The organism is Staphylococcus sp. HMSC068G11, from assembly GCF_001815825.1.
Classification (GTDB): domain Bacteria; phylum Bacillota; class Bacilli; order Staphylococcales; family Staphylococcaceae; genus Staphylococcus; species Staphylococcus epidermidis.
The window spans coordinates 242,053-333,250 of record NZ_KV822090.1 but is presented as its reverse complement, the minus strand read 5'-3'; the positions used below and the strand labels follow the sequence as shown (position 1 = coordinate 333,250).

General features: G+C 31.4%; 101 protein-coding genes, 1 tRNA gene, 1 other RNA gene, 1 pseudogene and 1 riboswitch. Of the genes and pseudogenes, 23 read left to right on the top strand and 81 right to left on the bottom strand.

Annotation, left to right across the window (positions count from 1 at the left end):
• Positions 1-68: 68 nt before the first annotated feature.
• The 12 genes from HMPREF3058_RS07905 to sufC all read right to left on the bottom strand — a co-directional run bounded on the left by HMPREF3058_RS07905 (position 69) and on the right by sufC (position 13,211).
• Positions 69-458 carry a YutD family protein gene (locus tag HMPREF3058_RS07905; protein WP_002486343.1) on the bottom strand — a complete coding sequence of 130 codons (390 nt, stop codon included), beginning with the start codon at positions 456-458 and terminating at the stop codon, positions 69-71.
• A 185-nt stretch (positions 459-643) separates the two neighbouring features.
• Positions 644-1,558 (bottom strand): lipoyl synthase, encoded by a 915-nt coding sequence (gene lipA, locus HMPREF3058_RS07900; protein ID WP_001831979.1) that lies wholly within the window; start codon positions 1,556-1,558, stop codon positions 644-646.
• A gap of 88 nt (positions 1,559-1,646) precedes the next feature.
• A complete protein-coding gene (locus HMPREF3058_RS07895; protein ID WP_002491231.1) occupies positions 1,647-2,966 on the bottom strand; it encodes a bifunctional metallophosphatase/5'-nucleotidase in 1,320 nt (439 codons plus the stop codon).
• Between the two features lie 85 nt (positions 2,967-3,051).
• Positions 3,052-3,879 carry a sulfite exporter TauE/SafE family protein gene (locus HMPREF3058_RS07890; protein WP_002446023.1) on the bottom strand — a complete coding sequence of 276 codons (828 nt, stop codon included), beginning with the start codon at positions 3,877-3,879 and terminating at the stop codon, positions 3,052-3,054.
• Between the two features lie 12 nt (positions 3,880-3,891).
• Positions 3,892-4,740: a DUF72 domain-containing protein gene (locus tag HMPREF3058_RS07885; RefSeq protein WP_002446022.1), complete on the bottom strand. Its 849-nt coding sequence runs from the start codon at positions 4,738-4,740 to the stop codon at positions 3,892-3,894.
• A 370-nt stretch (positions 4,741-5,110) separates the two neighbouring features.
• The gene (locus HMPREF3058_RS07880) at positions 5,111-6,136 is read right to left on the bottom strand and encodes a hemolysin family protein (RefSeq protein ID WP_002475035.1); all 1,026 of its coding nucleotides are present in this window, start codon (positions 6,134-6,136) and stop codon (positions 5,111-5,113) included.
• A gap of 822 nt (positions 6,137-6,958) precedes the next feature.
• A complete protein-coding gene (locus tag HMPREF3058_RS12300; protein WP_002475038.1) occupies positions 6,959-7,132 on the bottom strand; it encodes a hypothetical protein in 174 nt (57 codons plus the stop codon).
• 549 nt (positions 7,133-7,681) lie between these two features.
• Entirely contained in the window at positions 7,682-9,079 is a 1,398-nt protein-coding gene (gene sufB, locus HMPREF3058_RS07870) for a Fe-S cluster assembly protein SufB (protein WP_002446019.1), read from the bottom strand.
• A gap of 205 nt (positions 9,080-9,284) precedes the next feature.
• Positions 9,285-9,749: a Fe-S cluster assembly sulfur transfer protein SufU gene (gene sufU / locus HMPREF3058_RS07865; RefSeq protein WP_001831954.1), complete on the bottom strand. Its 465-nt coding sequence runs from the start codon at positions 9,747-9,749 to the stop codon at positions 9,285-9,287.
• A complete protein-coding gene (locus HMPREF3058_RS07860; RefSeq protein ID WP_002486337.1) occupies positions 9,739-10,980 on the bottom strand; it encodes a cysteine desulfurase in 1,242 nt (413 codons plus the stop codon). Before HMPREF3058_RS07860 ends, sufU begins: the two co-directional genes overlap by 11 nt.
• A 67-nt stretch (positions 10,981-11,047) precedes the next feature.
• On the bottom strand, positions 11,048-12,355 hold the full coding sequence (sufD, locus tag HMPREF3058_RS07855; protein ID WP_002486340.1) for a Fe-S cluster assembly protein SufD: 1,308 nt from the start codon (positions 12,353-12,355) through the stop codon (positions 11,048-11,050).
• A gap of 94 nt (positions 12,356-12,449) precedes the next feature.
• Positions 12,450-13,211, bottom strand: coding sequence for a Fe-S cluster assembly ATPase SufC (gene sufC, locus HMPREF3058_RS07850; protein WP_002446016.1), 762 nt, complete (start codon positions 13,209-13,211; stop codon positions 12,450-12,452).
• A gap of 321 nt (positions 13,212-13,532) precedes the next feature.
• On the opposite strand from sufC, the gene HMPREF3058_RS07845 reads away from it, so the two are divergent.
• Positions 13,533-14,393 carry a polyprenyl-phosphate transporter PopT gene (locus HMPREF3058_RS07845; RefSeq protein ID WP_002491235.1) on the top strand — a complete coding sequence of 287 codons (861 nt, stop codon included), beginning with the start codon at positions 13,533-13,535 and terminating at the stop codon, positions 14,391-14,393.
• 64 nt (positions 14,394-14,457) lie between these two features.
• Here the strand turns inward: HMPREF3058_RS07845 and HMPREF3058_RS07840 are convergent, their stop codons facing one another.
• Positions 14,458-14,649 carry a CsbD family protein gene (locus HMPREF3058_RS07840; protein ID WP_001831967.1) on the bottom strand — a complete coding sequence of 64 codons (192 nt, stop codon included), beginning with the start codon at positions 14,647-14,649 and terminating at the stop codon, positions 14,458-14,460.
• A 173-nt stretch (positions 14,650-14,822) separates the two neighbouring features.
• Here HMPREF3058_RS07840 and HMPREF3058_RS07835 point away from each other — a divergent pair, with 173 nt between their 5' ends.
• A complete protein-coding gene (locus HMPREF3058_RS07835) occupies positions 14,823-14,981 on the top strand; it encodes a hypothetical protein (protein ID WP_001831893.1) in 159 nt (52 codons plus the stop codon).
• A 269-nt stretch (positions 14,982-15,250) separates the two neighbouring features.
• On the opposite strand, the gene HMPREF3058_RS07830 is transcribed toward HMPREF3058_RS07835, so the two are convergent.
• The 7 genes from HMPREF3058_RS07830 to HMPREF3058_RS07800 form a co-directional block, all read right to left on the bottom strand.
• Positions 15,251-16,063 carry a MetQ/NlpA family ABC transporter substrate-binding protein gene (locus HMPREF3058_RS07830; RefSeq protein ID WP_002468872.1) on the bottom strand — a complete coding sequence of 271 codons (813 nt, stop codon included), beginning with the start codon at positions 16,061-16,063 and terminating at the stop codon, positions 15,251-15,253.
• 20 nt (positions 16,064-16,083) lie between these two features.
• The gene (locus HMPREF3058_RS07825; protein WP_002446013.1) at positions 16,084-16,779 is read right to left on the bottom strand and encodes a methionine ABC transporter permease; all 696 of its coding nucleotides are present in this window, start codon (positions 16,777-16,779) and stop codon (positions 16,084-16,086) included.
• Entirely contained in the window at positions 16,772-17,797 is a 1,026-nt protein-coding gene (locus tag HMPREF3058_RS07820) for a methionine ABC transporter ATP-binding protein (protein ID WP_002457215.1), read from the bottom strand. Before HMPREF3058_RS07820 ends, HMPREF3058_RS07825 begins: the two co-directional genes overlap by 8 nt.
• Before the next feature lie 93 nt (positions 17,798-17,890).
• Positions 17,891-17,993: riboswitch (SAM riboswitch) on the bottom strand.
• 57 nt (positions 17,994-18,050) lie between these two features.
• Positions 18,051-18,347, bottom strand: a complete 297-nt coding sequence (locus HMPREF3058_RS07815; protein WP_002446011.1) for a thioredoxin family protein — start codon at positions 18,345-18,347, stop codon at positions 18,051-18,053.
• The gene (locus tag HMPREF3058_RS07810; RefSeq protein ID WP_002457216.1) at positions 18,340-18,726 is read right to left on the bottom strand and encodes a toprim domain-containing protein; all 387 of its coding nucleotides are present in this window, start codon (positions 18,724-18,726) and stop codon (positions 18,340-18,342) included. Before HMPREF3058_RS07810 ends, HMPREF3058_RS07815 begins: the two co-directional genes overlap by 8 nt.
• 196 nt (positions 18,727-18,922) lie before the next feature.
• Complete coding sequence (gene gcvH, locus HMPREF3058_RS07805; protein WP_002438979.1) at positions 18,923-19,303, bottom strand: glycine cleavage system protein GcvH; 381 nt, start codon at positions 19,301-19,303, stop codon at positions 18,923-18,925.
• A gap of 173 nt (positions 19,304-19,476) precedes the next feature.
• Positions 19,477-19,830 (bottom strand): arsenate reductase family protein, encoded by a 354-nt coding sequence (locus tag HMPREF3058_RS07800; protein ID WP_002446009.1) that lies wholly within the window; start codon positions 19,828-19,830, stop codon positions 19,477-19,479.
• A gap of 143 nt (positions 19,831-19,973) precedes the next feature.
• Between HMPREF3058_RS07800 and HMPREF3058_RS07795 the strand changes: the two genes are divergently transcribed.
• Positions 19,974-20,297, top strand: a complete 324-nt coding sequence (locus tag HMPREF3058_RS07795; protein WP_002446008.1) for a thioredoxin family protein — start codon at positions 19,974-19,976, stop codon at positions 20,295-20,297.
• 175 nt (positions 20,298-20,472) lie between these two features.
• On the opposite strand, the gene HMPREF3058_RS07790 is transcribed toward HMPREF3058_RS07795, so the two are convergent.
• Complete coding sequence (locus HMPREF3058_RS07790) at positions 20,473-21,015, bottom strand: nitroreductase family protein (protein ID WP_002446007.1); 543 nt, start codon at positions 21,013-21,015, stop codon at positions 20,473-20,475.
• Positions 21,016-21,095: 80 nt separating this feature from the next.
• Positions 21,096-21,812 (bottom strand): type I 3-dehydroquinate dehydratase, encoded by a 717-nt coding sequence (gene aroD, locus HMPREF3058_RS07785; RefSeq protein ID WP_002491216.1) that lies wholly within the window; start codon positions 21,810-21,812, stop codon positions 21,096-21,098.
• A gap of 160 nt (positions 21,813-21,972) precedes the next feature.
• On the opposite strand from aroD, the gene HMPREF3058_RS07780 reads away from it, so the two are divergent.
• Both HMPREF3058_RS07780 and HMPREF3058_RS07775 read left to right on the top strand, forming a co-directional pair.
• Positions 21,973-22,395 carry an organic hydroperoxide resistance protein gene (locus HMPREF3058_RS07780; RefSeq protein WP_002457221.1) on the top strand — a complete coding sequence of 141 codons (423 nt, stop codon included), beginning with the start codon at positions 21,973-21,975 and terminating at the stop codon, positions 22,393-22,395.
• Positions 22,396-22,801: 406 nt separating this feature from the next.
• Positions 22,802-23,302 carry a GNAT family N-acetyltransferase gene (locus HMPREF3058_RS07775; protein WP_002446003.1) on the top strand — a complete coding sequence of 167 codons (501 nt, stop codon included), beginning with the start codon at positions 22,802-22,804 and terminating at the stop codon, positions 23,300-23,302.
• Between the two features lie 270 nt (positions 23,303-23,572).
• On the opposite strand, the gene HMPREF3058_RS07770 is transcribed toward HMPREF3058_RS07775, so the two are convergent.
• Positions 23,573-24,160, bottom strand: a complete 588-nt coding sequence (locus HMPREF3058_RS07770; RefSeq protein WP_002490737.1) for a histidine phosphatase family protein — start codon at positions 24,158-24,160, stop codon at positions 23,573-23,575.
• A gap of 213 nt (positions 24,161-24,373) precedes the next feature.
• On the opposite strand from HMPREF3058_RS07770, the gene HMPREF3058_RS07765 reads away from it, so the two are divergent.
• Positions 24,374-24,610, top strand: coding sequence for a hypothetical protein (locus tag HMPREF3058_RS07765; protein WP_002491230.1), 237 nt, complete (start codon positions 24,374-24,376; stop codon positions 24,608-24,610).
• Here the strand turns inward: HMPREF3058_RS07765 and HMPREF3058_RS07760 are convergent.
• Positions 24,602-24,805 carry a sterile alpha motif-like domain-containing protein gene (locus HMPREF3058_RS07760; RefSeq protein ID WP_002446000.1) on the bottom strand — a complete coding sequence of 68 codons (204 nt, stop codon included), beginning with the start codon at positions 24,803-24,805 and terminating at the stop codon, positions 24,602-24,604. The genes HMPREF3058_RS07765 and HMPREF3058_RS07760 overlap by 9 nt on opposite strands.
• A gap of 401 nt (positions 24,806-25,206) precedes the next feature.
• Between HMPREF3058_RS07760 and tsaA the strand changes: the two genes are divergently transcribed.
• The 3 genes from tsaA (at position 25,207) to lnsA (ending at position 26,421) form a co-directional block, all read left to right on the top strand.
• On the top strand, positions 25,207-25,464 hold the full coding sequence (gene tsaA / locus HMPREF3058_RS12430) for a type II toxin-antitoxin system antitoxin TsaA (RefSeq protein ID WP_002445999.1): 258 nt from the start codon (positions 25,207-25,209) through the stop codon (positions 25,462-25,464).
• Positions 25,465-25,488: 24 nt separating this feature from the next.
• Positions 25,489-25,677, top strand: coding sequence for a type II toxin-antitoxin system toxin TsaT (tsaT, locus tag HMPREF3058_RS07750; protein ID WP_002445998.1), 189 nt, complete (start codon positions 25,489-25,491; stop codon positions 25,675-25,677).
• A 189-nt stretch (positions 25,678-25,866) separates the two neighbouring features.
• Entirely contained in the window at positions 25,867-26,421 is a 555-nt protein-coding gene (lnsA, locus tag HMPREF3058_RS07745; protein ID WP_002475968.1) for a lipoprotein N-acylation protein LnsA, read from the top strand.
• Positions 26,422-26,478: 57 nt separating this feature from the next.
• On the opposite strand, the gene HMPREF3058_RS07740 is transcribed toward lnsA, so the two are convergent.
• Positions 26,479-26,712 (bottom strand): hypothetical protein, encoded by a 234-nt coding sequence (locus HMPREF3058_RS07740; protein WP_002445996.1) that lies wholly within the window; start codon positions 26,710-26,712, stop codon positions 26,479-26,481.
• 213 nt (positions 26,713-26,925) lie between these two features.
• Between HMPREF3058_RS07740 and HMPREF3058_RS07735 the strand changes: the two genes are divergently transcribed.
• The 3 genes from HMPREF3058_RS07735 (at position 26,926) to HMPREF3058_RS07725 (ending at position 28,304) form a co-directional block, all read left to right on the top strand.
• Entirely contained in the window at positions 26,926-27,672 is a 747-nt protein-coding gene (locus HMPREF3058_RS07735; protein ID WP_002457228.1) for a poly-gamma-glutamate hydrolase family protein, read from the top strand.
• A gap of 98 nt (positions 27,673-27,770) precedes the next feature.
• Positions 27,771-28,055, top strand: coding sequence for a hypothetical protein (locus HMPREF3058_RS07730; protein WP_001829635.1), 285 nt, complete (start codon positions 27,771-27,773; stop codon positions 28,053-28,055).
• 24 nt (positions 28,056-28,079) lie between these two features.
• The gene (locus HMPREF3058_RS07725) at positions 28,080-28,304 is read left to right on the top strand and encodes a hypothetical protein (RefSeq protein ID WP_002474944.1); all 225 of its coding nucleotides are present in this window, start codon (positions 28,080-28,082) and stop codon (positions 28,302-28,304) included.
• A 618-nt stretch (positions 28,305-28,922) separates the two neighbouring features.
• Here the strand turns inward: HMPREF3058_RS07725 and HMPREF3058_RS07720 are convergent.
• A complete protein-coding gene (locus HMPREF3058_RS07720) occupies positions 28,923-29,123 on the bottom strand; it encodes a cold-shock protein (RefSeq protein ID WP_001829681.1) in 201 nt (66 codons plus the stop codon).
• An 896-nt stretch (positions 29,124-30,019) separates the two neighbouring features.
• On the opposite strand from HMPREF3058_RS07720, the gene HMPREF3058_RS12500 reads away from it, so the two are divergent.
• Positions 30,020-30,094, top strand: coding sequence for an epsilon family phenol-soluble modulin (locus tag HMPREF3058_RS12500; protein ID WP_095658922.1), 75 nt, complete (start codon positions 30,020-30,022; stop codon positions 30,092-30,094).
• 395 nt (positions 30,095-30,489) lie between these two features.
• On the opposite strand, the gene HMPREF3058_RS07715 is transcribed toward HMPREF3058_RS12500, so the two are convergent.
• On the bottom strand, positions 30,490-31,431 hold the full coding sequence (locus HMPREF3058_RS07715; RefSeq protein ID WP_002445993.1) for a cation diffusion facilitator family transporter: 942 nt from the start codon (positions 31,429-31,431) through the stop codon (positions 30,490-30,492).
• Between the two features lie 285 nt (positions 31,432-31,716).
• Between HMPREF3058_RS07715 and HMPREF3058_RS07710 the strand changes: the two genes are divergently transcribed.
• Positions 31,717-32,220, top strand: a complete 504-nt coding sequence (locus HMPREF3058_RS07710; protein WP_002487167.1) for a YagU family protein — start codon at positions 31,717-31,719, stop codon at positions 32,218-32,220.
• 1,475 nt (positions 32,221-33,695) lie between these two features.
• The gene (locus tag HMPREF3058_RS07705) at positions 33,696-34,112 is read left to right on the top strand and encodes a VOC family protein (RefSeq protein WP_002474943.1); all 417 of its coding nucleotides are present in this window, start codon (positions 33,696-33,698) and stop codon (positions 34,110-34,112) included.
• A 222-nt stretch (positions 34,113-34,334) separates the two neighbouring features.
• On the opposite strand, the gene HMPREF3058_RS07700 is transcribed toward HMPREF3058_RS07705, so the two are convergent.
• Positions 34,335-34,679, bottom strand: coding sequence for a DUF4260 domain-containing protein (locus tag HMPREF3058_RS07700; RefSeq protein WP_002487175.1), 345 nt, complete (start codon positions 34,677-34,679; stop codon positions 34,335-34,337).
• A 224-nt stretch (positions 34,680-34,903) separates the two neighbouring features.
• On the opposite strand from HMPREF3058_RS07700, the gene HMPREF3058_RS07695 reads away from it, so the two are divergent.
• A complete protein-coding gene (locus HMPREF3058_RS07695; protein ID WP_002491227.1) occupies positions 34,904-36,211 on the top strand; it encodes a TrkH family potassium uptake protein in 1,308 nt (435 codons plus the stop codon).
• 153 nt (positions 36,212-36,364) lie between these two features.
• Here the strand turns inward: HMPREF3058_RS07695 and HMPREF3058_RS07690 are convergent, their stop codons facing one another.
• The 21 genes and pseudogenes from HMPREF3058_RS07690 to HMPREF3058_RS07600 all read right to left on the bottom strand — a co-directional run bounded on the left by HMPREF3058_RS07690 (position 36,365) and on the right by HMPREF3058_RS07600 (position 49,035).
• Complete coding sequence (locus tag HMPREF3058_RS07690) at positions 36,365-36,766, bottom strand: DUF1433 domain-containing protein (RefSeq protein WP_002491233.1); 402 nt, start codon at positions 36,764-36,766, stop codon at positions 36,365-36,367.
• A complete protein-coding gene (locus HMPREF3058_RS07685; RefSeq protein WP_002491222.1) occupies positions 36,756-37,160 on the bottom strand; it encodes a DUF1433 domain-containing protein in 405 nt (134 codons plus the stop codon). Before HMPREF3058_RS07685 ends, HMPREF3058_RS07690 begins: the two co-directional genes overlap by 11 nt.
• A 1,185-nt stretch (positions 37,161-38,345) precedes the next feature.
• On the bottom strand, positions 38,346-39,008 hold the full coding sequence (locus HMPREF3058_RS07680; RefSeq protein ID WP_070731280.1) for a hypothetical protein: 663 nt from the start codon (positions 39,006-39,008) through the stop codon (positions 38,346-38,348).
• 350 nt (positions 39,009-39,358) lie between these two features.
• Positions 39,359-40,135 (bottom strand): pathogenicity island protein, encoded by a 777-nt coding sequence (locus HMPREF3058_RS07675; protein WP_070731278.1) that lies wholly within the window; start codon positions 40,133-40,135, stop codon positions 39,359-39,361.
• Positions 40,122-40,550, bottom strand: a complete 429-nt coding sequence (locus HMPREF3058_RS07670) for a hypothetical protein (RefSeq protein WP_070731275.1) — start codon at positions 40,548-40,550, stop codon at positions 40,122-40,124. Before HMPREF3058_RS07670 ends, HMPREF3058_RS07675 begins: the two co-directional genes overlap by 14 nt.
• Positions 40,551-40,579: 29 nt before the next feature.
• Entirely contained in the window at positions 40,580-41,113 is a 534-nt protein-coding gene (locus HMPREF3058_RS07665; protein ID WP_070731273.1) for a hypothetical protein, read from the bottom strand.
• Between the two features lie 289 nt (positions 41,114-41,402).
• Positions 41,403-41,897 (bottom strand): terminase small subunit, encoded by a 495-nt coding sequence (locus HMPREF3058_RS07660; RefSeq protein WP_070731271.1) that lies wholly within the window; start codon positions 41,895-41,897, stop codon positions 41,403-41,405.
• 4 nt (positions 41,898-41,901) lie between these two features.
• Positions 41,902-42,243: a helix-turn-helix domain-containing protein gene (locus HMPREF3058_RS07655; RefSeq protein WP_070731269.1), complete on the bottom strand. Its 342-nt coding sequence runs from the start codon at positions 42,241-42,243 to the stop codon at positions 41,902-41,904.
• Between the two features lie 2 nt (positions 42,244-42,245).
• A complete protein-coding gene (locus HMPREF3058_RS07650; protein ID WP_070731266.1) occupies positions 42,246-42,704 on the bottom strand; it encodes a pathogenicity island protein in 459 nt (152 codons plus the stop codon).
• Between the two features lie 61 nt (positions 42,705-42,765).
• Positions 42,766-43,419 (bottom strand): hypothetical protein, encoded by a 654-nt coding sequence (locus tag HMPREF3058_RS07645; protein ID WP_002476196.1) that lies wholly within the window; start codon positions 43,417-43,419, stop codon positions 42,766-42,768.
• A gap of 24 nt (positions 43,420-43,443) precedes the next feature.
• Positions 43,444-43,569 (bottom strand): annotated as a pseudogene (locus HMPREF3058_RS11890) (pathogenicity island protein); the annotation flags it as partial.
• 208 nt (positions 43,570-43,777) lie between these two features.
• Entirely contained in the window at positions 43,778-44,419 is a 642-nt protein-coding gene (locus HMPREF3058_RS07640) for a pathogenicity island protein (RefSeq protein WP_070731264.1), read from the bottom strand.
• The gene (locus tag HMPREF3058_RS07635) at positions 44,416-44,778 is read right to left on the bottom strand and encodes a hypothetical protein (RefSeq protein WP_070731262.1); all 363 of its coding nucleotides are present in this window, start codon (positions 44,776-44,778) and stop codon (positions 44,416-44,418) included. Before HMPREF3058_RS07635 ends, HMPREF3058_RS07640 begins: the two co-directional genes overlap by 4 nt.
• A gap of 4 nt (positions 44,779-44,782) precedes the next feature.
• Positions 44,783-45,118, bottom strand: coding sequence for a hypothetical protein (locus tag HMPREF3058_RS07630; RefSeq protein WP_070731288.1), 336 nt, complete (start codon positions 45,116-45,118; stop codon positions 44,783-44,785).
• Positions 45,119-45,423: 305 nt separating this feature from the next.
• Positions 45,424-46,923, bottom strand: a complete 1,500-nt coding sequence (locus HMPREF3058_RS07625; RefSeq protein ID WP_070731259.1) for a DNA primase family protein — start codon at positions 46,921-46,923, stop codon at positions 45,424-45,426.
• Between the two features lie 4 nt (positions 46,924-46,927).
• Positions 46,928-47,809: a primase alpha helix C-terminal domain-containing protein gene (locus HMPREF3058_RS07620; protein ID WP_070731258.1), complete on the bottom strand. Its 882-nt coding sequence runs from the start codon at positions 47,807-47,809 to the stop codon at positions 46,928-46,930.
• Between the two features lie 86 nt (positions 47,810-47,895).
• A complete protein-coding gene (tscT, locus tag HMPREF3058_RS07615) occupies positions 47,896-48,204 on the bottom strand; it encodes a type II toxin-antitoxin system toxin TscT (protein ID WP_070731256.1) in 309 nt (102 codons plus the stop codon).
• A complete protein-coding gene (locus HMPREF3058_RS07610) occupies positions 48,201-48,416 on the bottom strand; it encodes a TscA family type II toxin-antitoxin system antitoxin (RefSeq protein ID WP_070731254.1) in 216 nt (71 codons plus the stop codon). Before HMPREF3058_RS07610 ends, tscT begins: the two co-directional genes overlap by 4 nt.
• A gap of 31 nt (positions 48,417-48,447) precedes the next feature.
• Positions 48,448-48,579 (bottom strand): hypothetical protein, encoded by a 132-nt coding sequence (locus tag HMPREF3058_RS12425; protein WP_256280250.1) that lies wholly within the window; start codon positions 48,577-48,579, stop codon positions 48,448-48,450.
• Positions 48,580-48,591: 12 nt separating this feature from the next.
• Positions 48,592-48,813 carry a helix-turn-helix transcriptional regulator gene (locus HMPREF3058_RS07605; protein WP_070731252.1) on the bottom strand — a complete coding sequence of 74 codons (222 nt, stop codon included), beginning with the start codon at positions 48,811-48,813 and terminating at the stop codon, positions 48,592-48,594.
• A gap of 12 nt (positions 48,814-48,825) precedes the next feature.
• A complete protein-coding gene (locus HMPREF3058_RS07600) occupies positions 48,826-49,035 on the bottom strand; it encodes a helix-turn-helix transcriptional regulator (RefSeq protein ID WP_070731250.1) in 210 nt (69 codons plus the stop codon).
• Positions 49,036-49,120: 85 nt separating this feature from the next.
• Between HMPREF3058_RS07600 and HMPREF3058_RS11885 the strand changes: the two genes are divergently transcribed.
• The 3 genes from HMPREF3058_RS11885 to HMPREF3058_RS07585 are packed head-to-tail and all read left to right on the top strand — an operon-like array spanning position 49,121 to position 51,056.
• The gene (locus HMPREF3058_RS11885; protein ID WP_083315459.1) at positions 49,121-49,699 is read left to right on the top strand and encodes a helix-turn-helix domain-containing protein; all 579 of its coding nucleotides are present in this window, start codon (positions 49,121-49,123) and stop codon (positions 49,697-49,699) included.
• A 9-nt stretch (positions 49,700-49,708) separates the two neighbouring features.
• Entirely contained in the window at positions 49,709-50,815 is a 1,107-nt protein-coding gene (locus HMPREF3058_RS07590; RefSeq protein ID WP_070731283.1) for a site-specific integrase, read from the top strand.
• 10 nt (positions 50,816-50,825) lie between these two features.
• The gene (locus HMPREF3058_RS07585) at positions 50,826-51,056 is read left to right on the top strand and encodes a hypothetical protein (RefSeq protein WP_002457572.1); all 231 of its coding nucleotides are present in this window, start codon (positions 50,826-50,828) and stop codon (positions 51,054-51,056) included.
• A gap of 93 nt (positions 51,057-51,149) precedes the next feature.
• On the opposite strand, the gene ssrA is transcribed toward HMPREF3058_RS07585, so the two are convergent.
• The 12 genes from ssrA to HMPREF3058_RS07525 form a co-directional block, all read right to left on the bottom strand.
• Positions 51,150-51,511, bottom strand: a transfer-messenger RNA (tmRNA) gene (ssrA, locus tag HMPREF3058_RS07580).
• A 104-nt stretch (positions 51,512-51,615) separates the two neighbouring features.
• Positions 51,616-52,086, bottom strand: coding sequence for an SsrA-binding protein SmpB (smpB, locus tag HMPREF3058_RS07575; protein WP_001829588.1), 471 nt, complete (start codon positions 52,084-52,086; stop codon positions 51,616-51,618).
• Positions 52,087-52,110: 24 nt separating this feature from the next.
• Positions 52,111-54,489, bottom strand: a complete 2,379-nt coding sequence (gene rnr, locus HMPREF3058_RS07570) for a ribonuclease R (RefSeq protein ID WP_070731248.1) — start codon at positions 54,487-54,489, stop codon at positions 52,111-52,113.
• A 34-nt stretch (positions 54,490-54,523) separates the two neighbouring features.
• Positions 54,524-55,264, bottom strand: a complete 741-nt coding sequence (locus HMPREF3058_RS07565; protein WP_002457574.1) for an alpha/beta hydrolase — start codon at positions 55,262-55,264, stop codon at positions 54,524-54,526.
• A 299-nt stretch (positions 55,265-55,563) separates the two neighbouring features.
• Positions 55,564-55,797: a preprotein translocase subunit SecG gene (gene secG, locus HMPREF3058_RS07560; protein ID WP_001829669.1), complete on the bottom strand. Its 234-nt coding sequence runs from the start codon at positions 55,795-55,797 to the stop codon at positions 55,564-55,566.
• Positions 55,798-55,865: 68 nt separating this feature from the next.
• On the bottom strand, positions 55,866-56,324 hold the full coding sequence (locus HMPREF3058_RS07555) for a hypothetical protein (RefSeq protein WP_002445967.1): 459 nt from the start codon (positions 56,322-56,324) through the stop codon (positions 55,866-55,868).
• Positions 56,325-56,489: 165 nt separating this feature from the next.
• Positions 56,490-57,794, bottom strand: coding sequence for a surface-displayed alpha-enolase (gene eno / locus HMPREF3058_RS07550; RefSeq protein ID WP_001829595.1), 1,305 nt, complete (start codon positions 57,792-57,794; stop codon positions 56,490-56,492).
• A 138-nt stretch (positions 57,795-57,932) separates the two neighbouring features.
• The gene (gene gpmI / locus HMPREF3058_RS07545; protein ID WP_002445965.1) at positions 57,933-59,450 is read right to left on the bottom strand and encodes a 2,3-bisphosphoglycerate-independent phosphoglycerate mutase; all 1,518 of its coding nucleotides are present in this window, start codon (positions 59,448-59,450) and stop codon (positions 57,933-57,935) included.
• A gap of 2 nt (positions 59,451-59,452) precedes the next feature.
• The gene (tpiA, locus tag HMPREF3058_RS07540; protein WP_002476189.1) at positions 59,453-60,214 is read right to left on the bottom strand and encodes a triose-phosphate isomerase; all 762 of its coding nucleotides are present in this window, start codon (positions 60,212-60,214) and stop codon (positions 59,453-59,455) included.
• A gap of 130 nt (positions 60,215-60,344) precedes the next feature.
• Positions 60,345-61,535: a phosphoglycerate kinase gene (gene pgk / locus HMPREF3058_RS07535; RefSeq protein ID WP_002445963.1), complete on the bottom strand. Its 1,191-nt coding sequence runs from the start codon at positions 61,533-61,535 to the stop codon at positions 60,345-60,347.
• 193 nt (positions 61,536-61,728) lie between these two features.
• Positions 61,729-62,739, bottom strand: a complete 1,011-nt coding sequence (gene gap, locus HMPREF3058_RS07530) for a type I glyceraldehyde-3-phosphate dehydrogenase (protein WP_001829667.1) — start codon at positions 62,737-62,739, stop codon at positions 61,729-61,731.
• Positions 62,740-62,790: 51 nt separating this feature from the next.
• On the bottom strand, positions 62,791-63,804 hold the full coding sequence (locus HMPREF3058_RS07525) for a sugar-binding transcriptional regulator (protein WP_002476209.1): 1,014 nt from the start codon (positions 63,802-63,804) through the stop codon (positions 62,791-62,793).
• Between the two features lie 353 nt (positions 63,805-64,157).
• On the opposite strand from HMPREF3058_RS07525, the gene HMPREF3058_RS07520 reads away from it, so the two are divergent.
• Entirely contained in the window at positions 64,158-64,394 is a 237-nt protein-coding gene (locus HMPREF3058_RS07520; protein WP_002476210.1) for a hypothetical protein, read from the top strand.
• 172 nt (positions 64,395-64,566) lie between these two features.
• On the opposite strand, the gene HMPREF3058_RS07515 is transcribed toward HMPREF3058_RS07520, so the two are convergent.
• On the bottom strand, positions 64,567-65,178 hold the full coding sequence (locus tag HMPREF3058_RS07515; RefSeq protein WP_002491243.1) for a DUF4887 domain-containing protein: 612 nt from the start codon (positions 65,176-65,178) through the stop codon (positions 64,567-64,569).
• An 865-nt stretch (positions 65,179-66,043) separates the two neighbouring features.
• Here HMPREF3058_RS07515 and HMPREF3058_RS07510 point away from each other — a divergent pair.
• Both HMPREF3058_RS07510 and HMPREF3058_RS07505 read left to right on the top strand, forming a co-directional pair.
• Positions 66,044-66,943 carry a TIGR01777 family oxidoreductase gene (locus HMPREF3058_RS07510; RefSeq protein WP_002491224.1) on the top strand — a complete coding sequence of 300 codons (900 nt, stop codon included), beginning with the start codon at positions 66,044-66,046 and terminating at the stop codon, positions 66,941-66,943.
• A gap of 30 nt (positions 66,944-66,973) precedes the next feature.
• Positions 66,974-67,165 carry a hypothetical protein gene (locus HMPREF3058_RS07505; RefSeq protein WP_002491241.1) on the top strand — a complete coding sequence of 64 codons (192 nt, stop codon included), beginning with the start codon at positions 66,974-66,976 and terminating at the stop codon, positions 67,163-67,165.
• Positions 67,166-67,316: 151 nt separating this feature from the next.
• Here HMPREF3058_RS07505 and clpP read toward each other — a convergent pair whose 3' ends face one another.
• A complete protein-coding gene (gene clpP / locus HMPREF3058_RS07500; protein WP_001829659.1) occupies positions 67,317-67,901 on the bottom strand; it encodes an ATP-dependent Clp endopeptidase proteolytic subunit ClpP in 585 nt (194 codons plus the stop codon).
• A gap of 188 nt (positions 67,902-68,089) precedes the next feature.
• Here clpP and HMPREF3058_RS07495 point away from each other — a divergent pair.
• Positions 68,090-68,161 (top strand) — tRNA-Arg (locus HMPREF3058_RS07495).
• Positions 68,162-68,228: 67 nt separating this feature from the next.
• On the opposite strand, the gene whiA is transcribed toward HMPREF3058_RS07495, so the two are convergent.
• From whiA to HMPREF3058_RS07405, 18 genes are all read right to left on the bottom strand, one after another.
• Positions 68,229-69,173, bottom strand: coding sequence for a DNA-binding protein WhiA (whiA, locus tag HMPREF3058_RS07490; RefSeq protein WP_002486659.1), 945 nt, complete (start codon positions 69,171-69,173; stop codon positions 68,229-68,231).
• A 127-nt stretch (positions 69,174-69,300) separates the two neighbouring features.
• A complete protein-coding gene (gene yvcK / locus HMPREF3058_RS07485) occupies positions 69,301-70,296 on the bottom strand; it encodes a gluconeogenesis factor YvcK family protein (protein ID WP_002491219.1) in 996 nt (331 codons plus the stop codon).
• On the bottom strand, positions 70,296-71,204 hold the full coding sequence (gene rapZ, locus HMPREF3058_RS07480; RefSeq protein WP_002491240.1) for an RNase adapter RapZ: 909 nt from the start codon (positions 71,202-71,204) through the stop codon (positions 70,296-70,298). Before rapZ ends, yvcK begins: the two co-directional genes overlap by 1 nt.
• Before the next feature lie 175 nt (positions 71,205-71,379).
• Positions 71,380-72,312, bottom strand: a complete 933-nt coding sequence (gene trxB / locus HMPREF3058_RS07475) for a thioredoxin-disulfide reductase (RefSeq protein WP_002445954.1) — start codon at positions 72,310-72,312, stop codon at positions 71,380-71,382.
• 64 nt (positions 72,313-72,376) lie between these two features.
• Positions 72,377-73,816 carry a tetratricopeptide repeat protein gene (locus tag HMPREF3058_RS07470; RefSeq protein ID WP_002491223.1) on the bottom strand — a complete coding sequence of 480 codons (1,440 nt, stop codon included), beginning with the start codon at positions 73,814-73,816 and terminating at the stop codon, positions 72,377-72,379.
• Positions 73,783-74,319, bottom strand: coding sequence for an acyltransferase (locus tag HMPREF3058_RS07465; RefSeq protein ID WP_002445952.1), 537 nt, complete (start codon positions 74,317-74,319; stop codon positions 73,783-73,785). The genes HMPREF3058_RS07470 and HMPREF3058_RS07465 overlap by 34 nt, the downstream gene beginning before the upstream one ends.
• On the bottom strand, positions 74,316-75,155 hold the full coding sequence (gene lgt, locus HMPREF3058_RS07460) for a prolipoprotein diacylglyceryl transferase (protein ID WP_002445951.1): 840 nt from the start codon (positions 75,153-75,155) through the stop codon (positions 74,316-74,318). Before lgt ends, HMPREF3058_RS07465 begins: the two co-directional genes overlap by 4 nt.
• A 5-nt stretch (positions 75,156-75,160) precedes the next feature.
• A complete protein-coding gene (hprK, locus tag HMPREF3058_RS07455; protein WP_002445950.1) occupies positions 75,161-76,093 on the bottom strand; it encodes an HPr(Ser) kinase/phosphatase in 933 nt (310 codons plus the stop codon).
• A 352-nt stretch (positions 76,094-76,445) separates the two neighbouring features.
• The gene (gene uvrA / locus HMPREF3058_RS07450) at positions 76,446-79,280 is read right to left on the bottom strand and encodes an excinuclease ABC subunit UvrA (protein WP_070731245.1); all 2,835 of its coding nucleotides are present in this window, start codon (positions 79,278-79,280) and stop codon (positions 76,446-76,448) included.
• A 7-nt stretch (positions 79,281-79,287) separates the two neighbouring features.
• A complete protein-coding gene (gene uvrB / locus HMPREF3058_RS07445) occupies positions 79,288-81,273 on the bottom strand; it encodes an excinuclease ABC subunit UvrB (protein WP_002445948.1) in 1,986 nt (661 codons plus the stop codon).
• Between the two features lie 555 nt (positions 81,274-81,828).
• On the bottom strand, positions 81,829-82,062 hold the full coding sequence (locus tag HMPREF3058_RS07440) for a CsbA family protein (RefSeq protein ID WP_002445947.1): 234 nt from the start codon (positions 82,060-82,062) through the stop codon (positions 81,829-81,831).
• A 5-nt stretch (positions 82,063-82,067) separates the two neighbouring features.
• Entirely contained in the window at positions 82,068-82,709 is a 642-nt protein-coding gene (locus tag HMPREF3058_RS07435; RefSeq protein ID WP_002476221.1) for a YfbR-like 5'-deoxynucleotidase, read from the bottom strand.
• Positions 82,710-83,017: 308 nt separating this feature from the next.
• Positions 83,018-83,818 carry a COG3942 and LysM peptidoglycan-binding domain-containing protein gene (locus HMPREF3058_RS07430; protein ID WP_002445945.1) on the bottom strand — a complete coding sequence of 267 codons (801 nt, stop codon included), beginning with the start codon at positions 83,816-83,818 and terminating at the stop codon, positions 83,018-83,020.
• Between the two features lie 346 nt (positions 83,819-84,164).
• Positions 84,165-85,281, bottom strand: a protein-coding gene (prfB, locus tag HMPREF3058_RS07425) for a peptide chain release factor 2 (RefSeq protein ID WP_141755967.1) whose coding sequence is annotated in 2 segments (ribosomal slippage) — positions 84,165-85,208 and positions 85,210-85,281 — 1,116 coding nt in all. Because the reading frame shifts where the segments join, the coding sequence is not laid out codon by codon here.
• 195 nt (positions 85,282-85,476) lie between these two features.
• A complete protein-coding gene (gene secA / locus HMPREF3058_RS07420) occupies positions 85,477-88,011 on the bottom strand; it encodes a preprotein translocase subunit SecA (RefSeq protein ID WP_002476191.1) in 2,535 nt (844 codons plus the stop codon).
• Between the two features lie 667 nt (positions 88,012-88,678).
• The gene (gene hpf, locus HMPREF3058_RS07415) at positions 88,679-89,248 is read right to left on the bottom strand and encodes a ribosome hibernation-promoting factor, HPF/YfiA family (protein WP_002445942.1); all 570 of its coding nucleotides are present in this window, start codon (positions 89,246-89,248) and stop codon (positions 88,679-88,681) included.
• A gap of 60 nt (positions 89,249-89,308) precedes the next feature.
• Positions 89,309-89,983 carry a ComF family protein gene (locus tag HMPREF3058_RS07410; protein ID WP_002486656.1) on the bottom strand — a complete coding sequence of 225 codons (675 nt, stop codon included), beginning with the start codon at positions 89,981-89,983 and terminating at the stop codon, positions 89,309-89,311.
• Positions 89,976-91,198 (bottom strand): DEAD/DEAH box helicase family protein (locus tag HMPREF3058_RS07405; RefSeq protein ID WP_256280249.1); only part of this gene is annotated, 1,223 nt, incomplete at its 5' end. The genes HMPREF3058_RS07405 and HMPREF3058_RS07410, both read right to left, overlap by 8 nt.

The following is a 91,198-nucleotide window of genomic DNA, read 5'->3' as shown; positions in this document are numbered from 1 at the left end:
CATGGTGTTTTTATTAAGTTCCCGTTTTAAGGGTCAGTGCCAGATGACGCTCTCAACTTAGTGGACATTTATTGATCTATAGCTTGGGTATGTTTTTCTGTGTCTTGAATAGTAGGTTGAATCTTAACATCATGTAATTTATCAATGATATCTTCTTTATCATCCATTTCATCAATAAATTCATTTGGTGACAACCGTCTGACAACAAAATAAGGACAACCAAAATTACAATATTCTAATATATAATCTTGTATACTTGAAAATCGTTTACTTATTTCTGCCTTTTTATTACTATCTTTATAAAATCCTTTTAAGCGTAATTGATCGTAACCATAATCACCTACGACATAATCATATTTATCTAATATATCCGAATACCTAGCAGAAAATATTTCCTCATCAAAACATTCTCTATATTCTTCTATCAATTCAAAATATTGTTGGTCGACTTTAATCATATTTTCACCTTACAAAAAATGAAATAGAGGCGATAAGCATCAAAAATACCTTAAATCGCTTACCGATATCTTCAATACACACATTTATTAAAAAAATAATGAAATTTTATGTATCACATAAATTATAGATACTCGATAAGCGAGGCACTTATGCCTCTATTTTTAATAGTTTAAAAAATTATTACTTAATTGAGTTGTTCTTCACCTTGGCGTTGTTTCTCTTTAGCCGCTTCATTCACTTGTTCATCAGCATGATACGAACTTCTTACTAAAGGTCCTGCTTGACAATGTTTAAATCCTTTTTCCATTGCAATCTTTCTCATTTTACCAAATTCTAATGGCGTATAATATTTCTCAACTTTCAAATGTTTTCGAGACGGTTGTAAATATTGACCTATAGTTAAGATATCAACATCATTAGCGCGTAAATCATCCATCGTTTCATAAATTTCTTCCATCGTTTCACCTAGACCAACCATCAAACTAGATTTTGTTGGAATATCAGGTTGTAATTCTTTAGAACGACGTAAAAATTGTAAAGTTCTATCGTAAGTTGCTCGAGCTCTAACTCTTGGTGTTAAGCGACGAACCGTTTCAATGTTGTGATTAAGAATGTCTGGTCTAGAAGCCATTAATGTTTCAAGGGCTTCATAATCGCCACCCATGTCAGATGGTAAAATTTCTATTGTTGTAAATGGATTTCTTTCTCTTACTTTGCGTACTGTTTCTGCATACACATTTGAACCTTGATCTCTTAAATCATCACGTGCAACAGCAGTAATTACAACATGTTTTAAATTCATTAATTCTACTGATTCTGCAACTCGTTCTGGTTCATTTAAATCTAATTCATTAGGCAAACCCGTTTTTACTGCGCAGAATCGACATGCTCTTGTACATACTGCCCCTAAAATCATAAATGTAGCTGTACGACGCGCACCCCAACATTCGTGAATATTCGGACATTTAGCTTCTTCACACACTGTGTGTAAATTCTTCTCACGCATCATTTTCTTAAGACCAGTATAATTATCGTTTGTGTTAAGCTTAATCTTTAACCAATCCGGTTTACGTAAAATTTCTTCATTTCTAGTCGCCATAACAACGCATACCCTCCTGTTTAATATATCTTCGTTTATTATAACATATCGGTATTAACATTAAATTAAAATTCAATATACGTTTCTCTTATAATTTTAGTAATTTCTCTTTAAAAATATCACGTAAAAATTCAGGCATAATATAATCTGTAGATAATCCCTTTAACAGTGGGAAATATCTTCCAAAAGTATACATATCAACAGTACCTAACGTATATTGTTTATCATTTTTAATCTCTTGATTGCCTATAAAATAACGCTCTTCTGACTCAATAAAGCCAAGATTATATAAAATATATCCTCCAAAGATATCCCCTCTAAAACCAAGACCTTGTGCATGTTCATGCATATATTCTTGCTTTTGGCTTTTTTGAATCACTTGCTTTAATTGTTTGCCAGTTAATCGAACCCTTACAATATTGATTGGATGGGGTAACATGCGATGTATATCATATTCCGTCACTTTATCAGCTTCAATGCCATTAACTATAAGTCCAGCATTTACGATTGCACAATCAGCCCTTGAAAACTCATATACACTCTCAGCCAGTAAATAGGATGTTCTTGTAATAACATCTGTTCTTTTGACTAAGTTCACATGATGATTAACTACTGGTTTACTTAGAAGTGCTCTTCCTTCTTCTTCAAAATGTGTCTCGACTAAAGGAAGTGTTTCAATAGGATGAATTTTGGCGATTTTATCAACGATTTTTCCATTTTCAATCATGATATTAACTTCACCTAAATAATAGCCATATTTTCCTGCAGCTGCCATCAAAACACCATTGTTTATTTCTCCATGTTCAAAATGATGGTGTGTATGACTACCAAAGATAACATCTATTTCCGGAATCTCTTGGCATAACTTTTCATCAAAAAAGATACCGACATGGCTCATAACCATCAAAAGATCATATTCACCTTGATGTGCATTGATTTCATCTTTGATTGCCGCTAGTGGATCAGTAACAATCCAATCCAGTGCTCGATAAAAAGGTGTGAACGGTGCCGTTGCTGCAACAAATAAAATACGTGTTCCTTTTATTTCTTTGATATACGAAGAGGCAATATGATGTGGAAGTTGTCCCTCTTCATCTATGACATTCGTGCAAATCACTTTAAAATTCGCATCGTTATATAGATTTTGTAAAGCATCATGAGAAATTGTCATTCCTTCATTATTTCCAATGGTTGCAATATCACAATGTGCTTCATTTAAAAGCTCTATATTTTTATGTCCTACCGTAGCTTCTGTCACAGGTGCTGATAAATCAACATGGTCACCTATATCTATATAGAGTGAGGGATGTTCAAGTTGCGGTCTATGTTTTGCCATATAAGCTTGAATACGAGCATATTCATTTAAATGACTATGAATATCATTCGTGTGATATATTGTTAATTCCATAACATGATCCCCCTCTTTAAAATTTATATACTTAATTGTACTTTAGCATTAAAGAACAAAGTCTCAAAGCATAACTACTTCACTTTTAAATAAAAGATTTAATGATTAAATATACCCCCATGATAAGCATTACTGTTCTCAATAACATCACAACTGTGTCGGATTTCATAGATCGATTGACCCTTACACCTATTTGTGCACCTATCACACTTGAAATAATGAGAATGATAGAATATCCCCAAGCCACATGTCCTTGAAGGATATGCCCTATCGAACTCATCACACTTGAAAAGAAAATCATCATCATACTTGTGCCTACTGCAACATGTGGTGGAAATCTAAAGACGATGAGCATAAGAGGGGTCATCAATGCACCTCCACCTATGCCAAACAGTCCTGTTAATATCCCAATAAATAACGTTGTTATAAAAGCAAACAGAGGAGGGACACTATAACGGTATGTTTTCCCTTCAGCATCAACATATGTACGCGCATACTTAGGTTTGTCAAAAATTTTAAAAGGTTTTATTTTGTGACGAATCATCAGTAATATCGACACAAATATCATAAACACGCCAAAGTATAAGTTAAATGAATCAAGTGTAAGGTATCTACTTAAAAAAGAACCAACCAAAGATCCAGGTAGTAGCCCAAATAGAAATATCGAGCCGTTTTTTATATCTACTTGTTTGGTTTTTAAATATCCTAATGAGGAAGATAGTCCAGTAACAATCAGAATAACTGAAGAAGTACCTATTGCAATTTGCGTCGTAATACCATGTAGAAGATGATGGTTTACGCCTAAATAAACAAGTGTGGGGACGATAATGATTCCACCACCAATACCAACGATAGATCCTAAAATCGCTGAAAATCCCCCTATTAATATTAATAGAATAATTGTTAATAACATGACATTCGCCTCTTAAAATAGTTTTAATTGTTGTGGTGCTAAACCTTCATAATCAATGTCTAAAATATTTTGATACTTTTTAGCATTATTAGCTGCATGACCGCCAGAATTATTATTAAAAATAACGTATACTTTCTTAGCCTTTTGATTAAGTATTTCGACTTTACGAGCCAAGTCAGCTAACTCTTCCTCGCTATAATCATATAAATATCTTACATCTCGCCATTCTTGATCAGTCATATCTTTTTTAGTCCAACCATAATGATTACGTCCATGATAACGTACAAAAGCAATATCACTAGTAATCCTATTTACTAAAGGAATGCTCCCCTCTTTAATTTGAGGTTCATCTACCACTGCATGAATGATTTGATGTTGTGTTAAGAAAGATAAAGTTTGTTCTTTATATTGATTGTCGAACCATGATTGATGTCTAAATTCAATGCTCATCGGAATATCACTTAATTGTTTTCTCACATATAAGATGTAATTTATATTTTGAACGTTGCAATCAAACCAAGGTGGGAATTGTACAAGCACCATCGCCAATTTATTATGCTCTTTTAACGGATTGATCATTTCTTTAAACTGTTTAAATAATACATCTCTCGACTCTGCATAATCTCTATAGTCAGCATGTAATGTTAATGCTTGATGAATTTTAACGACGAATTGAAATCTATTCGGCGTTTCATTTATCCATTTAATTATATTTCGTTCTGGCTGTATCGCATAATACGAAGCATCCAATTCTACTATCGGGAAATGACTAGCATAAGTTTTTAACTTATCTGTTTTACGCTCTAAATCCTCATATAATGTATCATGGTCACCCCAACCAGTAAGACCTATTTCTATCATATTTATCACCAACAACATGATACCACATTACAATTCATTGATTCACTTGAGTTAAATTAAATTTACATATTCTTTAATATACACATATCTGAAAGTTAAACAAAAGCACATCTTTTTGTAAGAGGAAGATACAACCACTTTCAAATATAAATTTTATTAACCTTAGCAATAAAGACTAAGGTTGATAAAATTTATATTTATCGAGTTTTTCATTCTATTATTGCCTACTAAAATAGAAAAACACCTGGAACATTGTATCATGTCCCAGGTTTTCTACCTTTACAATTTATATCACAGCTAAATTATACAACATCTTAATTGCCCCGCAACTTGTTTGACATTCATAGCCACTATCATTTTTACAACAAAATTAACGATGCATCATGCTTTGCGGAAATTTTTGATGTTTTAATTTATTTTCTTCTTCACGATCCATTTCATCCTCAATATCCATACCAAGTAGCTCTTCTATTAAATCTTCGTGCGATACAATAGCATCCGTACCGCCATATTCATCTAATACAATCGCTAGATGTTTTCGTGAAACGGTCATTTTACGCAATACCCATTCTGCCCTATTATGTTCATTTACAAATAAAGGGCTTGATGCATAATTTGTAATTGCGTCCTCTTTATGTTTACTCCAAGCTAATAAATATTTTGAGTGGAATACACCGATAATATCATCTATATCTTCATCATATACTGGATATCTAGTATATGGATTATTCATCACTGTATCATAAGCTTCGTCATATGTTACATCCTTTGAAAAAGCTACAACATTAATACGGGGCGTAGTATCAACATCCTTAACTTTCAATTGTTCAAAGTCCATAACGTTTTGAAGTCGAGTATTTTCTATCTCATTAAATGCACCTTCTCTACCCGCAATATTTAATAATGTGCGAATTTCTTCTTTAGAAAATCTTTTTTCAACAGGTTGGCCTCGAGATAGTAAATGATTAATACCATCTGTCATCTTGTTTAATAAAATTGTAATGGGCTTGAGTACAATGACACATATATGAATGATAGGATACACAAGTTTTGAAATTTTATCAGGAAATGTTGCAGCAATTGATTTAGGAATCACTTCAGAAATAAGTATAATCACAATTGTTACAATTGCTGATGCTATTCCCACGTTCACTCCAATATCAATCGCTAAGATTGTCACGAGTGTAGGTAAAATAATATTCGCTACATTGTTACCGATTAATATAGCAGTGATAAACTCACTTGGTTTATCTAATAACTTTGTTAAACCTTGCGCCTTACGATCACCCTTTTTAGCTTCAGTTTGAAACTTAGTGCGATTCGCGGCTGTTAATGCTGTCTCACTACCTGAAAAGAAAAATGAAACAAATATTAATAGTATAATTGCAATAATCATGATGCATTTCTCCTTAAGATTTAGTCCTTATTAATACATTATTTCCCGAGAAATGAGTTATCAAACTTATCATTCATATTGGATTACAACAACGCACGAATATGAAAGAACTAATGTAAAACATTTTTATAGTTTATCGTGGCTTACTCTCGTAAAGTATATCAGTAACTTAACTATTCCTTTTGTTAAAAATTAAACGATTAGCTATGATAATTCATTTCATTTATTGAAGTAAAGAGTTCAGACTTCTAAAAACTTCTACTTTAAACACTTTGTAAAAATATAAGAAGTAAAAATCAGCTAAATATATTGTAAAATGAAATTCATGTAGTAATTATCATTAAAATGTTAAATAACACAATGATAAAAAGTGGTTTAATAGTTCTTAAAGAAAATTTTTCCTTTTAATCCATAAAATGAAATCGATGATAAAGTAAGCAATAGAGACTAGCATAACAATTATGATAATAGTTTCTATTCCTTGCAATTCTTTACTTTTAATTTCTGGCACTCTTATAAATATATATGCTAGAAATAACATGATCAAGACAACTATTGATATGTACGACTTGACCCTGGATAATTGAATATTTACTGACATATTCTCGTATTGGTCAGGCGTCAATTTTTCATGTGGGTTATCTATAATCTTTTCTAACTTTTTCATTGTATTGATAATTTTATTACTCATCTTAATATCTTTTTTAGTTATCAGGAATGTAGTAGCTTTACCACCACCCTATAAAGCATCGCTATATCCATCTAATTCTTTTTTCAACTGAACGAATTGTTTATTTTTCGAATAAGCAGTGTATAACTGCTTTATAAAACCGAGTTTCCTGCTATTAGTGAGCAATCACCCGGTATACCTTTCACTTCTTTTGAAACCATAGTATCTACAGGTGCAATCATATCCAATAAATTTGCATCATCCAAATCATGTTTAGCTTGAAAATCTTTGAAGTCACCCAAAGTAATTTTGATATGCTTATTCAAATCTTTACCATTAACTTCATTATTTGCAATAACTAGTGTTTCTGTAATATCTTCAATGTTTTTACAGTAGAATCCATTTTATTTAATGAATTGAAATATTAAATGAGATACTAAAAAAATTTCATAAAATAGACTCATGACCGATACTCTTATATAAGATGTTATTAACCAATAAAAATAGATATTAGAGCCAATATGAGCTACAACAATCATAAATTAACTACTCGTGCAAGTATAAAGTATTATTAGAAAAGAAAATTATTCTTTTAGAGTTTTTACGAATCAGTAAAACCATTTTCTTTCAACTATTTATCATAAAATTAAAAGAAATATCACAATTATATTGTTTAAAAAGCTTAAATAAATTATGGAACTCGTAAAAAGAATTATGTTCACTTTTCTAAATTAACTAATATGAAATAAGTGGATAAGGTACTAACTTCTATTTAATTTTTTCAATGTCACCAACTGAGTTTGACATAAAAATAAAACAACCAGCGAATCACAAATGATTCGTCGGTTGTTAATCATATTATAGTTGATTTAATATTAACCAATTGAGCCTTCCATTTCAAACTTAATTAAACGGTTCATTTCTACTGCGTATTCCATTGGTAATTCTTTAGTGAACGGCTCAATGAATCCCATAACAATCATTTCTGTCGCTTCTTCTTCAGAAATACCACGACTCATAAGATAGAATAATTGCTCTTCTGATACTTTAGAAACTTTAGCTTCATGTTCTAATGAAATATTGTCATTGAACACTTCATTATAAGGGATAGTATCTGAAGTTGATTCATTATCTAAAATTAATGTATCACATTCGATGTTTGAACGTGCACCCTTAGCTTTACGTCCAAAATGAACGATACCACGATAAATGACTTTACCACCATTTTTGGAGATAGATTTAGAAACAATAGTTGAAGATGTATTAGGTGCTTTATGAATCATTTTAGCACCGGCATCTTGAACTTGGCCTTTACCAGCAAATGCAATGGATAGCGTGCTACCTTTAGCACCCTCACCTAAAAGTACACAGTTTGGATATTTCATCGTCAACTTAGAACCTAAGTTTCCATCTACCCATTCCATATTACCGTTCTCATGTACAAAGGTACGTTTAGTTACTAAATTATATACGTTGTTGGCCCAGTTTTGGATAGTAGTATATCTTACATGTGCATCTTTGTGTACAATAATTTCAACAACTGCCGAATGTAGTGAACTTGTGGAGTATACAGGTGCAGTACAACCTTCTACATAGTTTACTGATGCACCTTCATCAGCAATAATTAATGTACGTTCGAATTGTCCCATATTCTCAGAGTTAATACGGAAATATGCTTGTAGCGGTGTATCTAATTTAACATTCTTAGGAACATAAATGAATGAACCACCAGACCATACTGCTGAATTTAATGCAGCAAATTTATTATCTGCAGCAGGTACTACAGACGCAAAATATTCTCTGAATAACTCTTCATTTTCACGTAATGCACTATCAGTATCTTTGAAAATAATACCCTTTTCTTCCAATTCTTTCTCCATATTATGATAAACAACTTCTGATTCATATTGAGCAGAAACTCCAGCTAAGTATTTCTGCTCAGCTTCTGGAATACCTAATTTATCAAAAGTACGTTTGATTTCTTCAGGCACTTCATCCCATGAACGTTCAGTATGTTCAGAAGGTTTAACATAATACGTAATATCATCAAAATCTAATTCAGATAAATCTCCACCCCATTGTGGCATTGGCATTTTATAGAATAATTTCAATGCTTTCAAACGGAAATCTAACATCCATTGTGGCTCTTCTTTCATTTTAGAGATTTCTGTTACTATATTTTCCGTTAAACCACGCTCTGATCTAAAAATGGAAATATCTTCGTCATGGAATCCGTATTTATAATCCCCAACATCAGGTGCTTGTTTTGCCATTTTAATCACTCCTTGATTTTATAATTAATAAACGGCATGCGTATAAAAAATTCATTTATATTTATGTTTACTCTATTTTGTTATGCTCTATCATTATGATTTAAACTTTTATGATGTAATACAATCACTGAATTAAACATATGAGGATGTTGATTCAGTATAACAATATATTTACATCATCAAAAGGTATTATAATGTATTGGTTTTAATCTTCTTCAGTTGTACCTTCTGACTTACCTTCTTTTTCGACTGTCCCTTTTTCTAATGCTTTCCATGCAAGCGTTGCACATTTAATTCGAGCTGGGAATTGTGAGACACCTTGAAGTGCCTCAATATCTCCCATTTCTTCAGTAATCTCGTAGTCTTCACCGAGCATCATTTTAGTAAATTCTTGGCTCATTTGCATTGCTTCACCAAGTGAATGACCTTTAACTGCTTCAGTCATCATAGATGCACTAGACATTGAAATTGAACATCCTTCACCTTCAAACTTAGCATCGTTAATGATTCCGTCTTCAATATCAAATGTCAAACGTATGCGATCACCACATGTAGGATTATTCATATCAACAGTCATTGAGCCATTGTCTAAGACACCTTTGTTTCTAGGGTTTTTGTAATGATCCATAATTACAGATCGATATAATTGATCCAAATTATTAAAATTCATAAGAGAAAAACTCCTTCGTTTGTTTCAATGCTTGAACTAATTGATCTATATCTTCTTTCGTATTATAAACGTAAAAACTTGCACGCGCTGTTGAAGAGACACCCAACCATTTCATCAAAGGTTGCGCACAATGATGGCCTGCACGAACTGCAACACCTTCTGTATCAACGGCTGTAGCTACATCATGTGGATGTATATCTTCTAAATTAAAAGTAATGACCCCTGCACGTCTATCTTTTGGTGGACCGTAAATTTCAAGACCATCTATACTTAACATTTGTTCATATGCATATTCTGTCAATTCTTTTTCATGTTGATGAATCGCATTAAAACCTAAATTCTCAATATAACGTATAGCTTCTGCTAGACCTATTGCTTGAGCAATAAGTGGTGTACCAGCCTCAAATTTAGTTGGTAGGTCAGCCCACGTGGCGTCATATTTACTTACGAAGTCTATCATATCTCCACCAAATTCAACGGGTTCCATATTTTGTAATAATTCTCTTTTTCCATATAAGACTCCAATGCCAGTAGGACCTAACATTTTATGTCCACTAAAACTATAAAAATCAGCATCAATATCTTGCATATCTAAAGCCATGTGTGGAGCTGATTGCGCACCATCCACACTTATAACTGCACCATGTTCGTGTGCAATTTTAGCGATAGTATTAACATCATTAATTGTTCCTAAAACGTTGGAAACGTGAGCGATAGCAACAATTTTAGTTTTATCATTGATGGTTGCTTTTATATCATCTAATTGCAATTCACCATCTTTTGTCATAGGAATAAATTTTAGTGTTGCATTCTTACGTTTAGCTAATTGTTGCCATGGAACAATATTAGCATGATGTTCCATTTCTGTTACAACAATTTCGTCACCCTCACTAATATGAGCATCACCATAACTATGTGCTACGATATTTATTGATGCAGTTGTTCCTCGAGTGAAAATAATTTCTTCAAAGTACTTCGCATTGATAAAACGTCTTACTGTTTCTCTCGCATTTTCATAGCCATCTGTAGCTAATGACCCCAATGTGTGTACACCACGATGAACATTAGAATTATAACGCTTGTAATAATCATCTAGCACATTTAAAACTTGTACAGGTGTTTGACTAGTCGCAGTTGAATCAAGGTATGCTAAACGTTTATTATTTACCTTTTGCTCAAGTATCGGAAAGTCTTTAATGACTGCCTTAACATCAAGAGAATGTTCGGCCATTATAGTCACGACCTTTCTATATATGAGTTTCCCCTCTAGGAGGTATCAATTGAATTAATCTTTGACTTTATTTTGAAACTTTACGCTCAATTACTTCTCTTAGTTGACGTTTTACATCGTCAATCGGTAATTCACGTACTACTGGGTCTAAGAAACCATGTATAACTAAACGCTCTGCTTCAGCTCTTGAAATACCACGGCTCATTAAATAGTATAATTGCTCAGGATCGACACGACCAACTGAAGCTGCATGTCCTGCTTCAACATCATCTTCGTCTATTAAAAGAATAGGATTAGCATCACCACGTGCATTTTCAGATAACATCAAAACACGTGACTCTTGGTTCGCAATAGATTTTGTACCACCATGTTTAATGTAGCCAATTCCATTAAATACAGAAGATGCATTTTCTTTCATAACACCATGTTTCAATATATACCCGTCTGTTTCTTTACCGTATTGAACAATTTTGGAAGTTAAATTTATTTTTTGATCACCTGTACCAACAACAACTGATTTCAATGCACTTGTTGAACGATCACCGTTAAGATTTGTAGTATTATCTATAATTTGGCTACCTTCATTCATCAATCCTAATGCCCAATTGATAGAAGCATCTGCATCTGCAGAACCACGACGAATGATATGACCTGTAAATCCTTTATCTAAATAATCAACTGAACCATATGTGACGTTAGAGTTTGCGCCAGCGATAACCTCTGACACAATATTAAGTTGGTTATCTTCACCACTAGTAGTAGAAAGATAGTTCTCTACATAGGTAACCTCTGCACTTTCTTCTGTAACAATGATGACGTGATTGTAAAAGCTCGCTTGTTCATCATCATGTAAAACAACATACTGTATCGGATGTTCTACAACAGTATTTTTAGGTACATAAACAAAAATACCACCGTTCACTAATGCAGTATGTAATGCTGTTAAACGATGTTCATCAACATTTACTGCTTTAGTCATAAAGTACTTTTGAACTAAATCACTATGATTGACTAGTGCTTCAGATAGACCTTCAATAATCACACCATCATTTTTAGCTTGATCTGATATCTGTGTATATGCCAAATCATTATTATGTTGAATGATTAAATTTTCTGAGTTTTCAACATCAATGATTTCTTTAACAGATTTTGGTAAATCAGTTAATTGATGGTATGAATCTCCTGTTGTATGGTGTTGTTTAAACGTATCAAAATCCCATTTTCTTAATTTCGTTTTATCAGGTTTTGGCATTTCTAAAGTTTCTGTTAATTTCAACGCTTTTTTACGTAACTCTGTCATCCAAGAAGGTTCATTGTGCGCTTTAGAATAATCAACAAGTTGTTCTTCAGAAATGTTCAAAGTTTTAGTTGTCATCACTTTTTCCTCCTACTTGATGAAATAAATTTTACTTCGAATGTTCAGTTTCATCATTTTATGTGAACATCTCAATGCTAATTTTGGAATATGACTATTCAGCAGCACCAAATTCTTCTTTAACCCATTCATAGCCTTCTTCTTCAAGACGTTTAGCTAATTCTGGGCCTCCAGATTTCACAACTTTACCACCATACATCACATGTACTTGATCTGGTGTAATATAATTTAAAAGTCGTTGATAGTGCGTAATCATTAATGCACCAAACTCTTCACCACGCATTTGATTAATACCTTTAGAAACCACTTTTAAAGCATCGATATCCAAACCGGAGTCAATTTCATCTAAAATAGCGAATTTCGGTTCTAACATCATTAATTGTAAAATCTCATTTCGTTTTTTCTCTCCACCAGAGAAACCTTCATTTAAATAACGTTGAGCCATATCTTTATCGATATCTAAAAAGTCCATTTGTTTATCCAATTTCTTGATGAACTGCATTAAATTAATTTCTTGTCCCTCTTCACGTTTCGCATTGATTGCTGAGCGCATAAAATCTGCGTTTGTTACCCCTGTAATTTCTGATGGGTATTGCATAGCTAAAAATAAACCTGCTTTAGCTCTCTCATCAACGTCTAACTCTAAAATATTAACGCCATCTAATAATACTTCACCTTGTGTAACTTCATAACTTGGATGTCCCATAATTGCTGACGATAATGTTGATTTACCAGTACCATTAGGTCCCATAATTGCGTGTATTTCACCAGTATTAATTGTTAAGTTAACACCTTTTAAAATTTCTTTATCCTCGATAGACACATGTAGGTCCTTAATCTCTAATGTTGATGACATTTATATTCCCTCCGTAAAATATAAAGTTTTCTTAACTAGTTTATAATAATTTTAATCTATAGTCAAAAAGACTCATTGAATTTCAATCCACTTCATTATAACGTACTTAGTCGCTAATATAAACTTTTTAAAACACTTATTTAGATTTATTATTTAACAATAATTATTTTTATGTAATCGTTCTGAAATTTTTTAAATGATAATGGCAAGCTCACTTTCTCAATAGCCAATCTTTAGACAAAAAGAAAAATATCCCAAGAAGTTCAAATAATGTGATATTATGCACTTTAACCTTTAAAATTTTCTTGAAAGGAGTTTATTATGAAAAAATTCAAATGGATAAATATATTTAAAGGTTTTGGTATGGGCACAAGTGATCTCGTCCCAGGTGTAAGTGGAGGGACTATCGCTTTATTACTTGGAATTTATGAAGACTTTATTAGCTCAATTAGTGGTTTGTTTTCAAGACGATTTTGGCCTAGCTTAAAATATTTACTACCTATTTTAATAGGAATGCTAATAGCTATAGGACTATTAAGTCAATTATTTAATTATTTGCTTAGTCAACATCATATTCCTACTATGTTATTTTTTACAGGTTTGATTCTCGGTATCATCCCTTATTTATTAACCGTCTCTAATTTCAAAAAAAATTTCAGTATAATACATTATTCTATTCTATTATTAGGTATTGCTATTATAGTCGTTTTCGCATTGCTTAATCATGGGGACAAGCATACAGGTGAAACACTTACTTTATCTTTCAGTCTTATCATTAAATATTTTATCGCAGGTGTTTTCGCTTCAAGTGCTATGTTATTACCGGGCATTTCTGGATCATTTATGTTACTTGTCTTCGGAGTATATGGGACGCTAATGTATGCCATCTCTGAACTACTTCATTTTAATTTAAATGCATTACCTATCATATTAATAGTAGGTTTCGGTATTGTCACTGGATTTATGATTTCAAGTCGATTAATTCAATATTGTCTACATCAACACCCTACAATGACCTTTGCTTTGATAATAGGCTTTGTGATCGGATCGTTGTATGCAGTTTTCCCTGGATTCCCGAAAGACTTAATCCAATGGATCATATCATTTTTCCTATTGGTCACTGGCTTCTTAGTAAGCTATGTTCTTGGTAAAATTACAGCAAAAAATGAAGCATCATTTTGATATATACACAAACAAGCCCTCATATACCTTAGAGTACATGAGGGCTAAATTATAAGGACTATTATTAGTCACCTTTATTACCTTTAAATTTATCAATAACGTCATTTGCTTTTTCTTTAACGTTTTCTACAGCTTCTTTTGCTTTACCAGAAGCTTTGTCACCTTTACCATCTTTTTCTAATTCTTTATTATCAGTAGCATTACCTACTGTTTCTTTAATATTACCTTTAGCTTGTTCAAATTTATCTTCAGCCATTTAAAATTCCTCCTTATGCTTAACTTATTAATATTGTTACCCTCTTATTTATGAGCTAAACATCTTTTATGAATTTTTTCACATACAGATGATTTTACGAAAGAAACTATAAATTTACAGTAGATTATAGTATATTGAATATAAAATAATTATAAGTTGGGTTGGTATATTTTATGAAATTTATTACTATTAAAGCGATTACTGAAAAAGGGTTAGATAAAAAAGTAAATCAATTTTTAAAATCACATCCACAAATTGAAATTATCAAATTTGATTACCAAATGGGATATAGCGGTGTAAGTGTTGGTATTTTATACCGTGATAATATTTAAATAATTATAGATATGTTGTGCGTATAAAGACCATTGGCTTTACCTCTTACAAAGCTTCCTATTCTAAAAATATGGCTAGTGAATAATAGTCATTGTTAGATAACTATAATCACAGAAAAATGTTTATGGAAGTTAAAACGTCTAACAAAAGTGAGTTAAAAATTAAAGGTTCAATAGCAAAAAACACGTAAATGATTTTATATTAAATCATCTACGTGTTTTTGTATAATCATGTGACAAACGATTAAATATTATTAATTGTTTGCTATTTACTTAGCAGGTACGACAGCTCCATCATACTTATCTTTAATATAATCTTGAATTTCTTTAGATTGTAGCACTTCCATTAATACTTTGATATTTTCATCATCTTTATGACCTTTTTTAACTGCAATTAAATTTGCATATGGGTTATCTTTAGGAGATTCTAAAGCAATCGAATCTTTTTTAGGACTTAATTTTTGGTCAATCGCATAGTTAGAATTAATGATTACTGCGTCAGCGTCTTGATTTTGATAGATTTTTGGTAAATATTCTGCTGATTGTTTGTTGTTAAATTTAATATCTTTTTTGTTTTCAGTTATGTCATCAAATTTAGCATTTTCAATTTTAACGCCTTTTTTAAGTTTAATAAGACCTTCATCTACAAAGAATTTTAAGAAACGACCTTGTTCAGCTGGGTTATTTGATACATATACTGTTGCACCTTTAGGTAGATCTTTTAAGCTTTTATATTTTTTTGAGTATACAGCCATAGGTTCTAATTCAACATTCCCAGCCGATTCAATTTTATACCCTTTTTCTTTACTTTCAGTATTTAAATATGGCGTATGTTGGAAGAAGTTCGCATCGATTTCACCTTTGTCTAATAATTTATTAGGCGTTGTGTAATCGTTAATTGGTTTGATTTTTAAATCATAACCTTTTTTCTTCAATAATGGTTTTGCTTTTTCTAAAATTTCAGCGTGTGGTGCTGGAGATGCACCTACTGTGATAGTTTTTTCCTTATCTTTACCTCCACCACATGCAGCTAAGGCAATCGTTAAAGCCAATACTAAAATAATTCCGAATAATTTTTTCATAGAATATAATCCCCTTTTCTTTAGCGTTTATCGATTTTATTTGTAAGCCAATCCCCTAGGAACTGGATTATAAATACAATAATTAAAATAAATACTGTTGAAACTAAAATGACATCATTTTGATTTCGAGTAAATCCTGTTAAATATGCTAAATTACCTAAACCACCTGCGCCAATAACACCTGCAATAGCTGTAGAACCTACCAAAGCAATTGCAGTAACGGTAATACCTGAGACTAATGCAGGCATTGCTTCAGGAAGTAGTACTTTTCTCACAACTATCCAAGTGTTCGCTCCCATTGACCAAGCAGCTTCTATAACACCTTTATCAATTTCTTTAAAAGCAATCTCGACCAATCTAGCGTAGAATGGCGCTGCACCAATAATAAGTGCTGGTAATGCACCAGTTGGACCACTGATTGTTCCGAGAAGTACACTTGTAAATGGAATTAACAGTAAAATTAATATGATAAATGGAATTGCTCTAAATAAATTAACAATGAATGACACAATCGTGTAGAAAATCTTAGCAGCCAATGAGTTACTTTTCGCAGATAAAAAAAGTAATACCCCTAATATAAGTCCAAAGACAAATGCAAAAAGTGTCGAAACAACAGTCATATATAGAGTTTCTAAAATCGCTTGCCAAACCTCTGGCCACTGAACATTCGGCATTGTCACCATTTCATGAAATATTTCACCGTAAGATTTACCCATGTCTTAGCACCTCCACATTAACGTGTTGTTCGTGAAGATTATGTTTAAATTGCTTGAAATGTTCCTCACTTATATGTGGTATGTGAATAACTAAAAATCCAAGCGAACCGTTTTTAGTATTCTTAATATCCGCTTCAAGAATATTCACATCTATGTTATGTGTCTTCGTCATATAAGATATGATAGGCTCAGTCGTATTATCACCAGTAAAGTTTAACCTCACAATATATGCATCATGATCTAATGGCTCCAAATACTCTAAAGAATCTTCAAAATCATCGTTTAAATCATCTTTCACAAAACGTTTCGTTACTTCATGTTGTGGATTCTCAAATACTTTACTTACCGCTCCTTGTTCAATAACTTTACCGTTTTCCATTACAGCAACTTCATCACAAATTCTTCGTATAACATGCATTTCATGTGTTATAAGTACAATAGTTAGATTTTGTTGTTCCCTTACCTTCAATAATAAATCTAAAATTTCATCTGTAGTTTGTGGATCTAATGCACTTGTCGCCTCATCACATAACAATACATCTGGATCATTAGCTAATGCTCTCGCAATACCCACTCTTTGTTTTTGTCCGCCTGATAATTCAGACGGATACGCACTTTCTCGACCTTTTAGACCGACAAGTTCAATAAGTTCCAATGCTTTTTGTTTAGCTCGACCACTTGGAACGCCAGCAATTTCTAATGGAAATGTTACATTTTTCAATACATTTCTTGACCATAGCAAGTTAAAATGTTGAAAAATCATACTCACCTTTTGTCGCTTTTTTCGTAACTGTGATTTAGATAATTGACTTATATTGTCTCCATCTATAATGATTTCACCTGACGTTGGAGATTCTAAGTTGTTAAACATTCTTATGAGCGTACTTTTACCAGCTCCTGAGAAACCAATCACACCAAAAATAGAGCCGGATTCAATGTTTAAATCAACGTGATCAACAGCAAGAACATCTTTGTCCTTGGTATGATAGCGTTTAACAATTTGGTTTAGCTTAATCACGTTAATAGCCTCCTTATGTTGCTTAGTAATCAAATTAAAAATGCTTTCTCAATTTTTAGAAAATTTGAGAAAGCATTTGTTGAAATGTTCTTTCTCTCATCTTCTAAAGTTATACTTTATGTGAATTGGCACCATTTCTAGTTTAGACGGTTGCCGGGTTTCTTAGGGCACATCCCTCCACCTCTCTCGATAAGAGTTAAAGCATTATTTAATTTGTATTAATCCTACCATCGTACTAATGTTTCGTCAATAATTATTTTAAATTTTCTAACAAATAAGTAACTGACTGAAATGCATAGATTCTTTTTATCTCTTCATCTCTACGCATAAGCAGCAATACAGGAACAGACATAATTTGTTTCTCTTTACTCCATTCAGGATAAAAATTAAGATCTATTTTTTTTATTGGCAATTGTAAGATTTCATTAGCAATATCCAACATCCTTTCAGAAATCTTACATGTTCCACACATTGGTGTATAACCAAATATGAGATGTTTATCTTTATTAAAATTAACAGTTATGTCTTCAATATCCTTCAATTTATTCATTTACTAAAACTAGCCTTTCAGTTTTTAAATTATTCATAAGTTTCTTTTCTTTTTTTACATTAAAACCATATCTACTTAATACATGTGCTAAATAATTTTTGGGGCACTTAGCAACTTCACAAAACGTTTTATCAACATAAATATGTTCACTTTCGCTTAAATAACGTTTAAACCATTTTCTAATTTTTTCACCCTCATCATCAGAATCGGCAAGAACATAAACTTGTTTGTCATAAAGTGTTTCTATCATGTTGTCTATCTTATCTATACTCATAGTGCCATGTGTACAAATGATATTTACAGGTTCAGCAATCACTTGTTGTACTCTCTTCTTATCCGATTTACCTTCGACAATAATAACCTTATTTACAATAGCCATGTCAATCCACCTTCTAAGCGTCAAAGTAACTGTCACTATCATCATTCACAAAATCCCCAAAACCTAAACATTTAGTGACACTGCAATTTTCAATTGTTAGTGTCACTCATGCATGAACCTTGGCTTACGTTTCTGATTAAAGTTATTCCTTCTAAAAAAACTCCTTGATTAAATCTAATCGAGGAGTTTGTAATCATTATTCACCAATCATTTCTGAGTATTGATCTGCTGATAATAATTCTTCTAATTGACTATCGTCACTAATTTCAATTTTAACCATCCATGCTTTTTCGTATGGTGATTCATTTACAAATTCTGGGCTATCTTCCAATTCTTCATTAACTTCAACAATTTTCCCAGAAATTGGCGCATACAACTCTGATACTGTTTTTACTGATTCAACACTACCGAATGTGTCACCTTCATTTAATTCATCGTCAGTTTCAGGTAGCTCAACAAATACGATATCACCTAATTCGTTTTGTGCGTATTCTGTAATACCAATTGTTGCTACATTATTTTCAATTTTAACCCACTCATGCTCTTTAGAATATTTAAATTCGCTCGGTACTGCCACGAAAATCCCCTCCTGATTAATTTAATTACAATTTAATGATGCCACACACATATTATTCATTCAACTATTATTACAAAGAATAAATGAATTAAAATTCGTTTTTAAATATACAAAACACCATTTTAATTTATATTTTTTTATTAATGTTCACTTTCTCTAATTTAATATCACACCTATAACCATTGGTGTTGATACTCATTTTCTTTAAATCCTAAAGTCAAATGGTTACCAGAGATAGCTAATGGACGTTTAACCAACATTCCATCTGAAGCAAGTAGTTCTAGTTTTTCATCATCAGACATATTTTTAAGTTTCTCTTTTAAATTTAATTCGCGATATTTGATACCATGTGTATTAAACAACTTATTAATATTCACACCCGTTTTATCTACGATATCTTTGAATTCTTTTTTAGTCGGTGTATGTTGAACAATATCAATGGATTCAAAATTCACATCGTGCTCATCTAAAAACTTTGCAGCTTTTTTGCACGTTGTACATTTGGGATACTGATAAAATTTAATCAATTACCTTTTACCTCCTTCTCTCTATTAACTTAAATATATCATGATATTTAATTGAACGCTTTAATTTTCAAGCTAATATTTTTGTTAATGTGCAGTCATTCGTTATAATAAGTTTACCAAATTACAAAAAGGAGTAGATAGTGATGAAAAATATTCATCAAACTGAAGAATTTAATTCTACTATTGATAGTACCGATCCAGTAATTATCAAGTTTGAAGCCGACTGGTGTCCAGATTGTAAAGCGATGGATATGTGGATAGATCCGATTGTTGAAAAATATAATAATTATCAATGGTATGTGGTCGATCGTGACGAATTAGAAGATGTAACAACTGAAAATGATGTTATGGGTATCCCAAGTATTTTAATATTCCAAAATGGTGAAAAATTAGCCCACTTGCATTCAGCAAATGCTAAATCACCTGAACAAGTTGAATCATTCTTGTCTGAACATTTAGATCAATAATATTTAACCAAAAAACCTGAGACATTATCAAACGTCTCAGGTTTTTCTTGTATTATTCGTCAGTAACTAAAGTAAATACTTCTGTTTTCAACTCTGTTACTCATTGTCACGGTGAAACGATAAACACAAATTACATCTCACCTATTTTTAATACACGCTCAATATCACGGATGATTTATTCAAATTCGGTAATAAGATTTTTATTTTTACGTTTAGCCTTAGTTGGTACTTCTTCTAAATCAGTAAGATACAAAAATCCTGCTAATATTTCATTATCTTTTACACCTAAGACTTTTCGTATTTTAGGATCAAAGATATATTGTGGCGACTTCCAACAAGTACCAATGCCCGCTTCGTATAAAAGTAACATTAAATTTTGAGCAAACGCTCCAAATGCAAAATAATTTTCACGACTTTGACGTTGTCTTGGATCATCTTTTAAAATCAACAACAACATGCCACCCAAATTTGTTACTGCATGAAAGTGATCCTCTCGCTTTTCAGGACTATCTGGAAAAGCAAATCTTGTGATATCCCTACTAAAATCACCGAGTTTATCTTTTGAAATATGAACCAATCTCCATGGTTCTCTCATACCATGATTTGGAGCGTCAGCAGCTTTATATATTGCATCGTAAACCGTTTGATCATCAACCACCATATCGTGTTTAAATTTTTTGACGCTTCTACGATTAGATATAGCTTCTTGTAATTCCAATGTATTTCGCTCCCTTTATTTTATACATGATAACCATTATCAATTATAAGATACATTGTTATTGAATTCAAACTTACAAGTTAATCCTCATAAAATGAAACCAAGGATTTTAACTTAGAGACATGTATCTGTCCCGGTGCTTGTGGTTCTTCTATGCAACCATAAGACAGCGTTCCACCAAATACGCCTTGAGCAATTCGGCTGACTTTACCCAAACTAGACATCGATATACCGACAATTCGGCATGATGTGTGCTTCGCTGTCAGTGACATGGCTTCTAATAAATGTAACACGTCCTCTTGACTTTTAGGCATAACCGCAAGCTTTAAATAATCAGGATTGAGCTTTTGCATTTTAAAGTAAATAAATTTAAGTTCATCTAAAGCCGGTGTTTCTTGAAAATTATGATGCGAAAGAACAACTTCGAGCCCTTTTTGTTGTGCACGTTGAACAAGAAGCATATATTTTTCAATATTGACGGCACTACTCCACTCAATATCAATCATATCAAATTGTGGGCACTCAATTAATTCACCTAATATATTTAAATACTCTTGCTCATTTACAGCTCCTTTCCCCCCTTGAATTGAAGTTCTATATGTTACTAATATTTTCAAATGGAATATTTTTAATTGCTTAATCACTTCCTTTAATAATGCCTTATTAAAGAATGGCCATTGGTCAATGCGCAATTCAACGATATCTATTGATTTCTCGTTTATTTTTATATCATTGAGTAAAGTTTTAGAAAGCTTTTCTTCTGGTGCAATTGTCGCCGCGATATCTACATGGGTCATTCTATCCCTCATTTCGTACACTATAGTAATTTTATTTTATATGATTTTCTTTCATTCATACAAATATCTCTAAACCTATTATTAAAATTTCAAATGAATGATTAAGTTCACCTACTGTTGGGTATCAATAAAATACATACATTTTGAGGAGGTAATAATGATGGCAGTTCAATATGAAACTAAAGCAACTAACGTAGGTGGACGTAAAGGTCATGTCCATACTGACGATAACGCAATAAATGTAGATGTATTACCACCACAACAAGCTGACGGTAAAGCGACTAATCCAGAACAATTATTTGCTGCAGGTTACGCTTCATGCTTTAATGGTGCATTTGATTTAATTTTAAAACAAAATAAAGTGCGCGATGCTGAACCTGAAGTAACGTTAACAGTACGCTTGGAAGATGATCCAGATGCTGAAAGCCCAAAACTTAGCGTTGATATTCATGCAAAAGTTAAAAATGTTTTATCACAAGAAGATGCTGAAAAATATTTACAAGATGCGCACGACTTTTGTCCGTATTCTAAAGCTACACGTGGCAATATCGATGTAAACTTAAATGTTGAAGTAGTAGAATAATATTTTATCGATTAATTATATTCTTCACCCACAATTTGTGCTATCAAATTGTGGGTGTTTTTTATTACTTTTTAAATTTCTTATGTTATCAATCTTGCTTGTTTAATTAGTATTTATAACATACTTTTCAATAATTTTTTGTAAAGATTCAAAATATACCTTTCGTTTTTTTCAAAATATTGATAAAATAAAATGTGATAAATTCATTTCAAAGTTATCATTTCTCAATTACCAAAAATATAAAATGAATTTTAAAAATGATTTTTAAATATATTGTCAATAATGTTTTTTATGGTAACAAAACGATTATTGCGTATTTTTAATAATTCTTTTATTATGTATTTAATAAGTCTTAATTTCAAAAATCATTTTTTATTTATGTTATTTCTTTTAATGGGAGGTCACCATGAACAATATCCGTTTATTGAATCAAAACGATTTGGATTCCTATATTGAATTAATGAAATTTGGTCACCATAACTATGAATGGGATCGTTACTATTTAGAAAATGTTGGCATTGATAGACTCAAAACTATCCTGTCTAATCATACTGATTATTGGAATATATTTGGTGCTTTTGAAGATGATGAACTTGTTGCAACATGTACTTTAAAACAAATGAATTATGTAGGTAAATGCCACAAAGCTATTCTTGAAAATAATTTTGTTAAAAATAATGATGAAATTGTTAACCGAGAATTAATTAATCATATTATTCAATACGCTAAAGAACATAACATTGAAACATTGATGATTGCTATTGCATCAAATAATATAAGTGCTAAAGTGTTTTTTAGTTCTATAGGTTTCGAAAATCTTGCTTTTGAAAAAAACGCTAGCAAAATTGGCGATGAATATTTTGACGAAAATTGGCTCATTTATTCAACAACTGAGTCATCAGAATAAAATACTTATATTTACCTTTTAAACATTTTCATTATTAAGTCCATACATGGAAATAGTACTTTTTGATGATGAGTTTATATGGATATTTAAAATGACTACTTCAAAAATCAGTAACTCAAAACATATATTATTTAAGTGATTCCCATATACAAAAAGTTTAAAAATTTAGCCTCCAATGAAATTACACAAATCATTTGAGGCTATGTTAATTTTTCTGTAGTTATTGAACAATTAACGTACGCATATTATTAAAACTATCTTGTAAGTAAACTATTTTTTAATGGGGTTAATTATATCTTTAAATATAAATTCTTCTCCATCGTATTCAAATTTTACAATGTTACAATTTCCTATTTCAAATTTACTTCCCCTATCATACCCTAATATATTTCTTACAAATAAACCAATTGTGCTACCATGACTCACTGCTAGAATCGTCTCTCCATCTGTTGTATCCATCATTTCATAGAGTGCTCGATTAACCCTTTGTTCAACTTCAGATCTTGATTCTCCTTCAAATGGTACAACAGCATCACCATACAAATATTTAGGTTGTTTAATAGCTCTTAATAACTCGATACTTTCCCCTTCAAATAATCCAAATCCCCACTCTTTAAGATCTTTTACACACCAATATTGTTGGTTTGGCACAGTGTTCTCTAACGTGTCACGTGCTCTTTGTTGTGGTGATGAATAAAGATAGTCAAAATGAATATTTTTCGTTTTAAAATATTGTTGTGCTGCATTCGCTTGTTGTACACCTAAAGCAGTCAAAGGTGAGTCACTAGCCCCTTGTATTTTACCTTTTAAGTTAAATACTGTTTGACCATGTCTCATTAGATATAATGTTTTAACCAACTGTAAACACCTCTACAATCATTATTTAATATATTCACCAAATTATACACCGATCATTTTTTATGACACTTTTATTTAATCACTGCCAAATTACAAAGTAAACCAATGATTTAAAAAGTTAGAAATCTTACAATTTAAAAGCTGATTGTTTAATAAAATTTGTTTAGGGTATAACTTAACATTAGATTTACATGGAATAAAGGAGGATTAATAATGTCTACTCATAGTCAATGTAACTATGTCAATCCTAATTCAATTTCTTTAGATTGGGAATGTTTAATTGTAAGCAAAACAGATATGCTACTTGATGGTGTACCTAAAGAATTAATTAATACTTGGTTAGATCAAAATGTTATCGAGCCGTTTTGTGTTCGTAATAATGAGATAAACTTTAAAACTAAAGATGTTTGGAATGCGCTTAAGACCCATAACTGGTATTATTCAAATTAATTGATATAAACTAATTGCACGATTTGTACTTTCGATTAACTGACGATCATTATAATTAAGAAGCACATAAGTTCTTATAGAATTATTGTTTTTCTCTTCCTTTGGGAAACCAGCATCATTTAAAATGTATTGTGCTAAATGGCCTAGTGGTGTATCGTCATTGATAAATCCTAAAATAAAATCATAAAAAGACATTTGATTTCAGCCCCTTTTTAAAGTGTTAAAACACTTAAGTCACCTACTTATATACTTTCACCTATTAATCATACCAAATTACTCGATTTTTTATGTGCAAAAAGTTCTTTTTTGCACTATTTACATAAACTTTTTTGTTAATAATGATAATTTTCATTTATTATGTCTCTTGTGATGAAATTACAATTGTTAAAGGTTTAAAAACAACTATAACATTATATCGATTCATATATATTATAAAGTATTACTAATTTTTTCACCATAAGAACGTCGATAATGTGTATGTCTCAAATAAAATATTTTTTATTAAAGGTAATATATTTACCTGTATGAAATAAATGATATTATAGTATATAAATAACTTAGTTCTATCAAGCAGTATCTAATGAGGTGTAACACCTATGAAATTAAACAAAGCAAATGTATTCAACTTGATATTCACCATTTTATTTTTTACATTTAACATTCTCATAACCTATAACGCAAATATTGATTATAAGTTATGGTTAATACCTGGTTTAGCAATTTGTGGCTTTGCTCTTTTTTCAAGCTTGACCTTAGTAATTATCTATAGTGATTTATTCAGTGAAATATTATTTTTTATCAACATTATCTTAGCACTATATTATATTTATCCGATTTTTTATGAATTTGTCTAAATTTTTGATTAGGGAGGGGTATCAATGAGCTTACATTTCCAAATTTTGCTGTGGCTTTCTATCTTATTTATCATCGCAGGAACGATATTATTGGTAACAATGCTTAAAACTAAAAGAGAAGAACGAAAAGAATCTTATCTAGGTTTTACTGTAATTTTCTTAATCTTTGGTTTTGCCATCTTAATTTATACTTTTATATTCGGAATTTTATAATATGTAGAAATAGAATCACTTCTAGTGAAAAGGCATTATACTATATTATGCATCTCAAAAAGATAAACAATGTATTCTTTTTGAGATGCTTTTTAATAGCGTGATTATGATTTACTAAATTATATTTGATGTAAATCAATTATTTTTGTAACTAGCTTTATGAAACATTTAAGGAGCTTCTATAAATATATGAAATTAACATCTAAAAGCATATACTTATCATTTATATTTTTTATTTTTAGTCTCATGTTATTTACCAACCAAAGTTTTGCAAATGATAATAAAAGTTTTCAGCTAAAACCAGGTGATATTATTATTACAAAAGGTCCTGTTTTAAATGGTTTTTTTGGTCACTGTAGTTTGGCAATTGATCATGACACTGTACTTCAAATTGAAGGCCCCGGGGATAAACCATTAACGGAAGATTTTGAATCTTATCGTGACAGATATGGAAAAGGTAAAAATGAATGGATAAAAGTCTATAGATGTTCACACCCTAACGCTGGATCAAAAGCAGCTCAATGGGCAAAGAATCATTATGAGAACAGTGATAGCGAATATCTTGTTACACTCAACTTAAAAAGCAAAACATTTACATATTGCACTAAAATTATATATCAAGCATATAAATACGGGGTAGACAAAAATTCCGTAAGTGATCACGGTTTATATATTATTTCACCCTATGCGCTAACAGATAATTTTACAGATGAATATAAATTAAAATTAGTAAAAACATATTAAAAATCCCGATGGTAACGTGAACTTATTCCGTTTTCACATTACCATTGGGATTTATAGTCATCCTTCTTTAAAAAAGTTAATAAATTGGTCTTGCTTATCAATAAGTTCTAAATAGGAAATTGAACTAAACGGTATAATACGTGTACAATTTTTACATGGATAAATAATAACTTCGTTTTCATAATCAACATGAATATCATTCTCTAATACAATTCTCTTATTCCCAATAACAACGACAACTGCTTTGAAACTATCATCATTCAAGTATTTTTTTAATAGATTTTTATTCATCACACCATCACATCCCTTTACTATAAATTACCACATTATTGTTAAAACAATGTGAAGATTTTGAATTCTTTTATTTTATTAATTAGTATCCATTCAAAATGGGTATAGAAAATATATAGTAAAAATTTAGTATATAATAATTAAATGGAATTAAATTTATAACCTTATTAAATATTTAAGAATATTTATTGTTTATATAAAAAAGGAGTTACTATGAGAAACAAAGACAATCAGCATTCGAGATTATATTATATTATTTTGACAATCGTTATTATCGCAATTTGTGTTGTTGTTGTAATACTTTTTAATACTTTAAAGACAAACCGTTCTCATTCTACGGATAGATACGCAGATTTTACTGAATTAAAAAAAGATACGATAAAAAATAAAGATTGGCGTATTAAAACAAAACACCGTAAAAATAAGGATATTTTAGTCACTGCAATTCACGGTGGAGGTATCGAACCTGGTACGACTGAAATTGCACGACGTATTTCCAATGTTGGAAAATATAATTTTTATACCTTTGAAGGTCTTCGAAAATCTAATAACGATCAACTACATGTAACATCCACTCATTTTAACGAACCTATATTAGATAAGTTACTTAAAAACACTAAAGAAACATTATCTATACATGGATTCTCTGGAGATGACCCTATTGTTTATATCGGAGGCAAAGATAAAGAGATGTCTCACTCTATCGCAAAAGAATTGCGTAAAAAAGACTTTACTGTAAAAGAAAGTCCTAACAGAATCGATGCAAAGTCATCAGATAATATAGCTAATAAAAATGAATCTAATTCAGGTGTCCAATTAGAACTCACGACTGCATTGCGAAAACAGTTTTTCAAACATTATAAATTAGATCGACATACACGTAGTGATTCAGATAAATATACTAAAGATTTTTACAAATTTGCGAACGCAGTGCAAAAAGGTGTCGAAAAGGTAAATTAAATTTTAAAATAAATATTGTAATGCTTAAAAAAATTGCACTTACTTAAAATCTAATAAGTGGAATAATATTTATTTAATATAGTCGGAGGCAGATTTTGATGGAAAACCTTACAAAAGAACAAAAATATACAATAGCTAAATTTTATAAATTATATATGGAAAGGTCTAATGCGGGGCAACCAGAAGAAGAAGCTAATCATTTTAAAGATTCTGTAACGGCACAAGATGATTATTTTTGTGATAGAAAATATGAAGATTTCATTCATAACTGTAAAGTCTTAATAAATGAAGGTTACTTAGATGGCGAGGTTGAAGATAACAAAATATATAATATTCAGGTTACAACAAAAGCTTTTACAGAAATTGAGCGTAGCTTTGGTTAAAAAATTACAAGTAAGGTGATGAATATGAAAGACTGGACAATTAACAATCACTCCAAACGACAATTGATTATTCAAAACAATCATGATGATATTTCGATTATAGAACCATTGCGAAATGGTTCTTTTAAAATACTTGCTGAATTTAATGCCTTAAATACAGATTACATTCAAATTTATGACCACACACTTGTTGTTTCTATACATGAGAAAGAGATTAGTGTGTTTGATCGATCGTCACAGTCAATTTAAAGTAAGTAACTATTTAATTTATAATTGTTTCAATTATTATTTAGAAGATTTTTAAAAAGCACATCACTTTAGAGCAATTTAGTTAGATATAAATATATTTTTGTGATAACCTATACATGTTACACTCTGTGAGTGTTTAACATTACTTCTTGTTATCGCCGTGCAGACTTTAATTTTCGTCATTATTAAAGTAACTGCATTGGCGTTTTTTTATTTCAAAAAGGTTTTTACTACAAATATAATAGAATTAACATTTAAAATATAGTAATCGTTATAAAACAACTACACTTTTTATTGCTATCTTTTATTTAATTTTATGATCTTATGGTATACATCAATCATCATCATAGATAAACTTGCTCTAAAACAAAACCAAAAAAAGTATATTAATAAGTATAAATCAACAATAAAAAAAGAATTACACACAAGAAATTCTATAAAATGCAACGTGGAAAGCTATATTGAGAATTTTAATAGAGATGTTTTATAGACATAACAAATTGATATTCGAACTACCAGTTGAAGATCTGACTAAAGGACTGAATATTAATTTAATTATCAACAAAAAAAGCCTAAGACAGTTATTTCTGTCCTAGACTTAGTAAAGATATATAATTATTACATCTTAACAACGTTTGCAGCTTGCTCTCCACGTTCTCCTTCGACAATATCGAATTCAACGCTTTGGCCTTCTTCTAAAGATTTATAACCATCCTCAACGATTGCTGAGAAATGTACGAATACATCTCCGCCATTTTCTCTTTCGATGAAACCAAACCCTTTTTCTGCATTAAACCATTTAACTGTACCGTTATTCATATAGAATACCTCCACGTGCTTTTGCACTAAATATTTGTAACAAATCCATTAATTAAAAGAGAATATTCTATAAAAATAATTCCACAATCAACTTCACGTACTTTATTACTTAATCACTACTATACGCTTATTTTTGGAAAAGTAAAGTATTTTCTATATTTTATAAATTTTAGAACTCTCAATAATGTCAAAAGCTATATAAATAAGGTATTGTACAGATTAATAGTTTATTAAAACTCAGAATCAAAATGAGCTTTTCATAAAATCATAAATACATTTAACGATTAAGAACTATATTATTTTCTTACATTTATTTTTTTAACAGCGTGGCAATTAATATTACTATTTACGCAAACTTAAACTTTTAATCAAATAAATCAAATACAATGTAACTGTAATCAATTGAATTGGAGGTGTACTTCATGTTTATTTTTGATTTATTAAATAAAGGTGTTCAATTTTTTAAAGATGTTTTTAAAACTGATGAAAAATAATCAAAGCCTTTAAGAGAACAATTAATAATTAAACCTTTAGGCATTTTATCTCACACGACTACATTACAAACACATTTATATCAATCATTTTCAACTGTTAGGACATAACGTATAGAATTTTACTTGAATGTTCTACATGTTAAAAAGTTAGGGAAAGAAATACAATTCTTCAAGAATTTTTTCTTTCCCTACTTTTAAAACATTAATCCTTACCAAACATATAATAATTATAAAATACATAAATTATATCATATTTTTCGAAACAGAAAAGAATTCAAAGTTATTTTGTTTTTGAAATTATTTTACACTTAAGAATATTTTTTGATTACTTTAGAACTAGAAACCCAATTACTTTAGTTCAATACTATAATTTAGTTAACAAATACATAGGAGGTGAGTCACATGTTCATCATTAACTTAGTTAAAAAAGTTATCTCTTTCATCAAAGGTTTATTCGGTAATAACGAAAACGAATAATATTAAACTATTCTCTACTCCGCCCCTCCTGTTAGAGGGGTTTTTTACGTTAATGATTGTCTGTCGCTGAACATAGCTCAATCAATACTATTCAAAATTCAACTTCAAAAAAGCACACTGAAAAATGAAGTAGAACTATAGTCATAACGGCAGAATTATTAATAGAATTAGTGAAAATATTTCTACAAACGTTATCAAGTTTCATCACAAAAAGACATAAAGATAAAACTTGAATAATAAAATTTAGTATCCAATGACTATAAAATAATCCTCATCAAACTTTATTTGGGAGTCCTTTTAATTCATTAAGATAAAGTTATATAACTAGAGTGTAAGTAACTTTTTCATACACATTATTTATGCAAAAAACTCTTAATCAGTAAAATACTACTCCCCTATTCTTGAAGTTGTTTGAAATAATCCTCATCTAAATGATTGAGGTTTATATTTTCAATTTGAAGTGTTACATGTTCTAAACCGTATTGTGTTTTTAACAAATCCGAAACTTTATTTATTGTAGCATAAGGCGATTTAATGTAGTCATCACTTAGTACAACATGTGCACTTAAAGAACTTTGATTCGTTGTAACACTCCATAAATGGAATTCATGAATATCTATCACGCCTTCAACATCTTTCATTGCTCCCATAATTTCATCTGTATCATATCGATCCGGCACACGCTCCATCAGAACTTTTGAAGCATTTTTAATAATTTTGTATCCTCCTCTTAAAATAATCAATGAAATGAGAATACTAATAATTGGGTCAACAATGTTCCATCCAGTAAAATGAATCAACACAAACGCCACAATAATACCTAAAGAATTTAATAAATCACCAATGAAATGCCATAAAGCACTTTGAATATTAATATTATTCTCTTTCTTTAGAGAAATCATTAAAATGATGGTCAATACGATATTGGCAATTAAACCAATAAACGCAATTAGAATCATAATGCCACTTTCAACAGGTCTAGGGTGTATAATTCTCATGATACCCTCATACATAATTCCTAGTGAAATAACAATAAGTGCTAAGCCATTGAGAAAAGCTACGATAATTTCCAAGCGTAAAAAACCATATGTATAGTTCTTTGTAGGCGGCTTGCTCGAGAAATAAATCGCTACCATTGATAAACCTAATGCTAGAACATCACTTAGCATGTGAAATGAGTCAGAGAGTAACGCTAGTGAATTTGACACAATACCTCCTACAAACTCAACTACAGTAAATATCATAGTAATAACTAAAGATAACCATAATGTAATTTTTGAGCTACTTTGAAACTTTCTATGTTCAATGTGGTGAAAATAATCAGGTTTATTTTCCATGTTTTTCCTCCATCTTTTTACATCTGTTTAATTTTAAAGTTATTATACCCTTAATCTCATTTAAATAACTTAAATGAGTATTCGTTTGTAACTTCTCTAACTTTTTATAACTCAATTTTTTAATATGTTATAAAACTAATATTTCCTGTAAATTAAAGTTCATATTATTTAAACATTTAAAGGACATAAAAGTAATATAATTAGGTTGAATTATATTAAAGTTTCTCTTTTTAACAACGCTAATGGTGTTTAAATATAAATGAGGAACATAAGGAGACATGCAAAATGAATCATCAAAAAAATCAGAGTAGGTTTAAACTACTAATAGCTGGCATAATAGCAGGACTTTTATCTGGTGTAGTCAAACTAGGTTGGGAGGTAATGTTCCCACCCCGAACACCTAGCAGAGATGCCACTAACCCACCTCAACAACTCTTACAATTACTAGGAATACCGTCAGATATAACCCATCTCACATACAATTTTTCTGAGCATGCATTACCTTGGATAAGTTTTATCGTACACTATAGTTTTTCTATCGCTATTGCAATCATCTATATTTATATCGCAAAGAAATATACAAAAATCACATTAGGTTATGGTGCTTTATTTGGTATAGTTATTTGGATCGTTTTTCATTTAATCTTAATGCCGATGATGCATGTCGTACCTAATGCTTTTAATCAACCATTTTCAGAACACCTATCAGAATTTTTCGGACACATTGTTTGGATGATGGTTATAGAAATGGTCAGAAGGTATTTCTATAATATTCAATTAAATAATTAATTAATGAGACACAAAGTTTCAAAAGAATTGCATTTTTGCATTCATTTGGAACTTTTTTATTTCCTAACGTTATAAACAATATAGTATTGATACTTTTATGATTTCAAATTCCCCTTATTACATATAGCAATAAACAATCATACTATTTTTTAAATCATTTTGATAAATCATATGTTAATGACAACATTTTAAATTCTCTATAATACAGTAGAAATTAATCCTAATATTGTCGGTTATAAATTTACATTGTATACTGTATTTTATATAAGAATAAATATGGAATACGTTTGTTATTTTCGGTTCGCTGTTCAAATAAATAGTTATATAACTTTAATATTGGGAGAAATTACTAATGAAAGTTAAAATATTAGTTGTTTTTCTTATCAATATCACTATTCTTAACGGCAAGTGGTCTAAACTCCAAATATAGCTCAGAAAAAATATTGAAATGAGAAGTCAAAGTAAAAACAAAGCATCTCAAGCATAAGAATTGCAATGAATAAGTTCATTGAACATTACTACAGTGACTTATGATTCTTAAAAGCTCTCAAAATACAATTCAAACTCAAGAACAAGCTATTGATGGAAGTAATAATTCTAAAGATACTCAATATAATCAAAATTCAAATACCACTTCAACAATTTGCAATAACAACCTGAGTACACGCCAAATAACAAATATATGAACATGCCAAATCAAGAATGGAGAAATAATACTAGGAATAGACTATCTTCTAGTAAGAGGCAAATTCGTGACGAAATTCTCAATGGTAATTACGAAGGAGATGATGCACAGAAAGTTCTAGATGCAAATAATTATTACAAAAATTAAAAATTTTCATTTAGTTCAACTAAATAGAAAGAGGTTTATATGTTATACGTAATTATAGGCTTTTTTATAATAGGAATCGGACTATATATTTTTAGTTTCTTTTTAGCACAAAATCAAGGATTATCTTATAAAAGTCATTGCAGAAATTTTTCTGCAGTTTTTATATCACTCGGTGTATTATGCTTAATGGGGTATCTCGTTCATTATATATCTAAACACTATTTAGGCATATAGTTATCGCTACCAATTAAACTTACCAACAATCGTAAATTTTTTAATTGAGCGAAAGATAAGGGCTAACGTTTTATGTATAGATGGATAAAATCTATCATTTAATGTATAGCTCTTTTTTATTTAATCATCTCAACATATACGTTATTATTTATTACTAATGTATTCACTATATATGTCTTACCTTTAATACCAACTTTTAATGATTAAAGATATAACCATCATGGATCACTTAACTTTATTTATTAAAATAATTGCATTGAAAATATCACTAAAGATACTTCAACAATGCCTCCTAGAAAATAAACTAAAATTAACCGTTGATACTATCGACTTCATTTGTTTTATCGTCCTTGACATTGACGTTACGTTATAGATTAAAGTTGATCTTACCAATAAAGGAGGATTAACTATGGAATTATATAGTATGCCTATGTTTAATAAAATTTTAGTTAACGACATTGAGAAATCATCAGAGTGGTATCAAGAGAATTTAGGTTTTAAAAGTATTTTTAAATTTAAAAATGAACAAAATCAAGTTTTAATGGAACATTTACGATTAGCAAAATATCAAGATATAATGTTAATTTCTGGCAAGCAGTTTGAGGTCGGTAATGCAGTTTATACAAATATACTTGTACCAAATATTCGAATTTTAAAACAACGAATATCTTCTCAATATATCGTGGAAGATCTTGAAGAAAAACCATGGAATTCTATTGAAATGACAATTAAAGATTTAGATAATCATTTAATTACGCTTACACAAAGTAACATAAGAAATGAAGAGTTTAATACCTTGATGCAACATACTTCAAAAACTTTTTAAACTATAAGCTAAATCTCCTAGACAATAATTATTGTTTAGGGGATTTTATTTATGAACAGTCATTAATTAAGTTAAAAGTATAATAATTTCACACTCTTCATTTCTAATTTAATTTAATCAAGTAATTCAAAAAATTTAATGATCACTCTCCATTACTGTATTATATTAAATCGTTAATACCATGACTTGTATAACTTGAAATATCTATTCAGAAAACTATGATTATATCTTTTGTATTATCGTTTTATCAGTATCTGATGAATATTTAAGTCCGAAACCCATAGTTCTATCCATACTAATATGAGCTAACCATATTAAAGCAATCTGTAAAAGTAACTTTTCATCAATGTATAAATATAATAGCGCGATAATTATAGGTGTGATATACGTATGTCCAATATTGTAGACATAACTACCTGTTTTTCTATTAATCACATATCCTAACATAAAAATATCTGGAACTAATAGTAAAAGTAAAAACAGCCATATAGAAAATTCTAATTTAAAATAAACAGCGATTATGATTATAAATATAAATGCATTTTCCAACTTAATTAAACTACGCATATTAACCCCCACTTTATTTTGATGTATTTTAATTGAATACTTACTACTACAATTTTAAAAATTATCACTTATTCAAGCTAAGCACCTTTTTAAAGCTGATATCGTGTTTATACTCATTGTGAATAGTAAATATTTAAAAACTTTAACAAGTTATTACACTTTAAAATTCACTTATGATATTATCATCTTTGTTATATAACTCATATAAAGAATGGTGGAAATTTATGAGCAAAGTAAATAAACCTTTATATTTCTATCTTATGTTATTTCTGTTGACAACTTTAATTGGTGCTTTTCTACTCTATTTGCCCTATACAGGAAAGAAACCCATTAACTTTATTGACGCATTGTTTGTAGCTTCTAGTGCATTCACAGTAACTGGTCTATCACCAGTTGATGTCGGAACACAATTTAATATTTTTGGAGAAATCATTATCTTATTACTTATACAAATTGGTGGATTAGGTATTGTTACAGTAGCAATGCTAACTCTCATCTTTTTAAATAAGAAAATATCAATTAACAATAGAATTTTATTTATGATTACTTGGAATATTGACGAACCCGGTGGTGTAATTAAACTTATTAAACATCTAGCCATATACAGCATTGCCACTGAATTATTTGGTACACTTTGTCTATGTTTATCGTTTATTCCAAAATTTGGTATAGGTAAAGGTCTATTTTTAAGTCTATTCACTTCAGTTTCCGCATTTAACAACGCAGGATTCGCCCTTTTTAAAAACAACTTAATCGACTTTTCAAATGATCCGGTAATCATTATCACTATTCCAATACTTATCATTTTGGGAGGCTTGGGGCATTTAGTTGTGGTTGATTTGTGGAACGCCAAAAGTTTTAGAAAATTATCCCTACACTCTAAACTCGTGTTAACTACCACTGGTTTATTAATTTTGATAGGCACAGTTTTCTTCTTTTTACTAGAAAATCAAAACTCTATGCTACACATGGGATTAATTGAAAAAATAGGAAATGCATTTTTCCAATCAGTGACAACAAGGACTGCAGGATTTAACACAATTGACGTTGGAAACATTAAAACACCGACAGCTTTATTACTTATGGCTCTTATGTTTATTGGAGGTGCACCATTGAGTGCTGCAGGTGGTATAAAAGTTACAACTTTTGTTGTTGCAACAATCGCTATTTTTAATACAATACGCAAAGAAAAAAACAACTCTATATTTAATCGAGAAATATCAGAAAGATACATACAGTTGTCTTTCGTAACTATTCTCATTTCTATTGCATTTATCGGTATGGTTACGTTTATACTTACCATAATCAATTCCAATATACCTTTACTCAAAATACTCTTCGAAGTCGTATCAGCATTCGGTACTGTCGGTCTCACTATGGATTTAACTTCCGAATACTATAATTGGACTGAGTTTATTATTATTATCGTAATGTTATGTGGTAAAATTGGATTATTGAATATTAGTAGAGCGCTTGTTCCACCTAAAGACCCTAAAAATTATAGATATACCAAAGGACACATTCACTTATAATGAGTTCCAATTACTGTAGAGTTAATATTCAAGGGTTAAAAAATATGTAAATAATTTCTAAGTTATTTAAAGCGTAATTGAAATGATTTTAAGTTCTAAAATTTTAACTATAAAAGGATATAGAAGAGGCTGGGACATAATTCCCAGCCTCATTCAATTTTTATTCGCTTCATTGTTAGATTGTTTCTTTTTTATTTCTGAAACGGACTTTATATTGTTATGATACAATACTTCAAGATTATTAGAACTTGTTATATCTCCATCAAACTGAAAATCTTCTGTAGATCTTATACCCACAGTAAAAGATTTATCTTTATCACTATTTACATATCCACTAATATCATAACCATCCATTGGATTTCTTTCAATTTTTGTAAAATGTGTATTCTTATAACCCTTAACATTATATTTCATAAAAAGTTCTATTCTGTCTTTTTGTTGATTGTAATACTTTTCCTCTGCCGCTTTCTTTTCATCATACTTCATTTTTAAATAGATGCTTAAAAGTATTGTTACAATTACTAGTATTAATAAAACTAGAGTTTTAATTTTCATTTTGCTTATTTTTCTCTTCTTTTTTTATTTCTGAAACTGTTTTAGGATTTTTAATAATTATTTTATCAAATTCTTCAGTACTTGAGTAATCTCCTTCAAATTGATTTTTTTCATCTAAATAAGCAGACGCAGTATAGCTTAATTTTTTATTATTATTAATATAACCTTTAATTGCGTAACCTCCCATTGGATCTCTTTCGCAACTTGTAAAATCAATACTTTTGAAATCTTTAACATTATATTTCATATATAATGTTATCCTTTCTTTTTGTTCATCATAGTATTGTTGCTTTATTTCTTTTTCTTTGTCATTCTTCACTTTTAAATAGAAGACTCCAACAATTAATCCTATACTAATTAATATACTGAATATTAATATTACTTTTTTATTCAAAAAATCATTCCTTTGAGGTGAAATAACGGACAATCTTCATACTAAAAATAACACATATCACAATCTAGCTAGTAGTGTTTATAATATACATCAATCAGATAAAAAGATAGCAATTGAACCCCAAAATTGAACTCAACAAAATTTTAAAATTCAAGCTTCGCGGGTCAATAAAGTTAACGACTTCCAAGCAATAGCAGTATATCCAAAAAGACAGTAAAGGAAATGTAGATAATTAAACTGGGTGTTTTGTTTATGCTTGAACAGATCGATATGAATATGCTGATATTACCTCTGATATATATTTAGGTACCAATGATATTGAAATTGAAACTAATCCAGATAACATTTTAAATGCAGTTATTTACAGTGACACTACCTTAAAAGAAATTAACCCAAGTACAGTTGGAAATAATAAATGGCTGAAAATGGTTGATCAAAATAATGCAAAAGTAACTGATCAATTTAACGAAGCTTATCTTTGGACTCAGTCAGTTTTGAATAACTTGAGGGGGATAGGACAAGCTGAAGACTACAGGCTGAAGCTGTCCCCTAAAAAAGCGAGCTAACAACACGAAGTATTGTAAATAAAATAGCCAGTAAATGAATTTATAAAAAACTCATTTATTGGCTATTTTGCTAGGAATTATGTCTCAGCCTTTTTTCTTATGAGATGTGGCACATCTGGGGCAATACTATGGCAACAAAAACAAAAAGCCCACAACCACATGGGTTGCAGGCTATATAATGGAGACGGCGGGAGTTCATTAATGCGTTTATCTATTCATGTATAAATCGCTATAAGTGTTGTCATATCAACGTTTACATTGTCTATTCAGTTGTGTGTAAAATGTTAAAATTGAAAAAACACAAGATATTTGGGGCAACATTTTTAAATTCTATTATCTCTATTATTTTTAGTTTATACACTCCATTATGACCAGTAATCATTACATAAATAAATCTTTAATACTTTATTTGCAATGATCAGCATTTTATATCCTGTATAACGATTTCTCTATGCAATAGAATATTCCTCTCAGTGTATCATTTTTAGTACCTGGCACGAATTAATTTGAAAAATTAACTTCAAACCTTTATCGGCTCAGCGTTTTATTAACTAAATACTATGAAAATTTTTAAAATATACCATTCCAACAAAAGGATTTTCCAATCTCTCTACTTTTATTAAATTTTCTCTATAAGTTCATCTCTTAAAGTATCAATGTTTTTTATTATCTTATGAAAATTCTCATTCACCTTACTTAAAGTATCTTGATAATCATAAAAATCTTCATCTAAAACTTTTCGAATTATACCATTTTCATTGGTTTCATTTACCAACCATATAGTTGATGGATAGCTTACTATTTTTAATTGTGATGGAGGTTTTATCTCCTCAATTAATTTTTCACTTAAAAATACATATTGATTTAATAATTTAATTCGTAAATAAGTATCTTTCAATTCATTATAAGTTGTTTCAAATGTTTTTAAATTTACTTCGAGATAAGGAATTTTTTCAAGTTCACTACAAATAATTACATTGTCCTTAATTTCTTGTAAGGTGTTTAAAGAACTCTTTTTATAATCACTAATTAAATTAAATAATTCCTTTGTATTTTTTATAAATAGTTCCCGATTAGATAGTTTTAAAGCATTATCCCCTGATATTTTAGCGCCTAGATAAGCACCTCCAAATGTAGCGAATAAACCTAAAAAAGAAATTGAAATCATTAAACAATCTTTAAAATCTATTTTAAAAATGGTTTCTATCACTACAGAGAAACAAAAAATAAAAACTAATAAAGCCAATATGTAAAGATGGAAATATTTTTTTAAATGTTTCATAAGTAACCTCTGCTAAATTTTATATATCGTAATACAAGTTTTCGTTAGTGATTATTATATCGGTTTTCTAAATATAAATATAGTCACAGTGAACATTTCTGTTCAATCAGCTATGTCATGACATCGTATTTTGCTACCTCATAAAAAAAGAGTGAACGATTTGTTCACCCATATGTTAATCCGATTATGTATAGTAATCATTAAATATTTAATTGTCATACATGCAGTTAAGATACATACTTACACTATCTCATTTCCCACTGCGACACAGGCAGTTTCTCAGCATTAAATACACCACTATTTAGTTAGTGGTGTGAAAATAAAATATCTTAAATTCAATTATTTTATCCCTAAAGCATGTTAATTAAATCTGAAATAGACAAAATTGGAATAGTTCTTTGGTAATGTCTAGGTAATTGATTTTGATTGTTAGGTGTAATCGCAGTAACAATTACTTTATTAACTTCAACAAAATTATTTTTATCTCTACTACGAGAGTGACATTGTATTAGTTTACTCTCTAAATGATTCATTAATTGAAGCTTTTGCTTTAAAGCTTTATTTTTACCCAATTTTAAAGAATGAAATTCACGTTGTAAATTAGCTTTGCATTCGCATAAAGTTATATATTTCCAATCTTCAATACTTACAAAATCTAAAAGTCTTCCACTAAACTTTTCATTTCCATGCAAAGTTGTTCTCTTATACGACACAATAGGTTCATGTCCTATTTTATTAACTGTATCGTTTCGCCGTATGACTTTTAAATATGTATACTCAATAATTTGACCTAGATAATTATTTTTATCTTGAACATTAGATAAGTTAACGTAAATTTTATTTAAAATTCTCAATTGTCTATCATCGAATTTTAAAACTTTTTCATTTGCTCTTCTTTTTACAATTTTGTATTGATTCAAAACTCTTCTTAAAAAAAGATCGAGACTTATCTGCATTTTATAGTTTTCAGGAGTATATTGTCTAATTCCATATAATATGGAAGATAAAAAAATTTTTTTCTCTCTCTTGTCTTTTATTGTTTCAATTAAATCAATTCCATCCATTGAATATAATTTTTTTATACTATTTTTATCTTTGTTTTTGAATCGAATATTATTTATCTTCATTTTCCCAGAACCTATAAGGTAATACATAGTGTGGTAATTTCATGTTAGACAACAATGTTTCAACTTCTTTTCTAAAATACGGTTCCACTATTTCTAATAAGGTAAATCTTAGTTTAGTATCATCTATAATATTTAATTCAGATATGACTTTATATTTGACTTTTAATTTACCAATTATTGTTTCATCACCAGTTTTTTTAAAAAATTCCTCTTTGTCTTTGTTTTCTTCCCATGTATTCGCTTTTACGCTTTTTAATATGAAATCAAAGTCTATTATAGCTATTGTCTTATCTTCTGATATTTCAACATTGTTTTTTGCCCTGACAGCTATACCATCATTGTTTTTATCGTCATTCTCTATCATGTTTGAATAATTAACTTCTAATTTTATAATATCTTTTATTGAACTTTTCATACTCTGTCCTCTTATTAATTCATTATTTTTTATATATTCAATGGTAAGAAATGATAATCGCTATCTTTATTTTTATTCAACTTATTTATTTTTCCAAAGAAACTATATTGCTTGCTTGTCTTTTCATACTTATTGAATTTCGTATTTTTTTTATTTTTAATACTAGCATATTTAATATCTTCTAAAATATCTGGGTAAAATGTATTTTCAAAAATATATGAGCTTTCTAATTCATCTTCTTTTATCTCATCAATTTCAACATCTATCATATCTTCTCTAATATCAAAAATATCATAAATCATTTCTAAATCTATATTATTTTCTGACAAATTTCGTTTAATATTTAAAATATCATCTTTCAAAAATATATTAGTTGAATTTTTTTCAACGAATTTAACATAACTTTCTAAAAATATTAATTCTTCTTTATCTATAAACGCACTATGAGCTATTCTGTCTCTTTTTGCTTTGAATTCTTCCATCTTTTCATTTATAACATTAAACTTATTATTTACTTGTGTTTGCATATCGTTTAATACATACGTATATTGAACTACACTCATATGTTACTCCTTTTTAATATAAAAATAACAGCGTTATAACGCTGTCACCGTAATAAATTTATTGTTTATGCTTTTATATTTATTTGACGAATATAGTATTTCATGTTGTATAGCAATTATAATATTATACGTTGTTAAAAACAATCACTTTATATCAATTGTCAAACTTTATTTATACTTTTTAACACAAAACACCAAACCACATAGGCTTGGCGTTTAAACTACTTCTCAAATTTACCTATATCATCAATATGAAACTCTGCATTCGGGTATTGCTTTTATAACTCTTTTAAATCTCTTTTCTTTCATCATCTTCACCAATACTATCAATAAACACTGGTGTAGTTACATTTAAGTCTACCTTTTCTGTGAATAAGCTGTGGTATCTACCGAGTAAATCGCGAGCTTTCATGCGATCACTAGGCTTGATAGGTACATCTACTGTTTCCACATGTTCATTATATACGAGATTCATTCTTCCGGTATCTGGGTTACGTTCAAATGTACCTTTCTTTACTACAGCTTCTTTGGTTTCAGTCTCATCGCCTACTGCTGCTTGAGTTAATAAATATAGTAACTCTTTAGCTGATAAAATTGTATCGTCCATAATCTCGTCTTTCTTACTTTTTATATATTCGTCCACTTTCTCTTTGCGTAGTAATCGACTACCAGTTACATGTGCACTATTCGGGCTATATCCTGCCTTTATAGCGCTTTGAGTAACATTGAGTGTCTTAATATACTCATTCGCAAAACGTTCTTGTTTTGGCGTTAATTTGTCCATTGAATCACGCTCCTTGTTTTATTATTTTATTTAGTAAACCATCAAATAACTGTTGCACTCTGGATTGGGGAATTTCTAGTATTTTAGCTATATCACCAAATGTGCGTCCATTACATAGCAACATAAAAATATTGTATTCTCTAAAATCTGCAATACGATCAACCAGGATATCTAGGTCATTCATAAATATATGTTCATCTGCATTAATTGTTTGATATGAATATTCTTCTACATCATCATTTAACGTAAAGAATTCATTAGCTGATACATCCTTATAATCATCATTCACATTATTATGGTAGTTTAATATAAAGTCTTTCAGTGTCTCTTTATCACCAACAAACATAATCACACCACCATTGTATGTTGTGGCTCACTAGCCTTTGTTAAAGGCGTATCATGGCTAAAGTTGTATAAATCTACCTGCAAACGTTCAATGAGCTCATGCGTCTTGATACGTCCATGTGATTGCATGTATCTAACCACTTTCTGTTGTTCTTCTTCCGTATAGGTATTGAGCACCTGCTTTAATAAATATAATCGGATGGCTGAATCATCTTTAAAACGTTTCAAATTATCTTTAGTTTCACTGATCCATATCACTAAATTATCAACGGGATAAGATACAGAAATAACACCCATAATATCGTCACATGTTGTTATTGAGGTGCTTAAGTGATACATTTCATCAATATGTGACTGTGCCGTCTTAATTTTAGAATTAATATATTTAGGATTATATTTTGTTAATAACTCATATTCAGATATCTTTGTTTGTTGATATGATTCATTAGTACGTTCTTGCACGATAATACCCCCAATAATATAGAATGAGCCTACCCCAAATAAAGGATAGGCGTTAAATTGATTATTTTGTCACACTATTGATTGTGTCAGTGTATCGGTCATTAATTGTTTTGAAATCCACTGAACCGTATTCATTTTCTGTTACAACCACACCACTGTTTGCCATTCCCGTTTGATTAATCACGTTATAGCTATACTCCAATTGAGCATATTCATCGTTGTTACGCTCTGGATATAAAACATTTTGTTTCAATGTTTCAAAACTCATGGCTACTTTATTTTTTTCACTTTCAGTAAATCGCTTATTGATGACATCTTGGAATAACTTCACTTCATATACCGTCGTATTAGTAGCACTAGCGTTTACAATCATTGCGATAACTTCAGTGTTATCTAATAAATCAATTTTGGCTGATAGATCTTGGCGCTTTAACATTTCAGATTGAGGATTGCTATAATCCTGTTGTGCTTGTTCAGTTAATGTATCCAATTTGTTTTTGATATCTTCCATCTTATTTATAGCAAACTGCTTAAAACTCTCAGTTAATGCTTCAACTTTTGGTTGCTGTTGCTTATCAATGACATCTGGACGATAGCCCTGCTTATACATTGTCTTAGTTTCATTAAGTAAATCGTCTAAATCTCCTAATAGATTTCTATATTTCCTGTCATCAAAGAATACACTCCATGTATTTGGCTTAGTTGTTGTTGTCATATATATACCTCTTTCGTTTTTATTTTATAATTTAATACGTTTTAAAGCCTCATAACGTTTCATACTGCCATCTGCTAATCTTTTAATACTTTCCATTGCTTGTTGTTTTTCTTCATCAGTAGTGATGATGTAATAACCACGTTCTTGTTTTTACTCATTTTATTTTATGCTTAACAACCCTTAAAATCGTTGTTTTATAAACTTTTATAAGTGTTTTTCATATACTTTTCACATACTACAACTATAGAACATACGTTCCTTAATATTTGCTTTTTGTCCCCCTTATAAAAATTAAGCGCTTAGCTTTTTTTAGTTTTTTTATATGGTAGCCACACTCTACATGTGACTCCTTATTAACCTACTTACTCACACTATAGTAAGATTCTTTCAACTCACTTAACTTACGCTCTAACGCCTTGTAATCGTCTTGTGTAGCATTCTCATCTTGTACAAATTTAGTAACCCATTTCAAGCCCTCAACGAGCTCACTTGCAGGTTCATTAATTCCAGTAGCTAACTGGTATAATATTTCGATATTACCTACAACATCAGCATTACTAGACTGAACACCCTCAAGTTCTTCAACATTTAAACCACTTTCAATATAAGTAAACATATCAGTGTTATTACTTTCTGCGAATGTTTGTAGTCCATACATAAAATATTCATTTTCGAATAATTGACTTGCCATCATATCGCTTATAGATAAGCGGTTATCATCATGTATTTCAAAACCGTTATAATTCCCCTCAACACTTCTTATTAGCCCCTCTGTGTGCTTACTAGACGCTAATTCGAATGACTTCCTCACTTTGCAATCTTTAATATATACATGACCGAATAGCTTACCGTTCATCATCACATAAACCATATCAAATGGATCATTATATATTTTAAAAGCGAAGTGGTTATCTCTACTACTCTCTAGTAACCCTGTGTAGTACCTTAATAACGTACCTGCTCTTGTTTCAAATTGATTTGCGATAATCTCTACATTCATTTAGTTTGCTCCTTTACCTTAATTCGTAATACTACCGGAACCCATGAGGGCTTATCCAGTTCATCATTGGTGATAGACAATGGTAATGGCGGTACTTTGCCATCTAATAGATACCTCATAACATATCGTGGATTATGAATAATTGATATCTTGTTTTCTTGATACAACTCCTGTATAACTGAACCCGATTCCGTTGTGCAGTGGTAAAAGAAAACTTTATTCTTGTCACCATCAAACGTAAGTGATCTATCACCCTCAAATGGTACACCTGCTTCATCAAATAGTGGTTCTAACTCGTATATATAAGTACTTCCATTTTCTCGGATAAACTCTAATACTTTATCTTTTATATTATTCATATAGTTAACTACTCCTATTCAATATTTTTTTGATACTTTTTTCACTAACATTAAAGTGCCAGTTTGTTTTGTTTTTGTCTTTTACATTAAAACCTGCCTTAATCATTGCACCTTTAAATTGACCGTTGGTTACATAGCTACTTTCAAAAGTATCTTGTAAAGTTTCACGATATTTTGATTCAAATAAATGTTTTAATCCGTATGAGGAACGTCTAATGTTAAAAGATTCAATTTTATCTAACGAAATACAAAATTCCATTAAAGCGTTTTTCTTCGCTTTATCTAATTCATCAAAGTGTTCTGGTTTATTAATAATTATCAATTTAGTTTTCCCTTTCATTAATAAAATCAAATTAATAACTGCTACAGTGTTACTAGTTTTGTTACTCTTTTTCAAAATTCCAGTAACACCGAAACCCTTTGAGCCTGTAGTGTTCTAGAGATTTTGTTACTCGTTACTGGAATTTTTGATATTTTTATATTTTTTTATGTTTAAGGTTTTTTATTGTTTCTATCATTTATTTACTATTTGTTTGTAATTCGAGTAACACTAGTAACAAATAACTTTAAACCTTATAGTATCAACGTTTTTAGTTGTTACTAGAATATTTAAAACTAGTAACAACCAGTAACATTGATAACAAATCAAACTGCTTTCAAACTACAATTCTCATACGCCTTATATGTTTTATGTTCATCTGGAAATTCTATTTCAGATTTTTTTACATCTAAATCGCCAATACCATCTATCAAATCTTGCCAATTAAAACGATCTACAGTATCAGATTTCCATTCGTCACCTAAATACGTTTTAAATTCTTTATGAAATTTAATTTTTGATAGAAAGTTATAACCATTATCTTTACAAAACTCTTTGTATAGTCCGTATACAATATACTTAGGTACTTTTCTTAACTTCCATTCATCAAATACATTAAGCTTAAATTCATAAACTGGGTTATTCTCTTGCTTATATACATCTAAATATTTCTTCGACACATCTGGTATACTGAATTTTTCAAAGTCCATTCTAATTGCGTGGTAAAGAATATATTCAAGCACTTGTTTGTTTTTGATATATTCATCTTTAATTTTTCTTTTTTCTTTATCACCTTTAAAATCAGCGTTGAAAGGGACTATTACCAATCTTTTAAATACTGCATTGGTTTTATCTTTAAAGCGTGGCATTCCGTTAGAAGATTGAATAACGCTACATCTATATTGTGCTGTATACGATTGTTGATTTTTAAACTCTACAGATACATAATCTCCAGTAACAACACTTTTGAAGTTCGAACCGTCGTCTATATATACACCCACTGGCACATCGTCACCAATGACAGCAGTTTTGCCCTCAAGTAAACTCATTTTAAATCTATGGTCGAACTCATTAACTTTTAACGTAGCTATATTCCTTTTACCTATCAAATTTGTAAGCAACTCTTGAAAAGTACCTTTACCATTGTTACCATCGCCAACCATGAATATAGATTGTTTTCTTGTATAATTACCATTTAATGAATCATTTATTACTTGCCATAATAAATGTGATACTTGCTTATCATTGCAAGCCAATTCATCAAACCACTTATTAATATCCCAGTCATCAAATGTTGGTTTGTTCGGATTATCTATATAATTAGTATCAATTTTAGAAGTAAAAACATAATTAGGAGAAAAATTTTCAAGTTGCTTCGTTTTTCTGTTAAAAACGCCATTATTTACTGGTATTAAATAAGGTGAGTTTGTTTTTTCTTTTATTTCCGTTCTATTCCTAATGTGATATATAACGTCATCAGCTTTATTGCTATTATGTTTTGGTTCTAAATAAGAAATAATTCTTTTTATAAGCGAAGTCTTTTGAGTATAGACGCCTCTATCTTCTTGATACATTGCTAGTTTCGTGTTTTCTTCTTCGTCGAATAGTAAAAAATTCATGTTTTCAATTAATATATTCGCACATCTATTCGTACTAATTACATTTGGCTTTTTACCTCTCTTATTGTCACTTTCCCACGATTTAATCATGCGCTCTCTTTCTTCAATACCTAATCTATTAAGTTTTTGCTCTATATTTTCATTTTCGTAATTGATAGTAGTTTCTTTAATTTCTTTAAGCACATCTTTATCTGGGTTCAATTTCATCTCATCAACCTTTCTTGTTGTTATAATGTTTCTTCAAAATAGATTGAAATGTAGCGTTTATTTCACGTTCTTTTAATGGTGGATTACACGCATTTTGTCCCCATAGCAAAGCATACGAGTATATAATATATTCATTAACATGTCGGCTAAACAAATGTCCTATTAGACTTGCTAAAGAATTATTACGATTGCCCTTTGAAACTGAAAAACTAATATCACGCCAATAAGTATCATCACGCTTATTAAAGTTAGTTCTACTTGGTTGATCTGTTTGTATATTCGTTTCTTTTGACCATTTTTCAAGCATTTCAACATTCAAAATGGGAGCATCATTATATTGATGTAAGAACGGATATTTACCTTTTATATATACTGGTAACGCCATTGCTCTACTAGGTTGAAAACTTCCCTCATCTACCGGATGACCTATCTTACTCGCTAATACTTTTGTATATTTACGGTACTCGTCTGCGCTTATACACTCACTCAAAGCGATATATAAACGTACTCTAGGACTTTCTGTTCGATGATTAAATGTAGTGTGATACATCCAGGAAACACCTTTTAAAGCCTCTGTTATTGCATCATGTAGCAGTCTCAACTTAGGAACGTCGTCGTAGTCCAGAACTAGGACATCACGATAAATCACATTTTCGTCTTTGCGGTACTTCTTATATTTATTTCCTTTTTCATCAGTACCGTCTTTCATATCACCATATATAGCAACACCACGTGCATACTTATTAATATTATTTTGTGGAATTGATAGTCTATTAACTAACTCGCTCCATTTAGGCTGCGAAAACTGTTTAAACGATCTTGAGTCTAAAGTTCCATACCAAATTACAGAAACTTTGGTATCATATTTTAATTTAATTTCATTCAATTTTTACACCTCTAATGAATAACAGAGCAAAAAATGATATAATATAAATAGAGTATTTAATTAATTTGCTCTTATAAATTATTAATTTATGCGTTATCTGATTTAGTCGCCAAACTATTGTTATCAGGTAACGTTTTTTCTATTTCTTGAAACTTTTTAAGAATATGATCAAACTGTTGCGTATAGAGATGTAGCAAATCAAACATCTGATCATCATGAATGCGTCTCTCGTGGTAAGAAACCCCCTCTTTAATCATTTCATCTTTATTTAAAACATGATTTGTTTCATAAGGATAATGTTCATCAAAATGCCAACCGTGACTATCCTTTAAATCTTTAAATCTATCTTTCAATACTTCTAAATCACTTAATAAATTTTTAGTTTCCCAATTCATTTTTTATTCTCCTCTTCAAAATCGAAATTATTTTCTAGCTCTTGAACGCAAAACTTCATGATATATTCGAGATGTTTTTCTCGACTTATCTCTGTTATTTTTTCAACACCATTTCTTTCTTCGATATGTTCATACGTATCGAATTTATTATTAATACTTATTCTGAGTTGATACTTAATAGCTTCAAGTGTCTCTCTCTGCTTTTTATTCATTTTATTAATCTCCTTTTTTTTGTATTCGTACTTACTCAACAATTGGTAATGTTAAAGTTTGTATTAGTGCAGTTATTGCAATCCCATGAATAAAATCAATAAAGTATGCATATAAGCAGCCAATTGTTATAGCTAGTATTGATAGTAAAATATACAACCTCATTTGTTTCACTCCTTATGAATTTACTTTGATTGAAGTTGAAAATAGATCGTCAATCGGCATTTCAAAATGTTCACTTAACTTTCTTGCCTCTGGCATAGTGAAATCTGCATCTTTACCTATGATTTTCAAACTAAATCTTTGTGGACTTATACACAGTAACTTTGCTAATTGCTTTTGGGTATAACCCCTTTCTTTGTAACAGATGTATAAATTCCAATATTTAATTTTTTGCATAACTTAACCCTCCTATTGTAATTCTTGAATAACACTAAGTTTAAAAATTTTTTCAGGCTTTTCTTTTAAACCTGAAGAGATTTTAACTATAGTATCTAAACTAGGATTATTATTTTGTTCTTCTAACTTGTATATAGTTGTTCGACTAATACCAGTTAGTTTACTTAATTCAGTTATTGTAATACCTTTTCTTTGTCTGATATTTTTGACGTTGTTATTCATGGTTAACACCTCCTGATATAAATATAATCTTTTTTGCTTTTTGTGTCAATTATGAATTACAATATTTTTTAAGAGGTGAAAAAATATGAATGAATTCGGTAATAAGTTGAAAGAACTCAGAGGAGAAAAATCTATCAGAAAAACATCAAAAAATATAGGAATTAGCCACACATATTTAGATAGCTTAGAAAAAGGATATGATCCTAGAACTGGAAAGGAACGAAAACCAACAATTGAAGTAATAAATAAAATCTCTAAATACTATAATTATGACCTTTTCGAACTATTAAATCTTTCTGGATTATTACCATCATTGTCTGAGTTACCTAATACACCACGTGAAGTACAAAAGAAAGTTCTATCAAATATGATAGAAAATATATCGAATGAAAATGAAACAGCGATAAAGAATAACTATAAAAATTTACTAAACAATAAATTAGGGTTCGATGAAACTCAATATTTAAAACATACTTATAATTTTTTAATTACTGAGATGAATGATGTGAATGAAAATGAATATTATTCGACAAATTTTATTATTAAACTAGGTCAACTAATTTCAAATTTATACCATAATAAAAATTCTCAAAATAATGAATATTATCAAGAAATTTTAAATGATTTCGATAAATTTTTAAAAGAATACATAAATATCAAGTAGGTGATTAATATAGAACATAACTTAAATTTATCCCACAATATATATAAAGACGCTAAACGTGGTACTTATTACTTTCGTATTAAATACTATGATAAGAAGAATCAACGTAAAGAAATTAAAAAGAGTGGCTTTAAACAACGTAAAGAAGCGTTGAAGAAATGTAATGAAATTATGGACGAGTTAGAGGGTGTAGGACAGATAAACAAACTGCCCTTTGATAAGCTCGTAGATGAGTATATAGAGTGGTATTCTGCACGTCGCAAGTCATCAAGTGTAAAAGCATTAAAGACACATACAAACAACCATTTGCTACCTTATTTTAAGTCTATGGACGTCTTTAATATGACTACACAAGATGTTATGAAGTTTCAGAATACGAAGTTAAAAGAGGGACACTCTGGAGAGTACCTAAAGAAAATGCACGTGTTCTTAGTATCGTTACTTAACCATGCTATGAAGTTTCATGATCTAAAGCAAAATGTAGCCTCTCTAGTAGGTAACTTTGAAATTGAATCAAATAAGCGTTTGAACTATTGGACATTAGAACAATTCAATCAATTCTATGAGGCTTTAGCTACGCAACAACAAAAGTTATTCTTTAAGCTGTTATTTTACTCTGGTGCACGTAAGGGCGAAATTAGATCCCTCACATGGCGTGATATTAACTACGATGATGAGTTCATACATATAAATAAAACGGACTATCACGGTGAAGTGACAGCCCCTAAAACAAAAGCAGCAATACGTGATATATACTTGCCTGCTCATATGATGAATGATATCAAAGAATATTTAAAATGGTACAAAGAAAACAACATATATAAAGATGATTACGTATTGTTTGGTACATTCTTCAAAGCTTACAGTGAATCAACTATAGATCGTTGGTTTACCAATGCATTAAAAGTGTTAGATGAACAACTGCCAGACGGTCAGACATTTCCCAGAATTGTAATTCATGAGTTAAGACATAGCCATGCGTCTATGCTAGTCAATCATGGTGCAAGTATCATGGTAATAGCACAGCGTTTAGGTCATGCTGATAGTAATGAAGTATATAACCGATACGGTCATTTGTACCCTAGTACTCAGAAAGAAATAGTTAAATACTTATAAGGAGACATATATGAAAATATTTAATTGGAATATTATTAATGAAACTGGTTTCGATATAACTTGTGACTACTTTTCAAAAGATATAATCATTGTTGATAAAGCAACAAATAGACAACTCGTATACTTTAAGTACAATATTAAAGAAGATATTTATACTGAAGATGAAAAGGTTCATAAAGTAATTACACAAATTAATACTATGGATAAATCAATCACGATTTATGATAATATTGCGTCCTAATTATAGGGCGCTTTTTATGTGCTGGGGCATATCTGGGGCAATATTGGGGCAACAAAAACAAAAAGCCTACAACCACAAGGGTTGCAGGCTATATAATGGAGACGGCGGGATTCGAACCCGCGTCCAGAGGTCCTGATACAAATCTTTCTACGTGTGTAGTTTATTGATAATTTTCGCATCATGCTAAGCAATAAACAACCAACATGATGCTAGCTTGATTATAGTTCATCTAAACAGACTTCAAGCGGCAGTGTTTAGCATATCCTACTAGGGTTGAATCGCGTTAACAGCACGTAGGAGATGCTGTTAGGCGATGCAGTGGCTATTACGCAGCTACTGCGAAATTATTGTTTGATTTGTCAGTTATATTTAACCGAAATGTGTTGATGACGGAGCCAACCCTCCGACACGCTTAATAAGCTCGGGGGACCCCTGTCGAATCCAAGAACGTCCCCTCAATTCAAATCAATCTAACAAAATATTGATTAAATCATCAATAAAACAATTTGACACTGCAAACAATCATATCAAAGATGGCCCGATTAAGCAATGATATTGCTTAATAACGGGCTTTAACTGCGCGATCAATATCTCGTTTTACCGCTTTTTCTTTAAGTGCTTGACGTTTGTCGTATTTCTTTTTACCTCTAGCAACACCTAATAAAACTTTACATTGACCATGTTTTAAATATAACTTCAACGGAATAATAGAATAACCTATTTCTCGTGTACGTTCACCTAATTTTTGAATTTCTTTTTTGTGCAAGAGTAATTTACGTGTACGTAAAGGGTCATGATTAAAACGGTTCCCTTCTTCATATGGTGCAATATGCATATTATTCAGGTACATTTCGCCTCGTCTCACTTGCGCAAAGCTATCTTTTAAATTGGCACTACCACGACGTATGGATTTAATTTCAGTACCTCTTAAAGCAATCCCCGCTTCAATTGTATCTTCAATATTGTAGTCATGTCTTGCTTTACGGTTTTCAGCTAACGTACCTGGTGATTTTGATTTTTTCTTAGCCACTATTACTCACCTCATCTTTGCTGACTATTTTTTCTTTCGACGTGATTTCTTCTTCACACTTTTATCTTTATAAAAAGGTTTGTGGTGCGTATTACCTTGTTTATCTTTTTTACGAGCATTTTTACCTTTACGTTGCTTACGCTTTTTCTTTTTACCTTTACCATTACGATCACTTTTAGTATGGTCTAAAGACTTGCCACGTGTTTTAGCTTGAATGGTTTTCTCACGAGCAGGTCGTTGTGATGATGTCTTTTTAGGTAATGGCATGCCAACAATTTGGAAATCTATCATGCGTTCTTCCACATCAACATGTGTCACTTTAACTTTGACCTCATCACCAATGCGAAAGACTTTTGCTTGACGTTCACCGATTAGTGCCATTTGTCGTTCATCAAAATGATAATAATCGTCTGTCATATTAGCGATATGAACCATACCCTCAATAGTATTAGGTAATTCTATAAACATACCAAAATTAGCAACCGAGCTAATGATACCTTCAAATTCATCACCAATATGTTGAATCATATACTCAGCTTTTTTCAATTCATCAGTATCACGTTCGGCTTCAATGGCACGACGTTCACGTTGTGATGTGTGTTCGGCTAATTCTGGCAACGTCTCTACCCAATGATGTATTTCTTTCTTATCCATGGAATTCTCTATTAAATATTTACGAATTAATCTATGCACTGTTAAATCAGGATAACGGCGTATTGGAGACGTAAAGTGAGTATAGTACTCAGCAGACAAACCAAAATGCCCTAAATTAACATCATCATAATGTGCTTGTTGCATAGAACGTAACATCATCGTTGAAATAACCATTTGTTCCGGTCTACCTTCAACTTCTTCTTGAATGTTTTGTAATGTTGTCGGATGAATATCTTCACCTGTACCTTTAATCATTATACCGAAATTGGTAATAAAGTCGAAGAACTGTCTTAATCGGTCGGATTTTGGTTGTTCATGAACACGATAAATAAATGGTACTTCCAATTTATTGAAGTGTTCAGCTACTGTTTCATTGGCTGCTAACATGAACGATTCAATTAAACGTTCTCCTTCGCCGCGTTCTCTCATTAGCACTTCTGTTGGAATACCTTCGTCATTCACAAGTACTTTCGCTTCATTAATATCAAAATCAATTTCTCCACGACGTTTACGCATACGAATTAATCTATTTGATAAATCTTGCGCTAAATCTAACATAGGTGTTAAATCTTTATATTGTGAACGTATTTCAGAATCTTGATCAGTGATAATTTTGTTAACAGCATCATATGTCATTCTGTAGTTTGAATGTATTACACTATCAAAGATTTCATGTTTTACAACTTCGCCTCGTTCATTTATTTCCATTCGACAACTTAATGTTAAACGATCTTCTTCCGGATTTAATGAGCATATTCCATTACTTAGACGATGTGGAATCATCGGGATTACTCGATCGACAAGATACACACTTGTCGCACGATCATATGCTTCTTTATCTAAAGCTGAGCCTTCTTTTACATAGTAACTTACATCTGCAATACTAACTGTAAGCTCGGTGTTGCCATTTTTTAATTTTTTTACAGCAATGGCATCATCTAAATCTTTAGCATCTGCACCATCTATAGTGATTGTTAATTCATCTCTTAAATCACGACGCCCTTCGATTTCAGAGGGTTCTATTACATCCGGTACTTCTTCAGCTTCTTGTAATACAGCATCTGGAAACTCGATTTCTATTCCATGCTGGTAAATGATGGAAAGTATATCTACACCTGGATCATTTTTATGACCTAATATTGCTGAAACGTGGCCTTCTGGATTGTCTGTACTATCGGCATACTTCGTAATTTGTACTAATACTTTATGCCCATCTATAGCACCTAAATTTTGTCCTTTAGGTATAAAGATATCTTGCATTATACGTTTGTCATCCGGTAATACAAAACCAAAATGCTTTGCTTCGCTATACGTTCCAACAACTTGTGTAACTGAATGCTTTTCAATAGATTTTACTTCACCTTCAATTTTACCTTTATGTTCTCCACGAGATTTTTGAATTTCCACGATGACGGTATCTCCATCTAATGCTCTATTAATTTTAGTTGGTGGAATAAAAATATCGTCCATCTCGTCATCTTCAGGTCTTAAAAAAGCAAAGCCTTTTTTATTTTGACTTAACGTTCCTTTGATTAGTTTTGAATTTGTTTTGTTGGATTGTTTACGTTGATATCTGTCTGTTCTTGTACGTTCAATTAAACCAGACTGTTCTAATTCAACGAGTATTTTAATTAAATCTCTAAATGAGTCGGCACTGTTTAAACCTAACGCATCTTGAAAGTCAGATACTGACATGGGTTCATAGTCAGGTTGTTTTATCATTTCTTCGATGGATTGCTTTAAATTCATTATGCCCCTCCTTTCTCTCCTACATCTTTATTTTTTACTCTGTCCATTCCAATGATTCTAAAAATTGATATACATCTTCAAAGACTTTCTCTTTTTCTTTATCAATGGTAATCACATGACCTGAATGTTGATACCATTTGATTTCTTTCTCATCAGAATCGACATGATTATATATATAATTTGCTGATTGAGGATCAATCATTGTATCTTGTTCTGCTTGTACGACAAGTATTGGATCAATTACTTCATCGACATGTTCTTTAACTCCATTTAGTGTGTCACTCAGTTCTTTCAGTGTTTCAGTTGGATGAAATTGTTCCATTTCTTGATCAATTGTTTGTTGATCTTTGCCTTCATATTTTTTAAAGTTACGTGCATATTCAAGAAATCCTTCATAAATCGAACCTTCTGTTTTATTCTCCATAGGTGCACACATAGTTATAATCCCCTTCACGTCACGATTTAAACTTAGTTTTAATGCGAAGGCGCCGCCTAATGATAAACCAGCTACTGCTATTTCTTCGTAACCTTGGTCTACTAAATAATCATAACCATCTAAAACATCTTTAAACCAAACAAAAGGGCTAGATTTTAATATTTCTTCTGGAGGCGCTGCATGTCCTTCATATTGTGGAGCATAAGATGTATAGCCCTTTTTTTGAAGGTAACGCCCAAGTTGTCTTACATCAGCAGAGTTACCTGTGAAGCCGTGAAGAAGTAACACTGCACGTTTACCTTCTTCAAAAAAGAATGGTTTTGGTAGTTTAATTTGCATGATTAAAATCCCTCTCCCTTATGATAAGTACTCAATCTATCCTAAATAAGTTAAGTCTTTCATTATATTAGATATATTTAAAAACTCTTCATTATTATCAAAATGACTTGATAAATCATTATTCCCTTTAACATATGATTTAAAAACATGGTTGTCTTAATTATAAAATAAAAAAGTCCGACAAGTATATCGTCGGACTCAGGCTGATAATACTTAATAGCAAATGTGATTCATTTGCCCTATCATTTATCAGTCTTGGTTAAGATTCATTTACTTCATTAAAACAAATATAATATTCTCTACATACCTAAGTAACTAATACAAAACATAAGTACAAAGAATAAAATAGCTAAAATTATTGTTAATCTATGCAAGAATAAATCGACGCCACGTTGTTTTTGTTTACCAAACAATTGTTCAGCGCCACCACTAATAGCACCTGAAAGTCCATTACTTTTACCTTCTTGGAGTAATACAACAGTCACTAATGCAATACAATCTATTATTAATAAAACGATGATTAATGTATGCATAAAAATTGTCCTCCGTTCATTATATACGAAAGAAATTATAACACATCTTTATTGATGTAATCAAACTTCTATCTATTGAAAGTACTTTTACGTTTAATAGAAACAACTAGCATATAAATTGCTAGAATAATAGATCCAATCACTACAATTAAAATTGGTAAAACTGCAAGTACATTTTTTACATCTAAAATACCTTGAATAAATAAGTAAAGATTTACGAGTGTAAATAGTGCATTAGAAATATATACGGCAAACATAAACCACCATAAATATGGATGGCGATTCCAGAAAGCAACAGTACCTGCCAAATAAGCTAAAATGTACATAATGCCAGTGTATCGGTCACTATTTAAAATGTTTTTTACTGCTGTATCTGATGTTTTTTGACCAGCTAAAGATAAAATTGATTTAGCTGTTGATTCATCTAATACAATAAAGTGGTGAAGGATAAGTAAAATACAAAACACTAATGAACTTATCGCAATTAAACGTCCAGTTCTTATTTCTTTAGCATTTGAGTCTGTCATAATTGTACTCCTTTTACAAAATTACTCACATTATTATATCAGTTTACATTAATAATTTAAAATGTACTTAACTAAAAAAGCCCGTTGCAGCCTCAACTCTGCAACGGACAATTCAATTAAGATATTAAATCATAAGCGTGAACTCTTATAAAAATTAAAGAGATATTATTTATCTAAATTGTAGAAAGATTTAATTCCTTCAAATTTAGCTGTTTCGTATAATTCATCTTCAATACGTAATAATTGATTGTATTTAGCAATACGGTCAGTTCTAGATAATGAACCTGTTTTAATTTGACCTGCATTTGTAGCAACTGCGATATCAGCAATTGTAGTATCTTCAGTTTCACCAGAACGGTGAGATACAACCGCAGTATATCCAGCTTTTTGAGCCATTTCAATAGCATCGAATGTTTCAGTTAATGTACCGATTTGGTTTACTTTGATTAAGATTGAGTTACCAATACCTTGTTCGATACCTTTAGATAAAATTTCAGTGTTAGTTACGAATAAATCATCACCAACTAATTGAACTTTATCACCGATACGATCAGTTAATTGTTTCCAACCTTCCCAATCGTTTTCATCCATACCATCTTCAATAGTGATGATTGGATATTTACCAATTAATTCTTCTAAGTAGTCAACTTGCTCTGCTGCACTGCGTTTAGCGCCGTGTTCACCTTCGAATTTAGTGTAATCATAAACACCATTTTCGTAGAATTCAGAAGAAGCACAGTCAAATCCTAAGAATACATCTTCACCTGGTTTGTATCCTGCTTTTTCGATAGCTTTAATAATAGTTTCAACAGCGTCTTCAGTACCTTCAAATCTAGGAGCGAAACCACCTTCATCACCTACTGCAGTTTCTAAACCGCGTTCACTTAAGATTGATTTAAGGTTATGGAAGATTTCCGCACCCCAACGTAATGATTCTTTGAATGATTCTGCACCTACAGGTAAAATCATGAACTCTTGGAAAGCAATTGGTGCATCTGAGTGAGAACCACCATTAACAATATTCATCATAGGCACTGGTAATTGTTTACCATTGAATCCACCTAAATATTTATATAATGGTTGACCTAATAAATCAGCAGCTGCACGAGCTACGGCAATAGAAACACCTAAAATTGCATTTGCACCTAATTTACCTTTGTTGTGTGTACCGTCTAATTGAATCATCATTTTGTCAATAGATACTTGATCTAAAACTGAAAATTCACCTTCAACGATTTCTGGTGCGATCATTTCGTTAACATTTTCTACCGCTTTAGTCACACCTTTACCTAAATAACGTGATTTATCTCCATCACGTAATTCAACTGCTTCATGTTCACCAGTAGAAGCACCAGAAGGTACTAATGCACGTCCGAAAGCACCGCTTTCAGTTAATACTTCAACTTCAACTGTTGGGTTACCACGTGAGTCTAAGACTTCGCGAGCGTAAACATCTGTAATAATTGGCATGTTTAATATCTCCTTTAATTATATTATATGACTATTATAGCCTTTTTCTAAACTTTTATAAAATGATAATACATATAAAATCAAGAAAATTTGAACATCTATACGTTGCTGTAAATTCTTAACCTTAATGCATCTATACTAATGTTTAATCAATGATTCACCTGTCATTTCAGATGGTTGCTTAACGTTTAATAAATCTAATAATGTCGGCGCTAAATCTCCTAAGCGTCCAGTTTCTCTTAATGTAACACCGTCTTTAGTTACAATAACTGGAACAGGATTAGTTGTGTGTGTCGTCATGGGTTGGTCGTCATCAGTTAACACTTGATCTGAGTTACCGTGATCTGCAGTGATGATGGCATGACCACCCATATCAATAATTTTGTCAACGACTTCACCAAGACACTCATCTACTGCTTCGATTGCTTTAATTGTTGGTTCTAGCATACCACTATGTCCAACCATATCTGGGTTAGCAAAGTTCAATAGAATTAAATCTAAGTCACCTTTATCTAACTCTTCTAATAATGCATCTTTAACTTCATATGCACTCATCTCAGGTTTCAAATCGTAAGTCGCTACTTTAGGAGAATCGATGAGTCTACGACGTTCTCCTTCAAATTCTTCATTTCGTCCACCACTCATAAAGTATGTTACATGTGGATACTTTTCAGTTTCAGCGATACGTAATTGTTTCAAGCCATTATCTTGAGCAACTTCACCGATTGTATTATTTAAGTCAACTTTTTCAAATACAATTTCAGCATCTACATTGTCATTATATTTCGTGAATGTAGCGTAGAATAAGTTGTCCACTTGTTCAACTTTAAATCCATCAAACGCTTTATTAGTAAAGATTTCTGAAAGTTGAGCTGCTCTATCTGGACGGAAATTATAGAAGATTACTGCGTCACCGTCGTTCACACCATCATTTTGGCCCTCAACTATAAACGGTTCGACGAATTCATCAGTCACATCATTTTTGTAATTAGCTTCAACGCCTGCTTTAGCTGAAGTAAATGTAGGACCTTCAAAGTTACGAATAGCATTATATGCACGTTCCTCACGATCCCAACGCTTGTCACGATCCATAGCATAATAACGTCCTGAAACCGAAGCGAATTGACCTACACCTAATTCCTTAAATTTATCTTCAGTTTCCTCTATATATTTCAAAGCAGATTTTTGATCAACATCACGACCATCTAAAAATGCGTGGACATATACTTTATCTATTCCTTGCTTTTTAGCTAATTCTAAAATAGCAAATAGATGCTTATAATGACTGTGTACACCACCATCAGAAAGCAATCCGAATACATGAAGTGCAGAGTCATTGTCTTTAACATGTTTAACAGCGTTATTTAATACAGTATTATCGAAGAATTCTCCGTCTTCAATCGATTTATTAATACGAGTTAAACTTTGATATACGATGCGTCCTGCACCAATATTCATATGTCCTACTTCAGAGTTACCCATTTGACCTTCAGGAAGACCTACATCTAAGCCACTTGCTTCTATTTGTGTTGTAGGATATTTTTCATAATATCGATCAAAATTAGGTTTGTGTGCTTGCTTAACTGCATTGCCATGTTCACTTTCACGATTTGCAAAACCATCTAAGATGATTAAGGCAGTTGGTTGTTTTGCCATAATTATTTTGCACCTTCTAACAATTGTACGAAATCTTCAACTTTTAATGATGCGCCACCTACTAGAGCACCATCGATATCTGATTGAGCCATATATTCTTTAATGTTATTAGGTTTAACACTACCACCATATTGAATACGTGTAGCGTCAGCAACCTCTTGACTAGATAAGTCAGCTAATGTTTGACGTACGTGAGCACACATTTCATTTGCATCTTCAGATGTAGATGACTTACCAGTACCGATAGCCCAAATTGGTTCATATGCAATAACAACTTCTTTAAGTTGATCATCTGATAAACCTTCGACAGCTTTTTTCACTTGATTACCTACGATTTCATTTGCTTTACCAGCTTCACGTTCTTCATCAGATTCACCTACACAAATAATAGGTGTCATACCGTGATTGAAGATAGCATGCGCTTTTTTGTTTACTTCTTCGTCAGTTTCGTGGAAATAGTCACGACGCTCTGAGTGACCAATCACTACATATTTAACACCTAATTCAGATAATGCTACTGGTGAAGTTTCTCCAGTATAAGCACCACTTTCTTCAAAGTAAGCGTTTTGTGCTCCAATTTTTAACCCTTTTGCTTTACCATCTTTAACAGCTGTTACTAAAGCGTCTAATTGGATTGTTGGTGCACAAATAACTGATTCTACTTCTTTAGGATCAGGTAATGTTGGTAATTCGTTTACAAAGTCTTTAGCTTCTTGAACTGTTTTATTCATTTTCCAGTTTCCGGCTATAATTGGTGTTCTCATTCATTACACTCCTTAATTTTTAGTGTTAAATTTGTAAGCTTTTATCCAAATACTTGCTTATTTCGAAATAAACATTGAAAGCAAAAATAACTTTCTGTTGTTTTATTCCCACATCAAAGTATTTAAAAACTTATTTATCATTAATAGCTTTTATACCAGGTAATTCTTTACCTTCTAAGTATTCTAATGATGCTCCTCCACCAGTAGAGATATGTGTGAAGTCATCTTCGAAACCTAATGAAATTGCTGCTGCGGCAGAGTCACCACCACCAATAATAGTAGTAGCGTCTTCCAATTTAGCAATAGACTCACATACACCGATTGTACCTTTAGCAAAATTACTAAATTCAAATACACCCATAGGTCCATTCCATACTACAGTATGTGCACCTTGTAATTCTTTATTAAATAATTCTACTGTTTTAGGCCCAATATCCATTGCTTCTTGATCTGAAGGGATTTCATTGATAGATACTTCTGTGATTTTTGCATCATTAGAAAATTCTTTAGCGATTTTACAATCTACAGGTAATACTATTTGATCGCCATTATTCTCTAACAAGTCTTTAGCAAAATCAATTTTATCTTCTTCCAATAATGAAAGACCTATTTCCTTACCTTGCGCTTTAATAAACGTATAAGCCATACCGCCACCGATTAAGATTTTATCTGCGATATTAACTAAATTTTTGATAACATTAATTTTATCTGAAACTTTAGCGCCACCTAAAATAGCAACTACTGGTTTTTGTGGATCATTCACTACGCCACCAATAAATTTAATTTCTTTTTCCATTAAATAACCAGCTGCTGTTTCTAGATGAGTAGAAATACCTACGTTTGACGCATGTTCACGGTGCGCTGTACCAAATGCATCATTAACAAATACATCACCTAATGACGCCCAATATTTACCTAATTCAGGATCATTTTTAGACTCTTTTTTACCATCTAAATCTTCGAAACGTGTATTTTCAACTAATAAAACATCGCCTTCATTTAAGTTTTCAATTGCTGTTTCAAGTTTTTCGCCACGTGTTTCAGGAACGAATATAACTTCTTTACCTAATTGCTTAGATAAGTTTTCAGCAACAGGCTTAAGTGAAAGTCCTTCTTTATCACTTTCTTCTTTAACTTTACCTAAGTGAGAGAATAAAACTAATTTACCACCTTGTTCAATAATGTATTTGATTGTTGGTAATGCTTGAACAATTCTGTTGTCATTAGTGATTTCACCATCTTTAATTGGAACGTTAAAATCAGCGCGCTCAAGAACAACTTTACCTTTTAAATCTAAGTCTGAAACGATTTTTTTAGCCATTATCTATTTCCTCCTTCGTATAGGAAAACTTTATATAAAAATAAGCGGAGAAGCGTATGTGCTCCCCGCTTACTCATAAGCTTATATATCTAATTAAACAGTACAGAGCACTAGTCAAATTATGAACGTATAGAAGAGCTTTACACTCTTCACGCTATAACTTTAAATAACGTGCTTATCCGTTAAGCTTCAATTATTTAGAAAGTTCAGCTAAGTGAGCTAATGTACGTACTAATTGAGCAGTGTAAGACATTTCATTGTCGTACCAAGCTGCAACTTTAACTAATTGACGATCTCCAACAGTCATAACACGAGTTTGAGTCGCATCGAATAATGAACCGTAAGTCATACCAACGATATCAGAAGATACGATTTCGTCTTCAGTGTAACCGAATGATTCGTCTGAAGCTTGTTTCATAGCACTGTTAACTTGGTCAACAGTTACATCTTGTTTGTCTAATACTACAGTTAATTCAGTTAAAGAACCAGTAGCAACTGGAACACGTTGTGCTCCACCGTCTAATTTACCATCGATTTCTGGAATAACTTTACCGATAGCTTTAGCAGCACCTGTTGAGTTAGGGATAATATTTTCTGCTGCTGCACGTGCACGACGTTTGTCACCTTTTCTGTGAGGTGCGTCTTGTGTATTTTGGTCACCAGTGTAAGCGTGAATTGTAGTCATGAAACCTTCAACTAAACCGAATTCATCACTTAAAACTTTTGCAACTGGTGCTAATGAGTTAGTAGTACAAGAAGCACCTGAAACAACTGTTTCTGAACCATCTAATGTGTCATGGTTAGTGTTGAATACGATTGTTTTTACATCACCTTTAGCTGGAGCTGAGATTAATACTTTTTTAGCACCTGCATCGATGTGAGCTTGTGCTTTTTCTTTATCAGTATAGAAACCAGTACATTCTAATACTACGTCGATATCTAAATCGCCCCATGGTAATTTACCAGCATCTGGTTCATCGAATGATTTAATTTCTTTACCGTTAACACGGAATCCACCTTCGATAACTTCAACTTCTCCAGTGAAACGACCTTGCATAGTATCGTATTTTAATAAATGAGCTAACATATCGTCATCTGTTAAGTCGTTAACTGCAACTACTTCAAGACCTTCTACATCTTGAATTCTTCTGAATGCTAAACGACCAATTCTACCAAAACCATTAATTGCTACTTTAATTGCCATTATAATGGCCTCCTTTAAAATGATATTTAAAAAGTATTAAACTTTTTATTACTATTGTAAAATGACTTTTGCTGCGGCTTCATCTGTAATCAATACAGTGTTTTCCGGTGCAATTGAAAGATAAGCTTTAATAGCTTCTCCTTTTGATTGTCCACCAGCAACCGCAAAAATAAACTCTTTGTTCTCAAGATTCTCTAGCTGAAGGCCAATCGTTTTGACCTTATGAACTATTTGACCCTGAGCGTCAAAATAATATCCAAAAGCTTCTCCAACGGCTTGATGATGTTGAAGGTTATCAATCACATCTTGAGATGATTGACGTCGATGCGCCATCTTCAGCGCATCACCAATGCCGTGTATTGTTATATTAGCTTGCTTGATTTTATCCAGTGTATGCATGACAGAAGGTTCCAACATTAACGTATCGTATGTGGACTCACTCACGTTGTCTGGGACATAGAGTGTTGTGTAATAACCACCAGCTTGTTGGGCCATACTCGAAGCGATTGTATTCGCTTGATAAACGACATTTTCTCCAAGTCCACCTCTAGCTGGAACAAAGAATACGTTAAAAGGTAATAAATGTATCGACTCACTAACGCACGCCATTGTTGAACCACCAGTTACAGATACAATAGCATCTTCATAAAGTATACCTTCTAAAAGTTGCCCAGCCTGTTGACCCATTTCACGTTTTACAGTTCGGTTAGAATCGGAATCTCCTGGAATGACATGTACATCTTTAATATGAAATTTATCTTTGATAGCTCTAGCCAATTTATGGTCATCGCTATAAACGTTAAAGTATTCACCTAGTTGTGCTAATACTTCAGTACCTTCATTAGTAATTTCCATTCCCGTAGGCTTGACACGAATTAATTCTTGCTTCTTTAACATATCTGTTTCAGACCGTAATACTCTCTCAGTCATATCCATATGTTCACTTAGACTTCGTCTTCCTACAGGTTGATTTTGAGAGATAGTAGATAAAATATAAAAGCGTCTATACATCTTATCAATAAGATCAGGTATAAGCTTTTGTTGAACTTTAATTAAGTCTTTCACTACTACCTTCCTCCTTATATCTTTGTAACAAAGGTACCTGAGAGGCAATCATAACTAAGCTTTGACTTTTTAAGTCCCGCCTGGGACAAAATCTAACCTCTTTACACTTGCAATACTACTATTACGTATTATAAATTGCAAGTGAATTCACTCATTTTCTAAGTTAAATTATAAAAGTTTGAAGGAAAACGATTACAAACAAAGTATAGGCCTCATTCTTGTATAGTAATTTAATTAATCTTCGCTGTTTAAATTACTCTACCCAAATTAAATTTTATTCATACATTTGTTTTATTTAGTTGTTATGATTAACTATAATTTAAATATGAATAAAACTAGAGTGAGGTAAAACAATGTCGAATTATAATCATTCTGACGAAAAAATCGAAGTTATAGATCCGAGTGATGATAGATATAAAAGAGATGATTATTTTAATAAAAATTCATCTCAAAATAATCAAAATTTAAAAACTTTTAATCAAACTTATTCTTATAGTTGCACTCATTCAGGATGCGGCTGTATGTTAGGCTGTTTAACTATTTCACTTATTTCATTCTTACTTTCATTACTAATTTTTTGGATTATATAAATATAAAAAGGGTGGGACTGAATTCATTTTGAATTCGAAGTCCCACCCACTGGGTTAACTCGAGTTAATAAAGATTAAAATGAACAAATCATGACTTACTGAAGTGACCTTAAACCTGTTTTTAGGAATAGTCACAAGATGAACTTTACAGAAATTTTTATGTTCTTTCTTATTAATCCTTTTTTGAGCTTTGAGAATTTTGATTGTTATTATTTTGTTTTTGTGTATTTTGTCCTGAACTAGCATTTTGATTGCCACTATTTCCATTGTTTTGTGGTCTGGTTGACTGTGTTTGATTTGATTTATTTTGGGTGCTTTGACGATTTGCTGATGACTGGTTAGATTTATTTTGTTGTGGCTTTTGTTGTGTTGGCGATTGATCTTTTTGACTTGGGCTTTCTTTAGAATTTGAACTGTCTTGTCTAGATTTTTTTCTTTCGTCAGTTTTTGGCTCTTTTGCTCTCTTTTCTCCTGTTTGTGGATTTTGTTTCACCGGAGTTTGAGTCGTAGGTCTTTGTGGCGTTTGAACAGTTTGCTGCGTTTGTTGAGTTTGAGGAACTTGTTGCGTTTGTTGTGTATTATTCTTTTTTTCTTCCTCCGATTTTTTGTCTTTTTTTTCCTTTTTATCTTTATCGTCCTTTTTCTTTTCTTGCTGTGTTGTTTTATCATTGAGTCGTTCGTTGCCTTTTTTTGAACTATCGACAAATGAGTAAATACCAAATGCTAAACCTATTAATAATAGCAATACTACAATCGCACTAATAAATTTGGAGATACCGCTCATCTTGTTTACCTCTCTTTCATTCTTAAACATTAAATTTATCTCAAAAACAATACTATTGAATCATTGTAAAAAATCAAATCTTAACTATTTTCAATAATTAAAAGTAGTATTTCCCTAAAATTATTTTCAACAGAACTTTTGGTAATAATTAAATAACAAAGTCTAATGAGATTATATAATAGTGATATTTGAGTTTAATCAATCAATACAACTTTATATTTAATTATCTCATACATGATAACATCATACTGATTGATTAACATCATTTTTAAATAACTTAATCAAATCTTAACACGAGTGTTCGTAGATTTACCTATTACATTTACTTGTGCAAAATAATTCACAACGTCATTTAAAAAAGTTTAAAATAAATAGTGATATAAAATGAAACTATTTCACAAGTATAAAAAGTAGAATTAGTTTTAACTTCTTTTTTTATCGTTTTTTAATTATTAAAAAAACTCCTATAGCTATAACATAGATACTTTAATTTATTACCACGTTAACCTTTTATTTTACGGAATAAACAATATTAAGAATGTACTCTTTTATACAGTATTTACTATTAAATGGGGTATATGTATTTTAGAATAAAAAAAGGATCCATACGTTGCTCGCACGGATCCACTACTAAAGGGAGTCAAAATTTACCTTCGTCAGTATATTATGGGGTATACTCATACTAATTAAGAGATGTTTAATTAATTATCGAAGGTACAATTTTATTATAACTAATCTGTTTTTATTTTAAATGCATATTAAAAAAAGTCTTTGACATCTTATTGGATAAAAAATGTATAAAATATGAATAATAATAATAACTATCAATAGATGACAGCTTTTTATTTTCAGACGAGGTGAAACTATGAAACGCTATTTAATCACTGGTGGAACTGGCATGGTCGGTTCACACTTAGTCAATGAAATTAAACAAACCGATGCACATATTACAATTTTAACCAGACAGGATAAAACTTCTAATCATCCCAAAATCACGTATATCAACTGGTCAAAAGAGGGATGGCAACATCAAGTACCAGACATAGATATTGTTATTAATTTAGCTGGTGCAACGTTGAATAAACGTTGGACACCTTCCCACAAACAAGCGATGATGCTTAGTCGTATTCAATCAACGCAAACACTATTTGAACTTTTTGAAACACGTGAACACAAACCAGAAGTTTTATTTAACGCAAGTGCAATGGGCTACTACCCTCCAGATTTATTTACAAGTTATACCGAGTTATATCAAACACTTCCATTTGATTTCTTATCAGAAATTGTATACCAATGGGAACGTTTTGCGAATAAATTTAAGCAATTCGGTACACGTGTCGTTTTAGGTCGATTCGGCCTTATTCTATCAGACGATGGTGGCGCTCTTGAAATGATGGAACTTCCGTATCGTTTATATGTTGGGGGAAAACTCGGCTCTGGAAGACAATGGTACTCGTGGATTCATATCGATGACTTAATTAGAGGTATTTTATTTACTATCAATCATGATAACGCTGAAGGTCCATTTAATTTAACTGCACCTATTCCTGAAAGACAAAATTTATTTGGTTATACTTTAGCACGTGCGATGCATAAACCACATGAAACGTGGACACCTAAATTGATACTCCGTACAGTGTTAGGTCAGATGTCTACTGTCATATTAGATACACAAAAAGTACTTCCAAATAAATTACATGCACTAGGTTTTGAGTTTAAGTATAATAATTTAAGAAATGCTTTAGATGATTTAATTAAAGCTTAAGAATTACATCGTAAGAAGAAGGGGTATAAAATGAAAGATACTCAATTAACATATATATTATTAATCATTGCGAGTGTTTTATTAATTGCAAATGGTATATTTGCATTTGAACGTACGTTATCAATGATATTAATGTCAATATTATTTATATCAGTTGGAATCATTTTATTATCAACAACATTGAATACCATGTATCAATCATCAAAACACTCCAAACGTTAAATTTCATCGTTTTAAAGAAATAATCATTGCATTCTAAATCTACATTCATATATTATTTAAAATAAAATCCCTAGTAGACAAATGATAAAATATACATTATCGTCTACTAGGGTTTTGTGTATTAATCAATAATCATGCAACGTTTATTTTATTATTTTTCTGGCTCCATTACTTCATCAATTAATCCATATTCTTTAGCTTCTGCAGCTGTTAAGAAGTTGTCGCGATCAGTATCTTGTTGAATTTTTTCAATAGATTGACCTGTACGTTCTGATAAAATACGATTTAATTTTTCACGTGTTTTTAAAATATGATTTGCTGCAATCTCAATTTCAGTTGCTTGTCCTTGTGCACCACCTAAAGGTTGGTGAATCATAACTTCAGCATTAGGTAGCGCAAATCGTTTACCTTTTGCACCTGCTGCTAACAGGAATGAACCCATAGACGCTGCCATACCAATACAGATTGTTTGTACGTCTGGTTTGATATGTTGGATAGTATCATAAATAGCAAATCCAGCAGTTACACTGCCACCCGGTGAATTAATATATAAATAAATATCCTTTTCAGAATCTTGTGCTTGCAAGAATAATAATTGTGACACAATAGAGTTAGCTACGTTATCATCAATTTGAGAACCTAGCATGATAATACGGTCTTTCAATAAACGTGAATATATATCATACGCACGTTCACCGCGGTTAGTTGTTTCAATAACTGTAGGAATTAAATTCATTTATTTTTCCTCCTTATAATAACTGTTAAAATTATTTTACCTTAAAAGTCAAAAATGGTCAAAGATTAAGCTTATTAATCAAAAATTCAATTTGACGCTTAACCTTTTCATTTGTAAACTAGAATTATCGTTTTTATTGTACCGTCATTATTGAACGACGTACAGAAATGTGATTATTTCACTATTTACCCCTCGTAGTGTAATGGATAACACATAAGATTCCGGTTCTTAAAATAGAGGTTCGATTCCTCTCGAGGGGGTTGCTTAATAATGTTGAGATTTTAATGTCTGAGATTATTTGTAATTTCAGTCTTAAAATCTCATTTTTTATAATTCAATTTGGTCACCATTTCTTATTTTATCCGCTAATTCATTCAACTTTCTTAAACGGTGATTCATACCTGATTTAGATATAGGCCCTGTAGAAACCATCTCACCCAATTCTTTTAAAGATATTTCTTGATGTTCCACTCTGAGCTTCGCTACTTCTCTCAAACGATCAGGTAAATTTTCAAGGCCAATCTCTTCATCAATTAATTGTATACTTTCTACCTGTTTCATTGCTGCGCTAACAGTTTTATTAAGATTTGCTGTTTCACAATTAACGAGACGATTAACCGAATTACGCATATCACGGACAATTCTTACATCTTCAAACTTTAGTAATGCTTGATAGCCACCAATCAAACTAAGAAAGTCAGAAATTTTTTCAGCTTCTTTAAGATATGCAATACTCCCTTTTTTACGTTCCAAATGTTTCGCATTGAGTTCATAACTATTCATCAATTTAGTAAGACCTTCGGAATGATCTTCATATTGTGAAAAAATTTCGAGATGATATGAAGATGTTTCAGGGTTATTTACAGAACCACCTGCTAAGAAAGCCCCTCTTAAATAACTTCTTTTCATTTCATCATCTTTAATCATATCCGGATCAATATCGTGAGTAAAAACTCCCTCTTTTAAAATACCTAAATCATTCAGTATTTCTTTTGCTAACATCTTTGTTCGACATATATAAATATTGTTTTTTTTCAATTTCATCTTTTTTCTAACTAAAATTTCAACTTCAACATTAAATATACGTTTGATAAGAGAGTAAATTCGACGAGCTGTTGTCGCATTTTCTGTCTGTACATTAATTACAAACTGTTGATTTGATAGACTAAGCGCGCCATTCATGCGAATTAATGCACTGAGCTCTGCTTTTGCATTTGATTCGTCAACTTCTATGCGTGTTAGTTCATTTTTCATATCTGATGCAAAGCTCATTGAACACTCATCCTTCCTAATCCATTTTTCTATTCTTATTTATAGTATCGCTAATGAGGTGTAAAGTTTTTCTAATTCTAAACACACACTTAAGCTATCATATCATAAACTACGATTTCGCTTATAATTATTTCTTTTTATCACTAGGAGTAAAGCGAATTGTACTTGTTAAATCTAAGGCAAGTTCATAAATCATTTTTGATAATACTTTTGTGTTATGTCTGACATAGTGTTCATTAGATATTTCAACTAAATTAGACGCCGTTAAAACTCTAATTCCACTATCTTTTAATTGTTCTTTATGTACTGCTACTGGTTTTGAATTCTTTTCTTCATATCGTTGTAAAACATCTTTACTATATGATTCTGAGCTACATATGACAAAATCAATAAATGGTTCACCAACTTGTCGAGTAAGTGCATCAATATGCTCTTTAACATCATAATTATCAGTCTCTCCTGGTTGTGTCATAACATTAGATACATAAAGTTTTGGGGCAGATGTACGTAATAATGCTTCTGAAATGCCTTTGACACATAAATTTGATATAACACTTGTATATAATGAACCTGGTCCTAAGACGATTAAATCTGCTTGTTCTAAAGCTTCTACCGCTTCATTCATTGGTTCAACATCACTTGGTTCTAAAAACACACGTTCTATTTTTTTATGTGTTTTAGGTATATTGGTTTCTCCATGTACAATTTCACCGTCTTCCATCACTGCGTTGAGTTGCACACTTGTATTTGTTGAAGGAATGACTTGGCCTTTAATATTTAAAACTTTGCTTAACTCTTTAATAGCGTGTCCAAAGTCATTGGTAATGTTAGTCATTCCAGCAATAACTAAATTACCTAATGAATGTCCATCTACTTGATTTTCACCAAAACGGTACTGGAACAATTGAGTTAATATCGATTCCGAGTCACTTAAAGCAGCAATGACATTACGAATATCACCAGGCGCTGGAATATCCATGACATCTCTAATTTTCCCCGTGCTCCCACCATTGTCCGCTACAGTAACAATGGCAGTAATGTCTATTGGAAATTCTCTAAGGCCTCTAGCAAGGACAGAAAGTCCAGTGCCACCACCAATAAGTACTACGTTCATTTGTTTCATTATCTCTCTCCACTTTCAATATGCGCATCTCTATGATGCACATAAACATTATATTCAAAAATCTCGTTAAGATATTCAGCTAAACGTTTAGCTAATGCGACTGATCGATGTTGTCCACCCGTACAACCTATAGCAATAACCAATTGCGATTTACCTTCTTTTTTGTATCCAGGAATCATATATTTTAGTAAATCCGTTAATTTATCAAAAAATATTTGGGTTTCTTTCCACTTCATAACGTAATTGTACACTGGCTCATCTAAACCAGTAAATGGACGCAATTCCTCTACATAGTATGGATTAGGTAGAAATCTGACATCAAAAACTAAATCAGCATCCATTTGTATACCATGCTTGAAACCAAAACTTGTCACGTTGATAGTAAATGTTTCAAAGTTTTCATCTAAATAAAACTTTGAAATGCGTTGCTTTAATTCTTTAGGTTTTAATTTTGTTGTATCAATCACGTAATTAGCGATACTTCGGATTTCTGATAGATGTTCACGTTCCTCATTTATTGCATCTATTAATGATCTTTGTCCTTGTTCATTTAGTGGGTGCGCTCTTCTTGATTCTTTATAACGTGAAATAATTTTTTCTGTTTTAGCTTCCAAAAACATAACATCTAAAATCACGTCATTGCGACTTTTAATAATATCAATTTCTTTAACTAGAGATTTAAATAATTCCTTACCTCTTAAATCTATTGCAATTGCTACTTTTTGCAATGAAGGATTTCCTTGAGCCATCAATTCTACAAATTTAGGTAACAGTACAGGTGGTAAATTATCTACACAGAAAAAACCCATATCTTCGAGACTTTGAATCACCAATGATTTACCCGCTCCAGACATACCTGTAACAACTAACAATTCACTTTTACCCATTTCTTTTTCGTTGTTTGCCATTTTCTTAAGTCACCGCCAATTATAATCTTCAATCAATATCATTATATTAAATTCATCTTATCACACTCAAATATGCAAAGTAACATACTTATATTGTAATTAAAAAAGCTAGAATCATTGATGACGATACTTTGACGCAAACAATGTTCTAGCTATGTGTAAAATGAGTTAAATTTTAATTATCTTTTAATTCTGTAATATAGTCAGCTGCACTTTGCGCCGCAATACTACCGTCTCCTGTAGCAGTAACAATTTGACGTAATCCTTTATCACGAACATCACCTGCAGCAAAAATACCTCGTACTTTAGTACTCATGTCATCTTGTGTGACAATGTATCCTGCGTCATTTGTAATACCAAGATTTTTAAATGGCGCTGTGAGTGGTTTCATTCCAATATAAATGAATACACCATCGGCATCATAAGTCTGTTCAGCACCATCTTTAGTTGATTCAAGTGTAACTGAACCAACTTTACCATCTTTTTCATTAATTGTTTTAAGTGTATGACTCCAAATAAAGTCAACCTTATCATTTTTGAAGGCACGTTCTTGCAAGATGTTTTGTGCACGTAATTCATCTCTACGATGAACAATCGTTACTTTATCTGCAAATTTAGTTAAGAAAGTTCCTTCTTCTACCGCTGAATCTCCACCGCCAATTACGAAAAGACGTTTATTTTTAAAGAATGCTCCATCACAAACCGCACAATAACTTACTCCACGTCCTCCTAATTCTTGTTCACCAGGAACGCCAATCTTTTTATACTCTGCTCCAGTTGAGATAATAACTGCATGAGCTGTTACTTCTTTATTCCCTAAATTGATAACTTTATAGTCACCTTTATCTTCAACAGATTTAATATCGCCATATTGGTATTCCGCACCAAATTTTTTTGCATGTTCAAACATTTTCGTAGATAAATCAGGGCCTGTGATCATCTCAAATCCTGGAAAATTCTCTACTTCTTCAGTGTTTGCCATTTGACCGCCTGGCATACCGCGTTCAATCATGACAGTTTTTAAATTGGCACGTGATGCATATACTGCTGCTGTCATGCCGGCAGGACCTGCACCGATTATTGCTACGTCAAAATCTACTTCAGTCATTTTAAATGCCTCCTACTTATTAATCATTATGCGCATTATATATCATACTTTTCATTTCATAAATTTATATGCTCAATATAAATTCAATTGTTTTATTCAGTTTGTATCTAGAAACATCAAAATCGTCCATCAATTGTCTCTTAGTGAATGGTTGACTAGAACGACGATATGATAGGTAAACAAATGCAGCGACATATCTATCGACATCTACTAAATCTACATTTTCAGCTATAATCATTTCTGCTTGATTAATCCAATCTGTAAATAAAGACGTGTTATATTTGAATTGCTTAAAATTATACAACCTTTGCATACCTCTGTGTATAAAATCTAATTTATTGAGTGTGAGGCCTTGTACCAAATATGTGAGATAAAGTTTCTCATAATCATTCATTGATTCAAGAATTGACCAAATATCTTCAGTCATTAGTATTTCTTTTCCATTTAATTGATGAAGTAAAAAAATACCGTAAAGTCGATAATGATTATTATCATCTAGTAATAATGGTAACACTCGTGATTCAAATACCGTTTTACTTTCCTCAATTACCCAAGGTGCATAACCTACATCAACTTTAGAAATTTGAGTGAGCTTGCTCCACATCTCAATACTTTCGTCTTTATTTCCTAGGTAATAAAAATTGAAGCTCAATGCATTATACAGTTGAATAGAGACAAATTTACCTTTTTTATAAAGTGGATAAAGTAAATTCTGAGAAGCACGATACTGTTTTAAATAACTCAATACAATTCCTAATTTAAAGGTTTCGTCGTCATTTAGTGGTACTACTTTATTAAGTATTTTAAGATATTTTTGATATTTTTCTGTTTCCTTTTTATTATAAAGTAATAATGTGTAGTGACAAAGTGCATGCACATCTGAATTATCTTCCTTTAAAAGTTCTTCAAACATTGCTTTGGCACTATCATACTCACCTAGATACAAATAACACATTGCAAGTAAATTCCTAATCACCCTATGCTGTTGAATCTCGTAAGATTGATTCAAAATAAATGCTCGGGCTTCTTCTAGCCTACCTTGTGAAAAGAGAAATTGAAATAAAAGTTGTGTTGAAAACAATTGTGCTTCTAATTCAATTTTTTGTTCACTTGTGTACGTGACTTCGAATGTTTTTTCAAGCATTTCTCTAAAATCTTTATCATCTGACAATATTACATAATTAATACCAAACAAGAATGCCTTGTTTGGCTCGTTTAATTCTATATTTAATTGACTTAGTTCATAGAAGCTTTCTTCTACATGAAAGTCTTTAACAATATTCTCATAAAAAAGATGTTCTGCTTTTTTGCCGATATTTAATTTAACTAAACATTGCGCATAGTGTTGTTGAATATCAAAATCCTCAGGTGACAACTCAAGCACTTTTTCATAATATTCTGCCGCTTTCTTGTAGTTCTGTTGTTGCCACTTTTGGGTAGCCATTTTTCGGTAAAAAGCCTCATCAAAAATCATTGGAATGATGTTATTTTCTTTTTGTGCCATTCGTTGTCACCTCCTGAATCTAATTGTATTTGCATAGGGTTACCAAATGCAAAACTGTAATCGGGAACATCTTTAGACACAACCGTACCCGCACCAATTTTAACATGCTTTCCTATAGTTATTCCTGGCAATATTGTCGTATTTGCACCTATTAAAGTGTAATCGCCTATAATGACTTTCCCCACTCTCCACTCATCAACAAGTACTTCGTGAGTTAATATTGTTGTATTATAACCAATGACTGTATTCTTGCCAACCGAAATGTATTCTGGATAAAACAAATCAGGCAACACTTTATATGCAAATGAAGTATGATTCCCGACATCCATTTTTAAAAGCTTTTTATATATTTTATTTTTAAGTTTCATACTAGGAATAAATCTTGCAATTTCTATAATCAACGTTTGCTTTAGCACTTTTATGAATTTAATTTTTCTATATATATGCCATAAAGGATTCACTTGATGATATTTTTCTTTACTTAATCTTCTCAAAATAATCACTTAGCCTTTTTAATCGGCCATGTTAATGGTCCTGAATTTTTATATTTTATTGGTTGATATTTAACTCTTCTATAAATTACGAATATCACACTAATCATAATAAGCACGACAGAAACAAGTTGCGCTACACGTATATGACTCGTAAGCATCAAACTATCGGTTCTCATAGCCTCAACGAAGAAGCGTCCTACAGAATACCAAATAAGATAACCAAAGAATGTCTCTCCAAGTTTTAGACGTTTCCTTAAAGTAATTAAAATGACAAAACCTATCACGTCCCAAATTGACTCATATAGAAATGTCGGGTGATAATATTGACCTTCAATATACATATTTCTAATAATAAAGTCTGGCAAATGTAAATGTTCTAGAAAAGCTCTAGATACTGGTCCTCCATGCGCTTCATGATTCATAAAGTTTCCCCAGCGTCCTATCCCTTGAGCTAAAATAATACTTGGTGCCACAATATCTCCTATTTGAAATGGATGTAGATTTTTGATTTTACAAACAATAATCCCCGTGATAAGCCCACCAATTAAGCCGCCATGTATGGCTATACCACCATGCCAAATTTTTGGTATCTCACTCAAGTGATTCATGTAATATGGCCATTGAAATGTAACAAAATATATTCTCGCAACTATGAATCCAACAATCGCGCTATAAAATATAATATCGATTAAAGTGTCTTTATGTAATCCAACCTGTTTCAATGCTGCTTGTGCAATGAAGTATCCAAGTAAGATACCACAAGCAATAATAATTCCATACCATCGAACTTGGATTGGTCCCAAGCTAAAGGCAACAGGATCGATATATCCTAATGTAATATTCATGTGTGTTACTCCTCACTTTTATGACTATTTCGAACGATTTCTTCATTAAGTCTCTCATTAAATTCAACTGCTGTATTAATACCCATGATATTAAGACGATAATTCATAGCCGCTACTTCAATAATTACTGCTACATTGCGCCCTGGTCTAACTGGTATCGTTTTTTTAGTGATTTCCGTATCAAGAATTTTCAATGTTTCTTCATTAAGACCTACACGATCGTATAACTTATTCTTATTCCAATTTTCTAAATTAATGTTTAATCGAATTTGTTTTTCAGTTAATATTGATCCTGCTCCAAACAAAGTCATAACATTAATGATACCGAGACCACGAATCTCTAGCAAATGTTCGATAAGTTTAGGAGGTTTGCCTACAAGTTCATCCTTAGTAATTTCTTTGATTTCTACATTATCATCAGCCACTAATCTATGACCACGTTTGACTAATTCTAATGCAGTTTCACTTTTTCCAATGCCAGAATCTCCTGTAATTAGTACACCTACTCCGTAAACATCAACAAGTACACCGTGCAAAGAAGTGGTTTTCGCGAGTTCATGTTCAAGAAATGTCGTTAACCTACTCATTAAGCTCGTTGTGGCATCTTTCGCAACAATAATTGGTGTATGCGTTTCTTGAGATGCACGTATGAGTTCTTCTGGTGGTTCTAACCCACGTGTAACAATAATCGCTGGAGTTTCAGGACGGCATAACTTTCTCATTCTTCCTTTTTTCTCTTCATCTGGAAGTAAATTATAAAATGATAACTCCGTTGTCCCTAATAATTGAATACGGTCTGAAGCATAATGTGAAAAATATCCAGCCATTTCTAATCCTGGACGTGAAATATCTGTGTTTTTAATTGGTCTATCTAAACCTTCTTCACCAGTAAGTAATTCTAAATTTAACGTATTAACTAATCTATCTGTTGTTAACATGCATTCACCTCAAATTTCATAAGCCATTCGTATCTTCCTTTTCTATTATCATATCAAAAATCAACTCATGTTTTATATTAAAATGATGATTTAAAATTTTAAAAGTTTCTTAAATCATTACTGTTTTGAGACAAACTAGATTTTTTCCATTATACAATTGAGTAGTTGATTGATTGAGTTAAAAAATATACCTTAAATAACAATCTAAATCGAAATTCAAATAACTATTTGATGATTTATGCTCAAATTAATGAAATTAATTTGATATATAAAGCTCTAAGATTCTTTGTGTAAAAGTCATCTTAGAGCTTTTTAAGTTAATCTATCATTTTATTACTAGTCATACATCTTACTATTCAACTCTGTCTCTCTCTAATACTGGTTTTAAGTATTGACCAGTGTAAGATTCTTTATTTTGAGCGATTTCTTCAGGTGTACCAGTTGCGATGATTGTTCCTCCACCTTCACCGCCTTCTGGACCTAAATCAATAATATGATCTGCCGTTTTAATAACATCAAGATTGTGTTCGATAATAACGACCGTATCACCATTTTCCACTATACGATTCAATACCTTTAATAAACGACTTATATCATCAACATGTAATCCTGTAGTTGGTTCATCAAGAATATAAATAGAACGCCCCGTTGAACGCTTGTGCAATTCTGATGCGAGTTTTACACGTTGCGCTTCACCACCAGATAATGTAGTAGCTTGTTGACCTAAAGTAATGTACCCCAACCCAACATCTACAAGTGTTTGTAATTTACGCTTAATCTTAGGGATATTTTCAAAGAAATGCGTAGCTTCTTCAACAGTCATTTCTAACACATCCGCAATATTTTTTCCTTTGTATGTTACCTCTAGAGTCTCACGATTATAGCGTTTACCATCACACACTTCACAAGGTACATAGACATCTGGTAAAAAATGCATTTCAATTTTTATAATTCCATCACCTTTACAAGCTTCACATCGTCCACCTTTGACATTAAAACTAAATCTACCTTTTTGATAACCTCGTATTTTGGCTTCATTCGTTTGTGCAAAGACATCTCTTATGTCATCAAAGACACCCGTGTATGTGGCTGGGTTAGAACGTGGAGTTCTACCTATTGGCGATTGATCAATATCAATGATTTTATCTAATTGATCGATTCCTTTGATTTCATCAAAATTCCCAGGTTTCACTTTAGATTTATTAATTTTTTGAGCTAATGCTTTATATAAAATTTCATTGACGAGTGAACTTTTACCAGAACCTGACACACCTGTAACTACAGTTAAGACGGATAGTGGGAAGTCTACATTTACATTTTTTAAATTATTACTTTTAGCACCTTTAATTTGAATCTTTCTATCGGTGATTTCGCGTCTGTATTCAGGGACTTCTATTCGTTTTTTTTCACTTAAATATTGACCCGTTAAGGACTTTTTATCTTTCATTACTTTATTAGGGGTGCCACTTGAGACAACCTCTCCACCGTGGTTACCGGGTCCGGGAGCCACATCAACTAAATAATCAGCTGCTCTCATTGTATCATCATCATGTTCAACGACAATGAGTGTATTACCTAAATCACGCATTTCTTTTAAAGTGTTAATTAATCTATCATTATCTCTTTGATGTAATCCAATTGAAGGTTCATCTAAAACATACAGTACTCCGGTTAATCGTGAACCAATTTGTGTTGCTAAACGAATACGTTGTGCTTCCCCTCCAGATAAAGTTCCGGATGAACGATCTAAGGTCAAATATTCCAAACCAACATTATTTAAAAATGATAATCTTGAAATAATCTCTTTTAAAATTTGATCTGCAATCGATTTATCTTGATCGCTTAATTTTAAGTTTTCGAAATAATAAAGTGCATTTTTAATTGAATATTCAACGACTTCACCTATATTATAGTCGCCTACATATACAGATAACGCTTCTTTGCTTAAACGTTTGCCATGACAAGTTTCACACGGTAACTCTGTCATGTATTTACTCATCATTTCGCGTGTATATTCAGAGGGAGATTCATGGTATCGACGGTCAATATTAGGTACCACACCTTCAAAAACCATTTTACGTTTACGAGTACCACCATTTCGTTGCGTAAATGTAAATTCAATTTCTTTTTCTCCAGAACCATTCATCAGTATGTTTTTTTGTCTATCAGTCAATTTTTTATATGGCTTATCCATATTAATTTTGTAGACTTCACATACACGTTTTAATAAAGTTGGATAAAAATCCGAACTTGTTGGTTCCCATGGTTCAATTGCGCCTTCATTTAAAGTTTTATTTTTATCTGGAATGACTAAATCTAGGTCTACTTTTAGTTTTTGACCTAAACCATCACAAGTTGGACACGCACCAAACGGACTATTGAAACTAAACATTCTTGGTTCTAATTCACCAATAGAGAAACCACAAATAGGACATGCGTGGTTCTCAGAGAATTTAAGTTCCTCTCCATTAATAACGTCAACTGTTAAATTACCTTCAGCAAGTTCAAGTGCTGTCTCAATAGAGTCCGCTAGACGCGTCTCAATGCCGTCTTTAACTACAAGTCTATCAACAACAACTTCAATTGTGTGATTTTTATTTTTATCCAATTGAGGCACTTCATTTACATCGACGATTTCATCATCAACACGTAAACGCACATATCCTTTCTTACCTATATCTTCAATTAACTTTTCATGACTTCCTTTTCTATGTGAAATGACTGGTGCGAGTAATTGAATTTTTGTACGTTCTTCCAATTCTAAAATACGATCAACCATTTGTTGAACAGTTTGTGATTCAATTTCTATACCGTGGTAAGGACAGTACGGTTTACCGACACGCGCATATAATAATCGAATATAATCATAGATTTCAGTCACAGTGGCAACGGTAGAACGTGGGTTTTTACTTGTCGTCTTCTGATCAATAGATATTGCCGGTGACAAACCTTCAATGGTATCTACATCAGGTTTGTCCATTTGTCCTAAAAATTGTCGCGCATATGCACTTAACGATTCCACATAACGTCGTTGACCTTCAGCATAAATAGTATCGAACGCTAACGAAGACTTACCTGAGCCTGAAAGTCCAGTCATGACAATCAACTTGTTTTTAGGTAATTCAATATCTACTCCTTTTAAATTATGTGCTCGCGCACCTTTTACTACAATTGACGGTCCTTTCATTTAATCGTCACCCTTCTGCTTTTAATTCAAATAACATATCTCTTAACTCTGTAGCTTTTTCGAAATCTAAATCTTTGGCTGCTTTTTTCATTTCTTTTTCTATATTTTCTATTGTTTTTTGACGTTCTTTCTTTGTCATTTTCTTAGGTAACTCAGTTTGTTGTTGTTGATTTGTTTCATCGCTCTCCACAGTAGCACTAATGACGTCGTGGATCTTTTTGTTAATTGTTTTCGGCGTGATGCCATGTTCTTTGTTATGAGCAATTTGTATTTCTCTACGTCTTTGTGTTTCATCTATCGCATATTGCATGGAATCTGTAATTTTATCCGCATACATAATGACTTCTCCTTTGTCATTACGTGCTGCTCGCCCAATAGTTTGAATAAGAGATCTATCAGAACGTAAGAAGCCTTCCTTATCTGCATCTAAAATTACAACCAAGGATACTTCAGGTATATCTATACCCTCTCTCAGCAGATTGATTCCAACTATTGCGTCGTAAGTACCCATACGTAAGTCTCGAATAATTTCTATTCGTTCTAATGTTTTAATTTCTGAGTGTAAATAATTAACTTTAATCCCAGCTTCTTTCATATATGTAGTTAAATCTTCACTCATTTTTTTAGTAAGTGTTGTCACAAGTACACGCTCATCTTTGTCAACGCGATCTTGGATTTCACTTAAAAGATCATCGATTTGATTCTCAGTTGGACGCACATCAATTTTAGGATCAAGTAAACCAGTAGGTCGTATAATTTGTTCAACCATTTCATCTGTATGTTCTAACTCATATGGGCCTGGTGTAGCTGAAACATAAACAAGTTGTTTTGTTTTTTCTTCAAATTCTTCAAATTTTAATGGTCGGTTATCCAACGCACTTGGCAAACGAAATCCATGGTCTATTAATACTTGTTTACGAGCTCTATCCCCATTGTACATACCACGAATTTGAGGTAACGTAACGTGTGACTCATCAATCATGACAAGCCAATCGTCTCCAAAATAATCAAGTAATGTATATGGTGTTGAACCTAATGGTCTTAAAGTTAAGTGAACAGAATAGTTTTCAATACCTGAACAAAAGCCCATTTCTCTCATCATTTCTAAATCATAGTTAGTACGTTGTTCTAACCTTTGTGCTTCTAATAATTTATTCTCATCACGTAATTCTTTTAGTCTCTCTTCTAATTCTTTTTCGATTCTTTGAATAGCTACTTTCATTTTCTCTTCACGAGTAACGAAGTGCGAAGCTGGGAAAATTGTAAAATGCTCACGTTCTCGAATTACTTCCCCAGTTAAATAGTTAACCTCTCTGATACGATCAATTTCATCACCAAAAAATTCTACGCGAATACACATTTCTTCTCTAGAAGCCGGGAATATTTCAACAACATCCCCACGCACTCTAAATGTACCACGTTGAAAATCTATGTCATTACGTGAGTATTGTACATCAACTAACTTTCTCAACAATTCGCTTCGTTCCATCTCCATACCAACACGTACACTAACAACCAAATTTTTATATTCTTCAGGATTACCTAAACCATAGATACAACTAACACTTGCAATAATAATGACATCATCACGTTCAAATAAAGAACTTGTAGCAGAATGTCGTAGTTGGTCAATTTCATCGTTAATGGAGGCGTCTTTTTCAATAAAGGTATCTGTTGAAGGCACATATGCTTCAGGTTGATAGTAGTCGTAATAACTAACGAAATATTCAACTCTATTTTCTGGGAAAAATTCTTTAAATTCACTATATAGTTGACCTGCTAATGTCTTGTTATGTGCAATAATAAGTGTAGGTTTACCAACCTCTTTAATTACGTTACTCATAGTAAAAGTTTTACCTGTCCCAGTTGCACCTAATAAGGTTTGATGACGTTTCCCTTCATTTACGCCATCCACAATTTTTTGTATCGCTTGTGGCTGATCACCTTGTGGCTCAAATTCAGACTTTAACTTAAATGGAACATGTTCTACCATTCCAAAATACGCCTCCTATTATTGTAATCATTTATAAAGATTTTACACATCTCGTATCAATTACTTTCTCATGAATATCATTTTCTATTTTAACAAATTCTAAAAGAACAATACAAACATTTGTTCGCTTGTGAAATTTAACATTTTTAATGCTTATTCTAAAACAAGAGCTCTAAGATGATTTCTAATGCAAGAAATTGTCTTAGAGCTTTATTTATCAGTAATGTATGCTGTGCGATGTTTTTTTAAAAGTACGATCAAATACATATTATATACACACTGTACTTCAAAATCTTTCGCTTTTATATTCACAATGTATCAATTATTATGTTCTAGCCATTAAAATATTTACTAATTAATATTTAGTTATTAATGTTTACACCATGGATTACTTAATATTCAAAATAATATAAACATTAATTTAAAGTAAAAAATGAACAATAAATAATAATCCAACAATTTTTAAATTAAATCATAATCACTATAATTACAGTTTAAAGTAATAATAAATCAAAAAAACAAATACTTCAAAATTTTTGTTTGCATAAACACATCTTAAGAATCATTTTGGTTCTTATGAAATTCAAGTTGATCAATTATTAAATAACCAGCTAATAAACTTGTCACATCTATAAAAATAATCCATTCGTTGTGAAAGAATCCTTTATAAACTGATGCACCTATTATTATCAATGTGACTAATGTACCAATCCATTTACTTCTAGTCACCACACTAAACAGCACAACTAATATACAAGGAAAAAAGGCCGCACAAACATACCAAATCATTATCGTCACCCATTTCTTCTGCTTAGAATTGACATTGTTGTTTCACGTAATTCAGTTCGAGGAATAAAGTTTTCTGTGAGCATTTCAGGTATTACATTTTCAATAAAATCTTTTACAGATTCTAAGTGATCAAATTGTATAATAGTTTCTAAACTCATTTCATATATTTCAAAAAATAGTGGCTCAGGATTACGTTTTTGTATTTCTCCAAATGTTTCATACAATAAATCAATTTTATCAGCAACAGATAGAATTTGACCTTCTAGAGAATCATCCTTACCTTCTTGTAAACGTTCACGATACACGTGCTGATATTGTGTTGGTATCTCCTCTTTGATAAACGTATCTACCATTTCTTCTTCAACTTGGGAGAATAAATGTTTTAATTCCTTACTTGCGTATTTTACCGGTGTTTTGATATCACCTGTAAACACTTCAGCAAAGTCGTGGTTGAGTGACTTTTCATAGAGACTCTTCCAATCGATTTTATTTCCATGATATTCTTCGACAGTAGCTAAATATTGCGCAATTTTAGTTACTTTAAAAGAATGAGCAGCAACATTATGTTCAAAATATTTAAATTTACCTGGTAATCTTATTAATTTTTCTAAATCTGATAGTCTTTTAAAATATTGATGCACTCCCATAATAAGACACCTCCTTAATATTAAAATTAGTCTATATTCTTATTGTTATTATATCAATCAATATTATTATTGAAAGTAAATTATCATGTAAATCATTTCTATTTTATTATAAAAGAAAAAGTAGAATAATGAATTCATTTTGAACTCACTATTCTACTCTAATACGTAACTTATGGATAAAACATGTTGATATATATGAAGAAGTTGTTCTACCAACATGATGTTCAATTTAATTGTCTAGAACGTTTATATAACATAAGAGACAGTTATACGCTAAGTTCATTCACACCTTGAATATAAATAGTCATTTAGTGAATGTAATTATATGAATTAGGATTGCTAATAGTTCTGTAAGATTTTACGTTAACGCCACCATTCCAGTTCATTTCCGAAACAGTTACAGAACCATTAGAATTGATTGATTCAACAACGCCAACATGTCCATAAGCGCCAGCCCCATTTTGACCCGAACCACTTTGGAATACAGCACCAACCTCAGGTGTGTGATCTACATTAAAGCCAGCCTGATTAGCTGAATATGCCCAGTTACTAGCGTTGCCCCATAGACTTCCAATTGGTTTCCCTAGCTCAGCGCGACGATCGAATGCATAATAAGTACATTGACCAGTAGTGTATAAATTACCTGAGTTAGATACACTTCTTAGACCATTGTAGGCGTTTGGCACAGAGTATGTATCAGTTGATTCACTGTTATAATTATCATAAGTAGTGTTGGATGTATCAGTTGATACATTATTATATCCTACTGGAATATAGTTAGTTTCATAATTTACGAATGTGTTTGTGTTATTAAATTGTTCAAATGCAGTTTCAGATACTACAATTTCATCTCCTGGAAAAATAAGAGGTTCTATACCAGGATTTAAAGCATAAAGTTCTTCTAAAGTAAGATGATGTTCTAAAGCAATTTTATATAAACTATCTCCAGGTTTTACAGTGTAAATACCTAAGTTTGATTGATTTGTAATTACATCACTCGTTGCATATGAGTCTAGTTGCGACGTCTCAGATTCTTGTGCGTTAGCTGCAGTGTTAATTGCAATAAAAGCTGCAATCGAACTTAACGTTACAGTTAGCGTTTTTTTCATCTAGTTGTCATTCCTTTGCTAGTTGATTATTAATTCACAAATTTAATATAGCACAATCAAATGAGGCTAAGGGTATTGTTATATTGATGTAATATAATAGTTAAAAAGAGTGTTTTTACACTAAGAGATAATTATCTACTCTACTAGTTCCTAACCTTATGATGTACAGGTCAAATTTAAGTCATTCTCGTCTGAGACTAAATTTACTTCGGTAACATTAGAAAATGCAGACTACATATAAAGTACATATAGCTTAAAAAATAAACTCCCTATTTTGTCTGTTTTCTATTTAATGAAAAATACGCATAATCATCGATAAATCAAATAATGATTATGCGTGTATCAATTATATGTCTTGTCGATCCATTTCTTTTCTTAAATAAGCTTCTATGAACGGGCCTATTTCTCCATCCATAACAGCGTCTACTTTACCAGTTTCTTCATTCGTACGATGATCTTTAACCATTGAATATGGATGAAAGACGTAAGAACGAATCTGACTTCCCCATCCAATGTCTTTTTGTTCGCCACGAATTTCAGCCATTTCTTGCTCTTGCTCTTCTAACTTTAATTGATAAAGTTTGGACTTCAACATTTTCATTGCAGCTTCTCTATTTTTTATTTGAGATCGTTCATTTTGGTTGTTGACTACAATACCTGTAGGGTGATGTGTAATTCTAATTGCAGACTCAGTTTTGTTAATATGTTGTCCACCAGCGCCTGAAGCTCTAAAAGTATCCACTGTAATATCATCTGGGTTAATCTCAATTTCAATTTCATCATTATTAAAATCAGGAATAACATCACATGATGCAAAAGAAGTATGTCGTCTACCAGATGAATCGAAAGGTGAAATTCTAACTAAACGATGAACACCCTTTTCTGCCTTTAAATATCCATAAGCATTATGCCCTTTTATAAGTAATGTAACACTTTTAACGCCTGCTTCATCTCCTGGAAGATAATCAACTGTTTCAACTTTAAAGCCATTTTGTTCACAGTAACGTTGATACATCCTAAGAAGCATACTTGCCCAATCTTGTGATTCTGTACCGCCAGCACCGGGATGAAGCTCTAATATAGCATTATTGGCAGCATGTGGTCCGTCGAGGAGTAATTGTAATTCATATTGATCAATTTGTTCTTCAAATTGTTGAACTTCCTCTTCTAATTCTTTCTTCATATCCTCATCATATTCTTCTTGTAATAACTCTCTCGTCGCACTCATATCATCAACAGCATTTGTCAGTTGATAATACCCATTTACTATAGATTTTAGTGCATTGTTCTTATCAATGATATCTTGTGCTTTAGTTTGATCATTCCAAAAATCGGGATCAGTCATCATTTCTTCATACTCTTGTATGTTCGTCTCTTTATTTTCTAAGTCAAAGAGACCCCCTAATTTGATTTAAGTGATTTTGATATTCTTCTAAATTTCGTTTAATCTCAGATAATTCCATTCATCTTCTCTCCTATTTAATCATACTATGTCATAATATTTATATCATACAGTATATGTCTATTTTTTAAAAATAAACGGCCATTTCATCTCTATATCATATTACTAAGCATTTAACTTACAAGCGATGTAAATAAAGACTGAGTCATTCATAATTAGATATGCCTCAGCCTTTAAATTTAAACTATTTTATTGATTACGCTTTTCCATGACAATTTTTATATTTTTTACCACTACCACATGGGCATGGATCATTTCTACCTACCTGATCACCTTTTACAATCGGTTGTGGCTTTGCTTTTTCTTTGCCATCTTCAGCAGTTACATGTTTTGCTTCACCAAAGCTTTTAGATTTTTCACGTTCTACATCATCTTCAAACTGAACCACTGATTTCAAGATATACTTACATGTATCTTCCTCGATATTTTGCATCATGATATCAAATAATTCATGACCTTCATTTTGATAATCACGAAGTGGGTTTTGTTGTGCATATGAACGTAAATGAATACCTTGACGCAATTGATCCATCGTATCAATATGATCAGTCCAATGTGTATCAATTGAACGTAATAAAATCATCCGCTCAAATTCACTCATTTGGTCTCCTAATGTTTCTTGTTGCTGTGCATACGCTTTTTCAATTTTAGACCACACAATTTCAAAAATATCTTCTGAATCTTTACCTTTAATTTCTGTATCTTGAAGATCTCCTTCTTGCAAGAACACATCATTAACGTAATTAATAAATGGCGTATAGTCCGGATTATCGTCTTCTTCATTAATAAAATGATTAATCGCACGTTGCAATGTAGAACGTAACATCGCGTTAACGACTTGAGAACTGTCTTCACTATCAATGATTTCATTACGCTCATTATAAATAATTTCACGTTGCTTACGTAAAACTTCATCATATTCTAGAATACGTTTACGCGCATCAAAGTTATTACCTTCTACTCGTTTTTGAGCTGATTCTACAGCACGAGATACCATTTTCGACTCGATTGGCGTCGAATCATCCATTCCTAAACGGTTCATCATTTTCTGTAAGCGTTCTGAACCAAAACGTACCATTAATTCATCTTGTAAAGATAGGTAAAAACGACTATCTCCTCTATCACCTTGGCGTCCTGAACGTCCACGTAATTGATCATCAATACGTCTTGATTCATGACGCTCAGTACCAATAACAGCAAGTCCACCTAACTCTTCAACACCATCACCAAGTTTAATATCTGTTCCACGTCCAGCCATATTTGTGGCAATTGTAACTGCACCTTTTTGCCCAGCGTTTGAAACGATTTCAGCTTCTCGTTCATGATTTTTAGCGTTTAATACGTCATGTCTGACACCACGTTTTTTTAGTAAATTTGAAATATATTCAGAAGTCTCAACAGCAACAGTACCTAGTAAGACGGGTTGCCCTTTTTTATGTTTTTCTACAACATCTTCAACTACCGCATCAAACTTACCTTTTTGACTAATATAAATTAAATCTGAATTATCTTTACGTTGAACAGGTTTGTTAGTTGGAATTTGAGTAACTGTCATATTATAGATATTACGAAATTCTTCCTCTTCGGTTTTCGCTGTACCAGTCATCCCCGCTAACTTATTATACATTCTGAAATAGTTTTGGAAAGTAATGGATGCCATCGTTTTAGACTCATTTTGAATTGCTACGCCTTCTTTAGCTTCAATTGCTTGGTGTAAACCTTCAGAAAAACGACGTCCAGGCATTGTACGTCCAGTAAATTGGTCAACTATTAATACTTCACCGTCAACGACCATGTAATCAACATCGCGTTGCAATGTAACATGAGCTCTTAAAGCTGTATTAATATGACTAATCACTTCCACATTTTGAACATCATAAAGATTATCTACCTTGAACATACGTTCAGCTTTATCTGCACCTTGTTCTGTAAGATGTACAGCTTTGGTTTTTTCGTCATAGTTATAATCATCTTCAGCTTTAAGCATTTTTGCAAAAACATTTGCTTGAGTATATAAAGAAGTAGATTTTTCCGCTTCACCAGAAATAATTAAAGGTGTTCTTGCTTCGTCGATCAATATGGAATCGACCTCATCAATAATTGCAAAATGTAGAGGACGCATTACTCTCTCTTCAGCATAGTTCACCATATTATCTCTAAGATAATCAAACCCAAGTTCATTATTCGTACTATAAGTGATGTCTTGTGCGTAAGCCTCACGTTTTTCTTCAGTTGACTTACTATTTAAGTTCAAACCTACAGTTAAGCCAAGATAGTTATATAGTTCAGCCATTTCTTCACTTTGTGAACTTGATAAATATTCATTGACTGTAATAACATGTACACCTCTACCGGCTAAAGCATTCAAATACGTCGGCATGGTTGCAGTCAACGTTTTCCCTTCACCTGTTCTCATTTCCGCAATATCACCTTTATGTATAGCAATACCACCCATTACTTGTACTTTATAAGGAATCATATTAAATACTCTCTTTGACCCCTCACGTACAAGTGCATAAGCTTCAGGTAAAATTTTATCTAAATAATCATTTTGTTTTTTTACATCTTCAATTTCTGCTAACTCTTTTTGAAAAGATTTTGTTTTTTCACGTATTTCTTCATCGGTTAATATCGCAGTATCTTCCTCTAAAGCAAGTACTTTATCTGCTAACTTACCTAATCTTTTAATTTCTTTTTTATTGCCGTCAACAATTTTCGATAAAAATCCCATTGCACGCGTCGCTCCTTTAACTAAAAACTGTTTGGCTTACAACAATTTATCTTATCATTTATATCGCTAAATTTATACTTATATACTCATGAAGTAATGCGTGTTAACTCAATATTTCACAACACTTCACTTTGATTCAACTAGCAACAGCCTCTTTTCTATAGACAATCATTTATATTGTAAAATGTCTATAGACACTTCAATTAACAATAATTTTATTTTAACACGTTGCAATCATTTTTTTCTCGCAATCAAACACGTTTTTAAAAAATAATGTAACGCAATACCATTAACTAATATAGGAATTTAAAATCAAAGTTTAAATATAAATCGTCAAATCACACTAGCATATTTGTAAGCATACTGTCTATTAATTACTCATTTAGGTTGTGAATTCAAAATTTAAACACACAAAATAAGCTGAGACACTTATTAAGAATACGAACTCCAAAGCTTGATTAATGTCATATCTACTTTGAAGTGAACATATCAAAACAATGCCCCAGCCTATGTTTATTAACTTCTATATTTGTAGTCAAGCAAACTAAGAATACATATGTGTATTGGTAACCCCGATTCTATTAATCATTATTACCTTATTCAATAAACTGATAAGAATTCTTAATTCAACTTTGGCAATATTATAGTCTATAATATACAAGTCAATTTATTCAGTTGTTTCAATCAGACCGTATTTGCCATCTTTTCGTCTATAAACAATGCTCGTACCATCAGTTTCTCTATCGGTAAAAATAAAGAAATCATGTCCCAATAAATTCATTTGCAATACTGCTTCCTCAGAATCCATTGGTTTTAAGCTGAATTGTTTAGAACGAATAATTTCAATATCATTTTCACTTTCTATATCATCTGCTTGATTGTTTGCTGTAGACTCTTGTACTTCAGCAACAAAGATATCTTGATCTCCACGATCTCTATGTTTACGATTTACACGAGTTTTGTATTTACGTACTTGTCTTTCCAATTTGTTAGTAATTAAATCAATACCTGCATATAAATCATCATGTCTTTCTTCAGCCCTAAGAGTGACATCTTTTAAAGGAATTGTAACTTCAATTTTAGTTGTAGAATTAGAATAAGTTTTAACTCTAACATGTGCTACAGCATTTGGCACATTGTTAAAATATCTTTCTAATTTACCTACTTTCTCCTCAATATAGTTGCGAATTGCATCTGTGATAGTGAGGTTATCTCCATGAATTTCAAATCTAATCATAGTAATCTCTCCTTAAACCTCTATATTGATACTTCTTACCTATATTTTACCATGTTTATGTTATCGTGCAAACGCAAACACTTTGAATTTTCTGACTTTTTTATCATATAATTTACACCCCGCGTGATGAATCGTTAACCCTGTTGTATAAATATCATCTATGAGTAGTATTACTTTCCCTTCGATATTTATCTCTTCATCTTTTATATAAAATGGATTAGAGGCTTTTGAACGTTCAACCTTTCCTAACTTTGACTGCTTAGGACGTATATGTGTACCTAATACATCTTGATATGAGATGCCCATTTTATCTAAGACGGTGGTCACCGGATTAAATGTACGTTCAATGTCGCGTTCAATTGGAGAAGGAATTGGAACTATATAATCATATTGCGTTTGAGGTAAAACTAATCTTCTTGCCAATACTTCTGCTAAATAGAAGTCTCGCATAATCTTATATTGGTGTATGATTTCTTTCATCACACCATCATAACTATAATCACAAAACAATTGTTCCATTAAATAAAATGTTTTACTTAAAAATTGACAGTCATGACATTCGCCATCAGTAGAGATTTTGTTATTAAGACACTTAGGACACCTACCATCTTTATGAATTTTGGAGTTAAGCCATAATGTTTCACATCTTTCACAAAATATCTGAGGTGGTTTAAATAAGTTATAAATATGAATGGTCTCTTGAATAGTTTGATTGCACTGAATACATTTACGCATCAACCCATCCCCTTTTAATTGCCAACCGATTCATTGAAATAATGTTTCTTTTAGCTAAAACCATTGATAATGTAACACCTTCATGAAGAAATAAAACTAAGCCACTTGGAGACTGCTGTTTACGTCCTACGCGACCAGCAATTTGAATTAAAGCCTCTTGTTGAAAACTTCCTGCATCAACTACAACGACATCTAAGTGTGTCATGGTGAATCCTCTTTCTAAAATAGTTGTAGTGAATACAATTTTGTGTTGTCCTCGTCTTAAATCTTCAATTTTTTCAAATCGTAAATCATCTTCACTGTGAACGCAAATCAAATCAGCGATGTCCATTTTATACTGTTGATACGTTTTATTCATTATCTCTATATTATTAAAAAAGACCAAAGTAAAACGTTGTTGGTTAATTTGATTTCTAAATAAATTAAGTAATAAATTTTGTTTTCGCGTTGATTTTAATTTGAAATATTTGAACTTAGGAATAGGTAGAGGGTGTCGGTGAAAACGGGCTGGTAACTTAATTATTTTTTCTGGGGGGAATTGTTTTAAAAAATGACGCGGTGGTGTGGCCGTCATGAAAATATGTGAATGATTCAATTTTGAAGCAAGTTGTATTGCATTTGATAATTGTGAATCCATAGACAACGGAAAAGCATCTACCTCATCGACAAATACAGTATCAAAATGCTGTTTAAACCTCAATAATTGATGGATAGTAGCAATAACAAAATGACCATTATATTGCTGTCTACTGGATTGATGTAGCACATCTATACGTTCATCGATAAAAGCATCTTTAATTCGATGACTTATCTCAATAATAACGTCTACACGAGGTGATACGATGGCAATATTATGTCCCATTTGACGAGCTATTCTAATACCCTCAAACATCATTTCAGTTTTCCCTGCTCCTGTGACGGCATATAACAAGAGATCATTATTATTTTTTATAGCTTGAATGATAGCTTCTGAAGCGTATTGCTGTTGCTTTGATAATTCAAAGGGTAACTGATAATTCGCTTTTGTTGCTTTTTGAAAACTTTTTACGATACATATATCTGTAATACTATCCATTCTGCCTAGTTGAATGCATCGCCTACAGTATGTGATTGTTTTATCCAATATCGTTGAATTGTAAGTCACAAAATATTGCAAAGAAGTGTTTCCACATTGAATACAATACCAACGCTCACTGTCTTTTATAACACCTTTTG

Bases quoted from the DNA above. Each gene is read 5' to 3' on its own strand.
- HMPREF3058_RS07905 (WP_002486343.1), bottom strand. From the start codon at position 458: ATGATTAAAGTCGACCAACAATATTTTGAATTGATAGAAGAATATAGA.
- lipA (WP_001831979.1), bottom strand. From the start codon at position 1,558: ATGGCGACTAGAAATGAAGAAATTTTACGTAAACCGGATTGGTTAAAG.
- HMPREF3058_RS07895 (WP_002491231.1), bottom strand. From the start codon at position 2,966: ATGGAATTAACAATATATCACACGAATGATATTCATAGTCATTTAAAT.
- HMPREF3058_RS07890 (WP_002446023.1), bottom strand. From the start codon at position 3,879: ATGTTATTAACAATTATTCTATTAATATTAATAGGGGGATTTTCAGCG.
- HMPREF3058_RS07885 (WP_002446022.1), bottom strand. From the start codon at position 4,740: ATGATAGAAATAGGTCTTACTGGTTGGGGTGACCATGATACATTATAT.
- HMPREF3058_RS07880 (WP_002475035.1), bottom strand. From the start codon at position 6,136: ATGATTATTGCAATTATACTATTAATATTTGTTTCATTTTTCTTTTCA.
- sufB (WP_002446019.1), bottom strand. From the start codon at position 9,079: ATGGCAAAACAAGCACCTGATGTTGGGGATTATAAATACGGATTCCAT.
- sufU (WP_001831954.1), bottom strand. From the start codon at position 9,749: ATGAATTTTAATAATTTGGATCAATTATATCGATCTGTAATTATGGAT.
- HMPREF3058_RS07860 (WP_002486337.1), bottom strand. From the start codon at position 10,980: ATGGCCGAACATTCTCTTGATGTTAAGGCAGTCATTAAAGACTTTCCG.
- sufD (WP_002486340.1), bottom strand. From the start codon at position 12,355: ATGACAACTAAAACTTTGAACATTTCTGAAGAACAACTTGTTGATTAT.
- sufC (WP_002446016.1), bottom strand. From the start codon at position 13,211: ATGTCATCAACATTAGAGATTAAGGACCTACATGTGTCTATCGAGGAT.
- HMPREF3058_RS07845 (WP_002491235.1), top strand. From the start codon at position 13,533: ATGAAAAAATTCAAATGGATAAATATATTTAAAGGTTTTGGTATGGGC.
- HMPREF3058_RS07840 (WP_001831967.1), bottom strand. From the start codon at position 14,649: ATGGCTGAAGATAAATTTGAACAAGCTAAAGGTAATATTAAAGAAACA.
- HMPREF3058_RS07835 (WP_001831893.1), top strand. From the start codon at position 14,823: ATGAAATTTATTACTATTAAAGCGATTACTGAAAAAGGGTTAGATAAA.
- HMPREF3058_RS07830 (WP_002468872.1), bottom strand. From the start codon at position 16,063: ATGAAAAAATTATTCGGAATTATTTTAGTATTGGCTTTAACGATTGCC.
- HMPREF3058_RS07825 (WP_002446013.1), bottom strand. From the start codon at position 16,779: ATGGGTAAATCTTACGGTGAAATATTTCATGAAATGGTGACAATGCCG.
- HMPREF3058_RS07815 (WP_002446011.1), bottom strand. From the start codon at position 18,347: ATGAATAAATTGAAGGATATTGAAGACATAACTGTTAATTTTAATAAA.
- HMPREF3058_RS07810 (WP_002457216.1), bottom strand. From the start codon at position 18,726: ATGGCTATTGTAAATAAGGTTATTATTGTCGAAGGTAAATCGGATAAG.
- HMPREF3058_RS07795 (WP_002446008.1), top strand. From the start codon at position 19,974: ATGAAAAATATTCATCAAACTGAAGAATTTAATTCTACTATTGATAGT.
- aroD (WP_002491216.1), bottom strand. From the start codon at position 21,812: ATGACCCATGTAGATATCGCGGCGACAATTGCACCAGAAGAAAAGCTT.
- HMPREF3058_RS07780 (WP_002457221.1), top strand. From the start codon at position 21,973: ATGGCAGTTCAATATGAAACTAAAGCAACTAACGTAGGTGGACGTAAA.
- HMPREF3058_RS07775 (WP_002446003.1), top strand. From the start codon at position 22,802: ATGAACAATATCCGTTTATTGAATCAAAACGATTTGGATTCCTATATT.
- HMPREF3058_RS07765 (WP_002491230.1), top strand. From the start codon at position 24,374: ATGTCTACTCATAGTCAATGTAACTATGTCAATCCTAATTCAATTTCT.
- HMPREF3058_RS07760 (WP_002446000.1), bottom strand. From the start codon at position 24,805: ATGTCTTTTTATGATTTTATTTTAGGATTTATCAATGACGATACACCA.
- tsaA (WP_002445999.1), top strand. From the start codon at position 25,207: ATGAAATTAAACAAAGCAAATGTATTCAACTTGATATTCACCATTTTA.
- tsaT (WP_002445998.1), top strand. From the start codon at position 25,489: ATGAGCTTACATTTCCAAATTTTGCTGTGGCTTTCTATCTTATTTATC.
- lnsA (WP_002475968.1), top strand. From the start codon at position 25,867: ATGAAATTAACATCTAAAAGCATATACTTATCATTTATATTTTTTATT.
- HMPREF3058_RS07740 (WP_002445996.1), bottom strand. From the start codon at position 26,712: ATGAATAAAAATCTATTAAAAAAATACTTGAATGATGATAGTTTCAAA.
- HMPREF3058_RS07735 (WP_002457228.1), top strand. From the start codon at position 26,926: ATGAGAAACAAAGACAATCAGCATTCGAGATTATATTATATTATTTTG.
- HMPREF3058_RS07730 (WP_001829635.1), top strand. From the start codon at position 27,771: ATGGAAAACCTTACAAAAGAACAAAAATATACAATAGCTAAATTTTAT.
- HMPREF3058_RS07725 (WP_002474944.1), top strand. From the start codon at position 28,080: ATGAAAGACTGGACAATTAACAATCACTCCAAACGACAATTGATTATT.
- HMPREF3058_RS07720 (WP_001829681.1), bottom strand. From the start codon at position 29,123: ATGAATAACGGTACAGTTAAATGGTTTAATGCAGAAAAAGGGTTTGGT.
- HMPREF3058_RS07715 (WP_002445993.1), bottom strand. From the start codon at position 31,431: ATGGAAAATAAACCTGATTATTTTCACCACATTGAACATAGAAAGTTT.
- HMPREF3058_RS07710 (WP_002487167.1), top strand. From the start codon at position 31,717: ATGAATCATCAAAAAAATCAGAGTAGGTTTAAACTACTAATAGCTGGC.
- HMPREF3058_RS07705 (WP_002474943.1), top strand. From the start codon at position 33,696: ATGGAATTATATAGTATGCCTATGTTTAATAAAATTTTAGTTAACGAC.
- HMPREF3058_RS07700 (WP_002487175.1), bottom strand. From the start codon at position 34,679: ATGCGTAGTTTAATTAAGTTGGAAAATGCATTTATATTTATAATCATA.
- HMPREF3058_RS07695 (WP_002491227.1), top strand. From the start codon at position 34,904: ATGAGCAAAGTAAATAAACCTTTATATTTCTATCTTATGTTATTTCTG.
- HMPREF3058_RS07690 (WP_002491233.1), bottom strand. From the start codon at position 36,766: ATGAAAATTAAAACTCTAGTTTTATTAATACTAGTAATTGTAACAATA.
- HMPREF3058_RS07680 (WP_070731280.1), bottom strand. From the start codon at position 39,008: ATGAAACATTTAAAAAAATATTTCCATCTTTACATATTGGCTTTATTA.
- HMPREF3058_RS07675 (WP_070731278.1), bottom strand. From the start codon at position 40,135: ATGAAGATAAATAATATTCGATTCAAAAACAAAGATAAAAATAGTATA.
- HMPREF3058_RS07670 (WP_070731275.1), bottom strand. From the start codon at position 40,550: ATGAAAAGTTCAATAAAAGATATTATAAAATTAGAAGTTAATTATTCA.
- HMPREF3058_RS07665 (WP_070731273.1), bottom strand. From the start codon at position 41,113: ATGAGTGTAGTTCAATATACGTATGTATTAAACGATATGCAAACACAA.
- HMPREF3058_RS07660 (WP_070731271.1), bottom strand. From the start codon at position 41,897: ATGGACAAATTAACGCCAAAACAAGAACGTTTTGCGAATGAGTATATT.
- HMPREF3058_RS07655 (WP_070731269.1), bottom strand. From the start codon at position 42,243: ATGTTTGTTGGTGATAAAGAGACACTGAAAGACTTTATATTAAACTAC.
- HMPREF3058_RS07645 (WP_002476196.1), bottom strand. From the start codon at position 43,419: ATGACAACAACAACTAAGCCAAATACATGGAGTGTATTCTTTGATGAC.
- HMPREF3058_RS07640 (WP_070731264.1), bottom strand. From the start codon at position 44,419: ATGAATGTAGAGATTATCGCAAATCAATTTGAAACAAGAGCAGGTACG.
- HMPREF3058_RS07635 (WP_070731262.1), bottom strand. From the start codon at position 44,778: ATGAATAATATAAAAGATAAAGTATTAGAGTTTATCCGAGAAAATGGA.
- HMPREF3058_RS07630 (WP_070731288.1), bottom strand. From the start codon at position 45,118: ATGAAAGGGAAAACTAAATTGATAATTATTAATAAACCAGAACACTTT.
- HMPREF3058_RS07625 (WP_070731259.1), bottom strand. From the start codon at position 46,923: ATGAAATTGAACCCAGATAAAGATGTGCTTAAAGAAATTAAAGAAACT.
- tscT (WP_070731256.1), bottom strand. From the start codon at position 48,204: ATGAATTGGGAAACTAAAAATTTATTAAGTGATTTAGAAGTATTGAAA.
- HMPREF3058_RS07610 (WP_070731254.1), bottom strand. From the start codon at position 48,416: ATGAATAAAAAGCAGAGAGAGACACTTGAAGCTATTAAGTATCAACTC.
- HMPREF3058_RS12425 (WP_256280250.1), bottom strand. From the start codon at position 48,579: ATGAGGTTGTATATTTTACTATCAATACTAGCTATAACAATTGGCTGC.
- HMPREF3058_RS07605 (WP_070731252.1), bottom strand. From the start codon at position 48,813: ATGCAAAAAATTAAATATTGGAATTTATACATCTGTTACAAAGAAAGG.
- HMPREF3058_RS07600 (WP_070731250.1), bottom strand. From the start codon at position 49,035: ATGAATAACAACGTCAAAAATATCAGACAAAGAAAAGGTATTACAATA.
- HMPREF3058_RS11885 (WP_083315459.1), top strand. From the start codon at position 49,121: ATGAATGAATTCGGTAATAAGTTGAAAGAACTCAGAGGAGAAAAATCT.
- HMPREF3058_RS07585 (WP_002457572.1), top strand. From the start codon at position 50,826: ATGAAAATATTTAATTGGAATATTATTAATGAAACTGGTTTCGATATA.
- rnr (WP_070731248.1), bottom strand. From the start codon at position 54,489: ATGAATTTAAAGCAATCCATCGAAGAAATGATAAAACAACCTGACTAT.
- HMPREF3058_RS07565 (WP_002457574.1), bottom strand. From the start codon at position 55,264: ATGCAAATTAAACTACCAAAACCATTCTTTTTTGAAGAAGGTAAACGT.
- secG (WP_001829669.1), bottom strand. From the start codon at position 55,797: ATGCATACATTAATCATCGTTTTATTAATAATAGATTGTATTGCATTA.
- HMPREF3058_RS07555 (WP_002445967.1), bottom strand. From the start codon at position 56,324: ATGACAGACTCAAATGCTAAAGAAATAAGAACTGGACGTTTAATTGCG.
- eno (WP_001829595.1), bottom strand. From the start codon at position 57,794: ATGCCAATTATTACAGATGTTTACGCTCGCGAAGTCTTAGACTCACGT.
- gpmI (WP_002445965.1), bottom strand. From the start codon at position 59,450: ATGGCAAAACAACCAACTGCCTTAATCATCTTAGATGGTTTTGCAAAT.
- tpiA (WP_002476189.1), bottom strand. From the start codon at position 60,214: ATGAGAACACCAATTATAGCCGGAAACTGGAAAATGAATAAAACAGTT.
- pgk (WP_002445963.1), bottom strand. From the start codon at position 61,535: ATGGCTAAAAAAATCGTTTCAGACTTAGATTTAAAAGGTAAAGTTGTT.
- gap (WP_001829667.1), bottom strand. From the start codon at position 62,739: ATGGCAATTAAAGTAGCAATTAATGGTTTTGGTAGAATTGGTCGTTTA.
- HMPREF3058_RS07520 (WP_002476210.1), top strand. From the start codon at position 64,158: ATGTCGAATTATAATCATTCTGACGAAAAAATCGAAGTTATAGATCCG.
- HMPREF3058_RS07515 (WP_002491243.1), bottom strand. From the start codon at position 65,178: ATGAGCGGTATCTCCAAATTTATTAGTGCGATTGTAGTATTGCTATTA.
- HMPREF3058_RS07510 (WP_002491224.1), top strand. From the start codon at position 66,044: ATGAAACGCTATTTAATCACTGGTGGAACTGGCATGGTCGGTTCACAC.
- HMPREF3058_RS07505 (WP_002491241.1), top strand. From the start codon at position 66,974: ATGAAAGATACTCAATTAACATATATATTATTAATCATTGCGAGTGTT.
- clpP (WP_001829659.1), bottom strand. From the start codon at position 67,901: ATGAATTTAATTCCTACAGTTATTGAAACAACTAACCGCGGTGAACGT.
- whiA (WP_002486659.1), bottom strand. From the start codon at position 69,173: ATGAGCTTTGCATCAGATATGAAAAATGAACTAACACGCATAGAAGTT.
- yvcK (WP_002491219.1), bottom strand. From the start codon at position 70,296: ATGAAACAAATGAACGTAGTACTTATTGGTGGTGGCACTGGACTTTCT.
- rapZ (WP_002491240.1), bottom strand. From the start codon at position 71,204: ATGGCAAACAACGAAAAAGAAATGGGTAAAAGTGAATTGTTAGTTGTT.
- trxB (WP_002445954.1), bottom strand. From the start codon at position 72,312: ATGACTGAAGTAGATTTTGACGTAGCAATAATCGGTGCAGGTCCTGCC.
- HMPREF3058_RS07470 (WP_002491223.1), bottom strand. From the start codon at position 73,816: ATGGCACAAAAAGAAAATAACATCATTCCAATGATTTTTGATGAGGCT.
- lgt (WP_002445951.1), bottom strand. From the start codon at position 75,155: ATGAATATTACATTAGGATATATCGATCCTGTTGCCTTTAGCTTGGGA.
- hprK (WP_002445950.1), bottom strand. From the start codon at position 76,093: ATGTTAACAACAGATAGATTAGTTAATACGTTAAATTTAGAATTACTT.
- uvrA (WP_070731245.1), bottom strand. From the start codon at position 79,280: ATGAAAGGACCGTCAATTGTAGTAAAAGGTGCGCGAGCACATAATTTA.
- uvrB (WP_002445948.1), bottom strand. From the start codon at position 81,273: ATGGTAGAACATGTTCCATTTAAGTTAAAGTCTGAATTTGAGCCACAA.
- HMPREF3058_RS07440 (WP_002445947.1), bottom strand. From the start codon at position 82,062: ATGATTTGGTATGTTTGTGCGGCCTTTTTTCCTTGTATATTAGTTGTG.
- HMPREF3058_RS07435 (WP_002476221.1), bottom strand. From the start codon at position 82,709: ATGGGAGTGCATCAATATTTTAAAAGACTATCAGATTTAGAAAAATTA.
- HMPREF3058_RS07430 (WP_002445945.1), bottom strand. From the start codon at position 83,818: ATGAAAAAAACGCTAACTGTAACGTTAAGTTCGATTGCAGCTTTTATT.
- secA (WP_002476191.1), bottom strand. From the start codon at position 88,011: ATGGGATTTTTATCGAAAATTGTTGACGGCAATAAAAAAGAAATTAAA.
- hpf (WP_002445942.1), bottom strand. From the start codon at position 89,248: ATGATTAGATTTGAAATTCATGGAGATAACCTCACTATCACAGATGCA.
- HMPREF3058_RS07410 (WP_002486656.1), bottom strand. From the start codon at position 89,983: ATGCGTAAATGTATTCAGTGCAATCAAACTATTCAAGAGACCATTCAT.